Origin of the sequence: Clostridium sp. AM42-4 (assembly GCF_003480105.1) — a bacterium.
Lineage (GTDB): Bacteria > Bacillota > Clostridia > Lachnospirales > Lachnospiraceae > Brotaphodocola.
In genome coordinates this window covers 59,033-166,212 of the sequence record NZ_QUIK01000008.1, presented here as the reverse complement: position 1 = coordinate 166,212, position 107,180 = coordinate 59,033, and the positions used below count along the sequence as shown (strand labels likewise).

At 50.0% G+C, this 107,180-nt stretch carries 89 protein-coding genes and 1 pseudogene (1 of these 90 cut by a window edge); 85 read left to right on the top strand and 5 right to left on the bottom strand.

Annotated elements, in window-relative coordinates; translation table 11 throughout:
• Positions 1–204: 204 nt before the first annotated feature.
• The 30 genes from DW922_RS08460 to DW922_RS08315 all read left to right on the top strand — a co-directional run bounded on the left by DW922_RS08460 (position 205) and on the right by DW922_RS08315 (position 35,822).
• A complete protein-coding gene (locus DW922_RS08460; RefSeq protein ID WP_118726332.1) occupies positions 205–729 on the top strand; it encodes a hypothetical protein in 525 nt (174 codons plus the stop codon).
• A 234-nt stretch (positions 730–963) separates the two neighbouring features.
• Positions 964–1,158, top strand: coding sequence for a hypothetical protein (locus DW922_RS08455; RefSeq protein ID WP_118726331.1), 195 nt, complete (start codon positions 964–966; stop codon positions 1,156–1,158).
• 206 nt (positions 1,159–1,364) lie between these two features.
• The gene (locus tag DW922_RS08450; RefSeq protein WP_118726330.1) at positions 1,365–6,926 is read left to right on the top strand and encodes a hypothetical protein; all 5,562 of its coding nucleotides are present in this window, start codon (positions 1,365–1,367) and stop codon (positions 6,924–6,926) included.
• A gap of 1 nt (position 6,927) precedes the next feature.
• Positions 6,928–8,013 carry a hypothetical protein gene (locus tag DW922_RS08445; protein WP_118726329.1) on the top strand — a complete coding sequence of 362 codons (1,086 nt, stop codon included), beginning with the start codon at positions 6,928–6,930 and terminating at the stop codon, positions 8,011–8,013.
• An 86-nt stretch (positions 8,014–8,099) separates the two neighbouring features.
• Positions 8,100–8,390: a UxaA family hydrolase gene (locus DW922_RS08440; RefSeq protein WP_207666300.1), complete on the top strand. Its 291-nt coding sequence runs from the start codon at positions 8,100–8,102 to the stop codon at positions 8,388–8,390.
• 1 nt (position 8,391) lies between these two features.
• A complete protein-coding gene (locus tag DW922_RS08435) occupies positions 8,392–9,552 on the top strand; it encodes a UxaA family hydrolase (RefSeq protein ID WP_118726327.1) in 1,161 nt (386 codons plus the stop codon).
• A gap of 62 nt (positions 9,553–9,614) precedes the next feature.
• Complete coding sequence (locus DW922_RS08430) at positions 9,615–9,941, top strand: diguanylate cyclase (RefSeq protein ID WP_118726326.1); 327 nt, start codon at positions 9,615–9,617, stop codon at positions 9,939–9,941.
• Positions 9,942–10,255: 314 nt separating this feature from the next.
• The gene (locus DW922_RS08425) at positions 10,256–11,005 is read left to right on the top strand and encodes a 4'-phosphopantetheinyl transferase superfamily protein (RefSeq protein WP_195715036.1); all 750 of its coding nucleotides are present in this window, start codon (positions 10,256–10,258) and stop codon (positions 11,003–11,005) included.
• 35 nt (positions 11,006–11,040) lie between these two features.
• On the top strand, positions 11,041–11,745 hold the full coding sequence (gene pyrH, locus DW922_RS08420; RefSeq protein WP_118540425.1) for a UMP kinase: 705 nt from the start codon (positions 11,041–11,043) through the stop codon (positions 11,743–11,745).
• Between the two features lie 12 nt (positions 11,746–11,757).
• Complete coding sequence (frr, locus tag DW922_RS08415; protein WP_118540426.1) at positions 11,758–12,312, top strand: ribosome recycling factor; 555 nt, start codon at positions 11,758–11,760, stop codon at positions 12,310–12,312.
• 137 nt (positions 12,313–12,449) lie between these two features.
• Positions 12,450–13,178 carry an isoprenyl transferase gene (locus DW922_RS08410; protein ID WP_118719370.1) on the top strand — a complete coding sequence of 243 codons (729 nt, stop codon included), beginning with the start codon at positions 12,450–12,452 and terminating at the stop codon, positions 13,176–13,178.
• Between the two features lie 12 nt (positions 13,179–13,190).
• On the top strand, positions 13,191–13,991 hold the full coding sequence (locus tag DW922_RS08405) for a phosphatidate cytidylyltransferase (RefSeq protein WP_118706034.1): 801 nt from the start codon (positions 13,191–13,193) through the stop codon (positions 13,989–13,991).
• Positions 13,992–14,067: 76 nt separating this feature from the next.
• Positions 14,068–15,210, top strand: a complete 1,143-nt coding sequence (locus DW922_RS08400) for a 1-deoxy-D-xylulose-5-phosphate reductoisomerase (RefSeq protein ID WP_118726324.1) — start codon at positions 14,068–14,070, stop codon at positions 15,208–15,210.
• A gap of 1 nt (position 15,211) precedes the next feature.
• A complete protein-coding gene (locus tag DW922_RS08395) occupies positions 15,212–16,348 on the top strand; it encodes a site-2 protease family protein (protein WP_347560289.1) in 1,137 nt (378 codons plus the stop codon).
• Between the two features lie 104 nt (positions 16,349–16,452).
• A complete protein-coding gene (gene ispG / locus DW922_RS08390; RefSeq protein ID WP_118719366.1) occupies positions 16,453–17,526 on the top strand; it encodes a flavodoxin-dependent (E)-4-hydroxy-3-methylbut-2-enyl-diphosphate synthase in 1,074 nt (357 codons plus the stop codon).
• Positions 17,527–17,529: 3 nt separating this feature from the next.
• Positions 17,530–22,167, top strand: a complete 4,638-nt coding sequence (locus tag DW922_RS08385) for a PolC-type DNA polymerase III (RefSeq protein WP_118726323.1) — start codon at positions 17,530–17,532, stop codon at positions 22,165–22,167.
• Positions 22,168–22,379: 212 nt separating this feature from the next.
• Positions 22,380–23,309: a PfkB family carbohydrate kinase gene (locus DW922_RS08380; RefSeq protein ID WP_118719364.1), complete on the top strand. Its 930-nt coding sequence runs from the start codon at positions 22,380–22,382 to the stop codon at positions 23,307–23,309.
• Between the two features lie 22 nt (positions 23,310–23,331).
• Complete coding sequence (gene udk / locus DW922_RS08375) at positions 23,332–23,958, top strand: uridine kinase (protein WP_118540433.1); 627 nt, start codon at positions 23,332–23,334, stop codon at positions 23,956–23,958.
• 14 nt (positions 23,959–23,972) lie between these two features.
• Positions 23,973–25,349: a Na+/H+ antiporter NhaC gene (gene nhaC, locus DW922_RS08370; RefSeq protein WP_118719362.1), complete on the top strand. Its 1,377-nt coding sequence runs from the start codon at positions 23,973–23,975 to the stop codon at positions 25,347–25,349.
• The gene (locus DW922_RS08365) at positions 25,350–25,685 is read left to right on the top strand and encodes a hypothetical protein (RefSeq protein WP_195715035.1); all 336 of its coding nucleotides are present in this window, start codon (positions 25,350–25,352) and stop codon (positions 25,683–25,685) included.
• On the top strand, positions 25,657–25,848 hold the full coding sequence (locus tag DW922_RS08360; protein WP_118719360.1) for an amidohydrolase family protein: 192 nt from the start codon (positions 25,657–25,659) through the stop codon (positions 25,846–25,848). The genes DW922_RS08365 and DW922_RS08360 overlap by 29 nt, the downstream gene beginning before the upstream one ends.
• Positions 25,849–25,872: 24 nt before the next feature.
• Positions 25,873–27,033: a beta-aspartyl-peptidase gene (gene iadA, locus DW922_RS08355; RefSeq protein ID WP_118726322.1), complete on the top strand. Its 1,161-nt coding sequence runs from the start codon at positions 25,873–25,875 to the stop codon at positions 27,031–27,033.
• A gap of 54 nt (positions 27,034–27,087) precedes the next feature.
• Positions 27,088–28,182 carry a GGDEF domain-containing protein gene (locus DW922_RS08350; protein WP_243032138.1) on the top strand — a complete coding sequence of 365 codons (1,095 nt, stop codon included), beginning with the start codon at positions 27,088–27,090 and terminating at the stop codon, positions 28,180–28,182.
• Positions 28,179–28,433 carry a Smr/MutS family protein gene (locus DW922_RS08345; RefSeq protein WP_182436833.1) on the top strand — a complete coding sequence of 85 codons (255 nt, stop codon included), beginning with the start codon at positions 28,179–28,181 and terminating at the stop codon, positions 28,431–28,433. Before DW922_RS08350 ends, DW922_RS08345 begins: the two co-directional genes overlap by 4 nt.
• A gap of 613 nt (positions 28,434–29,046) precedes the next feature.
• Positions 29,047–30,588 (top strand): L-lactate permease, encoded by a 1,542-nt coding sequence (locus DW922_RS08340; RefSeq protein WP_118726321.1) that lies wholly within the window; start codon positions 29,047–29,049, stop codon positions 30,586–30,588.
• Positions 30,589–30,676: 88 nt separating this feature from the next.
• Positions 30,677–31,813, top strand: a complete 1,137-nt coding sequence (locus DW922_RS08335; RefSeq protein WP_118719356.1) for an acyl-CoA dehydrogenase family protein — start codon at positions 30,677–30,679, stop codon at positions 31,811–31,813.
• 92 nt (positions 31,814–31,905) lie between these two features.
• Positions 31,906–32,691, top strand: coding sequence for an electron transfer flavoprotein subunit beta/FixA family protein (locus DW922_RS08330; RefSeq protein WP_118719354.1), 786 nt, complete (start codon positions 31,906–31,908; stop codon positions 32,689–32,691).
• 14 nt (positions 32,692–32,705) lie between these two features.
• Positions 32,706–33,635 (top strand): electron transfer flavoprotein subunit alpha/FixB family protein, encoded by a 930-nt coding sequence (locus DW922_RS08325; RefSeq protein ID WP_118726320.1) that lies wholly within the window; start codon positions 32,706–32,708, stop codon positions 33,633–33,635.
• 57 nt (positions 33,636–33,692) lie between these two features.
• Positions 33,693–35,111: an FAD-binding oxidoreductase gene (locus tag DW922_RS08320; RefSeq protein WP_118726319.1), complete on the top strand. Its 1,419-nt coding sequence runs from the start codon at positions 33,693–33,695 to the stop codon at positions 35,109–35,111.
• 15 nt (positions 35,112–35,126) lie between these two features.
• On the top strand, positions 35,127–35,822 hold the full coding sequence (locus DW922_RS08315) for an FCD domain-containing protein (RefSeq protein ID WP_118719350.1): 696 nt from the start codon (positions 35,127–35,129) through the stop codon (positions 35,820–35,822).
• A 152-nt stretch (positions 35,823–35,974) separates the two neighbouring features.
• Here DW922_RS08315 and DW922_RS08310 read toward each other — a convergent pair whose 3' ends face one another.
• Entirely contained in the window at positions 35,975–36,103 is a 129-nt protein-coding gene (locus tag DW922_RS08310; protein ID WP_118719405.1) for an SDR family oxidoreductase, read from the bottom strand.
• Positions 36,104–36,402: 299 nt separating this feature from the next.
• Here DW922_RS08310 and DW922_RS08305 point away from each other — a divergent pair, with 299 nt between their 5' ends.
• From DW922_RS08305 to DW922_RS08290, 4 genes are all read left to right on the top strand, one after another.
• Positions 36,403–37,446, top strand: a complete 1,044-nt coding sequence (locus DW922_RS08305) for a transglutaminase domain-containing protein (protein WP_118726318.1) — start codon at positions 36,403–36,405, stop codon at positions 37,444–37,446.
• Position 37,447: 1 nt separating this feature from the next.
• Positions 37,448–38,416, top strand: coding sequence for a DUF3878 family protein (locus DW922_RS08300; RefSeq protein WP_118726317.1), 969 nt, complete (start codon positions 37,448–37,450; stop codon positions 38,414–38,416).
• Between the two features lie 90 nt (positions 38,417–38,506).
• Complete coding sequence (locus DW922_RS08295) at positions 38,507–39,142, top strand: biotin transporter BioY (protein WP_347560288.1); 636 nt, start codon at positions 38,507–38,509, stop codon at positions 39,140–39,142.
• A 115-nt stretch (positions 39,143–39,257) separates the two neighbouring features.
• Positions 39,258–41,228, top strand: a complete 1,971-nt coding sequence (locus DW922_RS08290) for an oleate hydratase (protein WP_118726316.1) — start codon at positions 39,258–39,260, stop codon at positions 41,226–41,228.
• An 88-nt stretch (positions 41,229–41,316) separates the two neighbouring features.
• On the opposite strand, the gene DW922_RS08285 is transcribed toward DW922_RS08290, so the two are convergent.
• Entirely contained in the window at positions 41,317–42,510 is a 1,194-nt protein-coding gene (locus DW922_RS08285) for an iron-containing alcohol dehydrogenase (protein WP_118726315.1), read from the bottom strand.
• Between the two features lie 71 nt (positions 42,511–42,581).
• Positions 42,582–43,430 (bottom strand): polysaccharide deacetylase family protein, encoded by an 849-nt coding sequence (locus DW922_RS08280; protein WP_243032137.1) that lies wholly within the window; start codon positions 43,428–43,430, stop codon positions 42,582–42,584.
• A gap of 254 nt (positions 43,431–43,684) precedes the next feature.
• On the opposite strand from DW922_RS08280, the gene DW922_RS08275 reads away from it, so the two are divergent.
• The 7 genes from DW922_RS08275 to hflX all read left to right on the top strand — a co-directional run bounded on the left by DW922_RS08275 (position 43,685) and on the right by hflX (position 50,387).
• On the top strand, positions 43,685–44,848 hold the full coding sequence (locus tag DW922_RS08275; RefSeq protein ID WP_118726314.1) for a D-alanyl-D-alanine carboxypeptidase family protein: 1,164 nt from the start codon (positions 43,685–43,687) through the stop codon (positions 44,846–44,848).
• Positions 44,849–44,885: 37 nt separating this feature from the next.
• Positions 44,886–45,806, top strand: coding sequence for a metallophosphoesterase (locus DW922_RS08270; protein ID WP_347560287.1), 921 nt, complete (start codon positions 44,886–44,888; stop codon positions 45,804–45,806).
• Positions 45,807–45,949: 143 nt separating this feature from the next.
• A complete protein-coding gene (locus tag DW922_RS08265; RefSeq protein WP_118719336.1) occupies positions 45,950–46,750 on the top strand; it encodes a segregation/condensation protein A in 801 nt (266 codons plus the stop codon).
• Positions 46,751–46,757: 7 nt separating this feature from the next.
• Positions 46,758–47,747 carry an SMC-Scp complex subunit ScpB gene (scpB, locus tag DW922_RS08260; RefSeq protein WP_347560286.1) on the top strand — a complete coding sequence of 330 codons (990 nt, stop codon included), beginning with the start codon at positions 46,758–46,760 and terminating at the stop codon, positions 47,745–47,747.
• A complete protein-coding gene (locus tag DW922_RS08255; RefSeq protein ID WP_118719334.1) occupies positions 47,728–48,162 on the top strand; it encodes a dUTP diphosphatase in 435 nt (144 codons plus the stop codon). Before scpB ends, DW922_RS08255 begins: the two co-directional genes overlap by 20 nt.
• Positions 48,163–48,170: 8 nt before the next feature.
• Positions 48,171–49,055, top strand: coding sequence for a tetratricopeptide repeat protein (locus tag DW922_RS08250; RefSeq protein ID WP_118726312.1), 885 nt, complete (start codon positions 48,171–48,173; stop codon positions 49,053–49,055).
• A 78-nt stretch (positions 49,056–49,133) separates the two neighbouring features.
• Positions 49,134–50,387, top strand: a complete 1,254-nt coding sequence (hflX, locus tag DW922_RS08245; protein WP_118726311.1) for a GTPase HflX — start codon at positions 49,134–49,136, stop codon at positions 50,385–50,387.
• A gap of 133 nt (positions 50,388–50,520) precedes the next feature.
• Here hflX and DW922_RS08240 read toward each other — a convergent pair whose 3' ends face one another.
• Complete coding sequence (locus DW922_RS08240) at positions 50,521–51,795, bottom strand: peptidoglycan-binding protein (protein WP_118726310.1); 1,275 nt, start codon at positions 51,793–51,795, stop codon at positions 50,521–50,523.
• Positions 51,796–52,069: 274 nt separating this feature from the next.
• Here DW922_RS08240 and DW922_RS08235 point away from each other — a divergent pair, with 274 nt between their 5' ends.
• The 38 genes and pseudogenes from DW922_RS08235 to DW922_RS08050 all read left to right on the top strand — a co-directional run bounded on the left by DW922_RS08235 (position 52,070) and on the right by DW922_RS08050 (position 96,940).
• A complete protein-coding gene (locus tag DW922_RS08235; protein WP_118719326.1) occupies positions 52,070–53,161 on the top strand; it encodes a carbamoyl phosphate synthase small subunit in 1,092 nt (363 codons plus the stop codon).
• Positions 53,161–56,766 carry a carbamoyl-phosphate synthase large subunit gene (carB, locus tag DW922_RS08230; RefSeq protein ID WP_118726309.1) on the top strand — a complete coding sequence of 1,202 codons (3,606 nt, stop codon included), beginning with the start codon at positions 53,161–53,163 and terminating at the stop codon, positions 56,764–56,766. Before DW922_RS08235 ends, carB begins: the two co-directional genes overlap by 1 nt.
• A gap of 364 nt (positions 56,767–57,130) precedes the next feature.
• A complete protein-coding gene (locus tag DW922_RS08225; protein ID WP_118726308.1) occupies positions 57,131–57,550 on the top strand; it encodes a hypothetical protein in 420 nt (139 codons plus the stop codon).
• Between the two features lie 15 nt (positions 57,551–57,565).
• A pseudogene (locus DW922_RS08220) lies at positions 57,566–58,360 on the top strand (transglutaminase-like domain-containing protein); the annotation flags it as partial.
• A gap of 23 nt (positions 58,361–58,383) precedes the next feature.
• A complete protein-coding gene (locus tag DW922_RS08215; RefSeq protein WP_118719320.1) occupies positions 58,384–58,866 on the top strand; it encodes an S-ribosylhomocysteine lyase in 483 nt (160 codons plus the stop codon).
• Positions 58,867–58,883: 17 nt separating this feature from the next.
• Positions 58,884–60,563: an EAL domain-containing protein gene (locus tag DW922_RS08210; RefSeq protein ID WP_118726306.1), complete on the top strand. Its 1,680-nt coding sequence runs from the start codon at positions 58,884–58,886 to the stop codon at positions 60,561–60,563.
• 26 nt (positions 60,564–60,589) lie between these two features.
• Positions 60,590–61,111 (top strand): sigma-70 domain-containing protein, encoded by a 522-nt coding sequence (locus DW922_RS08205; RefSeq protein WP_118726305.1) that lies wholly within the window; start codon positions 60,590–60,592, stop codon positions 61,109–61,111.
• Between the two features lie 164 nt (positions 61,112–61,275).
• Positions 61,276–65,040: a phosphoribosylformylglycinamidine synthase gene (locus DW922_RS08200; RefSeq protein ID WP_118726304.1), complete on the top strand. Its 3,765-nt coding sequence runs from the start codon at positions 61,276–61,278 to the stop codon at positions 65,038–65,040.
• A gap of 158 nt (positions 65,041–65,198) precedes the next feature.
• Positions 65,199–66,518, top strand: a complete 1,320-nt coding sequence (locus DW922_RS08195; RefSeq protein ID WP_118726303.1) for an aspartate kinase — start codon at positions 65,199–65,201, stop codon at positions 66,516–66,518.
• Positions 66,519–66,806: 288 nt separating this feature from the next.
• Positions 66,807–68,915, top strand: coding sequence for a M28 family peptidase (locus tag DW922_RS08190; protein ID WP_118726302.1), 2,109 nt, complete (start codon positions 66,807–66,809; stop codon positions 68,913–68,915).
• A gap of 3 nt (positions 68,916–68,918) precedes the next feature.
• Positions 68,919–70,154 carry an NAD(P)/FAD-dependent oxidoreductase gene (locus DW922_RS08185; protein WP_118719308.1) on the top strand — a complete coding sequence of 412 codons (1,236 nt, stop codon included), beginning with the start codon at positions 68,919–68,921 and terminating at the stop codon, positions 70,152–70,154.
• Between the two features lie 126 nt (positions 70,155–70,280).
• On the top strand, positions 70,281–70,970 hold the full coding sequence (cmk, locus tag DW922_RS08180; protein ID WP_118726301.1) for a (d)CMP kinase: 690 nt from the start codon (positions 70,281–70,283) through the stop codon (positions 70,968–70,970).
• Entirely contained in the window at positions 70,970–71,821 is an 852-nt protein-coding gene (gene ispH / locus DW922_RS08175; RefSeq protein WP_118726300.1) for a 4-hydroxy-3-methylbut-2-enyl diphosphate reductase, read from the top strand. Before cmk ends, ispH begins: the two co-directional genes overlap by 1 nt.
• Positions 71,802–72,884, top strand: a complete 1,083-nt coding sequence (gene rpsA, locus DW922_RS08170; RefSeq protein ID WP_118719302.1) for a 30S ribosomal protein S1 — start codon at positions 71,802–71,804, stop codon at positions 72,882–72,884. Before ispH ends, rpsA begins: the two co-directional genes overlap by 20 nt.
• Before the next feature lie 242 nt (positions 72,885–73,126).
• Positions 73,127–73,666, top strand: a complete 540-nt coding sequence (locus DW922_RS08165; RefSeq protein ID WP_118719300.1) for a nitroreductase family protein — start codon at positions 73,127–73,129, stop codon at positions 73,664–73,666.
• Between the two features lie 360 nt (positions 73,667–74,026).
• On the top strand, positions 74,027–75,235 hold the full coding sequence (gene gltS / locus DW922_RS08160; RefSeq protein WP_118726299.1) for a sodium/glutamate symporter: 1,209 nt from the start codon (positions 74,027–74,029) through the stop codon (positions 75,233–75,235).
• A 57-nt stretch (positions 75,236–75,292) separates the two neighbouring features.
• On the top strand, positions 75,293–75,481 hold the full coding sequence (locus tag DW922_RS08155) for a hypothetical protein (RefSeq protein ID WP_118726298.1): 189 nt from the start codon (positions 75,293–75,295) through the stop codon (positions 75,479–75,481).
• Positions 75,482–75,771: 290 nt separating this feature from the next.
• Complete coding sequence (locus DW922_RS08150) at positions 75,772–76,095, top strand: PadR family transcriptional regulator (RefSeq protein WP_118719296.1); 324 nt, start codon at positions 75,772–75,774, stop codon at positions 76,093–76,095.
• A complete protein-coding gene (locus DW922_RS08145; protein WP_118726297.1) occupies positions 76,088–76,930 on the top strand; it encodes a hypothetical protein in 843 nt (280 codons plus the stop codon). Before DW922_RS08150 ends, DW922_RS08145 begins: the two co-directional genes overlap by 8 nt.
• Positions 76,914–77,096 carry a hypothetical protein gene (locus DW922_RS08140; protein WP_118719292.1) on the top strand — a complete coding sequence of 61 codons (183 nt, stop codon included), beginning with the start codon at positions 76,914–76,916 and terminating at the stop codon, positions 77,094–77,096. The genes DW922_RS08145 and DW922_RS08140 overlap by 17 nt, the downstream gene beginning before the upstream one ends.
• A complete protein-coding gene (locus DW922_RS08135; RefSeq protein WP_347560284.1) occupies positions 77,086–77,286 on the top strand; it encodes a PspC domain-containing protein in 201 nt (66 codons plus the stop codon). Before DW922_RS08140 ends, DW922_RS08135 begins: the two co-directional genes overlap by 11 nt.
• Positions 77,287–77,356: 70 nt before the next feature.
• Positions 77,357–77,566 (top strand): small, acid-soluble spore protein, alpha/beta type, encoded by a 210-nt coding sequence (locus DW922_RS08130; protein ID WP_118726296.1) that lies wholly within the window; start codon positions 77,357–77,359, stop codon positions 77,564–77,566.
• 110 nt (positions 77,567–77,676) lie between these two features.
• On the top strand, positions 77,677–78,855 hold the full coding sequence (gene cbiD / locus DW922_RS08125; protein ID WP_118726295.1) for a cobalt-precorrin-5B (C(1))-methyltransferase CbiD: 1,179 nt from the start codon (positions 77,677–77,679) through the stop codon (positions 78,853–78,855).
• A 103-nt stretch (positions 78,856–78,958) separates the two neighbouring features.
• The gene (locus DW922_RS08120) at positions 78,959–80,062 is read left to right on the top strand and encodes a cobalt-precorrin 5A hydrolase (RefSeq protein WP_118726294.1); all 1,104 of its coding nucleotides are present in this window, start codon (positions 78,959–78,961) and stop codon (positions 80,060–80,062) included.
• A gap of 14 nt (positions 80,063–80,076) precedes the next feature.
• Positions 80,077–81,579 carry a precorrin-6A reductase gene (gene cobK / locus DW922_RS08115; RefSeq protein ID WP_118726293.1) on the top strand — a complete coding sequence of 501 codons (1,503 nt, stop codon included), beginning with the start codon at positions 80,077–80,079 and terminating at the stop codon, positions 81,577–81,579.
• Positions 81,576–83,612, top strand: a complete 2,037-nt coding sequence (locus DW922_RS08110; protein ID WP_118726292.1) for a cobyrinate a,c-diamide synthase — start codon at positions 81,576–81,578, stop codon at positions 83,610–83,612. The genes cobK and DW922_RS08110 overlap by 4 nt, the downstream gene beginning before the upstream one ends.
• Positions 83,609–84,133 carry a bifunctional adenosylcobinamide kinase/adenosylcobinamide-phosphate guanylyltransferase gene (locus DW922_RS08105; RefSeq protein WP_118726291.1) on the top strand — a complete coding sequence of 175 codons (525 nt, stop codon included), beginning with the start codon at positions 83,609–83,611 and terminating at the stop codon, positions 84,131–84,133. The genes DW922_RS08110 and DW922_RS08105 overlap by 4 nt, the downstream gene beginning before the upstream one ends.
• The gene (locus tag DW922_RS08100; protein WP_118726290.1) at positions 84,133–84,897 is read left to right on the top strand and encodes an adenosylcobinamide-GDP ribazoletransferase; all 765 of its coding nucleotides are present in this window, start codon (positions 84,133–84,135) and stop codon (positions 84,895–84,897) included. Before DW922_RS08105 ends, DW922_RS08100 begins: the two co-directional genes overlap by 1 nt.
• Before the next feature lie 39 nt (positions 84,898–84,936).
• Positions 84,937–85,329: a bifunctional adenosylcobinamide kinase/adenosylcobinamide-phosphate guanylyltransferase gene (locus DW922_RS08095; RefSeq protein WP_118726289.1), complete on the top strand. Its 393-nt coding sequence runs from the start codon at positions 84,937–84,939 to the stop codon at positions 85,327–85,329.
• A gap of 66 nt (positions 85,330–85,395) precedes the next feature.
• Positions 85,396–86,397, top strand: a complete 1,002-nt coding sequence (gene cbiB / locus DW922_RS08090) for an adenosylcobinamide-phosphate synthase CbiB (protein ID WP_243032136.1) — start codon at positions 85,396–85,398, stop codon at positions 86,395–86,397.
• Entirely contained in the window at positions 86,397–87,473 is a 1,077-nt protein-coding gene (gene cobD / locus DW922_RS08085) for a threonine-phosphate decarboxylase CobD (RefSeq protein ID WP_118726288.1), read from the top strand. The genes cbiB and cobD overlap by 1 nt, the downstream gene beginning before the upstream one ends.
• Positions 87,457–89,106, top strand: a complete 1,650-nt coding sequence (locus tag DW922_RS08080) for a response regulator (RefSeq protein WP_347560283.1) — start codon at positions 87,457–87,459, stop codon at positions 89,104–89,106. Before cobD ends, DW922_RS08080 begins: the two co-directional genes overlap by 17 nt.
• Before the next feature lie 12 nt (positions 89,107–89,118).
• Entirely contained in the window at positions 89,119–90,921 is a 1,803-nt protein-coding gene (locus DW922_RS08075) for a sensor histidine kinase (protein WP_118726287.1), read from the top strand.
• Positions 90,918–91,889, top strand: a complete 972-nt coding sequence (locus DW922_RS08070) for a substrate-binding domain-containing protein (protein ID WP_118726286.1) — start codon at positions 90,918–90,920, stop codon at positions 91,887–91,889. The genes DW922_RS08075 and DW922_RS08070 overlap by 4 nt, the downstream gene beginning before the upstream one ends.
• 13 nt (positions 91,890–91,902) lie before the next feature.
• A complete protein-coding gene (locus DW922_RS08065; protein ID WP_118726285.1) occupies positions 91,903–92,934 on the top strand; it encodes a galactose ABC transporter substrate-binding protein in 1,032 nt (343 codons plus the stop codon).
• Positions 92,935–93,085: 151 nt separating this feature from the next.
• A complete protein-coding gene (locus DW922_RS08060; protein ID WP_118726284.1) occupies positions 93,086–94,198 on the top strand; it encodes a galactose ABC transporter substrate-binding protein in 1,113 nt (370 codons plus the stop codon).
• Between the two features lie 155 nt (positions 94,199–94,353).
• A complete protein-coding gene (locus tag DW922_RS08055) occupies positions 94,354–95,865 on the top strand; it encodes a sugar ABC transporter ATP-binding protein (RefSeq protein WP_118726283.1) in 1,512 nt (503 codons plus the stop codon).
• Between the two features lie 85 nt (positions 95,866–95,950).
• Positions 95,951–96,940 (top strand): beta-methylgalactoside transporter, encoded by a 990-nt coding sequence (locus DW922_RS08050; RefSeq protein WP_118726282.1) that lies wholly within the window; start codon positions 95,951–95,953, stop codon positions 96,938–96,940.
• A gap of 61 nt (positions 96,941–97,001) precedes the next feature.
• Here the strand turns inward: DW922_RS08050 and DW922_RS08045 are convergent, their stop codons facing one another.
• Positions 97,002–97,466, bottom strand: a complete 465-nt coding sequence (locus DW922_RS08045; RefSeq protein ID WP_118726281.1) for a CYTH domain-containing protein — start codon at positions 97,464–97,466, stop codon at positions 97,002–97,004.
• 209 nt (positions 97,467–97,675) lie between these two features.
• On the opposite strand from DW922_RS08045, the gene DW922_RS08040 reads away from it, so the two are divergent.
• The 6 genes from DW922_RS08040 to lon form a co-directional block, all read left to right on the top strand.
• The gene (locus tag DW922_RS08040) at positions 97,676–99,112 is read left to right on the top strand and encodes an extracellular solute-binding protein (RefSeq protein WP_243032135.1); all 1,437 of its coding nucleotides are present in this window, start codon (positions 97,676–97,678) and stop codon (positions 99,110–99,112) included.
• A gap of 10 nt (positions 99,113–99,122) precedes the next feature.
• Complete coding sequence (locus DW922_RS08035; RefSeq protein ID WP_118726280.1) at positions 99,123–102,080, top strand: bifunctional diguanylate cyclase/phosphodiesterase; 2,958 nt, start codon at positions 99,123–99,125, stop codon at positions 102,078–102,080.
• 96 nt (positions 102,081–102,176) lie between these two features.
• The gene (gene tig / locus DW922_RS08030; protein WP_118726279.1) at positions 102,177–103,463 is read left to right on the top strand and encodes a trigger factor; all 1,287 of its coding nucleotides are present in this window, start codon (positions 102,177–102,179) and stop codon (positions 103,461–103,463) included.
• 156 nt (positions 103,464–103,619) lie between these two features.
• Positions 103,620–104,207 (top strand): ATP-dependent Clp endopeptidase proteolytic subunit ClpP, encoded by a 588-nt coding sequence (clpP, locus tag DW922_RS08025; protein WP_279221137.1) that lies wholly within the window; start codon positions 103,620–103,622, stop codon positions 104,205–104,207.
• A gap of 56 nt (positions 104,208–104,263) precedes the next feature.
• On the top strand, positions 104,264–105,574 hold the full coding sequence (gene clpX / locus DW922_RS08020; RefSeq protein ID WP_118719249.1) for an ATP-dependent Clp protease ATP-binding subunit ClpX: 1,311 nt from the start codon (positions 104,264–104,266) through the stop codon (positions 105,572–105,574).
• Between the two features lie 83 nt (positions 105,575–105,657).
• Positions 105,658–107,180, top strand: the 5' portion of a protein-coding gene (lon, locus tag DW922_RS08015) for an endopeptidase La (protein ID WP_118726278.1). The gene runs 790 nt beyond the window's last position; only the first 1,523 of its 2,313 coding nucleotides appear in the window; its start codon is at positions 105,658–105,660; the stop codon falls past the right edge of the window.

Sequence of the window (107,180 nt, the reverse complement as noted above, 5' to 3'; positions counted from 1 at the left end):
GCTTAAAGCGGCTGAGAAGCACGTGACTTTAGTCATGTGAGGTTCACATGAGAATAAACCATATATTGCGATATGATAATAGAAATTACTATATGTGGTATACTAACAGTTCGCATTTTGGAAAAAAACATGCGGATATCGGGATAATCTCTTGCGACTTTACACAGAATCTGTTATGATTTTGAACAGATAGGAGCAGAGAAAATGAAATTAAAGAGTGAGATGCGGGTTTATTTTGATATGGATGGCACGATTGCCAAGTGGCGCGATGTGCCGGTTGAGGAAACCAGAAAGCCGGGATATTATGCTGATTTGGAGCCGGAAGTGGAGTTGCTGGATTTCATGCGAGATGCAATGAAGGCTGGTGAGAACATTTATATTCTGTCCTCGTATTATACGGACACCAGAGCACTTCTGGAAAAGAAAAAGTGGCTGGACAAGTATCTTCCGGAGATTGATTCAGCGCATTGCCTGTTCGTGCCGTATGGGAAAAACAAGGCGGAGTTCATCGAAGCTATGCTGCATCGGAAGCTCAGCACGGCAGATATCCTTATTGATGACCATACGCCGAATCTCCACCGCTGGGAGGAAGCAGGCGGCCTTGGCGTGAAGTGGCTGAATGAGATCAACGGTAATAACGGTCGCTTTGAGGGTGCCCGTGTTGGCACTGCAGAGGAATTAAGAGCGGTTCTGGATGCAGAAATGGAGAAGAAAGCATCCGGTTTTTAAGTTGGAAAAAAGGTTAGGCAAGAAAAATAATAATCGCATAAGAAGAGAGGCTGCTTCGTGATGAGGCAGCCTCTTGAAATTTATACCCTGTCAATTCATTCAACTAGCGGCTGACTGCTATTTACAACATAAGCGTGTATAATAGAAAAAGCAAAGGGAGGAAACCGATTATGAGACAGTTAATCAATTGTCTTTACACAGGAGACCAATCACGCAAAAGAGGTGAAAAGATTCTTGAAGGACGATGCCTTAAAGATCGCCAAATGGCAGCGGGAGCATAAATGCAGATACCGCACGGCCGGAGGCTGCCAGAGCTTTGGCGCGTTTGGCGGAGGATATGGATACTATTTTGTGCCGAATAGCATGGGGATTTCCAGAACGGTAACCTGCGCCTGTGGTGCGGAATTGGATCTGTCCTCATATAGTTAGGATAGTGAGCGTGAATCTTAGGCGGTTCAATTGCCGTTGTAATACACGAAAACATGAAATGGAATTTCTTTTTCATGGTGTCAGGTCATTTTGATGCCGCTCTGAAAAAGAAATTCCTTTTCTTTTTTTGCGCCGGCCATGTTTGTTGACGATGCCCGGACAGAAGGGTATAATGATTCTAATAAAACAGAAGGGGAAGGTAGAGCATGCAAAAGACAAATTCTGTAGAAGGCCTGAAGTGTGATCTGGAAAAGCTGCAGCATCTGACAGACGCATTGGTGCCGGATCTATCCCAAATAAATGAGAAAATCCGTGCTGGCAGACTGCTGCCGGAAGGAATGGGCAAGAAAATAGCGGATTGTCTTTATGAGATAAACCAGATTCAGACAGAACTGAAAACGCAGTTTGCTTCTTTAAAGCTTGGGGAATTACCGGAGCAGACAGCAGAGCTTGAAAGGATCCTGGAAGAATACCAGAAAAAACAGAAATTAAAAAATAAATATCTGCAGGTAGTAAGCTTTTTCATGTCCCTGCATTCGGAGGAAGAGGCGATAGAGAAGCTGCTGGACCGCAAAAAAATGCAGCTGGCACTTTTGGATCTGGAATCGGCAGAGTCAGAGGAAGAATTCCAGCAGACGTTAGAGCCGTATATCCTGTTAAAAAATACATTGGAGGAAACAGATGATCGCAAAAAGTTTTCCCTGATGTATCAGTTGGCTGGCTTCTACGAGGAAGCCATTTTCTCTGGAATCGGACGCGGGAAGATTACCAGCTCACAGGAAGAACTGTGCAGTACGGCAGAAGCAGAGACTCCGTCCGTGCCGGAAGCAGCAGCCCTGGAGCCGGAAAAGCTTCAAAATTCAGGTGAGGAGAGTGCAATTGGTAACGCAGACACCGGCGAGAAGGAAATCGCAGATACCGTTGCGGAGGAGAATACAAGCATCTTGGCTGCGAACATCTGGGAAGAGCTTGGCGTAGAAGATGCATCAGCATTGTGCCACAGGGAGCAGACGGAGCTGCTTTCTGTACAGACGGCTCCAAAGGCTGCCGATAAGTTCGGTACAAGCAAATTTAAAAATGAGATCGGCAAGCAATCCTGCAAGGAAAAAATCATCTGTATGGTGGAAGCATTGGACGGATGTGCCTATTCGAAGAAATCCATTGCGGTGTACTATAACCGAAAAGCTGGTTATTATGATCTTGTGACCGATAAGCTGTACCAGCTTGGCTATCTGAAAAAATATTCCGTGGAAGGAATGGGAGAGTTTTTTACGCTTTCTGAAAGAGGAGATAAGGCTTTTTCGTCAAAAGAGTCCTTTAATTTCCTTCAGCAGCACAGTCCCTATGTGAGAAAGCCTTTACCGGATGATGGAGAAAACATTGAAGATACTGCCAATGCTGCAATGACACGGCTTTTATGCTGTGAATGTTATGAAAAAACATTGCAGGTTGACAGAGACTATACTTTCTGGAGAAGAACCATCTGTTTATCCACAGATTTCTTCACTTTGATTCTGCCGGATGTAATGGGTTCCTTAAAGCTTGCATATTTTGGCATCGTGTCGGAAAATCCGGAAGAATTTCAGCGGGCACAGGAAAAACTTGCAAATCTGTATGAAAAACATAAGCCGGACTACCTCATTGTCGTGGAACCGGACAAGAAACTGGCATTTCAGATGGTGAAGTGGGTTGCTGGTATCATAACACCTGAGGTCTGGGTGGGCTACAGTGTATATGGCGAAAAAGGAATATTTGACGCTTCTACAGGAGCTTTACTGGAAATCCTGCCTCCTGACGAAGATATAGAAGAGCCTGCAGATGAACCGGAAACTTTGGAATGCGCAGAGGAGCCGGAAACCTCAGCGCAGGCAGATGTGACAGATACGGCAGAATACGGGGAAACTATTGATGAGACAGTCCAGAAAGAAGAAATCCAGGAGACTGAAGCAGAGAAAAACGTAGAAGAAAAAACAGAAGAAATTCCGGAATATGAAGAAATTACAATGGAGACTGCAGTTTCTGGAGAAAATGCAGAAGAAGCTATAGAAGAGACTACAGAGGAAGCCGCAGAAGAGGCTGTAGAAGAGGCTGCAGAGGAAGCTGCAGAAGAATTCATAGAAGAAACCGCAGCAGAATCTGTCCAGGAAAAACAGCCGGAAAATCCGGCCGTTTCCGGTACGCTCCTTACGGAATCAGAAAAGCAGGATTATAATGCGAAGTATCAGGAGATGCTTGCATCCGGGAAATTTTATGCAGCGACTACGTTTTTGAAGTCCCTGTCTAAGCAATTTTCATATTATGAGCCGGTATACCGCCAGGTTGCGTATGCGCTGAATGATCCTATGGAGAACTGCAGCTACAGCTCCGACAGCATTATCAATGTTTTTTATGAGGGAGAGACTCCGGTTTCCGATTATTTTGTGATCTCCGCTGCGATCCGGGATTATTTTTATGACCAGTTCAGCTATGAGTATTCCCTGCCGCAGCTTCAGTCCATGGTATCCGGAAGTGAGGTATTGCAGGAAATTCCTTCTGTGGAGCGGATCGTTTATCTGCTGCAGAAGTTTAAGACGGAAAACCAGAAGGGGATGGACCGCTATGCTGATTACCGCGAGAAAGAGCGTGCGATTCTCGAAAAGCGCCTGGAAAAGACAAAGCAGGAAGCAAAGGGCTATTACCAGAATTACAGCTCTGGCAATATGAAAGAGAATGCTTCCCATAAGCGTTTTATCGAAACATCTAAGTTGTTGCTTGGCCCGAAAAGTGACCTGAGTGAGTACCTGAAAATGGTTGCTGACGATAACCGGGACATGGTGGAACTTTTGGAGGAATTCCTTTCTACCAACTATGTGAAGGATCATGCTGCAATCCGTGAAGAGAATATTGAGCCTGCCAAGATTGACCGGATTCTGGACGAGTACTGGAACAAGGCAGCGCAGAACATGAGACTGGTGAAAAAGACCTCAGACCTGATGAGCAGCCTCAGAATGAATCTGTTCAAAAAGGTACAGAAGGTTGTAAGTGTTTTATGCAATTATGTATTTCTGTGTAAATCCAGCATTTCCATGCAGGATGACCCGGCAGACCGGGAATATAAGAGAAACAGAAAAGACCTTCTCAGTGATATTGAAGAGGCGTTAAGTGTGCTTGGAACAGAAAATCCGGGCAGCCTGGAGCTTCTGGCAGGCAAAAATGTGCTTGCAAAGACGCTTATGGAAATCAAGGACAGAATCGATGGCACCTATAAAGAAGGAAGTTATAAGTATTTTTACATGGACTTTCTGAAAAACGATAAGATCCTTCTGGATGAAAGCTTTCTCCCGATCCTGGATGAGGTGCTGGAGCTTCCGGAATTTTCTGTGAGAAGCCGTATCCTCAGACACTGTGAGGAAAGCAGTGCAGAGCATAAGAGCTGGGAAGAACGCATCGATGATATCTATAAGCATGAGGATAATTACGGCTCTGCAGAGCTGATCTTCCGGTACGTGGAGGACCAGGAAATCCCATTTGAAAACCTGGCGCAGCAGCATTCAAAAATGAACGAAGCAATGAGCTATCCGAAGACTGATATGGAGAATAACCGGAAGGGGTTCATTGAGGATCTGGAGCTGGCACAGAGCTATGGACAGATGGATAGCACCGTAGAAAATACAAAAGAGATTATCCTTCAGATCATGGAAAACTGGTTTGTGTGGGCAAAGGATACCATGAACTATGGCTTCTTTTCCCAGATCCTGAATGCATTTCTGGAGAAGATCCATAAGGATGCTGAGGCAAGAAAGGACGAGTTGAATAATGATCTGAAAGTCTATCTGGAGAAAAATAAAGAGTATGAGAGTAATCAGGCAGTTTCTGCTGTTGTAAAGCAGATCAAGGACCGTATCGACCAGCAAAATTATGCGGCAGCAGAGGACCTTTTGAACCGCCTGATCAGAAATGACCTGGAGCTTGACGAGAATGTGCAGCAGCAGACAGATTATCTCCTGGAGTTTCTGGAGGAATACGATATTAACTATAAGAAGACTGCAAAGTCAGGGGCAACCTTAAAATCGCTGGTTCCTACGTTTAGAAACAATAAGGATACAAAGGGTGCGAATAAACTTTTGGAAAACTGGCCGAAGGGAGCCAGTGTAGGGGAAACTACCATCCGCAGCCTTCTGGATGCACTTGGATTTGATACCGCTGCTGTAAAGCAGGAGCCGCGTCTTCAGGGAAAGATCGAAAGCTATCTGATCACCTTAAAACGCCCGCAAAACGGAAGAAAAAGCAATTACAAACATCCGATCTCCGCATTTGGATCGGAAGCGGAAACGAAAGGCTTCCGGGTTGTCTGTCTTTTTGGAAAGACAGATGCTTCCAGACTGATCGATACGTTTAAGGAAATCGGCAATGCGAAAAATACCCTGGTGCTCCTGGACTATGCGTTATCGCTGGCAGACCGCCGTATTCTTGCAAGAAAAACAAAAACAGACTTAAGCAGTAAGATATTTGCAGTGCTTGACCGTGTGGCTGTTCTTTACCTGGCGAAGCATTATGCGGAAACGGCAGTGAACCGTATGCTGATGTACATTGTGATGCCATTTGCATCTTACCAGCCGTACATCAACAAATCCGCAGATGTGATGCCGCAGGAGATTTTTATCGGGCGCAGATATGAGCTGGAAAAGATTGAATCCCCGACAGGGGTGAACCTTGTATATGGAGGCCGCCAGCTTGGAAAGACAGCACTGCTGCGTATGGCTAAGAAGGATATCGATATGAACGAAAACGGTGACCGTGCGATCATCGTCAATGCCTGGGAAAAGGATTACCGGGAGACGGCAAAGGCAGTCTCTGCTGCCTTGTTTGACGAGGGCATTATCGAACAGGAAAATATCACGGATGACTGGAGCATGATCGCCAGAGATATCAAGAACCGCCTGCGCGATACGGCAAAGCCTATCCCATATTTCCTTCTTATGATCGATGAGGCAGATACCTTTATCGAGAGCTGTGCGGAGGTAAACTACCAGCCGTTTGATGCATTAAAGGAGATCCAGGGCATTGGAGCAGGCCGCTTCAAGTTCGTTTTTGCAGGCCTGCGCAATATCGTAAGATTCAAGCAGGAAACGGTATTAAAGAACAATATTGGCCTGGTGCATCTGGAATCGCTTACGGTAAAGCCGTTTAAGGCAATGGAGGCGAGAGAGCTTCTGGAGGTGCCGTTATCGTACTTAGGCTTCCGCTTCCCGAAGGATAATGAGACAGAGGTTCTTATTTCCACGATCTTTGGAACGACGAACTACTTCCCGGGACTGCTCCAGCTTTATTGTACAAAAATGATCGAGGCAATGCGCCGCGATTATGCCGGTTATCCGGAAAGCGAGACACCGCCGTATTATGTTAAGAAAGAACATATCAAAAAGGTTCTGGCAGAACAGTCCCTGCAGGATGACATTTATGATAAATTCCTGATCACGTTAAAGGTAGATGGCGATGATTACTACTATATTATTGCCCTGCTGGTTGCTTACCATTACCACGAATACAAATCCTCAAATGGCTGCAATGCAGAGGAACTTTTGAAACTGGCAGATGGATATTCCATCAAAAAGATCGCTGGCCTCGATAAAGATAAGCTGACTGCACTGATGGAAGAAATGCGCGAGCTGAACGTGCTGCAGCACACCGGTGACGGGCGTTACCGTTTTACGCGCCACAGCTTCTGCCAGATGATGGGAACCACACAGCACATTGACGATGAGCTTGAAAAATACATGGAGGACTAGTATGGCGGATATGGACGAGGTATGGTGGAACCATATCATAAAGGCACACAAGTTCATGGAGGATATTGTAAATGCTGCGGCGGAGGGGAAAAGTGTGCTCCTCTCCCTGCCGGAGCAGGCTCCATGGAGAGAGACACTTCAGAATCTGGTAGAGGATAGGCTGAAACTGGAAAATTCGAATAATGTGATGGATTATATTCCATGCCCTGAGGAAGAAGCAGGATTATTTCTCTTGAACAAATACTGTAAAAAGGAGAGAAGGGCATCCTATCGCTACGGGGTAAGCTATGCGGAATTTTTGGGACAGTGTGAGGATATTGTCTTAAACGACCGGTACATATGGGTATATGACATTCCCCAGGATAAATGTGGCGAATGGATGGACTTCATCGTAGAGTACAATAAAAACGTAAAGGAAAAGACTCCGGCTGTTTTCATTCTGGAGGTGAAGGATGATAATCTGGTGAACAAGGCCAGAAAAGGAATACGGAAGCTGGCCTTTCACCAGAATATCAGTGCGTATGACCGCTTTGCCTTCTGTGCGCTGGCTGCGAGTGACAGCAGTACCTGCAAGGAATATCTGTATCCGTACCTTGCGGAGCTTGCGGCATCCGTCTGCAAGGATGACATTGAACTGTGCGCACAATGCGTCAGCAGAGGAAACCGGTTTTTAAAAAATCCGGAAGAAACGCTAAAAGAGATTCTTTCTGAAGGCTGCCGCAGTGACGGAGAGTGCTTTACTTATTCCGGGTCAGCAGAAGAATTAAAGACCCTGATCTGGGAAGCACAGTTAAAAAATGTATTTCCGGTCATCGAAAAATACCGGAGCTCTTTTATAAAAAAACATAAGGATGCGATCCAGAAGGCACTTCCGGTCAGCAATTCTTATGGACAGAATGTAACAACCCCGGAGGAGGTCGAGATCGGAATGCTTATTTATATGGTGGGAAACCAGCTGATCCACGTAAGCAGCAGTGAGTATCAGGAAATGGAATGCTTCCGGGATGCCAGAAATAAACTGGCACACTTAAACGTGATCGATTTTGGGAGCGCAGACCTGATCCTGAGGAAGGCAGAAGCCTTATAAAATATATGCTTAAGATGGATGGGAGACACACTATGGACGAGACTAGAAAAGCTGAAGGATGGACTGATCGCAAGAAAGGAGAAGCTATGGAAAACTTACAGACTAACGCAATGATCGTAAATGAAAATGACCATGTGATCATGACAACAGAGCTGGTAAAGGGGGGACAGATGCTTTGTTGGAGGGACGCAGGCGGGATTCATACGCTTCCTGCGCTGGAGGACATTCCAAAGTACCATAAGGCCGCGGTAAAAGCAGTGAAGCAGGGAGAGCAGGTGTTGAAATACGGGGAGAATATTGGCCGTGCACTGGCGGATATCGAGCCGGGAGCATGGGTACATACACACAATATCAGCGATTATCCGGAGGTGAAATGATATGAAATTCAAGGGGTATCTTCGAAAAGACGGAAAAGTAGGGATCCGCAACCATGTGGTGGTCATGCCTGGCGTGATCTGTGCGGAAATAGCAGCAAAAAAGATCGCAGCAGCCTGTGACGCAGTATTCCTTCCAAACCCGGTTGGCTGTGGCTTGAACCCGAAGGATATGGTAGTGATGATGGACGTTTTGTCCGGGATTTTGGCGAATGCCAATGTATACGGTGTCCTGATCGTAGGGCTTGGCTGCGAGTTTATTAAGGAGGAGCAGTACCGGGAGGCAATCTGGAAAAAGTCAGAAAAGCCAGTTCATTATGTGGGAATCCAGGCAGAGGGAGGCCTTGGAAAAACCATAGAAAAGGGAAGTGTTCTGGTCCGCCAGCTGCAGCAGGAGGCAGCTGCAGTTCTAAGAACAGAGGCAGATCTTTCTGACTTGATCCTGGGGCTGGAGTGCGGCGGCTCTGACCCGACCTCCGGCTTTTCTTCCAACACTGTGCTGGGGCTGGTCACCGATGAGGTGATCGATGCGGGAGGTACGGCGATCCTGAGTGAGACGGCTGAGGCCATTGGTGCTGAACATATTTTGCGAAAAAGCGGAAGAACCCCAGAGATCGGAGAGCAGATCTACCAGGCCATCATTGACTGGGAGCGGAACCGCTATGCAGAATCCGGGCAGGATGTGCGCTGCGGAAATCCTTCCCCGGGCAATATGGCGGGAGGTATCACCACGCTTACCGAGAAGTCACTGGGCTGTATCCATAAGGCGGGTTCCAGACCGTTTGACGGCTGTTATGAGTATGGCCAGTGGATCGATAAAAAAGGTCTGTATTTTGTAAATGCGGCCGCGTCCGATGTGTTAAATGTCACGGCGTTAGTGGCTGCGGGTGCAACTCTGGTTGCCTTTACAACAGGACTGGGCAACCCGATCGGAAATCCGGTCACACCGGTCATAAAGATCACAGGAAACCACGATACGGCGCAGGCATTGTACGAGATCATTGATGTGGATACCAGTGCCAGCATCCGGGGGGAAAAGACCCTGGAGGAATTAAAAGAAGAGATGCTGTCCTGCTTCCAGGAAGTTATGAATGGAAGACAGACACGTGCTGAGGAAAACGGAGCGGTCGAGATCAGCATCAATCAGAGCTATAGCTACGCATAGGGTGCAGACCCGGCGCGCAACTGTGCCAGGATACATACTTTTTATGACAGAATACCGGAAGGATGGTAACAGATGGAGGAGTACAAAAGATAAAAAACAGGGAGAACCGGATGAATCTGTTTGCCCGTCTTGGCGGTGATGAATTCTGTATTATCCTGAAGGATTGCCCAAAGGAGGTTGCGTACAGCAAAATGTACTGGATCCAGCATGATTTTGCGAAGCAATCGGACAAGCCCTATGAGAAAAATTTCAGCTTTGGCATTGTACGGGTTCCGGCTAAACACGGTCCGGTGGACTTAGAAGCGCTGCTTCGCAAGGCTGACCAGGCTATGTACCAGCAAAAAAGGATGCATTATCTGGCACAGCACCATCAAATGACGGCAGAGTAAAGGGGGAAAAAAGGTATCGCAGGAAAGCTTAATGATTTGAATTGGATAATATGCACAAGAAAACATGACAAAATTTGTCAAGTTTGTGCACACTTTTCGCTTCTGGTATGATACTATAATGGACGTAAACCCCCCAATACATTATATAGTTTTTGCAACAAAACGAAATACCTTCTCCTGAAATGACCGGTTCCCCAACCGGTCATTTCGTCGTTTCATAGGAAATTGTGTCCTATGAAGCAAAAACGCGCTGCGAGGATCGCACTGCGGCGGGATAATCAGATAAAATCCGGGGGATGAGGAGGCAAAATCCTATGGAAGTATATGTATATATGATGCGTGTGGATGATCCGCTCACGGCTTCACAGGAAGCATCTTTAAAAAGCCGTCTTTCTACAGCAAGACAGAACAAAATAGAAAAGCTCCGCTACGACGCAGACAAACACCTGTCTCTTGGTGCGGGGCTTCTTTTGGATCATGGGTTAAGCCAGTTTGGACTGAAGGAGCGGGAGGAAGAATTTGGTACGGTTGAAAATGGGAAACCCTGCCTGAAAAACCATCCGGGGATCCAGTTTAACCTGTCGCATTCCGGTGCCATGGTCATGGCTGCCTTTACATGCCAGAAAGCCAAAAAGGAATCCGGATGCGCTGGGACATCCATTTTTTCTGCTGCAGGGGAAGGGCAGGCCTGCCCGGTCGGATGCGATGTGGAGCGGAAACAGAAGGCCCGCATGGATGTAGCCAGGCGTTTCTTTGCTCCTTCCGAGCAGCAGCTTCTTTTGTCTGCGAAGACGCAGGAAGAACAGGATCTGTTATTTAGTCGCTTGTGGACGCTAAAAGAAAGTTTTCTGAAAGTGGATGGGAAGGGCATGGCGATGGCCCTTGACAGCTTTGCCATAGAGCCTGGAAAAACGCCAAGGCTCGCCGGGATACATGGCAGCCAGTACCATTTCCGGGAATTTCAGCTTGCGGATTACTGTGCGTCGGTGTGCGTGAAGCGGAAAGACCTGACAGAGGATGACAAGTTTTTTTTCTCTTTTCAAAACCTGCAAGATATGGTATGATACCGTTAGAATTTAAAAAGGAGAAATCTGACCATATGGATATGAAACGAGTGTTTTTGAAGTTAAGCGGTGAAGCACTTGCCGGACCGAAAAAAACCGGTTTTGACGAAGATACAGTCAAAGAGGTTGCCAGACAGGTGAAAATTTCCGTAGATGCAGGCGTGCAGGTCGGCATTGTTATCGGAGGAGGTAACTTCTGGAGAGGACGCACCAGCGACGCGATCGAGCGCACCAAGGCAGACCAGATCGGCATGCTGGCTACCATCATGAACTGCATTTATGTTTCGGAAATCTTCCGCAACGCAGGCATGAAGACAGAGGTTCTGACACCGTTTGTCTGCGGTGCTGTGACAGAGCTGTTTTCCAAGGATAAGGCAAACCGCTATTTCGAGGAAGGCAAAGTTGTATTCTTTGCAGGCGGCACCGGACATCCGTATTTCTCTACCGATACCGGTATTACCCTGCGTGCAGTGGAGATGGACGCAGACTGCATTCTGCTTGCAAAATCCATCGACGGTGTGTATGACAGCGATCCGGCCAAGAACCCGGATGCAAAGCGCTACGACACCATCAGCATCCAGGAGGTCATCGACAAAAAGCTTGCTGTGGTCGACCTGACCGCATCCATCATGTGCATGGAGCACAAAATGCCTATGGCAGTATTCGATTTAAATGAAAAAGACAGCATTGCAAACGCAATGCAGGGAAAAATAAACGGCACGATCGTGACCGTCGATTAACAGGAGGACACTATGCAGGAACACTTAAAGTTATACGAGGACAAAATGGAGAAATCTCTGGATGTGCTGCTCGACGAGTATGCATCCATCCGCGCAGGACGTGCTAACCCGCATGTACTGGACCGCATCCGTGTAGACTATTACGGAACCCCGACTCCGCTCCAGCAGGTCGGCAACGTCAGCGTACCGGAGGCACGCATGATCGTGATCCAGCCGTGGGAGAAGAATCTGTTAAAGGAGATCGAGAAAGCAATCCTGGTTTCTGATCTGGGCATCAACCCGACCAACGACGGTAACGTGATCCGCCTGGTATTCCCGGAGTTAACCGAGGAGCGCCGTAAAGATCTTGCAAAAGATGTAAAGAAAAAAGGGGAAGGTGCGAAGGTTGCGATCCGTAACATCCGCCGTGACGCCATCGACAGCATCAAGAAAATGGAAAAAGCAGGAGACATCTCCGAGGATGATTTAAAGCAGGGCGAAGAGAAGATCCAGAAGATCACCGACAAGATGATCGAGAAAGTGGACAAGGCCATCGAGACAAAGACCAAGGAGATCATGACTGTCTAGTCCCTTGCTGGCTGCAAAACCGACAAGCAGCAATAGAAATGGGTAACTGTGAGACACAAGGCAGTTACAAAATCTGAAAAGGGTAGGGGGAGAGCAATCTTCCCCCTTTTCTTTGTATTGATCATGGGAGGAATATTATGTCTGGACAATTAGAGGGAATGGTGATCCCAAAGCATGTGGCCCTGATCCTGGACGGCAACGGCCGCTGGGCGAAAAAACGCGGTCTGCCGCGCTCCATGGGACACAAGGAAGGCTGTGTGACGGTAGAAAAAACCGTAGAGATCGCAGCCCGCATGGGAATTGAATATTTAACAGTGTATGGCTTTTCCACGGAAAACTGGAAGCGCTCCGCAGAGGAAGTCGGTGCGCTGATGCAGCTGTTCCGTTTTTATATGGTGCGTCTGTTAAAAGTAGCTTCTGCCAACAATGTCCGGGTTAAGATGATCGGGGACCGTACCCGTTTCGACCAGGACATCATCGATGGCATTAACCGTCTGGAGTCAGAAACAAAAGACAATACCGGTCTGACGTTCGTGATCGCGGTCAATTACGGCGGCCGGGATGAGATCACCCGTGCAGTGAAAAAGCTGGCTGAGGACTGTCTGGCAGGAAAACAGAGTGCGGAGGAGATTACCGAGCAGGTTGTTGCATCGTATCTGGATACTGCCGGAATGCCAGACCCGGATCTTCTGATCCGCACCAGCGGCGAGATCCGGCTTTCCAACTATCTGCTGTGGCAGCTTGCCTATACCGAGATTTATGTGACAGACTGCCTGTGGCCGGACTTTGACCAGGAAGAGCTGGAAAAAGCAATCATGGCCTACAATAAACGCGACCGGCGTTACGGCGGGGTAAAACAGGCATAAGGAGGAAACCGTATGTTTACAAAACGGCTTGTAAGCGGTATTATTCTCGTCATTCTTGCTATTATAGTAGTGGGAAAGGGCGGAGCACTGTTGTACGGAGTGACAGCGCTGATCTCCCTGATCGGCCTGTTTGAGCTGTACCGGGTGCTGAAAATTGAAAAGAATGCCATGGGAATCGTTGGGTATCTGACAGCGGTTTCGTATTATGGGCTGGTGTGGTTTGACGGGCATCATTATGTGACTCTGATGGCAATTGCTGCACTTATGGTCATGATGGCGATCTACGTGTTTACCTTCCCAAAATACCGGACAGAAGAGGTGGCAGAATCCTTTTTTGGCGTTTTCTATGTGGCGGTGATGCTGTCCTATCTGTACCAGGTGCGTGCCATGGGAGACGGAAAGTATCTGGTATGGCTGATCTTTTTAAGCTCCTGGGGCTGCGATACCAGTGCCTACTGTGTTGGTATGCTGCTTGGAAAACATAAGCTGGCTCCTGTCTTAAGCCCGAAAAAGTCCATTGAGGGGGCCGTGGGCGGTGTAGCAGGCGCAGCACTTTTAGGCTTCTTATTTGCCACGGTATTTGGCGGACACATGACAGAGCTGATGTATCCAAGACTGGCATGCACGCTGTCCTGTGCCATTGCGGCTGTCATCTCCCAGATCGGGGACCTGGCGGCTTCTGCCATCAAGCGGAACCATAACATCAAAGATTACGGCAACCTGATTCCGGGCCATGGCGGAATCCTGGACCGGTTCGACAGTATGCTGTTTACGGCTCCGGCGATTTTCTTTGCGCTTTTATTTTTGCCGTAACAGGACTCTGTTTTGATCGTCCGTATTGAAAATTATATGCCAGTCTGCATAATACAGGCTGGAAAAGGAGATACAAATGAAACGTATAGCGATTTTAGGTTCTACCGGCTCCATCGGTACCCAGACCCTGGAAGTCGTGGAGAACAATCAGGATATTCAGGTAACGGCCCTGGCAGCCGGAAGTAACATTGTACTGCTCGAGGAGCAGATCCGCAAATTCCATCCGACACTGGTGTGCGTATGGGATGAGAAGAAAGCGGCAGAATTAAAAACAAACATTGCCGATCTTTCCGTGAAGGTGGTAAGCGGTATGGATGGTCTTTTGGAGGTGGCCGTCCAGCCAGAGTCAGAGATTTTAGTAACAGCGATCGTAGGCATGATCGGCATCCGTCCGACGATCGCAGCCATGAAGGCAGGAAAAGATATTGCGCTGGCAAATAAGGAAACGCTGGTAACGGCAGGACATATCATCATGCCGCTTGCAAAAGCGGTTGGTGTGAAGATCCTTCCGGTCGACAGCGAGCACAGTGCTATTTTCCAGAGCTTAAACGGCGAAGACAAAAAAGCGATCCACAAGATCCTGTTAACGGCATCCGGTGGTCCGTTCCGTGGCTGGACGAAAGAACAGTTGGCAGGTGTGCGCCCGGAGGATGCCTTAAAGCATCCAAACTGGACCATGGGAAGAAAGATTACGATCGATTCATCGACTATGGTGAACAAGGGTCTGGAGGTCATGGAGGCGCGCTGGCTGTTTGGCGTGGAGATGGACCAGGTCCAGGTGGTAGTCCAGCCACAGAGTGTCATTCACTCTATGGTAGAGTTTGAGGACGGTGCAGTCATTGCGCAGCTTGGCACTCCGGATATGAAGCTGCCGATCCAGTATGCCCTCTATTATCCGGAGCGGAGATTTTTGTCGGGAGAGCGTCTGGATTTTGCGAAGCTGGGAAGAATTGCGTTTGAGAACCCGGATATGGAAGTCTTCCGTGGTTTAAAGCTTGCTTATGCAGCAGGAACACGCGGCGGTTCCCTTCCGACGGTTTACAATGCGGCAAACGAGTATGCTGTAGGGAAATTCTTAAATCGCGAGATTTCCTACCTGACCATCATCGATATGATCGAGGGTGCCATGGAGCATCACAAGGTCGTGGAAAACCCGGATGTAGATGCGATTCTTGCCGCAGAACGGGAAACTTATGAATATATAGAAAGCAGGTGGTAGTTTGCTGAACATTCTTGCAGCAGTGCTGCTGTTTGGATTTATCGTACTGGTGCACGAATTCGGACATTTTCTGCTGGCAAAATGCAGCGGGATCGGAGTTGTGGAATTCTCGGTCGGCATGGGACCGCGCCTGATCAGTTTTCAAAAAGGCGAGACCCGCTATTCCATCAAGGCGCTGCCGTTTGGCGGTTCCTGCATGATGGTGGGAGAGGACGCAGAAAATCCGGACCCGAAGGCTTTTAATAATAAGCCGGTATTATCCCGCATCGCGGTGATCGCGGCGGGGCCGGTATTTAACTTTATCCTGGCATTTTTATTTGCCATGATCATTGTGGCACAGGTGGGCCACGACGCTCCGGTCTTAACCGGGGTTATGGAAGGCAGCCCGGCTGAGGAGGCAGGACTGCAGGCAGGTGACTGCATCACAAAGATCAACGGACGCCACATTACGGCGTACCGGGATATCATGCTGTATACGTTTTCCCACCCGGGACAGGAGATGAAGGTGCAGTTTACAAGACCTTCCTCCGGTCTGGCCGGCACAGAAGCAGGAAACTCTGCGGAAACGGCAACAGGCAACAAAGCCGGAGCTTCTGCAGAAGCAGCAGGGAAGAACGATGGTCCGACCTCCGGTATGGTGGTTCTGACCCCGCGCTTTAGCGAGGAATACAACTCCTACATGATGGGTGTCCAGTTTGGCGGCTACCAGAAGGTACACGGACTTTGGCCGCTCATTCACTACAGTGCCTATGAGGTAAAATACTGTGTCATGTCCACGATGGACAGTCTTGGTATGCTGTTCCGGCATCAGATCCGTGCTGAGGAGGCTGTGACCGGTCCGGTCGGTATCGTGAACATGGTAGGGGAAACTGTGCAGGAGGGGCGCCAGATCGGTGCCCGTGCTGTGGTTTTGGTCCTGGCAAACTGGGTTCTGCTTTTAAGCTCCAGCCTCGGGATCATGAATCTTTTGCCGATCCCGGCCCTGGATGGCGGACGTCTCGTGTTCCTGCTCATTGAGCTGGTGCGCGGAAAGCCGGTCGACCCGGAAAAAGAGGGCATGGTGCATATGGCCGGTATGGCAGTGCTGATGACGCTTATGGTTCTGGTCCTTTTTAATGATATCCGGAACCTGATGTAGTGCGAATAGGATGAGCGAAAGTGAGCCGGAAATCTGCAAGCAGATTTCCGGCGAACGGCATGTGTGATGAAATCACGATATAGAAACGAAAAGGGGAATTGCAAATGGAACGCAAAATGACAAAGGAGATCCAGATCGGAAACCGGAAGATCGGAGGAGGCAATCCGATCCTGATTCAGTCAATGTGCAACACCAAAACGGAGGATGCAGCGGCAACCGTGGCACAGATCTTAAAGCTGGAGCAGGCGGGCTGTGATATCATCCGTGTGGCAGTGCCGACCATGGAGGCAGCAGAAAGCTTAAAGGCAATCAAACGCCAGATCCATATTCCGCTGGTGGCAGACATCCATTTTGATTACCGTCTTGCCATTGCAGCCATGGAGTGCGGCGCAGACAAGATCCGCATCAATCCGGGAAACATCGGAAGCCGGGAACGCGTGCAGGCAGTTGTGGATAAGGCGAAGGAATACGGGGTGCCGATCCGCGTCGGCGTAAACAGCGGTTCCCTGGAAAAGCCGCTCATTGAAAAGTACGGCGGCGTGACAGCGGAGGGCATTGTTGAGAGCGCCCTGGAGAAGGTTGCCATGATCGAGCAGATGGGGTACGACAATCTTGTCATCAGCATCAAATCCTCCGATGTTCTGATGTGCGTAAAGGCACATGAGATCATCAGCAAAAAGACGGATTACCCGCTGCATGTCGGCATTACCGAATCCGGTACGCTGACTTCCGGAAATATCAAGTCTGCAGTGGGACTTGGCATTATTCTTCATGAGGGAATCGGGGACACCATCCGTGTTTCCTTAACCGGCGATCCGGTCGAAGAGATCAAATCCGCGAAGCTGATCTTAAAAACCCTGGGACTCCGGAAGGGTGGCGTGGAGGTTGTTTCCTGTCCGACTTGCGGAAGAACGAAGATCGACCTGATCGGTCTGGCAAACCAGGTAGAAAATATGGTAACCGAGTTTGACCAGCTTGACGTGAAGGTAGCAGTTATGGGCTGTGTTGTCAATGGACCGGGCGAAGCAAAAGAGGCAGATCTTGGCATTGCAGGTGGCTGCGGGGAGGGACTTCTGATCCGCAAGGGCGAAGTGATCCGCAAGCTGCCGGAGAATGAGCTGCTTTCTGCGCTTCACGCTGAGCTTGCGGCACTTGCGAAGGAACAGGGGAAGTTATAATACATGAAACCATTTTTGGAAGTATTTCCGGGCTTACATATGACAAACCAGATGCAGGAGCTTTTAACCCTGGTAAATGTGGACCGCGTGTCCCTCACCAGGGATAGAAGCTCTCTTCGTGTCTATATCGTAAGTCCCAGACTGATCGATAAACGAAATATCTGGTCCCTGGAAAAAGGTATCCGGGACCAGCTTTTCCCGGGAAAGCAGATCCAGATCCGTATTTTTGAGAAATATACGCTGTCTGAGCAGTATACGCCGGAAAAACTGTTAACGGCATACAAAGACAGCCTGCTCGCAGAGCTGAAGGAATATAGTATTGTAGAGTATTCGATCTTCCGGAAAGGAGCATGTACCTTCCCAAAACCGGATCTTCTTCATATGACGGTGGAAGATACCATGGTCAACCGCGATAAGGCCGGTGAGCTGAAGCGGGTGCTGGAAAAGGTTTTTCACGAGCGCTGCGGACTGCCTGTGGAGATTGAATACGAGTATGTTGCGCCCACGCGTGCCAAGGCTTCCATTGAGCGGGAGCTGCAGGCGAAGCAGGAGGCAGAGCGCATGACGGCGAAGGTCGCTGCGGTGCTTGGACTGAATGCGGCAACCGGAACCGACGGGGAAGCACTCCCGGCAGGAGCCGGTGACTTTGGACACAGCGGACATGGAAACGGAGCAGCCGGTGCAGGAGCACATGGCGCAGCGGGACAGAATGGAAGTGCCGGAAAGAACCAGGCCGGAAGCAATCCGGGAGCGAACGGCCAGAATGGCAAAAACGGACAGGCCGGTGCCGGAAAAGCGGCTGCGGCAAACGGAGCAAATGGCGGCAAGAACGGAGGCTTCTCCGGTGGGGAAGCACGTCCGGGACAGCTGCGCTCCGGCAAGAAAGACTTTAAGAAGAATGACTGGAGCTCCGGCGGCTACCGCAAGAAGTCCGATAACCCGGATGTCTTATTCGGCCGTGATTTCGAGGATGACTTTACGGAGATTGAAAAGATCGAAGGAGAGATGGGGGAGGTTACTATCCGCGGCAAGATCCTGGATAAGGACAGCAGGGAGCTGCGCAGCGGAAAGACCATTATCATTTTCCACATTACGGATTTTACCGATACCATTACCGTAAAAGTCTTTGCGAATGAAGATACGCTGGAAGATCTAAATGCGGCGATCAAGCCGGGAACCTTCATCCGTCTGCGCGGCATGACAACGATCGACCGGTTTGACGGCGAACTGACGATCGGTTCTGTGCGCGGTATTAAGAAAGCAGAAGATTTCACCAGCAAACGTATGGACCACAGTCCGGTGAAGCGCGTGGAGCTGCATTGCCATACCAAGATGAGCGATATGGATGGTGTGTCCGATGTGGCGAGCATCATCAAAAAAGCCAAGGAGTGGGGAATGGAAGCGCTGGCAGTGACTGACCATGGCTGCGTGCAGGCCTTCACGGAGGCCAGCCATGCGCTGGATAAAAACGATCCGTTTAAGATGCTCTACGGTGTGGAAGGCTACCTGGTTGACGATATGAAGGAGCTGGTAGAAAACGCCAGGGGCCAGACCTTTGCGGACTCCTTTGTGGTGTTCGATATCGAGACCACCGGCTTTAGCCCGGAGAAAAATAAGATCATCGAGATCGGTGCGGTGAAGGTAGAAAAGGGCGTGATCACCGATAAGTTCAGTACCTTTGTCAACCCGGATGTGCCGATCCCGTTTGAGATTGAGCAGCTGACGGGCATCAACGACAACATGGTCCTCCCGGCACCGAAGATCGACGTGATCCTGCCGCAGTTTCTGGAATTCTGCGAGGGCTGCAGCCTGGTGGCGCACAATGCATCCTTCGATGTGAGCTTTATCGCCCAGAATGCCATGCTGCTCGGTCTACCGTTTGACCCGACGGTCCTGGACACGGTGGCGCTTGCAAGACATCTCTTGCCGAATTTAAATCGTTTTAAGCTGGATACCGTCGCAAAGGCTTTGAATATTTCTTTGGAGAATCATCACCGGGCAGTCGATGATGCAGGCTGTACCGCAGAAATTTTTGTAAAATTCATTGAGATGTTAAAGGAACGCGGCATAGAGGATCTGGAGCAGTTAAACCGCATGAGTACGCTCAGCGCGGATATGATCAAGAAGCTGCCGACCAACCACATCATCATCATTGCAAAAAATGAGGTGGGCCGTATCAACTTATACCGTCTGGTGTCCTGGTCCCATATCGATTATTTCGCAAAGCGTCCGCGTATTCCAAAGAGTGTGCTGAGCCAGTACCGGGAAGGCCTGCTCATCGGCTCTGCCTGTGAGGCGGGAGAACTGTACCAGGCACTGCTTCGCGGACTTCCGGAGGCGGATATTGTCAAGATCGCGAATTTTTACGATTTCCTGGAGATCCAGCCGCTTGGAAACAACGCATTTATGCTGCGCGATGAAAAGAGTCCGGTCAAGACTGAAGAAGACTTAAAAGATTTAAACCGCCGCATTATAAAGCTTGGTGAAACGCTTGGAAAGCCGGTCTGCGGCACCTGTGACGTGCATTTCTTAAATCCGGAGGATGAGGTTTACCGCCGTATCCTGATGGCCGGACAGGGCTTTACCGATGCCGACCAGCAGGCTCCGCTGTATTTAAGAACGACAGAGGAGATGCTGAAGGAATTTGAATACCTCGGCCCGGATAAGGCAGAAGAGGTTGTCATTACCAACACCCGCATGATCGCGGACATGTGTGAGAAGATCTCGCCGGTGCGCCCGGATAAGTGCCCGCCGGTCATTGAAAATTCCGATGAGACTTTGCGTAAGATCTGTTACGACCAGGCCCATGAGATGTATGGGGAAGACCTGCCGCAGATCGTATCGGCGCGTCTGGAAAAGGAGCTGAACTCCATCATTTCCAATGGTTTCGCCGTGATGTATATCATCGCACAGAAGCTGGTATGGAAGTCGAATGAGGATGGCTATCTGGTTGGCTCCCGTGGTTCCGTAGGTTCTTCCTTCGTGGCGAACATGGCAGGTATCACAGAAGTAAATTCGCTAAGCCCGCATTACCTGTGCCCGAAATGCCATTATTCGGATTTTGACTCTGCGGATGTAAAGAAATTCTCCGGTATGGCTGGCTGTGATATGCCGGATATGCGCTGCCCGAAGTGCGGCACCATGATGACAAAACAGGGCTTTGATATCCCGTTCGAGACTTTCCTGGGATTTAAGGGCGATAAGGAGCCGGATATCGATTTAAACTTCTCGGGTGAGTACCAGAGTAAGGCGCATGATTATACCGAGGTTATCTTCGGAAAAGGCCAGACCTTCCGTGCGGGGACCATCGGTACGCTTGCAGATAAGACTGCGTTTGGTTTTGTAAAGCGCTATTACGAGGAGCGCGGTATCCATAAGCGAAACTGCGAGATCGACCGCATTGTGCAGGGCTGCGTCGGTGTACGCCGGACGACCGGCCAGCATCCGGGCGGTATTGTCGTACTGCCGATCGGGGAGGAAATCTATTCCTTTACCCCGGTCCAGCGCCCGGCAAACGATATGACGACCTCCACGGTGACCACACATTTCGATTACCATTCGATCGACCATAACCTGTTAAAGCTTGATATTTTAGGACATCAGGACCCGACCATGATCCGTATGCTGCAGGATTTAACCGGCCTGGACCCGGTAAAAGATATTCCGCTGGATTCTCCGGAGGTCATGTCCCTGTTCCAGAACACCTCTGCTTTAGGCATCACGCCGGACGACATCGGCGGCTGTAAGCTTGGTGCGCTTGGAATCCCGGAGTTCGGTACGGACTTTGCGATGCAGATGTTACTTGACGCGCAGCCGAAATATTTTTCTGACCTGGTCCGCATTGCCGGACTGGCACATGGTACCGATGTATGGCTGGGCAACGCGAAGGACCTCATCTTAAGCGGGCAAGCCACCATTCAGACAGCAATCTGCTGCCGAGATGATATCATGGTGTATCTGATCCAGATGGGACTGGAGGAGGGACTCTCCTTCACCATCATGGAGAGCGTGCGAAAGGGTAAGGGCCTGAAACCGGAGTGGATCGAAGAAATGAAAAAGCACGATGTTCCGCAGTGGTACATCGACTCCTGCTTAAAGATCAAGTACATGTTCCCGAAGGCCCATGCGGCGGCCTATGTTATGATGGCATGGCGTGTGGCGTACTGTAAGGTTTTCTATCCGCTGGCTTACTATGCGGCATTTTTCAGTATCCGCGCGAACGGATTTTCTTATGAGCTGATGTGTCTGGGACGTGATAAGCTGGAATACCATCTGGCGGACTTTAAAAAGAGAGCGGACTCGCTCTCAAAGGCCGAGCAGGATACCCTGCGCGATATGCGTATCGTCCAGGAAATGTATGCGCGTGGCTTTGATTTTATGCCAATCGACATTTACCGTGCCCAGGCAGACCGTTTCCAGGTGATCGACGGAAAGCTGATGCCATCTTTAAGCAGCATCGCAGGTCTGGGCCTGAATGCAGCGGAGGGTGTGGTTTACGCGGCGAAGGATGGTCCGTTCTTATCGCGCGAGGATTTCAGAAACCGTACCAAGGTCAGTAAGACGATCTGCGACCTGATGAACGATCTGGGACTTTTAGGAGATCTGCCGGAGAGCAACCAGCTGTCGCTGTTTGATTTCTAAAAGAGGCACAGAATGCTTGGTTTGCAGGGAGATGGTTTCTTTGCCATACAACATTTTTCGACAGAATGTGCAAAAGGGATTTACAACCACAGGTCTTCCTGGTTATAATTAAGTATTAAATTGATGTAAAATCGAAATCAAGATATCTGCTGTCTGCGCAGCGCGTAAGCAGTGGTATAGTATCAAATAAAGGGAAAGTGAGAAACAAAAAGATGGGAATTGTAGTGATCGGTGCTGTATTTATGGACCTTAAGGGGTATTCCACATCCCCGTATATCCCATCCGGACGAAATGCCGGTATCATCGTACAGAACCATGGTGGGGTATCCAGAAATGTAGCAGAGGATATTGCGAATGTAGAATTGAAGCCAACCTTTGTCAGCCTGGTGGATGACAACTCGATGGGAGAGGATATCATCCGCAAACTGGACCGCCATAAAGTAAACACCAAGTATATCCGAAAACTTCCGGATGGCATGGGAACCTGGCTGGCTGTATTTGACCATGAGGGAGATGTGGTGGCATCGGTTTCCAAACGGCCGGACCTTACACCGATTGGGAATATTTTAGACGAGCAGGGCGATGAAATCTTCAAAGATGCAGACAGCATTGCGGTAGAGATCGATCTGGATAAGGATATCATGAAAAAAATCTTCCAGTATGCTGAAAAATATAACAAAGATGTATATGCCCTAGTATCCAACATGACGATCGCAGTAGAGCGCCGTGATTTCTTAAGAAAGACCTCCTGTTTTGTCTGCAACCAGCAGGAGGCAGGCATTCTGTTTTCGGAAGATTATGAGAACAAGACTCCGCAGGAAATGGCAGATATTCTGGCAGACCGTATCAAGTCCGCACGGATTTCCCGCATGGTTGTGACCATGGGCGGAGAGGGCGCAGTCTACGCGGACAGCCACGGAAACCGCGGCTTTGTTCCGGCACTTAAGGTCGATGTTGTCGATACGACCGGAGCCGGTGATGCATTTTTTGCCGGAGTCTGCATGGGTCTCACCTATGGAAAGACCATGGCAGAAGCCTGCAGTATTGGCACACGACTGGCTTCTACGGTCATTACTACTTCGGAAAACATCTGCCCGCGCTTTATGCCGGAGGAATTTGGAATCAAACCGGTTCAGAAATAAACGATACGGAAGGGAAAAGAACATGGAGAGCATCATAATCGGAATTGCCGGTGGATCCGGCTCAGGTAAATCTACCTTTACAAACAGAATCAAGAGCTATTTTGGGGACGATGTGGCGGTTTTGTACCACGATAACTATTACCGCTGCCAGGACGGAGTTCCGTTCGAGACACGTGTGAAGGTAAATTATGATCATCCGGATTCTCTGGAGACCGATCTTTTGATCGAACACTTAAAGGAGTTAAAGGCAGGAAGATCGATCGAGAGCCCTGTATATGATTACAGCCAGCATAACCGTTCCAACGAAACAGTCCGGATCGACCCGAAGCCGATCATTATCGTAGAGGGAATTCTGCTTCTGGCTGATGAGCGCTTAAGAAGTCTTCTCGACATCAAGGTTTACGTGGAAGCCGATGCGGATGAGCGTATCCTGCGCCGCATTTCCAGAGATGTATCGGAGCGTGGCCGTGATCTGAATGGAATCATTGAGCAGTATCTGACCACAGTAAAACCGATGCATTATCTCTATGTAGAGCCGACCCGTTCCAAGGCTGATGTTGTCATCAACAGTGGTAAAAACGACGTAGCGTTTGACCTGTTTGTCTCCAAGATCAGCCGGCTTCTGGAAGAACGGGAAAAAGAAAGTTAGAAAGCAAAAAGAAATTGCTTCTGATCTTAACGATCGGAAAGGGCGTATTTGGCTACAGCACAGAGCCGCTTCTGATCATGGTAGCAGCGATCGCGGCATTCATTGCATTCCGCGTTGGTGTGACCTGGGACGAGATGATGGATGAGATCTGCACCAAGATCGCAAAAGGCATGCCTGCAATCCTGATCCTGGTTTGCGTTGGTGCCATGGTCGGCACATGGATGGCAGCCGGAACCATTCCGCTTATGATTTATTACGGCGTACAGATCGTAAACCCGAAATTCATGCTGGTTACCGCATTTCTGATCGAGGCAGTGGTATCCGTTGTTACCGGTACCTCCTGGGGTTCCGTTGCGACCATGGGTGTTGCACTCATGGGAATTGCAAGTGCCCTTGGCGTTTCCCTTCCGGCAACTGCAGGTGCATGTATTGCAGGTTCCTACTTCGGCGATAAGATGTCTCCGCTGTCCGATACCACAAACCTGGCTCCGATCGCGGCAGGAAGCACCTTGTACGAGCATATCGGACATATGTTCTACACCACCGTACCGGCAACCATTGTTTCCCTGGTGGTATATGCCATTGCCGGTATGAATGCAAATGTAACTGCAGATATTACCTCTGATACGGTTACCACCTTACTGGACCAGCTTTCTTCCATGTATAGCTGGAATCTGCTGGTCATCATTCCGGTACTGATCGTTCTGGGCGGTTCCCTGCTTCAGAAACCAACCATTCCGGTTATGCTTCTTTCTACTTTCGTAGCAGGTGTTGAGGGAATCTTCATTCAGCACGTGGAATTAGGCGATGTGCTGAAAGCAACCGTAAACGGCTTTAACGTATCCATGATCCACCGCGCAGGCTTTGACACAGAGACCTGCTCTGAGGCAGTAACCAAGCTGTTAAACCGCGGCGGTATGAACGGCATTATGAGCACCACACTTCTGGTATTCTGCGCATTCTGCTTTGCAGGTATCATGAGTAAGGCAGGCTGCCTGGATGTTGTGCTTCAGAAGATCTTAAGCGTGGCAAAGAGCACTGGTGCGCTGATCACTGCAACCGTTGCAGCATGTATCACTATGGCACTGACAACCGGTAACTCTTACCTTTCTATCCTGATCCCGGGCGAGATGTTCCGTGACGCTTACAAAGAGCGCGGACTGGCAGCCAAGAACCTGTCCCGTACCCTGGAGGATGCTGGTACTGTAGTCGTACCGCTGATCCCGTGGTCCGCAGCAGGTGCTTACATGGCATCCACCCTGGGTGTAGAGACACTGGATTATCTCCCGTGGGCAATCCTGTGCTATACCGGCTGGATCTTTGCAATCATCTGGGGCTTCACCGGTTTTGGTATCGCAAAGCTGGAGAATGAGGAGAAAAAGGAGAACTAAATGGTATGTCCAGAGCACATCGATCCACCGGAACTTCCTGTTCTGGTGGAAGTTGTTTCTGCAGAAGGAAAAACGGTGATTCCGGGTTATGTAGACCAGCATGTTCATGTGATCGGAGGAGGCGGTGAGGCGGGGCCTTACAGCCGGACACCGGAAGTCATGCTTTCCGATGTCACAACAGCTGGCGTTACCACCGTGATCGGAGTTCTTGGAACCGATGGAACCGGGCGTCACCCGGAATCGCTGCTTGCAAAGGTGCGTGGTCTGGAAACAGAAGGAATCAGTGCCTATATGCTGACTGCGTCCTATGAAGATCTGCGGGGCCAATCCGGCTAGAGCCAATGGTCTGTACCCGAAAAAAGGCTGTATCCGCCCGGGAAGCGACGCGGATATCCTGTTTTTGGATGAGGAGTTTTTGGTTGATACCGTGTTTGCGCGGGGCAGAAAAATGGTAGAGCATGGAAAAGCACTGGTAAAGGGAACATTTGAAACGAACTAAGAGTTTTAAAGGAGAGCAGACATTATGATCAAGTTACTGAAAAATGCAGAAGTTTACGCACCAGAAAAACTGGGCAAAAAGGATCTTTTGATCGAAGGAGAGAAGGTTCTTCTGATGCAGGATACGATCGAAGGTTATGAGGGGCTTCCGGGAGTGGAAACCTATGACCTGGAAGGAAAAATCCTTGCACCGGCTTACATTGATATGCACGTACACATCACCGGAGGCGGCGGTGAGCAGGGACCGGCTTCCCGTGTGCCGGAATCTCAGCTCAGCGAATTTTTCAAGAACGGAATCACCACGGTAGTCGGACTGCTCGGAACCGATGGCGTAACCCGCAGCGTGGAAAACCTGGTTGCAAAGGCCCGCGCCCTGACTGAAGAGGGCATGACTGTCTACACCCTGACCAGCTCCTACGGCTATCCGCCGACCACCTTGACCGGCAGCGTGGAGCGCGACATCATTCTGGTTCCGCCGATGATCGGTGTAAAGGTAGCAGTATCCGATCACAGAAGCTCCAATCCGGGTGGCGAAGAGCTGATCGCCCTGGCAACTGCAGCACGCAGAGCGGGTTTACTTAGCAATACGCCGGGGCTTGTCACCATGCATATGGGTGACGGGGACGGAAAGCTGGATCCAATTTTCTATGTACTGGATCATTCCGATGTACCGGCAAAGAATCTGCTTCCGACCCACATCTTGCGCAATCCGGGCCTGATCGATGCAGGTGCTGAGCTGGTAAGACGTGGCGGCTACATTGATTGCACCGCAGGCGCAGATGATGTCGAAGTCGAAGAGGATACCATGAAGCTTTATGAGCTTTTACACCGCGACGGCGTAAATCTGGATCATGTAACCTTATCCAGTGACGCATTCGGAAGCCAGCCGCGCTTCAATGAAGAGGGCGAGTGCATCGGCTTAACCTACGCATCTCCAAAATATCTGCACCGTACCATCCAGATCCTGGTAAGAGAGGGCATGCCGCTTGAGCAGGCCTTAAAGCTCTTAACCAGCACTCCGGCTGTCTTACTGGGACAGGAAGGAAAGAAAGGCTGCGTGGCAGAAGGCGCAGATGCCGACCTTTTGGTATTAGATAATGACCTGAACATTGACAGTCTGTTTGCACGCGGTAAAGTGGCTGTGTGGAAACAGGAAGTGAAGATGAAAGGCAGATTTGAGCAGTAAATAGTTGAGATATCCTGCAGGAATGGAACGTACTGCTACTTCTGGAGAATAAACATGACAGACTTATACTTTTTTATTTTAACTGCCATTAATCTTTTTGTTTTGGTGTTCATGTGTGTATTAGTGCAGATGAGCGAGACCTTGAATCCAAAACAGGCAAGAGGATTTCTTTTTACCTTCATTCTGATCGGAGGCATCTCAATCATTGAGATGATCTCTGTTTTGGTGGACGATGGACCAGTCTGGCTCCGCGCAGTCAATATCCTTTCCAATTATCTTGGATTTGGCCTGACTCCGGCGGTGCCGCTCTGTCTGGTTTATACGATGGAGAGGTCTGAACACATGAAAGGAAGCCTCCGTGTTGCGATCGGTATCGAAGTATTCTATTTTGTGGTATTGACGGTTTCTTTGTTTTCGAAAGGACTGGTCTTTTCGGTGGATGCCGCAAACCATTATTCCAGGGAAGCTGGATTCCGCGTGTATATGCTGATGTATTATGCGGGGATTGCCTATCTTTTATTCAATACACTGGAGATGGCGCAGAACTTTCAGAACCGTGGAAGAAAATTGGTCTACGCACTTGCCGGATTTCTTGCGGTTGGAACACTGGTACAGGTTCTGATTCCGTCAGTCCATATCACATGGCTGTGCGTTACCTTGATCGCAGTGCTCTTTTTCCTGTACTGCAATGAAATGTGGAACCAGCTGGATGGCCTGACCGGACTGCTAAGTCAGAAAAGCTATCTGAACCGTACCTTGAACCTGCGTGCAGAGGATAAGATGCTGATCGTGTTCGATGTAGATGATTTCAAGAATATCAATGATACCTATGGGCATTTGGCGGGTGACCGGTGCCTCAGGGAGATTGCAGGGTGTCTGAAAAAAGCATATAGCCGTTATGGAAACTGTTACCGGATTGGCGGTGACGAATTTTGTGTGCTTTTGTGGCAGGTGGAAAAAGAAGAACTCTGCAAGGAAAAATTTTATTGGGTTATGGAAAAACGCAGAAAGATTGTGACGATTCTTCCGGGAGTTTCCTATGGAAGTGCAGAACTTCTGGAGAAAGAAAGCATCTGCGATGCGAAAGCCCGGGCCGACCAGCATATGTATGAAAATAAAAAGGAACGCAAGGAGCAGAAAACAAGATGATAAACAGTCCGATCATAGAATTTGATGTACACGGGATGCGCACGGAGGAAGCGGTTGCAGCTGTCCAGAAAAAGGTCGAGCAGGCTGGAAATGCCGTATATAAGATCCGTGTGATCCATGGCTATAACGGCGGCACCCGGATTCGCAGCGCGATCCGTGAAGAGTTCAGCTACGGGCGCAAGCCGAAGGTGAAGCGCATTACCATGGGAGCGAATGAGGGAATTACAGAATTGATCTTACGTGAATTATAAAAAAGTGGTTGTTGTGAATGGAATTGCTTTGGCTGATCCATTTCATAACAGCCATTTTTTTATTTCTTTAGAAGGTGTCAGGATGCTGCCATGTTACAAAGACAGGAGTACAAATTGAAAAATTCGTCATTTTTACCTATGAAAATATGCCCGAAACAGGGGGAAAAAACCGTGCAAAAATCTTGTGTACTTGTCGACAAGACAAAAAATGATAGAAAATTCTAAAGCGGAAAAAAGGTGGTTGTTAAATTAGTAACGGAATAAGAGTTGTTGAGGAAGGCTTGAGGCAGAAAAAACAGGTAAAATGGTATGTATATATCGACATGTTTGCATGGAAATGTCAAGATTTCTGCATGTTTTGATGAATTGACTGTTCCAATTCTATTCCTTTAAAGTGGGTCAACCAATCATACTTTGTTAAGAAAATTACGCCCAAAAACAGCAAAAAAAAATTGTAAAAGTTACATATTGAACAAAAATACCACTCTGAATATAATCTGATTATCAAAAATGACCGCGGGACATAAAAACGTAACAAGGATTTCCGAAAGAAATCAAAAAATGCAAAGGGGTAAGTGCTGATATTGATTTAGCAAATTTAGGAGGTATTTCTATGTTTTTGATGTTTCTGTTGGCCATGATTCCGATCCTGTGGCTGGTTGTTGCGCTGAGTATCTTGAAGATGCCGGGACACAAAGCCTGTGTGATCGCCTGGATCTTAACCGCAGTCTTGTCTATAGCCTGTTGGAAATTTCCGGTTTCCGGAATGGTAACAGCGGCACTGGAGGGTGTGCTGAATGCACTCTGGCCAATCTGTCTGGTTATCATCGCAGCGTTATTTACCTATAACCTGATCTTAAAGACCGGCGCGATGGAAGATATTAAGAAGATGTTAGCAAGTGTTTCCAGAGACAAGCGAGTGTTACTTCTTCTGATTGGTTGGGGATTTGGAAACTTTATGGAAGGTATGGCTGGATTCGGAACCGCAGTTGCAATTCCGGCCTCCATGTTGGCGGGTATCGGGGTTGACCCGATCGGAGCAGTTGTTGGCTGCCTGGTCGTAAACTCGACGCCGACCGCCTTTGGTTCTGTCGGAGTTCCGACGGTAACCCTGGTTTCCGTAGCAGGAGTGGAAACAATGGCACTGTCCACCCATGTGGCAATGCTCCAGTGTATTCTGGCTTTCCTTTCTCCGTTCCTTCTGGTTGTGATCGGGGCAAGAAGCATCAAGGCTCTCAAAGGAATGGTTCCGATGATCCTGGTTGCAGCGTTATCTTACCTGATCCCATGGTATGCAGCCGCCTGCTTCATTGGACCGGAGCTTCCGGACATCATCGGTTCGATCTGCTCTATGGTGTGCATTGTTCTGGCATCCAGGGTATTGAACCGGGAAGCAGATCCGGAGTATTGCATCGAAGTTGCAGCGGATGAAAAGAATCACAGCTTTACCATTGGAGAGGGCTTTAAGGCCTGGTGCCCATTCGTTCTGATCTTCATTTTACTGATGGCAACCTCAAACCTGTGCCCGCCGGTCCACAATGCGATCGCCGGGATCAAAACCTCCGTGCAAGTTTACAATGGAGAAAATGCCGGAAAGCTTTCCTTTAGCTGGATTAATACACCGGGTGTGATCATCTTCATTGCGGCAGTGACCGGAGGCCTGGTACAGGGAGCAACGTTTGGTACCATGGCAGAGGTTCTGGTGGAGACACTGAAAAAGTACTGGAAGACGATCGTTACGATCTGCTCGGTCATGGCAACCGCGAAGATCATGAGCTATAGCGGTATGATCTCCGATATTGCAAACCTTCTGGTGGCAGTTGCGGGAAGTGCGTATCCGTGCATTGCACCGCTGATCGGTGCAGTTGGGGCGTTTGTAACCGGCTCGGGAACATCGACCTGTGTACTGTTTGGCGGACTTCAGAGCCAGACTGCAGCATCGCTTGGCTTTGACCCGTCCTGGATGGCAGCGGCGAACGTATGCGGAGCCGGAATCGGCAAGATGGTTTGCCCGCAGAGTATTGCGATCGGTGCTGGCGCGATCGGAGCAGTAGGATCCGAGAGTAAGATCCTCGGTGCAGTGTTTAAATACTTTGCATTGTTTAGCGTGCTGGCTGGTATCATCTGCTACGCAGGCGTGCTGATGGGGATCTGATCCCTCAGCATGGAGTTACTAAGGTATTTATGAAACTTAAAATACAGATTTTCATGACAATTTATTTCTGAAAGGGAGGATCATTGATATGAGTTACATTATTTCTGAAGATGGCAAGGAGCTTTTAAAGGATGTCCGCGATTTCTGCATTAACGAAGTGAAGGAACAGGTAAAGGAATACGATATTTCCGGTGAGTGGCCGAAGGAGATTTACGATCAGGCCATTGAGATGCAGCTTCATATGATGGATGTTCCGGAGGAGTACGGCGGACTTGGTCTGGATCATATGGACCAGGCAGCTATCGTGGAGCAGATCGCATGGGCCGATGCCGGTGTGGCAGTTACCTTAAACGGAAACGGCCTGGCATTAAAGCCGGTGCTCTTAGCAGGAAATGAAGAGCAGAAAAAGAAATGCTGCGATATCATCATTAATGGTGGCTTTGGTTCCTTTGCCCTGACTGAGCCGAATGCCGGATGTGATGCAGGTGCAGGAAAGACTACCGCAGTCCGCGAGGGCGATGAATATGTATTAAATGGAAGAAAGTGCTTTATCACCAACGCAAGCGTAGCTGATTTCTTTGTAGTTACCGCTATGACTGCCAAGGATCAGGGGACAAAAGGTATTTCAGCCTTCCTTGTATACAAGGGAACTCCTGGCCTGAGTGTAGGAAACCATGAGAACAAAATGGGTATCCGCTGCTCAACCACCAGTGATGTACTTCTGGAGGATGTCCGCATCCCGGCTGAGAACCGTCTTGGTGAAGAAGGAACCGGTTTCATTACCGCAATGAAGACTCTGGATCTGGCACGTACCTGGTGTGCAGTTATCGGTGTCGGTGTTGCACAGAGATGTATCGATGAGGCAGTTGCTTATTCCAAACAGCGCGTACAGTTTGGCAAGCCGATCTGCAAGAACCAGGCGATCCAGTTCAAGATCGCAGACATGGAGATCCGTACCGAGGCATCCAGACAGCTGATCGCACATTCCATCCGTCTGGCTGATATGGGACTTCCGTTCAGCAAAGAATCCGCAGCAGCAAAGTGCTTTGCAGGTGATTCTGTAATGCAGACTGCGATCGATGCAGTCCAGATCCTTGGTGGTTACGGTTACAGCCGTGAGTACCCGGTAGAGAAGCTGATGCGTGATGCAAAGATCTTCCAGATCTTCGAGGGAACGAACGAGATCCAGCGTATGGTAGTAGGAAGAACCGTGATCGGTAAATAAAATAAGAAAGTCTGCGCGTTCCGGGAAATAAAAAAGTTTCCCGGAATGCGAAAAAAGATAGCAAGAGAGGAATAAGGAGGATATAAAATCTTATGGATATTCTGGTATTTGTAAAACAGGTTCCGGATGACAGCGTGGAGATCCACTTAGACAGCGCTGGAACACCGGCAACAAAAGATGTAGAAAAGGTGACAAACGCATTTGATACCTATGCACTGGAGCTCGCAGCCCGTTACACCGAGGCGAATGGCGGTGAGGTTACCGTGGCAGCGATCGGAACCGAGGACTGCACCAGCATGATGAAGAATCTCCTGGCAGTTGGAGCAAAGAAAGCATACTTATTCAAAGATGAGGTATTTGCCGGAGCGGATGAAGGCGCAGTAGCAGCGTATCTTGCAAAAGTAGTAAAGAAATGCGAAGCAGAAAACGGCCAGCCTTACGGCATGATCCTCTGCGGTAAGGAATCCACTGACGAGATCAGCGGCCAGGTAGGCGCGCGTCTTGCTGAACTCCTTGGAACCGGCTTTGTATCCAGCGTGATCGAGGTAGAACCGCAGGATGACAGTCTTATTGCAAAGCAGGAGACCGAGGAAGGATACATCCGCTATAGTGTGGCACAGCCGGCAGTATTTACCATTGCAAAGCCAGCATACGATCCGCGTTATCCAAACATCAAGGCAAAGCTGGCAGCAAGAAAAGCCGTTGTCCCGGTATTTACTGCAGCAGATGCAGAGGTTTCCAAGGTAGAAGCCCTGGTATCCTTAAAGGGCTACAGCGAGCCGCCGAAGAGAAGCGCAGGCGTCCGCATCAAGGAAAAAGAAGCAGCAGAAGCTGTCCGCAAGGCAATGGAAAAAATGCTGCAGGATAAGGCATTGTAAGGAGGAGACCGAACATGAAGGTACTGGTATATATCGAAGCAAAAGAAGGAACCCCTCTGCAGGGCAGCCTGGAGCTTCTGTCCGCAGCAAACGGACTGGGCGAGGCATCTGCAGTAGCAGTAGAAGATACTGAGGCAGCGAAAAAGGCTGCAGAGTACGGTGCAAAGGTTGTAGTATTAAAGACCGCTGATACATCAGAGGATGCACAGGCAGCAGCACTGGAGGGTTATATCAAAGAGACTCAGCCGGAATTGGTGCTGTTTTCCGGAAGCCAGCTTGGAAAGGACCTTGCACCGCGTCTGGCACAGCGCTTTAACGCAGGCTGTGTTACCGATGTAACCGTCATTGAGAAGTCCGGTGCAGGTGTGGAGTTTGTACGTCCGGCTTACGGCGGCACGGTTCTGGAGCGCATGAGCGTGGCAGGTAGCATTCAGTTTGCAACTGTCCGCAGCGGCAGCTTTGCAAAGCCGGAAGCAGCAGAAGGCAGCGTAGAAGAAAAAGAAGCAGGCGTATCGGAGGCAGTAAAGGCTAAGATCGTAGACGCAGCAAAAGAGATCGCAGAGGCAGTTGACCTGGAAGGTGCCGACGTCATCGTAACCGGCGGCCGCGGCATGGGCGATGCAGAAGGCTTCAAGCTGGTAGAAGAGCTGGCTTCCCTGCTTGGCGGTGTTGTTGGTGCATCCCGTCCGGCAATCGAAGAGGGCTGGGCATCCCGTGCACATCAGGTCGGCCAGTCCGGTAAGATCGTTGCGCCAAAACTTTACATTGCCTGCGGCGTATCCGGAGCTATGCAGCATGTATCCGGAATCATGGGATCCAAATACATTGTAGCGATCAACAAGGATGAGGCAGCATCCATCTTTGATATCGCAGATGTAGGAATCGTGGGAGATGTCAAAGAGATCCTTCCGCTTCTGATCGAGGAGATCAAAAACAGAAAATAACGTTCGTTCGATTTGATTATTGGTGAGGCTTACATTATAATATGAGGAGGAATTACAATGGAAAAATATAATCAGCTGACTCCGGAAATCATTGCACAGATCCAGGCAGTGTCCGATCATGTTCTCGTGGGAGACGACATCAACGTAGATTTCGCAAGAGATGAGATGCCGATCTACGGCACCCATATGCCGGATCTGGTTGTACAGCCGACTTCTACCGAAGAGGTTGCCGCAGTCATGAAGATCTGCTATGAGAACACCATTCCGGTTACCCCGAGAGGCGCAGGTACCGGTCTGGCAGGCGGCGCAGTTCCGTTACTTGGCGGAGTTTTGATGGACACTTCCAAAATGAACCGGATCTTAAACTACGATATGGAGAACTTCGTAGTCGAGATCGAGAGCGGCGTGCTGTTGAACGATCTGGCCAATGACTGCTTAAGCAAGGGTATGATGTACCCGCCGGATCCGGGCGAAAAGTTCGCATGTGTAGGCGGCAACGTATCCACCAATGCAGGCGGCATGAGAGCCGTAAAGTACGGCGCAACCCGTGATTATGTACGTGCCATGACTGTCGTCCTTCCAACTGGTGAAATCACCCATCTGGGTGCAACTGTTTCCAAGACCTCATCCGGTTATTCCCTGTTAAACTTAATGATCGGTTCTGAGGGAACCCTTGGTATCATCACAGAGCTGACCTTAAAGATCATTCCGGCTCCGAAGGTTGTTGCATCCCTGATCATTCCGTTTGAGGATTTAAACACCGCACTTTCTACGGTTCCGAAGATCAAGATGTCCGGCTTAAACCCGCAGGCGATCGAGTTCATGGAGCGTGAGATCGTGTTAAGCTCCGAACGCTACATTGGCCGCAGCGTATTCCCGCAGGAGTTAGAGGGCCAGCAGATCGGTGCTTACCTTCTGGTTACCCTGGATGCAGGAAGCCAGGATGAGCTGGACAATATGTTAGAGCAGATGGCTGAGCTGGTTCTGGATGCCGGTGCTATGGATGTTCTCGTTGCAGATACCCCGGCCAAGATCAAAGACGCATGGGCAGCACGTTCTTCCTTCCTGGAAGCAATCATGCATGAGACAAAGCTGTTAGATGAGTGTGACGTTGTAGTTCCGGTCAATAAAATCGCAGATTACCTGGATTTTGTGAACAAGACCGGCGAAGAGTGTGGCCTGACCATCAAATCCTTTGGTCACGCAGGCGACGGAAACCTTCATATCTACCAGTGCTCCAATGACCTGGAGGAGGAAGAATTCAAGTCCCGCGTTGACAAATTCTTTGAGATCATCTACAAAGAAGCAACCAACTGCGGCGGTCTGGTATCCGGCGAGCACGGTATCGGTTCCGGCAAGATCAAATACCTGATCGACTCTGTCGGTGAAACCAACATGGCACTTATGGAAGGCATCAAGCGCGTATTTGACCCGAAGATGATCTTAAATCCAGGAAAGGTCTGCTATCGTCTGTAGGAGGACTGACTTTACGTGGAAGAAAGAAACAACCAGAAAGCATACGAACGAGTATTTGATTATTTTACGGCGGAGATTACCTCAGGCAATCTCCGCCTGAATGATAAGATCCCGACAGAGCGGGCTTTGTCGGAAACCCTGAAGGTCAGCCGCAATTCAGCGAGAGAAGCACTTCATGTTCTCGAGATGATGGGGCTGATCGAGTGCATTCAGGGAAGCGGAAACTATATCCGCTGCAACACAAAGGAATATATGACAAGGCTGATGTCGCTGACCATGGTACTGCAGCACATCGACTATACAGAGGTCTTTGAGATGCGCTGCGGGTTTGAGCAGACAGCACTTGCGGCAGCCATGGAGGATGCAGGTGCGGAGGAGCTGGAGCGGATGCATGAGGTCCTGGAGAAAATGGACCAGCCTATGAGCGCCCAGGAAAGCGCAGCCCTGGATCTGGAATTTCATAAGATCTTAATGGAAATGTCCCACAACCAGCTCATGATCTTTTATGTGGATCAGATGGAGGATCTGCTAAAGCTGTTTGTGAAGGATTTAAGAACCTCGATCCTTTCTGACCGGCGCCGTGCGGCAGTTTTAAGAAAAGCGCACTGGGATATTTACGAGGCGCTGAAAATCCGAGATGAGGCAGCGGGAGCGAAGGCGCTGAAGAAGCATTTTACCGTAGTGCGCAAGCACTTGGAGAAGCTGATCTAAAGGCAAGAGCTGAATTTTGCTGATTACTTAGGGCGCACCGTCAGTCTGCGGATGTGCCCGTCTTTGGTAAACAGATTTCCCAGTCCCTCGTAATCTTTATTTTCTATGGCATCAATATACTTTTCAATTGGCAGCATCTGTCTTATCCCCCTTTAGTAAACTTTTTCCGTATTTAAAAGCGCATCGGTACCGCCATCCACAAACATGACAATGCCGTTGATTCCGCAGGCTTTTTCGGATGCGAGAAAAACAATGGCCAGTGCGATCTCCTTCGGATCTATGAAGGTTTCCTACGCTCAGATCGGAGGCATCGAGCGAGGAGACCACACTCCGGACGGTCCGAGGTTTCCGAAACCCAGGAAAGCAGTTCCTGGCGCCGTCTGGCGGTTGTAACTGTGCCAAGCGGGTAGTGGTGCTCCGGGGAAATATGGAGAATATTTGTCTGCAATGATTTGACATTTCGGAGAAGATAAATGAATTCTGGGAAAAATCCGATGCAGAAAATAAGAAAGAATGTTATAATCCTATATGATTAGAGCGTGTTGGGCGAAATTTATTTGCAGAAAGAAGTAGAAACAAGATGGTTGTAACCTATTATTATGATCATATGACAAAACCCCGCCAGGCAGCTTACCGGAGTATGCTTGCTGGGCTTACAGAACTTTCAGACAGCTTCCAGCTGCCCCTTTTGGAGGCAAAGGAGCTCTCGGAAGTATTTTTGCTGCTCAGGCTGGATCACCCGGAGCTTTTCTGGGCATCCGGGTTTCATTTCCTGCATTACCAGGATTCCCCGAATCTCATTATGAAGCCGGAGTATCTGTTTGACAAGGGCAAGATCCGCGAACACCAGAAGGCCATGACGGCACGGGTAGAAAAGCTGGTCCGCCCGGCAAAGACGCTTTCCGAATGGGAAAAGGAAAAATATATTCACGATTTTATCTGCGAGAATATCCGCTATGACAAGTTAAAAAAGGCTTATTCCCATGAAATCATTGGTCCGCTTGGGCAGGGCGTAGGAGTCTGTGAGGGAATCGCCAAAGCAGTAAAGATCCTTTGCGATGCCCTTGGGATCTGGTGTATGATCGCAATCTGCGGCAATAATCCGGAAAAAGGCATCAAATACCGCCATACCTGGAACATTGTCCGCATCGACGGCGTGTATTATCATCTGGATGCCACGTTTGACAACAGTCTGGGAAAATGCAGTGTGACTGGGGAGGAAATCCGCTACGATTATTTCAATCTGGACGATAAAGCCATCTTCCGGGACCATGAGCCGCTGATCGCGCCTGCACCAGCCTGCAGCAACAGCGATCATTTCTATTATAAGGAAAAGAAGTTGTCGTTTACCAGACTGGAGGATGTAAAAAAACGGGCACTGCAGGCGGCAAAGAAGGGAAAACTCTTGACCTTTCACTGGCGGGGTGGTTATCTGACCAAACAGGTTCTGGAGGACTTGCTGGAACAGATCCAGGAAGCAGGAAAAGAACGCGGAAAAACGCCGCATGTCAATCTGAACTGGTCCCAGGCAGTTTTGCGCATCCACTATACAGATGAGGCAGACATAACGCCGGCAGAGCCAGACATCAATATGGAAGAAGCAAACGAAGGAGAGCAGGAATAACATGAACGCATACCGGATGCTGGAGATTCTGATCCAGCAGAATCAGTTTGAACTCCTGAAGGGGAAAGATGAGTTTCACACACCGCAGGATATCCGCCTGGTTTACCTGATGAACGATGCGGTGGAATGTTTTCTGGCATTCCGGAACGCGCGGATCACCGGAGACTATCTTGCAGAATATGAGGGAGAACTGGAAACTCATCTGGACCGCAGGGAAGAGCGCTCCGCGCTGGTGGTCCACCAGGGACACAATGTCTTCACCCTGTTTTTTGAGAAGCTGGAGCCGGAATATCATCTGTACGATTACGGGCAGATTGGCCATTTCTGGGTGAAGGGTTATGACTATCTGCGGCAGTTAGAATACCGCATTGCCATTTTGTGGGATAAATACAAATATATGGGCGAGGACTGCTGTAATGAGGAAGAACAGAAGCTGGCCTGGCTTGCGAAGTTCCCACCTTTGAATTTTACCTGTTATCCGTCTGTTCCACCACAGTATCTCCCGGACCGGGAAGATGGCTGGGTACTGGCAGAAGAAGCATGGGAAGTTATGATGGAGCTTGCAAAAGAAGCAGGCGATCACTCATTGCAGCGTGCACTGGAGAGATACCGTAAACACCCGGGCAAATGGATGGCGAAGCATGTGGCAAGGCTTCTGCACCGGAAATCCCACGCAAAGACGGTCGACCTTCTGGCAGAAAAGCTAAAGACAGTTGCATCCGCTTATCCGGACCGGAGCTTTGGGCAGGAGCGGGACACCAAGTATGGGATCGCCATGAAAGCGGCGCTGGAAGGGCAGAAGGTTCTGGCAGAAAAAGGAATCCAGTCTGTGGTCCTTCGGGAAGAACCATTCGTAGAGGCAGCTGATACCCTGGATTTTAAGGCACATCTGATGATCTGGATGCCGGGGATCATAAACCGGAAAACAGAGATCCGGACCTTTACTTTTTCAGCGAAGGAAATAAAATAAGTATTCTTGTATATTCTCGTGATGCACGCTATAATGGTTTATGGATATTTCCTTAGGAAATAAAAGAAGAAAAAGGAATAAGAGAAAAGAATGAGAGACAACATGATTACAAAACGCCATCGCAGTGCGGTGGATGGCGGGACATCACGGAGTACATCCCGCAGCCTGACGATGGATGCGGCAGTCAGCGGCCTGTTTGCCGCGCTGATCGCGATTGGTGCATTTATGAAAATTGTGATTCCGGTTGGCGTAGATACCATGAATTTTACCCTGCAGTGGCTGTTCGTATTGCTGGCAGGACTGCTGCTTGGATCGAGGCGGGCTTCCCGGAGCGTAGCTACGTACCTGATCACCGGACTGATCGGCTTCCCCATCTTTGCCCGTGGCGGCGGCCCGGCTTATCTTTTGCGGCCGACCTTCGGGTTTCTGCTTGGCTTTGCCATTGCAGCGTGGGTGATGGGCTTCCTTAGTGAAAAGCTTCATCCATCCAAAGCTATTTCCTGGTTTTGGGTTAGCCTGGCAGGTTATGCTGCATACTACGGAATGGGAATCCTCTATTTTTATATGATCACACACCTGTTATCCTCCCAGACTCCGACAGCGCTTAGCGTGATCTTCGGCGTGTACTGCCTGCCGACCATGCTTCCAGACCTGATGCTTTGCGTTCTGGCTATTATGATCGCAGGACGGCTCCGCCCGGTGGTACAGGCATCCTTAAATGGATAAGAATTTTACACCTGGGAATACTAAATGAAAAAGCAATGGATCGTCATGGTTTTGACGGTCCATTGTTCATATGAGTATCAAGAACTTTATATTTACAGGAAAGAAGGAGAAGACAATGAACAAGAAACTTGCAAAGCTTGGTGCAGCGTCACTTCTGGCAGTTGGGGCTGGAACTATGCTGATGAAAAAGAACAGCATGGGAGCAAAAAATCCGCAGACAAAAGCACAGCGCCAGAAAGAACTGGAGGAGTACCGCAATACCGAGCGCGGGAAACAGGCAAAGAACAGCAAAGGAATCTATTATTCAAATGGTAACTATGAGGCCTTTGCACGTCCAGAGAAGCCGGAAGGTGTTGATGAAAAATCTGCCTATATTGTGGGAAGTGGCCTTGCGGCGCTGGCAGCAGCCTGCTTCCTGGTCCGTGACGGACAGATGAAGGGAGAGCATATCCACATTCTGGAAGCGATGGACATTGCCGGTGGTGCCTGCGATGGTATCGAGGATCCGCTCCGCGGCTATGTGATGCGCGGCGGCCGTGAGATGGAGGACCATTTTGAGTGCCTGTGGGATCTGTTCCACAGCATTCCATCCCTGGAGACACCGGGAGCATCTGTATTGGACGAATATTACTGGCTGAACAAGCATGACCCGAACTACTCCCTCTGCCGTGCGACCAAAAACCGTGGCGAAGATGCCCATACCGATGGAAAGTTCAACTTAAGCCAGAAGGGCTGCATGGAGATCATGAAGCTGTTCTTTACCCGTGACGAAGACCTTTATGACAAGAAAATAGAAGATGTCTTCGATGATGAGGTATTTGGCTCAACGTTCTGGCTGTACTGGCGCACCATGTTTGCTTTTGAAACCTGGCATAGTGCCTTGGAGATGAAGCTGTATTTCCAGCGTTTCATCCATCATATCGGCGGACTCCCGGATTTCTCTGCATTGAAGTTCACAAAATACAACCAGTATGATTCCCTGATCCTGCCGATGCAGAAATACCTTGAGGACGCAGGCGTGCAGTTCCAGTTCAATACCCGTGTTACGAATGTTCTCTTCGATATCGAGGGTACGAAGAAGACCGCGAAGAAGATCATCTGCAGTGTCAATGGAATGGAGACCGAGATCCCGCTGACCGAAAAAGACCTTGTTTTTGTCACCAATGGAAGCTGCACGGAAGGAACCATTTACGGTGACCAGGATCATGCGCCGGTGGGCGATGCCGAGCGCCGCGTCAGTGGCTGCTGGGAGCTGTGGAAAAATATCGCAAAGCAGCATGACGCGTTTGGACACCCGGAAAAATTCTGTTCTGATATTGAAAAAACAAACTGGGAATCTGCAACGGTCACCACATCAGATGATACGATCATCTCCTATATCCAGAAGATCTGCAAACGCGATCCGCGAAGCGGCCGTGTGGTGACCGGCGGCATTGTAAGCTGCCAGGATTCCAAGTGGCTCTTAAGCTGGACCATCAACCGTCAGGGACAGTTCAAAAACCAGAAGAAGGAAGAAATCTGCGTCTGGATCTACAGTCTCTTTACCGACGTGCCGGGTGACTATATCAAAAAGCCGATGCGGGAATGCACCGGTAAGGAAATCACGGCTGAGTGGCTGTACCATATGGGAGTGCCGGCAGACCAGATCGACGAGCTGGCTGAAAACCATGCTGTCTGCGTGCCGACCATGATGCCGTATATCACTGCCTTCTTTATGCCGAGAAGAAAAGGCGACCGCCCGGATGTTATCCCGGATGGCTGTGTGAACTTCGCCTTCCTGGGACAGTTTGCCGAAACTCCACGTGACACCATCTTCACGACCGAGTATTCCGTGCGCACTGCCATGGAGTCTGTATACGGCCTGCTTGGAGTAGACCGAGGCGTGCCGGAGGTATGGGGCAGTGTCTACGATATCCGCAACCTCTTAGACAGCACCGTAAAACTGATGGACGGCAAATCCCCGCTTGAGATGGAGCTTCCGGGACCGCTTAACATGTTAAAGAAACCATTATTAAAGAAAATCAAAGGAACTGTAATCGAAAAAGTTTTGCGTGACCATGATATCATTCGCGATGGGATGATTTGAATGTAACAATTTGATTAACTTTAATAGGGCCGTGTGAGTTGCCTTTCGGCAACTTACACGGCCCTTGTCATATACTTAAATTGTTATTTTAAAATTTCGCAGCGTGATTTGCATTTTTGTAGATTTGGCAGATGTCTTCCTCGCCCAGGACCTTAAAGCTTCCTATGGTGCGGCTGCGGTGGTAGGAGCAGCGGTAAGCCAGGTCATGGAGTGTGACATCATCCTGCACTCCGATATCTTTATTATCTTCGAATGAGGTCGGCATACCGATGGAGCGGAAGAATCCAACCGTTTTTTTGATTCCCTCCATGGCGGCTTCTGTTTCGTCAGAAATGGTTACACCCCAGACATTTTTCGCGAAGCGGGCAAAACGGGAAATCTTTGCGTCGCAGACATAATTCGCCCAGGAACCCCATACCGTCGCAAGAGAAGCACCGTGTGCAGTATCAAACATAGCGGAGAGCTCATGTCCGATCTGGTGGACTGCAAAGTCTTTGTTGCCGCCAAGTCCGGTCAGGCCGTTGTGGGAAAGGGAACCGGCCCACATCAGTTCACTCATGGAATCGTAATCGTGCGGATTCTGGACTGCGATCCGGCCATTGGCAATGACGGTGCGAAGAAGTGCCTCCGCAATCGCGTCGGTCAGCTCATTGTCGAGCGGATTGAAATAGCGGTCCATGGTATGCATCATGATATCGGTCACTCCGCAGGCAACCTGGTACGGCGGGAGTGTGAGTGTCAGCTCCGGATTCATGATGGCAAAGCGTGGGCGGTTTAATTCTGTGTTAAGGCCACGCTTGACACCTTCTGCGAGATTTGTTAAGACAGCAGAATCGCTGGATTCACTTCCGGCTGCGGAAATGGTTAAGATCGCACCGACTGGCAGAGCCTTTTGCGGGGTTTTCTCCCGGATCCAAAACTGCCAGATATCGGTAGGAACATTGGCAGCACCGATGGCGATCGCTTTGGCGGTGTCGAGCACGGAACCGCCGCCGGCTCCTAAGATGAAGTCTGCGCCGAATTTGCGAGCAAGTGCTACGCCTTCGCGGGCATGCTCCAGCGATGGATTTGCTTTTGCACCGCCAAACAGCTCGTAGGTGACATGGTTTTCTGTCAAAATCTGGCAAAGCTGGCCTAATAAGCCGCTTCGCTCGATACTGCCGCTTCCGTATACGAGAAGAACGCGGCTTCCGCCGTATTTACGGATGTAATCGGCAGTCTTTAACTGGGCATCTTTTCCAAACACGATTTCAGTTGGGCAATGATAGGTAAATGCATGCATGATAAGAATTCCCTCCTTTTTCTACTAGAAGTAATCATAGCACGAAATAACAGAGAATTCCAGCAGCTTTCCTACCCAGTAACAATTTCATCCAGACTTCCAAAACGGTAGCCCATTTCCTCCCATTTTGAAAGAAGCTCATCAAGGATTTCCCCATTTGTCTTTGAAGTGCTGTGCAGAAGGACAATGGCTCCCGGGTGGATACGCCCGAGCAGCTTTTTGAAGGCTTCTTCATGTGCAGGCTGCTTGTTTTCGTACCAGTCTACGTAGGCAAGACTCCAGAAAAAGGTGTGATAGCCCATTTCCTTCGCCATTTTCAGATTGGATTCGCTGTATTTCCCCTGGGGCGGGCGATAGTATTTTTTCATGGTCTGTCCGGTGATCTTCTGGTATTTTTCTTCCAGCTTTGATAATTCTTCCGAAAAAGATGCCTGGTCCGCAATCTTTGACATATCCGGATGATGCCAGGTGTGGTTGCCTACAGTATGTCCTTCTGCAACCATGCGTTTGACTAATTCCGGACTGGTTTCGAGGTAATTTCCGACCAGAAAAAAGGCGGCAGGAGCGTTATGCTTTTTTAAGGCATCCAGAATAACTGCGGTGTTTCCGTTTTCATATCCGGCATCAAAGGTGAGATAGATGACAGGGTCTGTGGTGTCTGCGATGTAGTGGGCCTGAAACTGCTTCAGATAATCGGAAGTAGCGTTGCCAACCGGGGGCTTTCCTTCCTGCTGGAAGCTGAGTCCCCAGTTTTCGTAAGCGGGGGAAATGTGGGAAGATGAGGAAGCGGCAAACCTGCTTCCGGCACTGGCTGCAGTTAAGTCAGCAGCAAGTTTGATTCCGGTGTTGTATGTTGGAGCGTTAAGCACCTGTCTGTCGGTTTTGGATGTCATTTCCAGGGTCGAAATAGCATGTGCCACAACACCTCCCGCAAAAAAGGCGCATAAAAACAAAGCGGTTGCAGCGGCCAGTCTTTTACATATGCTGCGTTTGGGATGAGGGAAAAACTGCATGATGATTCTCCAAGACGGAACTTATTACTTCTATATTTACGGTTTCGTTTAGAAAATAGAACGGGAAGATTAAGAAAGTTGTTATGTTTGCGGGAAAGGTTCTATGCTATACTATTGGTATTGTGTATACAGATAAAAGTGATGGAATAAGGAGACTTCCGATGAAACGAAAAAATAAAATACAGATACTTAGTCTTGGCCTTGCCCTGGCTCTTTCCCAGGCTGCAAGTGCATTTGCGGCTGGAACCGTTACTGTAGGACAGGCACCGGGAGAAACAGCACAGAGCAGCGTGGCAGAAACCAGCGCGGCACAGAAAGCATCAGAAACCAGTGCGGCGCAAGGTACGTCAGGGACTGCAACAGCACAGAACGGAACTTCACAGGCAGTTTCCCAGACACCGGGTACGAGTCATACGGTAACAGCGGGAAGCGGAACAACCGCAGACCGTCCGTCTGTGCTTCCGGCTGCTGGCCAGACACCGGTGGCTGGTCTCGATGCGATCATAAATCTTGGACCGGCAACACAGCAGACGGTTTCTGCAGCCGATATCAAGCAGCCGGAGGTGGCAGCCGAGGGTGCGGTTCTCTTAAATGCGGCAACAGGGGAAGTTCTTTACGGCAAAAACCAGGACCAGCAGTTTTATCCGGCCAGCATTACCAAGGTCATGACAGCGCTTGTGGTGCTGGAACACTGCAACTTGAACGACACAGTGACCTTTTCCGAGACAGCGACCAGCAATCTGGAATCCGGGGCAGTTGCACTGGGCGTTTCAGCGGGAGACCAGCTGACGGTAGAGCAGTCCTTGTATGGACTTTTGTTAAAGTCTGCAAATGAGATTGGCAATGGACTGGCAGAACACGTATCCGGCAGTGTCAGCGCATTTGCAGACCTCATGAATGCGAAAGCAAAGGAGCTTGGATGCAAGAATACCCATTTTGTGAATCCGCACGGACTGAATAATGAGAACCACAAGACGACACCATATGATATGGCGCTGATCCTGCGTGCGGCAGTGGCAAACGACACGTTCCGCAAGATTGATACCACTACCTCCTATGAGTTTCCGGCGATCAAAAATGCAGCAGCCCATACCATTACCATGGGCCACAAAATGATGTATAAAACCGATTCCCGCTATTATGAAGGCATCATTGGCGGCAAGACCGGATATACTTCAAAAGCAGGTAATACGCTTGTGACAGCAGTAGAGCGTGACGGAGTTCGTCTGATCGCAGTTGTCATGAAGGCCAAGGGAACGCACTATACCGATACGAAGGCTATGCTGGACTATGGATTCCAGCTGCATGCAGCCGGGAAAATCTAATTGAGCAAAATAATGATCAGAAAGGGTAGGATAGAAATTGAATACCGAAATGAAAATCCTTTCCGCCGTTATGGCGGGAGGTGCTGCTGTGGCAGCGGCCGGCCTGATCCGCTCTGGCTATGAGCGCAGGCATTTTGTGACAGAAGAAATCACAATCAGCTCTAAGAAGATCCGTAACCCAAGAACCCTGGTGTTCTTGACCGATCTGCACGATAAAGAATTTGGCGATGGAAATGAGCAGCTTCTCACATCCATTCAGGATATCCGGCCGGATGTGCTCCTGATCGGCGGTGATGTGATGGTCGCAAAACCGGGGAAAGCAAATCTTGAGGTGACCAGACGATTCTTGGACGGGCTGTGTGAGGTGCAGGCCCATATAACCGGGGAAAATTCCGGGAAGCCGTTCCGTATTTACTATGGAAATGGAAATCATGAGCAGCGTCTTGGTCGGGAAAACGATACTTACGGCAATCTTTACCGCCAGCTCCGGGTCCTCTTAAAAGAGCGCAATATTGCATATCTGTCTGACCGGTCTGTAAATTTAAATGAAGAGATCCGGATCAGCGGGCTGAATCTGGACCAGGCCTGTTACCGGGATTTTCTCCCGGCCCGCATGAAAGAAGATTACCTGACCCGCCATCTGGGGCAGGCAGATCCGACCCGGTTCCAGATCCTGCTGGCGCACTCGCCACTGTATTTTGAGCAGTATGCGGACTGGGGAGCAGACTTAACCTTATCCGGGCATTTCCATGGCGGAACCATCCGCCTGCCGTTTGTGGGTGGTGTTATGACCCCGCAGTACCAGTTCTTTCATCCGTATTGTGCCGGACAGTTCGAGAAAGATGGAAAACACATGATTGTCGGAAGAGGACTTGGTACCCATTCCATCAACATCCGGTTCTGCAACCGGCCGCAGCTTCTGGTGATTCGGCTAAAGCCTCAAGAACAGGAAGAATAGTTTTTAAAAACCTCTGTTTTATATTTATGTTGCTGTTTGAGCATCGCGCGAACGGTAACATATTTACAGGACAGAGGTTTTTTGGTATACTGTAATATACGTGTTCGTCTGCCATGGCGGCAGACCAGAAGGAAAAAGAAACTATGACCATTTCTTATAAACTGGAGAAATTTGAAGGCCCGCTGGACCTTCTTTTGCATCTGATCGAAAAAAATAAAATCGATATTTACGATATCCCTATTGTGGAGATCACCAAGCAGTATCTGGACTATGTAAACCAGATGGAAAAAGAAGACTTAAACATTGTCAGCGACTTTCTGGTAATGGCAGCTACCCTGCTGGATATCAAATCCCGTATGCTACTTCCAGCTTTGGAGGTGGAAGAAGACGGGGAGGAAACGGATCCGAGAGCGGAGCTGGTTGCCAGACTTTTGGAATATAAAAAATACAAGCTTCTGGCGCAGGAGCTGGCTGAGATGGAAGACCAGGCGGGCGATGTCCTTTTTAAGAAGCCAACTGTTCCGAGAGAAGTGGCAAAGTATGAGCCGCCGGTCGATCTTGACCAGATGTTAGACGGCCTGACGCTGGCAAAGCTGCAGCGGATTTTTGATTCCGTTATGCGCCGCCAGAAGGAAAAGGTGGACCCGATCCGCAGTAAATTCGGTACGATCAAACGGGAGCCGATCAGTCTGGAAACGAAGATCATGGATGTCATGCATTATGCCAGAAAACACCGGAAATTCAGCTTCCGCCAGATGTTAGAACGCCAGAGAGACAAGCTGGAGGTCGTGGTTTCTTTCCTGGCAATCCTGGAACTGATGAAGATCGGAAAGATTCATCTGACACAGGAGCATACGTTCGACGATATGTGGATTGAGACGCTGGAAGAAGAGGGTGAAGAGGGCGAGCTGGAGTTAGAAGACTTGAGTGGCCTGGAAGGATAGATAACATATGGGTAGTTTTTTTGATGAAGAAGATGAGAAAGTAGATCTGGCTGCGGTAGAAGCCAGGCACGCACAAATGGAAGCCGAGGAAGAGCTGGAACGGCTGGAGCAGCAGGGAAAGCAGCCTGAGCATTTAAAACAGTCTGAACGGTCCGGGCAGATTGAAACAGCAGGTGGAAAGGTACTTGGAAACGGAACTGCCGGAAAGTCCACAAGAGAAAATACACAGTACCACGCAGAAGACTGGGAGGCAATCATCGAGGCTGTTTTATTTACCATGGGCAATTCCGTGGAGCTGCGCCAGCTGGCGATCGCAATCGATCAGAGCGAGGACATTGCAAAGCGTGTCGTGCTGCATCTGCAGAAGCGCTACGAGGAAGAAAAACGAGGCGTGCGTATTCTGGAACTGGAAAATGCATACCAGATGTGCACCTGCCAGGACTATTATGAAAATCTGATCCGGGTGGCCGTGGCACCGAAGAAGCATGTGCTTACAGATGTCATTTTAGAGACGCTTTCCATCATTGCATACCGCCAGCCGGTGACAAAAATGGAAATCGGCAAGATCCGTGGTGTAAACTCTGACCATGCGGTAAACCGTCTGGTAGAATATGGCCTTGTATATGAAGCAGGCCGTCTGGACGCACCAGGCCGTCCGGCATTGTTTGCCACCACAGAGGAATTTTTGCGGCGCTTTGGTGTCAGCTCCATGGTTGACCTTCCTACCATGAATCCGGAGCAGGAAGAAGAAATCATCCAGGAGGTCGAGGAGGAGCTGCAGATGAAACTCGGTGAGCAGGGCGAAGAAGCGGCGCAAACACCGGAAGAGGAAGTCGAAGAGGTGCTGACGGAACTCATGGAAGAGCAGGATGACTTGCAAATAGAAGATTTGGAGCAACGTCAGGATTCCGGCAATCAGGATTTAAAAGAACAGCAAGAACGGGAAAATTTAGAACAGCAGAAAGAGGAATCAGAAGATGCAGAAGATCAGAATTAAATATTTTCATGAAGATATGGAGAAATTAACCTACATTGACGGCAAGTCTGACTGGATCGACCTTCGGGCCGCAGAAGATGTAGAAATGAAAGCGGGCGAATTTAAACTGGTTCCGCTTGGCATTGCCATGGAACTGCCAAAAGGGTATGAGGCCCACGTGGTTCCGAGAAGCAGCACCTATAAAAACTTTGGCATCATCCAGACCAACCATATGGGTGTGATCGACGAAAGCTATTGTGGTGACAATGATCAGTGGTTTTTCCCGGCATACGCACTGCGTGATACAAAGATCAGCAAGGGAGACCGTATCTGCCAGTTCCGAATCATGGAGCATCAGCCGGCAATCGAGTTTGAGGAAACCGATTCCCTGGATCATGAAGACCGTGGCGGGATCGGAAGCACTGGAAGAAGGTAAGTGTGCATATGGGCAGGGAAGAGTATACAGATAACAGCATGCACAGACAAACGGGACGCCAAACCAGAAAGCCAGCCGGGAGCCGGACAACAAACCAGGCAGCAAGCCGGGCAGCAAATCGGACAGCAAGTCAGACAGCAAACCAGATAACAAGCCGACCGATGAATCAGTCAGCATATTCACCGGTCCGGGCCCGTCAGATCGCCCGCCGCCGCAGACAACAGAGAAGACGGCGCCGCCAGATGATGGCAGCCCTGGCTGTAGTGGTATTGCTGGCCGGAGGAGGGGCATTTGGCTTTCGCCAGGCATCGCTCCAGAAGCACCGTCAGGAATATGCTGAACAGGGAATTGCTGCGTTAGACAGCCAGAATTACGAGCAGGCGGTCACAGACTTTAATGCGGCCATCGACCTGAACCATGGAAAGATTGGCAGCTTTGAAAGCCAGATGCTTCTTTACCGGGCTGAGGCCGAGTACCGGAGTGAGGATTACCAGGCGGCACTCGCGACCTACGAGACGTTGTACGGAAAAGACGAGCAGAATGAGACGTACCGGACGGGACTTGCCCTCTGCCTGCTGGAAACCGGCGATTATGACCGGGCACTGACATTGGGTGTTATTTCTGGTCAGATCTATAACCGTATGGCAAAGGACCAGATCAATGCCGGAAATTATGATGAGGCGTTAAATACCATTGAGACTGGTCTTTCCGAAGCCGGGGCCGATGACGAGGGCAGAAAAGAACTCACCTTCAACCAGGCCGTTGCCTGGGAGTATAAGGGCGATTACAAAAAGGCACTGGAAATCCTGGAGAATTACGACCAGAAATATACAGCAGAAGGAAATGCAGCAAGGGAACTGGCATTTCTGAGAACCCGCCAGGGCAACAACTAAAATTCCAGAAGCCCGCCAGGACAGCCGTGGGAATTTTTGGAAAATCCGATATGGCAACAATTAGGAGTAATAACATTTATGGCAGAATTATTTGATATGAAAGAAATCGAGGAGCGTGTCATTCTTATTGCAGTCAGCACCGACGATGAGGACGATACCCGCGCTTCCCTGGACGAGCTGGAGGAGCTTGTGAAGACCGCGGGCGGTGTCACCGTGGATAAGATGATCCAGAACCGCGAGCGCATCCATCCGGGCACCTACCTTGGAAAAGGAAAGATTGACGAAGTGCGGGAACGGATCTGGGAGCTTAAGGCAACCGGTGTAGTCTGCGACGATGAACTTTCCCCGGCACAGCTTCGAAACTTAGAGGATGCACTGGACACCAAGGTTATGGACCGTACCATGGTCATTCTGGATATTTTCGCATCCCGTGCGACGACCAGCGAGGGAAAGATCCAGGTAGAGCTGGCCCAGTTAAAGTACCGTGCGGCACGCCTGGTCGGTCTGCGAAGCTCCCTGTCCCGTCTGGGCGGTGGTATCGGAACCAGGGGACCGGGCGAGAAAAAGCTGGAGATGGACCGCCGTCTCATTCATGAGCGCATCGGCCAGTTAAAATCAGAATTAGAAGAAGTAAAACGCCACCGTGACGTTATCCGCAAGCAGCGCGAGAAGGCCCACACACCGGTAGCGGCGATCGTCGGATATACCAATGCCGGAAAATCCACACTTTTGAACCGGCTGACGGATGCAGGCATTCTGGCAGAGGATAAGCTGTTTGCAACGCTGGATCCAACCACCCGCAATCTGGAACTGGAGAGCGGGCAGCAGATCATGCTGACCGATACGGTCGGTTTTATCCGCAAGCTGCCGCATCATCTGATCGAGGCATTTAAGAGTACGCTGGAGGAGGCAAAATACAGCGACATCATCCTGCATGTGGTAGACTGCTCCAATCCAAACATGGATATGCAGATGCATGTGGTTTACGAGACTTTGCGGGAACTGAAGGTCGGGGATAAGATCATCGTTACCGTATTCAACAAGATCGACCAGAAGGAAGACAGCGAGTTTCCGAGGGACCTGCAGTCTGACTATCAGGTACAGATCTCTGCAAAGACCGGAGCTGGTTTGGACGAGCTGCTAAGTACCTTGGAACAGATCCTGCGCAGCCAGAAGGTGTATCTGGAACGCGTATTTTCCTATCAGGAGGCCGGAAAGATCCAGACCATCCGCAAGTACGGGGAACTGCTGAGTGAGGAGTATCAGGCCGACGGCATCGCCGTGAAGGCGTATGTGCCGGCGGAACTATTTGGAAGTCTGATCACAGGATAGATGTTTTTCGAAACGACTATGTTTTATTGTCTGGGCGAAAGTGAAAAAACAACAGCGAAAGTCAGGGGACCGTCAGGTATCCCTGGCTTTCGCTGTTTTGCATTATGGGTCCGGAAAATTCGGACGCCACGCTTTATGCCCCATACAACTCCCCAATTCCAGAAACTCCCACATAGATATGCGAAATTTTATACCAGGTTGCAAAGTCGGTAACGCCGGTTTCCTCAAGTCCGAAGATAGACTGGAACTTCCGCACGGAAGCAGCGGTGGAAGGTCCGTAGATGCCGTCTGCAGCTACACGTGGGATGGCAGTATAGACAGTGGCAATGGCATCTAACTGCTCCTGCAGCTGCATCACTTTCTGACCAGAAGAACCAATACCCAGATCATACCCGGGCCAGGAGGCCGGAATACCGGATATTTCTTCTGCGGTATTGATGTAGATACTGTCACCGTAGTAATGCCGCAGGATCTCAATCGGACTGTAGCCGCGTTCCCCAAGGGAGCAGGAGCCCCACTGCGTCATCCATCCGCGGTTTAAGCACTGCACCTGTCTTCCGTCGCAGTACTGGGTCAGGATCGGCTGGCGCACGCCTGGCCGGGAGAGGTAATTGTCAAAGATTTCGTCCACGATGACGGAGATACTTTCAAAGATATTTCTTCCGGGGATCCATTTGTGGTCAAAGGCGGTGGATGAGGTGATGGTGAAGTCATACCCGCGGTTGCGGTAGTGCTCCGTGTAGACCCGGTTTAAAGTAAAGCTCATGATGGCAAGGACATTGGCGGTGATGGAGGACTGCGGCCAGGTGGCATAGATCTCGCTGGAGGCAACATTTTTGATGTAGTCCCGGTACGGGACGTAATAGTCCTGCGCATTGCTGGCTGGCGGCCCGTCGTGAACGACGATCGTCTGCGGCACGACTACCCGGCTTAACACGATCTCGCCGCTTTCCCCTACCGGCTGGATCTCTGTTTCTGCGATCTTGGGCGGGTAGTTCCCATAGAGGGTATGTTCCGGAATGACGATGGGATTTTCTTCCGGCTCCGGGTCTGATTCCGGTTCCATGCGGATGGGCTGGATGGCCGTTGCGTCGGGCAGAACTTCGGTGCCCTCCACGGTTACCGGCTTAAAACCCGGTGCTTCCACGGTAATGTTATAGTCTGCGTATGGCTGGCCTTCGCCTGGTCGGAGACTGAATTCTAACGGCGGCGCTGCGAGAGAGACTTCTTCTGTCTGGCCAGATGCATTGGTGGTTAGCTCTTCTAATGGGGAGGCGGGTTCGCCGGAATAGGAAATGCGGATCCTGGCATTGCGGATGGGAAAGTTATTCTGGACATTGACCACATTGACCTGCAAGAGGCCGCTGGAGGTCAGCTCAGTGGAAGCGATACGGATGTTTTTTGGCATAAAAGATTCCTCGGATTTCTGGATGGATCATCATAGCAGAATATGAAAGAGAGGCGGCTTGCGTGCCTGTCAAAACAGAGAAAAGAAACGTGCTCCGGCAATGGGGCATAGCGCCTAACTAAAAGTAATATTGAATAAAGATAAATCAGCTTGCATAACGATAGTATATCATGTATAATTCTATCAATTTGGGCTGATGTAAGTGTATACAAAGACCCAAAACCGCATCATACAATACAATAATACGGATGAAAGAAAGGATAGGTACTCCCCCATGAAAGCATTTCTTATTCTGGAAGATGGCACCGTGTTCGAGGGAACCAGCATCGGTTCTACCCGCGAGGTCATCAGCGAAATCGTATTCAATACCTCTATGACCGGTTATCTGGAGGTTCTGACTGACCCGTCTTACGCAGGACAGGCCGTTGTTATGACTTACCCGCTGATCGGCAACTATGGTATTTGTTATGAGGATATGGAGTCTGACAGACCATGGCCGGACGGATATATTGTCCGCGAGCTGTCCCGCATTCCAAGCAATTTCCGCAGTGAGGATACCATTCAGAATTTTCTCGAGAAATATGACATCCCGGGAATCAGCGGTGTTGATACCCGCGCGCTCACCAAGATCTTACGTGAGAAGGGCACTATGAACGGCATGATCACCACTAGAGAGTATGACGATCTGACCGACCCGATCGCCCGCATGCATGCCTACACCGTGACCGGAGTGGTAAAGAAAACCTCCTGCAAAGAAAAGTATATCCTTCCGGCGTCCGATGCATTTGAGAAGCCGATCAAAAAAGTAGCGCTTCTCGATCTTGGAGCAAAGCGCAACATCGCCCGTTCCCTGGCACAGCGTGGCTGCGAAGTCACCATTTATCCCTGTGATACAACTGCAGAAGAAATCCTCGCATCCAGCCCGGATGGCATCATGCTGTCCAACGGCCCGGGAGATCCGAAGGAGAACGTTGAGATCATCAAAGAGATCCGCAAGCTGTACGAGTCCGATGTGCCGATCTTCGCAATCTGTCTTGGCCACCAGCTTATGGCACTGGCAACCGGAGCAGATACCTTCAAATTAAAATACGGCCACCGCGGCGGAAACCATCCGGTCAAGGATGCAGAAACCGGCCGTGCCATTATCTCATCCCAGAACCATGGATATGCAGTTGATCCGAAGAGCCTGGACCCGAATGTAGCCGTTCCGGCATTTACCAATGTCAACGATGGAACCAACGAAGGCTTAAAATATGTAGGAAAAAATATTTTCACTGTACAGTATCATCCGGAAGCATGTCCGGGACCGCAGGACTCCGCGTACCTGTTCGATCGTTTTATCAACATGATGGGAGGAAATAACTAATGCCGAAGAATCCTGAGATTAAGAAAGTTCTTGTACTTGGATCTGGCCCGATCGTCATCGGCCAGGCAGCTGAATTTGACTACGCCGGAACCCAGGCCTGCCGTTCCTTAAAGGAAGAGGGCATCGAGGTTGTTCTGTTAAACTCCAACCCGGCAACCATTATGACCGATAAAGACATTGCAGACCGCGTATACATTGAGCCGCTGACCCTGGAAGTGGTAGAGCAGCTCATCAAAAAAGAAAAACCGGACAGCGTGCTTCCGACCCTGGGCGGCCAGGCAGGCTTAAACCTTGCCATGGAGCTTGAGGAGGCAGGCTTCTTAAAAGAAAATAACGTCCGCCTTATCGGTACCACTGCACTGACCATCAAAAAGGCCGAGGACCGTGAGATGTTCAAGGAGACCATGGAGAAGATCGGCGAGCCGGTTGCTCCGTCTGACATCGTCGAGAACGTAGAGGACGGCCTTCGCATCGCAGACAAGATCGGTTACCCGATCGTGCTTCGTCCGGCATACACCCTGGGCGGAAGCGGCGGCGGTATTGCCGAGAACCCGGAACAGTGCCGTGAGATCCTGGAAAACGGCCTGCGTCTTTCCCGTGTAGGTCAGGTTCTGGTAGAGCGCTGCATCGCAGGCTGGAAGGAAATCGAGTACGAGGTAATGCGCGACAGCGCAGGCAACGTGATCACCGTCTGCAACATGGAGAACCTTGACCCGGTCGGCGTTCATACCGGAGACAGTATCGTAGTAGCTCCGTCCCAGACCCTTGGCGATAAAGAGTACCAGATGCTTCGTACTTCCGCATTGAATATCATCAGCGAGCTTGGCATCACCGGTGGATGTAACGTTCAGTACGCCCTGCATCCGACCAGCTTTGAGTACTGTGTCATCGAGGTAAACCCGCGTGTAAGCCGTTCCTCTGCACTGGCCTCCAAGGCAACCGGTTACCCGATCGCAAAGGTGGCAGCAAAGATCGCTCTTGGTTACACCCTGGACGAGATCAAGAATGCAGTTACCAAGAAGACCTATGCAAGCTTCGAGCCGATGTTAGACTACTGTGTCGTAAAAATGCCGAGACTTCCGTTCGATAAATTCATCAGCGCAAAACGTACCCTGGGAACCCAGATGAAGGCAACCGGTGAGGTTATGAGTATCTGCACCAACTTCGAGGGCGCACTCATGAAAGCCATCCGCTCCCTGGAGCAGCACGTAGACTGCCTGCTCTCCTACGACTTCAGCGAGCTGGATCATGACGCACTTCTGGAACAGCTGCATGTGGTAGATGACCGCCGTATCTGGGTGATCGCAGAAGCGCTGCGCCGCGGCATTTCTTATGAAGAAATCCATGCCATCACCAAGATTGATCTCTGGTTCATCGACAAGCTGGCAATTCTGGTTGAGATGGAAGATCAATTAAAGAAGGGACCGCTGACTCCGGAATTATTAAAAGAAGCAAAGCGCATCGAGTTCCCGGACAATGTCATTTCCAGACTGACCGGTGTGAGCCAGGAAGAAATCAAGTCCATGCGCCATGCAAACAACATCCGCGCAGCATATAAGATGGTAGATACCTGTGCAGCTGAGTTCGCAGCGGAGACTCCGTATTACTATTCCTGCTTCGACGGCATCAGCGAGGTGGAAGAGGAGCACAAGAAGAAAAAAGTTCTGGTTCTCGGCTCCGGCCCGATCCGCATTGGCCAGGGTATCGAGTTCGACTTCTGTTCCGTGCACAGCACCTGGGCGTTTGAAAAAGAAGGATACGAGACTATTATTGTAAACAACAACCCGGAGACCGTAAGTACCGACTTCGATATCGCAGATAAGCTGTATTTCGAGCCGCTGACCCCGGAAGATGTCGAGAGCATTGTTGACATCGAGAAACCGGACGGAGCTGTCGTTCAGTTCGGCGGACAGACCGCGATCAAGCTGACTGAGTCCCTGATGAAGATGGGTGTTCCGATCCTGGGAACCGCAGCTGAAGATGTCGATGCAGCCGAGGACCGTGAACTGTTCGATGAGATCCTGGAACAGTGCCAGATCCCGAGACCGGCCGGACACACCGTATTTACCGCAGAGGAAGCAAAGAGGGCAGCCAACGATTTAGGCTACCCGGTTCTGGTAAGACCGTCCTACGTTCTTGGCGGCCAGGGCATGCAGATCTGCATCAGCGACAACGATATTGACGAGTTCATCGGCATCATCAACCAGATCGCGCAGGATCATCCGATCCTCGTCGACAAATACATTGTCGGCAAGGAGATCGAGGTCGATGCCGTATGCGACGGCAAAGACATCCTGATCCCGGGTATCATGGAACACATCGAGCGTACCGGCGTCCACTCCGGCGACAGTATCTCCGTATACCCGGCGCCGAGCATCACACCGGCGGTCGAGGCAAAGCTTGTGGATTACACCGAAAAGCTGGCCCGGGCCCTTCATGTCAGGGGCATGATCAACATCCAGTTCATCGTGTCAGACGGCGAGGTCTACATCATTGAGGTAAACCCGCGTTCCTCCAGAACCGTGCCGTACATCAGCAAGGTAACCGGAATCCCGATCGTACCGCTGGCAACGCAGGTGATCTGCGGACATACCTTAAAGGAGCTTGGATACGAGCCAGGTCTGCAGAAGAAGGCAGACTACATCGCTATCAAGATGCCGGTATTCTCCTTCGAGAAGATCCGCGGCGCAGATATCAGCCTTGGACCGGAGATGAAATCCACCGGTGAGTGTCTGGGTATCGCAAATACCTTCAACGAGGCACTGTACAAGGCCTTTGAGGGCGCAGGACTGAAGCTGCCGAAGCACAAAAACATGATCATCACCGTCCGTGATTCCGAGAAGGAAAACGTGGTTCCGATCGCAAAACGCTTCCAGAACGTCGGCTACAAGATCTTTGCCACCCGCGGCACCGCGAAGTTCTTAAATGAGAACGGCGTGAAGGCCCTGACCGTGCGCAAGCTTGAGCAGGAATCCCCGAACATCATGGACCTGATCCTGGGTCATGAGATTGATCTGGTCATCGACATTCCGCAGCAGGGCGCAGAGAGAAGCCGTGACGGCTTTGTCATCCGCCGTAACGCCATCGAGACTGGCGTGCATGTACTTACAAGCCTTGACACCGCAGCAGCCCTGGCAACCAGTCTGGAGAACCGCGCGAAAGCGCTGACGCTGATCGATATCGCGAAGGTGAAGCCGGTAACCTACAGCGGCATTGAGCGCGTAGAGAAATTCCTGCAGGATGCAGGCACCTACTACCTGGCAACCACAGAGGGCGACCAGCCGCGCGTACGCCCGTTCGGCACCGCGCACATCTACGAGGGCAGACTTTACATCCAGACCGGAAAGGTGAAGGATGTTTCAAAGCAGCTGCATGCAAACCCGAAGGCAGAGCTCACGGCATTCAAGGATGGTGAGTGGATCCGCGTAGCGGGCGAGCTGACAGAGGATGACAGCAGAGCAGCCCGGGAGTCTATGCTGAATGCATATCCAACCTTACGGAGCATGTACTCCGAGGATGACGGAAACACCGAGGTGTTTTATTTCAAACACGCAAAAGCAACCATTTCCGCATTTACACACGGCCCGGAAGTGATTGAGTTCTAAATAGTATAAGGGAAGCCGGTCTGTAACACCAGACCGGCTTTTTGTGTGCAAAGAAATACAATCAAAACTTCAATATATCATATCTGAAATCTGCTGTTAAAAATTGGCGAAATCATACAACGTTGCCACGAAAATATGTTAGAAAAAGGCGTGTACGAGGCTGACTTGTTCTCTGATCTGTGATACAATGTGAGCGGTTGCTCCCTACGTTGCATCAAGAAAGGCGAGAGAGATTGATTCGAATTCTAAGATGATTGGCTGACGTCAAATTATAAGATTGGAAATAATGCGAAATGTCGTATCAAAATATTATGAATGCTCCATTATTTGATTTCGGAGATATTAAGAAAATTCTTCAAAAAATATGGTCACTGCGAAACTGGATACGGGATACCGTTCTAAAGGGCTGTTTGGAATCTGGAAATATGATTTTACAGAGCGTTCGGCCGATGTTCCGGGCGAGCTTTTCCAGCTGGACAGCTGGGTTTACCAGCCGGAAAGTGAACAGCAGGAAGCATATTTGACTGGGGAAAGCGTTTACCGCGATTTCGTGTATGAAAATTATCTGGACATTAGTCCGCAGCTGAAGGCAGAAATGGAGCGTTTATTTGCTCCGGACGACGGACTGGATAAAATTTCTGCTTCCCGGACAGAAGGAAAAACTGGGATCTATGGCATGACACAGACAGTCCGGAGTATGATGGAGCGCAGCTTTTTCTATAAAAAGGAGCCGGAACTGGCACAAAGCGGAGATCCTCTGACGCAATTCCTGCGCGGGAACTAGTATGGTAATTCTGCTTATTATGCTTCTGCCGGTGTATTGGCAATGCGGAGTCTGGGAGTTCCTGCCCGCTATGCAGAAGGTTATTATGCAGACCCGGATAACATTGCACAGTCAAGAAACGGACAGATTCTTTTGACCAGCCAGGATGCGCATGCCTGGACAGAAATATATATGGATGGAATGGGATGGATTCCGGTTGATTTTACGCCGGGTTTTTATTACAATACATATGCACTTCTTCGCATGGCACAGCTTCCGCAGAATGTCAGGAAGACTGCAGCTTTGCAGGATGAAGGGGAAGAAGCAGAAAATGTTGCGGGAAATACACCGCAGATCAAACAACAGGATCAGCTTTCGGAGCAGGTCCGGGCCATGTATGTTAACGTGGTAACCGGGGTCTTACTTCTGGTTTTGTTTTTGTTCCTGCTCTTTATAGTGGTTTTGGAAGCAGGACACCTGTTTTATGAAGAAAAGATCCGCAAGATGGTAAGACAGGAGGAAAAACGCAGCACGGAATATCTCTGCAGGCAGATATCCGGAAATCTCAGCGTTTTAGGTATTGAAGTAAGATTAGGGTGGAATGCAGCTGAGACAGACCAGAGTATCTGTAACTGCATGCCGGATATAGAACCTGGTATTTACCAGAGGGTTAACTATGTATTGGAGAAATATGTTTATGGGACCGGACATCTTGAGCCGGAGGAATTCCGGCTTCTGGGTGCCTTTCTCATTGCAATACGGGAAAGCCGGAAGCTGACGGGGATACGGAAACGTTTCCTGAGCCGTTATATTGTATTTATCCGGGGATAAAACGCATAAGGAGAATCATTACCATGGAAAAAATCACAAGCTTTACGATCAATCATTTAAAATTACTGCCGGGCATCTATGTGTCCAGAAAAGATCAGGCAGGAGACAGCGTCATCACTACCTTCGATATCCGCATGACAAGACCAAATTATGAGCCTGTCATGAACACGGCAGAGATCCATACCATCGAGCATCTGGCAGCAACCTTTTTGCGCAATCATGACGGCATTAAGGACCGCGTGATCTATTTTGGACCGATGGGCTGCCGTACCGGTTTTTACCTGCTGCTTGCAGGCGATTACCAGTCCCGCGACATTGTTCCGCTCATGCGGGAAATGTTTGCCTTTATCCGTGATTTTGAGGGAGAGGTTCCGGGCGCCAGCGCAAGAGACTGCGGCAACTATCTGGACATGAACCTTCCTATGGCAAAATGGCTGGCGGACCGTTTTTTGCGTGAGGTTATGGACAATATCGATGACAGCAGACTAATCTATCCGGAAGACTAGGAGTATTGGCAGAACGAATGAAAAAAGTGATACGTGGTGTACCAAAAGAAGCCATGGCATATATGATCCAGCTGTTTAGCCCGACCATGGACGACTACCTTTATGTAGTGGATCTGAAAGAAGACTACTATATGATATCCCCGCAGGCAGTGGAGCGTTTCCGTTTGCCGGGAGACCATTTTTACCATGCAACAGAGGAACACAAAAAATTTGTTTATGAAGAAGACCAGCCATCCTTATGGGCCGATCTTGCGCGGATTAACGCGGGGCAGACGGATGAGCACAATCTGGATTACCGCTGGCTGGACCGCCAGGGGGAACCGGTCTGGATCAACTGCCGCGGAATCGTATTGCGTGACACGGACGGCTCACCGAAATATCTGATCGGCTGTATCAACGAGATCGGAAGAAAACAGAAGGCGGACAATGTCAGCGGACTGATGGGCGAGGTGGGACTCTGGCATTATGCAAGAAAATGTGATGAAATTCTTCCGGAAGGTTTTATCATGCGGCTTGGGATCGATGATCTGGGCGGTGTGAATGGAACACTCGGCATGAATTACGGCGATTTTCTTTTAAAGGAGACGGCAAACTGCATTCAGCGGGTAATGGAACCGCAGCAGAAGCTGTTCCGTCTGGTTTCAGATCAGTTTATTATCACGGATCTGTCCGGAAAGACCATTTCCGATGCCTGTCATTTATATGACCAGATCCGGTTCGAGATCAGCCGGTGGGTGGAGGCACACCACTATCAGACGGTATTTACCATTTCTGCAGGGATCATCGATACCGGCGGGCGCTGGAATGATTATAACCAGCTTTTAAAATATCTGGAGTTTTCGTTAAATGAAGCAAAGCGCCTGGGCAAAAACGAGAGCTATGTATTCTGCCAGGCAGATTACGATGTCTGGAGCCACAGACAGGAGCTGCGTAAACAGCTCCTGCATGCGATCAATCATGGATATGAGGGCTTTGAGGTGTATTACCAGCCGGTCATGGACCGGAAGGACCACAAGGTTGTCTCGGCAGAGGCGCTGATGCGCTTCTTTGTCCCGGATGATACAAATAACCGCCACATGATCTCGCCTGCGGAATTTATCCCCATCCTGGAGGAGAGCGGCCTGATCATTCCGGTCGGACGGTGGTTACTCCATACTGCGGCAAGAGACTGCAGGCAGTGGCAGGAGACCCATCCGGGTATGCGGGTCCAGGTGAACCTTTCGTACGTACAGGTCGCAAAGACCAATGTGCTCCATGAGATATGGGAAGCACTGGATGAACATGATTTAAGTCCGGCATGCCTTGGTGTAGAGCTGACGGAGAGTGGTTACCTGGAGCCTGGCGCACATTTCCAGAAGGTCTGGAAGGGCTTAAAGAAGCTGGGTGTCAAGGTGCTTCTGGATGATTTTGGAACCGGCTATTCGAATTTCCATTGCCTGGGCGACCTGACCCCGGACTGCATTAAGATCGACCGTTCCTTTACCCAGAAGGCCTTGGGGGATTCTTATGAATATAACCTGTTAAAACAGATGATCCAGATGGCAATACGATTAAAGACCAGTGTCTGCATTGAAGGAATTGAGACGAAAGAAGAGCTGGACCGGATCGCGGTGGCAAAACCGGATTATATTCAGGGATATTTCTTTGGGAAACCGGTTCCGAAAGCAGAATTTACGGAGCGTTTTATCAATAGCTAGAAGCTTGGAAGGAGTAAGATTAAGAAATGCATGATGATGTCTATCAGCTGTATTTAGAGGAGATCGCGGCGATCCGCCCGATGGACGCAGAGGAGGAAACACAGCTTTTAACCAGATTCAAAGATGGTGACACTACGGTGCGTTCCCGTCTTATGGAGGGTTACCTGCCGTTTCTTGCAGAGATCGCAAAAACCTATGAAAACCAGGGACTTCCGCTGGGCGACCTGGTCCAGGAGGCGAATGTAGCGCTGATCATGGCAGTAGACCAGTATCAGGAAGGTGACTTAAAAGAGCAGGTAAAGAGCCTGGCCGAGGAGATGATCAAGGCTGCCCTTGAGGAGCAGGGGCTCGAAGTCAAGGTGGAAGAGGAAATGCTGGCCCGCGTGAATGTCTTAAAAGAAGTCAGCAAGCGCATGGCTGAGGAGCTGGGCCGTGAGGCTACGGTTACCGAGTTAGCAGAAAAGATGAAAATGACCGAAGATGAGATCAAAGATATCATGAAGCTGACTCTGGATGCCATGAGTGTCAGCCCGGATGCGGAAGTGTAAGCTGGTATAGAGATAACTTAATAAGCAACAATAATAAGTACCATAAGATATATTAATTTTATTTATAATATATCTTATGGTATTATTTATTTAAATGAGATTTATCAGTCTCAATTATGAAACAGAACCATAAAACAGGAGAAATACATAACAGGAGGAATCACATGAGTGTAAGACGCGTGTATGTAGAGAAAAAACCGGAGTTTGCCGTTAAGGCCGGGGAGCTTCGCGAGGAAATCAGCAGTTATCTGAGCATAGATACCGTGACCGGAGTCCGTGTATTGATCCGCTACGATATTGAAAATCTGTCAGAGGAGACTTACAAGCAGGCGCTCGTTACCATCTTTTCCGAGCCGCCGGTTGATTTTGTATATGAAGAAAACTTCCCGAAGGAAGAGGGAGATACTGTATTTTCCGTAGAGTATCTGCCTGGACAGTTCGACCAGAGAGCCGATTCCGCAGAGCAGTGCGTGAAGCTGTTAAAAGAGACCGAGGAGCCGGTCATCAAGACTGCAACTACCTATGTTCTGTCCGGAAAGCTGACGGAGGAGCAGGCTGCTGCCATTAAGGCATTCTGCATCAACCCGGTCGATTCCCGTGAGGCAGGAAGCAAGAAGCCGGAGACCCTGGTAACCGTATTTGAGACACCGGCTGACGTGGCATCCTTTACCGGCTTTACTACCTTTGACAGCGCGAAGTTAAAAGAGCTTTACGATTCCTTAAATCTGGCTATGACGTTCCGCGATTTTGAGCATATCCAGAATTATTATGCAGGCGAGGAGCACCGCGACCCGACCGTGACCGAGATCCGTGTGCTGGATACCTACTGGTCCGACCATTGCCGTCATACCACCTTCTCCACCGAGTTAAAGGACGTGACCATTACCGATGGCGATTACAAGGCACCGATCGAGGCAACTTACCAGAACTACCTTGCAGACCGCGAGGTGATCTACAAAGGCCGTGACGACAAATTCGTCTGCCTCATGGACCTGGCACTGCTTGCTATGAAAAAACTCCGTGCAGAGGGCAAACTGGAAGATCTGGAAGTTTCGGATGAGATCAATGCCTGCAGCATTGTGGTTCCGGTTGAGATTGACGGTGTGACGGAGGAGTGGCTGGTAAACTTCAAGAATGAGACCCACAACCACCCGACTGAGATCGAGCCGTTTGGTGGTGCAGCAACCTGTCTTGGCGGTGCAATCCGTGATCCGCTTTCCGGACGTACTTATGTATATCAGGCAATGCGTGTGACCGGCGCGGCTGACCCGACCCGTCCGCTTTCCGAAACCTTAAAGGGCAAGCTGCCGCAGAGAAAACTGGTTAACGGCGCTGCAAACGGCTACAGCTCTTACGGAAACCAGATCGGTCTGGCTACCGGTTATGTTAAAGAAATCTATCATCCGAATTATGTGGCAAAACGCATGGAGATTGGTGCCGTTATGGGTGCCGCTCCGAGAAAATACGTAAAGCGTTTAAATTCCGACCCGGGCGATATCATCGTACTCCTTGGCGGACGTACCGGCCGTGACGGTATCGGCGGTGCTACCGGTTCTTCCAAGGTCCACACCGAGGCTTCCATTGAGGTCTGCGGCGCTGAGGTACAGAAAGGTAATGCGCCGACCGAGCGCAAGATCCAGCGTATGTTCCGCCGTCCGGAAGTCAGCGAGATCATCAAAAAGTGCAATGACTTCGGTGCAGGCGGTGTTTCCGTAGCGATCGGCGAGCTGGCAGCAGGCCTCCAGATCGATCTGGACAAGGTTCCGAAGAAGTATGCCGGCCTGGACGGCACCGAAATCGCGATCTCTGAGTCCCAGGAGCGTATGGCGGTTGTGCTTGACCCGGCAGATGTTGACAAATTCTTAGGGTTTGCGGCTGAGGAAAACCTGGAGGCAATCCCGGTTGCAGTTGTGACCGAAGAGCCGCGTCTGGTGATGAACTGGAGAGGCAAGACCATTGTGGATGTAAGCCGTGCATTCCTCGATACCAATGGTGCGCACCAGGAGGCAAAGGTTGTTCTGGAGACTCCGGTCAAAGAGGGCAATCCGTTTGAAAAGAAAGAAGTAGCAGATGTGAAAGCCACCTGGCTGAACGTCCTGTCCGACTTAAATGTATGTTCCCAGAAGGGTCTGGTAGAGCGTTTTGATGGTTCTATCGGCGCTGGCAGTGTCTTCATGCCGTATGGCGGTAAATACCAGCTGACCGAAACCCAGACCATGGTAGCGAAACTTCCGGTCCTGAAAGGCAGGACCGATACCGTGACCATGATGAGCTACGGCTATGACCCATATCTGTCCAGCTGGAGCCCGTACCACGGTGCTATCTACGCTGTGCTGTCTTCCGTTGCAAAGATCGTGGCAAGCGGCGGTGACTTTAAGAAGATCCGTTTCACCTTCCAGGAGTACTTTAAGCGCATGACCGAGGATCCGGCCCGCTGGGGCGCACCGTTTGCAGCCCTGCTTGGTGCTTACAACGCACAGCTTGGCTTTGGACTTCCGTCTATCGGCGGTAAGGACAGTATGTCCGGTACCTTTAACGACGAGAAACACGGCGAGATTAACGTTCCGCCGACCCTGGTTTCCTTCGCAGTGGACGTAGACCATTATCCGAACATCATCACACCGGAGTTTAAGAAGCCGGGCAGCAAGATCGTTGTATTCAATATTGAGAAAGACCAGTATGACCTGCCGGATTACGCGCAGATCATGGATGGCTATGAGAAACTGAATGCCGATATCAAGGCAGGCCGCATCCTTTCCGCTTATGCGGTAGAGGGACATGGACTGGCAGAGGCAGTCAGCAAGATGGCATTTGGTAATAAGCTTGGCGTGAAGATCGAGCATAACGTAGATCCGAGAGACTTCTTCGCAGCAGGCTGGGGCAACATTGTCTGCGAAGTTCCGGACGGAAAAGTGGGCGATCTTTCTATCCGTTACACCGTGATCGGTGAAGTGACCGACAAGGCTGCTTTTGAGTACGGACCGGTATCCATCTCCATGGACGAGGCATTAGGCTCCTGGACCAAGACCTTAGAGAGTGTATTCCCGACCACCTCCGGCGTGAAGCAGACCGAGGTGAAGTCCGAGCTGTTTGAGGCAGATAAGATCTATGTGTGCAGCCACAAGCTGGCTCAGCCGACGGTATTTATTCCGGTATTCCCGGGCACCAACTGTGAGTACGACAGCACCAAAGCCTTTGAGCGTGCCGGTGCAAAGGTTGTAACCAAGGTATTTAAAAACTTAAGCGCAGAAGATATCCGTGATTCCGTAGAAGCTTATAAGAACGAAATCGCAAAGGCACAGATCGTGATGTTCCCGGGCGGTTTCTCCGCAGGCGATGAGCCGGAGGGTAGTGCGAAGTTCTTTGCAACCGTATTCCGCAACGCAGTCATTAAGGAAGAAATCGAAAAGCTGTTAAATGAGCGTGACGGCCTGATGCTTGGTATCTGCAACGGCTTCCAGGCACTCATCAAGCTGGGTCTGGTTCCGGAGGGACGCATCTGCGAGCAGACTGCTGCTTCCCCGACCCTGGCGATGAACACCATCGGACGTCATATTTCCAAGATGGTTTATACCAAGGTTGTCACGAATAAGTCCCCGTGGCTGGCAGGTGCAGAGCTCGGCGGTGTATACTGCAACCCGGCATCCCACGGCGAGGGACGTTTCGTTGCAAATGACGAGTGGCTGAAGAAGCTTGCCGCAAACGGCCAGATCGCGACCCAGTATGTCGATGAGAACGGTAATGCGACCATGGATGAGTTCTGGAACCCGAACGGCTCCTACATGGCGATCGAGGGTATCACCAGCCCGGATGGACGAATCCTGGGCAAGATGGCGCACTCTGAGCGCCGCGGTGAGGCTGTTGCCATGAACATCTACGGAGAGCAGGATATGAAGATCTTCGAGAGTGGCGTGAAGTATTTCAAATAAGATTTTAATTTCTGGTATCATATCTTGAATTTGGGGCTGCCGCATGAGTTGCGGCGGCTCCTTTTTCGTCAGGTATTGACAGAAACTGCGATTTCAAGTATAGTTTGGAGTAACTGCCCTGGAAGGATCCGGGAGCAATATGAGGAGAGACAAGCGATATGAAGAAGGTTGTGAAATTCGGCGGAAGTTCCTTGGCGAGTGCCCGCCAGTTTAAGAAGGTCGGAGATATCATCCGTGCAGACAAGACAAGAAGATTTGTGATCCCGTCCGCACCGGGTAAGAGAAACAGCAAGGATACCAAGGTTACGGATATGCTGTACGAGTGCTATGCGGCAGCATCCACCGGAGCATCTTATAAAAAGATCCTGGATGCGATCAAGGCTCGCTACCAGGAGATCATTGACGGTCTGGAGTTAAACTTAAATCTGGACCACGAATTTGCTACCATCGAGGAAAATTTTGTAAAGGGCATCGGCAAGGATTATGCTGCATCCCGCGGTGAGTACTTAAACGGTATCGTTATGGCAAATTACTTAGGCTACGAGTTCATCGACGCTGCAGAAGTCATTTTCTTTGATGAGCATGGAAACTTTGAGGCAGAGCTGACCAACCAGGAGCTTTCCGAGCGTCTGGAGCATGTAGAGAGAGCGGTTATCCCGGGCTTTTACGGTTCTAAGCATGACGGAAGCATCAAAACCTTCTCCCGCGGCGGTTCCGATGTGACCGGTTCCATCGTTGCACGTGCCATCCACGCAGACTTATATGAGAACTGGACCGATGTATCCGGTTTCCTTGTAACAGATCCTCGTATCGTGGAGAATCCGGAGGTCATCGAGACCATTACCTATAAAGAGCTTCGTGAGCTGGCTTACATGGGCGCAGGCGTACTCCATGAGGACGCGATCTTCCCGGTAAGAAAAGAAGGAATCCCGATCAATATCCGCAACACCAACCGTCCGGAGGACAAGGGCACTCTCATCGTAGAGAGCACCTGCAGAAAGCCGCGCTATACCATCACCGGTATCGCAGGAAGAAAGGGCTTTTGCGCGATCAACATCGAAAAAGCCATGATGAATGCCGAAGTAGGGTTTGGGAGGAAAGTTCTTGGTGTATTCGAGAAGTTCGGCATCTCCTTTGAGCATATGCCGTCAGGGATCGACACCATGACCATTATGGTACACCAGGACGAATTTGAAGAGTATGAGCAGTCTGTGATCGCCGGCATCCACCGCGCAGTTGAGCCGGATATGGTTGATCTGGAGTCTGACCTGGCTCTTATCGCTGTAGTCGGAAGAGGTATGAAGGGCACCCGCGGCACAGTCGGAAGAATCTTCTCCGCACTGGCACATGCCCGCATCAATGTCAAGATGATCGACCAGGGCTCCAGTGAACTCAACATCATCATCGGGGTAAAAAATTCCGATTTCGAGACTGCCATCAAGGCAATTTACGATATCTTTATCACCGCAGCGATTTGATCAGTCTCCGCGAAAATACTGACTGTGGACCGGAATAAACAAGCAACAGGACCAGCGTCCGGCTGTTTTCCGGGATTGTGAAAAAAGGGAATCCCGCACAGGGCTTTTGCCAGGTGCGAGGTTCCCTCTTTCGTTGACAGAGAAAATATGATATACTGAATCTTAAGTTTTCCGCCACCAGGTTAGATCGGATTTTCTGTACACGGATACGTGTCTGGCAACGGTCCGGAAGCGGAAGGAAAGGAGTCGTTTTTGCTCATGTGCGCGTGAACAAAAACAGGAAGTCTCATGAACAGAAACAACAGCAGATGTGGCGCAGGCATTTTTGTTGCGGACAAGGCAAAAAACGGAAGATGCAGAGCAGGTGTTTTTGCTGCGGACAAGGCAAAAAAGGGCAGATGCGGTGCAGGCATTTTTGCTGCGGACAAGACCAAAAAAATGGCAGCAGTACTTCTGGCTGCGCTGGTATTGCCGGGCTGCGCCGGTCCCTCGACCCGGGTGCTGCCACAGCGTCAGGGCGGAACCATGCAGGATGTGCCGGAGGAGATTCCGGTAGTGGAGGAGGTAAATCCGTATTATCTACAGGAGTCCCTTGGCATGCTCTCTGCCGCGCCGCGGTCTGCGGGAAGCCGTGGGGAAGACGGGGCCTCCCGTTATATCCAAAAGCTGTTAAAGGATTATGGTTATACAGTGAACCGGCAGCGCTTCCGCGAAAAAACAGAGCATGAGGAGATCATCGGGACGAATGTGGTCGCTGTGCGTCCGGCGGAAGACCCGGATGCAGACATCCTTTTGATCTGCACCTGGCACGATAGCGCCCCGGAAAGCCCGGGAGCCGGTAACAATGCGTCCGGCGTTTCGGTATTTCTTGAGACTGCGCGGATCCTTTCCGGCCTTCCGACCGACACGGAGGTGCGCTTTGTGAGTTTATCCGCGCACGAAAAAGATGCATTGGGTGCGGGAATCTATGCAAAAGGCTTAAGCAAACGGGAACGGGAACGCCTGATCGGGGTGATCACCTTTGGACCGTGCGGGGCAGTTGATACAGAAGGCACCGTGCTTGCAACACAGGATGGGGAAGGCACCATGCTGGGCGACCTGCTTTCGGATGCCTCTGACAGCGTGATGGGAAGCCGGTGGGAATACCAGAAAAGGCCGGGAATGGAAAACGGGGTCTTTGCTTCTTATGCGATCCCATCTGTCCAGGTCGGACAGCGGCAGGACAGCTTTGATTTTGGCACTCCCCTGGATACCGCAGACACCGTGGATGCAGAATGTCTCTCAAACATTGTAGATACGGTCTGCCAGGCGGTTTCCGGGATCATGAGCGTAGATACCCCGTCCATGCGGGCAAAGGCACATTATGAGAACAACTGGAATACCTTCCTTTACAGCCAGCCGCCACAGCAGAGGATTCCGTTTGGCAGCTCTGCAAGAAGGCTTCAGGCCTTGCTTGGGATTCCGGGAAAGCTTGCCGTGGTAAACCGGGACTCCAAAAACCGTCCAATTGAACGATACCGGTTTTCCATGAAGTGGTTTGGCATGGAACAGCCATTTTCTGCCAGCTATTATTTTACGGATGAAAGCCTGGATCTGGTCAGTCTCATGCCACAGGATGAGACCATGACAGCAGGGGAGGTCCGGACGCAGATCACGGCATGCTATGGGGAACCGGCAAAGAAAACAACAGGGCCTTATGGTACGGACTATCTCTGGAAGGATCGAAAGACCGGACAGCAGATCGAACTGATCCCCGGAAAAGAGCAGTTTGAGGTGGAAATCCGCAGCGATACCCCGGATCCGGTCTTGCTTGCCTCTTACAGTGCAGACGGGACGTTAACGGATGGAAACACATCTGTGGAGGAAGAACAAGGTTATTTAACAAAGCTTTGCAGCCTGTTATTCCAGTCGGAATCAGCCGGGCTTCCAAGGGCAGAGCTGCTCTACGAGACAGACGGGGCTGGAAACAACGCAGTTCACGCAGAGAAGCTGTCACAGCCGGAAAAAATAAAAAAGAAACCAGAACACAGCACGGCAGGAACGCAGCCACAGCAGGAAACGCAGCAGGAGGCCGGCTGGCAGGTCCAGATCGATCCGGCGGATCTTCCATCCGATGGAGTGGGATTTACAGACCGCAGTGCATCGTTAAAGGAGCTTCTTAAGACATATGGACAGATCTTAAAGGAGACAGACCCGCAAGCTTATGCAGATGGATATGGGGAGCTTGCCCCAGCCTGTGCTTTTGAAGACGCATTTGCCCTGTATGTGCTTGTGGATATCCCGCCGGAAAGTACCGGGGAATATCAGGAATGTGTGCGTTATTTTGATCAGTTCGGGGAACTGGATACATACCGCAGTGCCGTGAGAAACTATCTTGGCCTGCAGACGGAGGAATAAGCTATGAGTCAGGTAATCATCATCGGCGGCGGTGCCGCAGGCATGATGGCGGCGATTGCCGCAGCAGGCGCGGGACATAAGGTCTGCATTTATGAGAAAAACGAAAAGCTTGGGAAAAAGGTTTACATCACCGGAAAGGGACGGTGCAACATTACCAATGCCTGCGATACAGAGGAGCTGTTTGGAAATGTAGTCCATAATGCCAAGTTTTTATATAGCAGCTTTTATACATTTACCAATACCGATATCGTGGAGCTTTTGGAACGGTATGGCTGCCCGGTTAAGACAGAGCGCGGAAACCGTGTCTTCCCGGTCTCTGACAAATCATCGGATGTGATCCATGCACTGACGGTCTGCCTGCGTGACCTTGGGGTGAATGTAGAGCTTCATGAAGAGGTGGCAGAGGTCCTCCAGGAAGATGGCCATGTGACCGGGGTCCGCTTAAAACGCGGAAACCGGACGGTCCCTGCAGATGCGGTCATTGTTACGACCGGCGGGCTTTCTTACCCGTCTACCGGCTCTACCGGGGATGGTTACCGGTTTGCAAAGGAGCTTGGACACACCATTACGGAGCTTTCGCCTGCACTGGTGCCGTTTGAAGCAAAGGAGCCGGTCTGCAAGGAACTTCAGGGGCTTTCCCTGCGCAACATCCATGCAGAGATCCGCAATGGGAAAAAGGTGCTGTTTGAAGAGTTTGGAGAGATGCTGTTTACCCATTTTGGTGTCAGCGGACCGGTCCTTCTTTCGGCCAGCAGTTATGTGGCTTCCACGTTAAAGAAGGGACCTCTTACCCTTTCCATTGATCTGAAGCCCGCACTTTCCGCAGAGCAGCTGGATGCCCGCATCCTGCGCGATTTTGAAGAGGCAAAAAATAAACAGTATAAGAATTCCTTAAATCACCTGCTCCCGGCAAAGCTGATTTCGGTGATCATTGAGCGGAGCGGAATTTCCCCGGAGAAAAAGGTCAATGAGATCACCCGGGAGGAACGCCACGCCCTTGTCTGCGCAGTCAAGGATTTCTGCATTACGCTGGTCGGACTGCGGGATTATAAGGAGGCGATCATCACACAGGGCGGTGTATCTGTGCGTGAAGTAAATCCGTCGACCATGGAATCGAAAAAGACGGCAGGACTTTATTTTGCCGGAGAAGTACTGGACCTGGATGCGGTAACAGGCGGCTTTAATCTCCAGATTGCCTGGTCCACCGGGTATCTGGCCGGGATTTCTGTTCCGCAGTAGGATCATGTGACTGCAATTTTGCGTTGCCGGCCGCATACACGCGGACCGGGTCATAACGAAAGCTTGAAACACAAAAAACAGGCAGTGAGGAGAAACGCTGCTTCATGCAAGGAGACGACGAAAACTATGGAGAAACATGCATTCAACATTGCGATTGACGGACCGGCAGGTGCCGGAAAGAGCACGATTGCGAAGATGGTGGCAAAAAAGCTGAACTTTATCTATGTGGATACCGGTGCCATGTACCGCGCAATCGCTTTATATCTGCTGAGGAGCGGCATCGATACTGCAAATGAGGCGGCAGTCAGCGAGGCGGTGAAAAATGCGGACATCACCATCCGTTACCAGGATGGCTCCCAGCAGGTTATCTTAAACGGGGAAGATGTATCTGGAAAGATCCGCACCGAGGAGGTGGGAAATACCGCCTCTGCAACCAGCGTATACCCGGCAGTACGCGCCCATCTGTTAGAGCTGCAGAGAAGCCTTGCTGCCAGCCAGAATGTGATCATGGACGGACGCGATATCGGCACCTGTATCCTGCCGGATGCAGAGGCAAAGATCTATCTGACTGCCAGCAGCCGGGTACGTGCCCTGCGCCGTTACAAAGAATTAACGGAAAAAGGAACCATGTGTAATCTGGAAGAAATTGAGCAAGATATCATTAAGAGAGACCATCGCGATATGACCCGCGAGATCGCACCATTAAAGCAGGCGGATGACGCTGTGCTCCTTGACAGTTCGGAAATGACGATCGGTGAGGTGGTGCAGGCCATCATTGATACCGCGAAAGCCCATGGCCTTAAGGAGGATGCCTAATGGAAGTCATCGTAGCGAAGACAGCCGGATTTTGTTTTGGCGTTAAGCGGGCGGTGGAACAGGTTTATGAGCAGATCGGGAAGGCGGAAAAGCCCGTGTATACCTATGGACCGATCATCCACAATGAGTTTGTGGTGAAAGACCTGGAAGAAAAAGGGGTAAAGGTCTTAAATACAAAGGAGGAGCTGGCGGCCCTTACCGGCGGGATCGTTGTGATCCGTTCCCATGGCGTCGGGAAAGAAATCTATGACCTTTTAAATGAACATCATATCACGGTTGTGGATGCCACCTGTCCGTTTGTAAAAAAGATCCACCGGATCGTAGAAGAACAGACGCGGGAGGGACGCCGGGTCATCATCATCGGAAACCCGGATCATCCGGAGGTCCAGGGCATCCGCGGATGGGGAAATGACACGACGCTGGTGGTGGAAAATGCGGACCAGATCGAGCATTTGTCTGTTTCAAAAGAGGAAAAGATGTGTATCGTATCCCAAACGACATTTAATTACAAGAAATTTCAAGATTTAGTTGAAAAATTCGAGAAAAAGGGTTATGATATACTTGTTTTAAATACGATTTGCAATGCAACACAGGAGAGACAAGTGGAAGCTAGACGTATTGCTTCTGAAGTGGACGCTATGATTGTCATAGGCGGCAAACACAGCTCCAACACACAGAAACTCTACGAGATATGCCAAAAGGAATGTAAGAATACTTACTTTATCCAGTCACTCGGCGATTTCAACCCTGAATGTGTGAATTCTGTGCGCAGCGTAGGTATTACAGCGGGGGCATCCACCCCGAATCAAATTATTGAGGAGGTTCATACTAATGTCAGAATTAAGTTTTGAACAAATGTTGGAGGAATCATTAAAAACAATACGTACGGGAGAGATCGTCACTGGTAAAGTCATCGATGTGAAAGAGGACGAGATCGTCCTGAACATTGGATACAAATCCGATGGTATCATCCCGAAAAGTGAGTACACCAACGAAGCAAACGTAGATCTCAGAACCCAGGTTCAGGTTGGCGACGAGATGGAAGCAAAAGTTGTTAAAGTAAACGACGGCGAGGGCCAGGTTGCACTGTCCTACAAGAGACTGGCTGCAGACAAGGGCAACAAGAGACTGGAAGAGGCTTTCGAGAACCACGAGGTTCTTACCGCAAAGGTTGCACAGGTACTGGACGGCGGCTTAAGCGTTGTTGTTGATGAGGCAAGAGTCTTCATTCCGGCAAGCCTGGTATCTGACACTTATGAGAAAGATTTAAGCAAGTACGCAGGTCAGGATATCGATTTCGTTATCACTGAGTTCAACCCGAAGAGAAGAAGAGTCATCGGCGACAGAAAGCAGCTTATGGTTGCTAAGAAGGCTGAGATGCAGAAAGAGCTCTTCGAGCGCATCCACGCTGGCGATACCGTAGAGGGTACTGTTAAGAACGTAACCGATTTCGGTGCATTCGTAGACCTGGGCGGCGCTGACGGCCTGCTTCATATTTCCGAGATGTCCTGGGGCCGTGTTGAGAATCCGAAGAAGGTATTCAAGACCGGTGACCATGTAAAAGCTCTCATCAAAGACATCAACGGCGAGAAGATCGCTCTGAGCTTAAAGTTCCCGGAGCAGAATCCGTGGGCTAACGCAGCTGAGAAGTACGCTGTAGGCAACGTAGTAACCGGCCGTGTTGCTCGTATGACTGACTTCGGCGCATTCGTTGAGTTAGAGCCGGGCGTAGACGCTCTGCTTCATGTATCCCAGATTTCCAGAGATCACGTTGACAAACCGGCAGACGCTCTGACCATCGGCCAGGAGATCGAGGCTAAGGTTGTTGACTTCAACGGCGAGGACAGAAAAATCAGCTTAAGCATGAAAGCTCTGCAGGCTCCGGCTGAGCAGACCGAGGCAGACGCTGAGTAATCTCAAATAGAAAAGATTTGATGATATAGAAAAACACCATGGTGTGGATGAAAATTCCGTGCCATGGTGTTTTTTATATATAAAAAGCCTTCTTATTGTTTTACGATTTATCCCCTACAAGAAATTAAAAAAATGTGGTACAATAAAAATGTTTATACGCTAAAAGCAGTGCGGATGTGATGAGTGAATGGATTTTTTGACGTTTTGCGCTGTTATAAGGGAATACAAAGGAGGATAAACTCGTGGAATTTGATAAGTTATTAGAGGAAAGAAGAAGCATCCGGGCATATGACAGCAGCAGACGTGCCACAAAGGAGCAGATCACAGCTATGGTGCAGGCGGCTATTCAGGCACCGTCCTGGAAAAATTCCCAGACTTCCCGTTATTACGCTGTTTTAGATGAAGCCCAGTGTGAAGCACTTTCGGAGAACTGCCTGCCGCAGTTCAACCAGAATAATTCCAGGGGAGCAGCTTATATTGTAACCACGTTCGTGAAGAACCGGGTCGGTTTCGATAAAGAGACCGGTGCAGCGGTGAATGAATGTGGAAATGGCTGGGGTTATTATGACCTGGGACTCCAGAATGAAAACCTCATTTTAAAAGCGAGGGAGCTCGGCCTCGATACCCTGATCATGGGAATCCGGGATGGAGCGAAGATCGCTGGGATGCTTGGAATCCCGGAGACAGAGCAGGTGGTATCTGTCATTGCAGCCGGTTACCGCGCAGTAAATCCGGAGAAGCCGAAACGAAAGGCTCCGGAGGATATCCTGAAATTTGTGTAATCTGCCTAACGCTTCATTTGTTCAGTCGAGCCTTCCTTCTGGGTCAGTGCGGTATTTATCGGTGTTTTTATCCGTGCACTTTACAGTCAGATTCAGATCAGCTGCCAGAAGAATGTTCCGCCGCTGAACACTTCCCTGATCTTTTCTTCGGAGATCATCATTACGCTGATCCTGAACCCGTTCCTTTGCTTCTGGGAAATCTGGAAGCTGTGCCTGATTTGGAATTTGTCAATGACCAGCTTTGCGAAAACAATGAATCACAGATGGGAAAAAGTAAATCCCAGCCAGGCAGGTGCTGGTTCGCCAGCCTACGTAAAATAACCGGCTGTGGATTGCTACAGAGAAAGGATTGAGTTAGATTTGATAATTGAACTAGATATGTACCAGACGATCGCGGCCGCTGTGGCCGCGCTGATGCTGGGTAAATTTTTAAGGAGGCGGTGTGCAGTCCTGGAGCGGTTCTGTATACCGGCTCCGGTGATCGGCGGCGTGATCTTTGCAGTGTGTACCTGCATCTGTTATGTCACCGGAATTGCGGAATTTGCATTTGATGATACCTTAAAAGAAGTCTGCATGGTATTTTTCTTTACCTCTGTCGGATTTCAGGCGAATTTAAAGGTGCTCCGGAGCGGCGGAAAAGCATTGGCAGTATTTTTAGGCCTGGTCATCCTGCTGATCATTTCCCAGAATTTCCTGGCGATCGGCCTGGCAAAGCTTTTACGCATTCCGACGCTGGTGGGACTTTGTACCGGGTCCATACCGATGGTAGGCGGACACGGAACGGCAGGTGCCTTTGGACCGGTCTTGGAAAGCATGGGAAGCGAAGGCGCTACCACGGTCTGCACGGCAGCTGCGACCTTTGGCCTGATCGCAGGCAGTGTGATGGGCGGCCCGATCGGAAAAGGCCTGATCGAAAAATATGACCTCCTAAAAACTATTGTTCCGGAGGATGACAGCCTTCTGATCGAGGAGGAAAACCTTCTGATCGAAGAAGAAAAGAAGCATGAGCGCCATACCACGATGTATCCGATGGCGGTATTCCAGCTGATCATTGCGATCGGGTTTGGCACCTTTGTGTCGGATCTTTTGTCCCTGACCGGCCTTACCTTTCCAATTTACATTGGAGCCATGATCGCGGCGGCCATTATCCGCAACATCGGCGAATACAGTGGAAAGTACACGACCCATATGGGCGAGATCAACGACATCGGCGGTATCTGCCTTTCCTTATTTTTAGGAATCGCCATGATCACGTTAAAGCTGTGGCAGTTAGCAGATCTGGCGCTTCCGCTTCTGGTGCTTTTGTTTGGTCAGGTTGTTCTGATGTTTGTGTATGCACGCTTTGTCGTGTTCAACGTGATGGGGCGCGACTACGATGCGGCAGTCATCAGCTCCGGCGTCTGTGGATTTGGTATGGGCGCTACACCGAATGCCATGGCGAATATGCAGGTTGTCTGCGAAAAGTATGAGCCTTCCGTAAAGGCATACCTTCTGATCCCTTTGGTCGGAAGCCTGTTTGCAGACTTTTTAAATACCCTTTCCATTACATTCTTTATTAACTTTTTATAGGAACCGGCCAGGCGGGGGGATGATTCTGGCCGTAGTAAAAAAGCGGAGGAAAACACTATGTTCTGGAACAAAGAGAAGGATAAAAAACACGGACATGAGTATGAAATTTGCAGTGAGGATCTGGCATTTCCAGAAATCCACATTGGAAAAAGAAAGAAGGAGCAGCATGAGGAGCACCATGATTCCATTACTTACGATGATGTAGCAATTCCAGAGGTTCACATTCCGGTAAGAAAAAAGAAATGAGAAAAAAGAGCCAGGGGATGTGTTGACACAAAATTCCTGTTTTTAGGAACTGCGGTCGGCATCGTATTTGTGAAAAATGATAGCCAGGGGCTTGTTGCACGAATGTGCGATGGCTCCTTTGTTGTATGTGCAGATCAAGAAGGCGTGTCTGCTGATGGGAGAACTTGAAACTTCCTTCTTTCTGTCTTGACATGCAATATTATATGTTGTATATTATTTACATGAACAATATTATATAATATATAATATTATAAAAATAAACATACAGAATGACAGAAAGGTGGAGTACGATGGTTTTTAACACAGGATCTGCGCTGCTGGACGCGATCGTCTTATCGGTTGTTTCCAGAGATGTGAACGGGACCTATGGGTACCGTATTACCCAGGAAGTACGGGCAGTACTCGATATTTCGGAATCTACGTTATATCCGGTTCTCAGACGTCTGTTAAAAGATGAATGTCTGGAGACTTACGACATGGCCATCGATGGGAGAAACCGCAGGTACTACCGGATCACGGAAAGCGGGAGATTGCAGCTGAATCTTTACCGCGGAGAGTGGAATGTTTACGCGCAGAAAATTTCCGGAATATTGGAGGAGAAAGATCATGAATAAGGCAGTGTTTATAGAAAGACTGGAATATCTGCTTTCCGATATTCCGGAGGAGGAACGGGAAGAGGCGATTGCGTATTACCAGGATTATCTGGATGAGGCAGGAGAAGACCGGGAGGCGGATGTACTGATTGAGTTTGGAAGCCCGGAGCGGATCGCATCCATCATCCGGAGTAATCTGAACGCCGATCTGGAAGATGGCGGTTCCTTTACGGAAACAGGGTATGAGGATGAGCGTTTCCGGGATCCGGGATATCAGGTGGTAAAGCGAAAGGAACTTCCGGATGTCTATGAAGAAGCAGAAGCCGGATTTGACGGGGATGCGTATGAAGGATTCGCTGACAGACGTCGGACAACCGGATTTGATGAGGATATGTTTGAGGAATCCACCGGAAACCGGACAAATAGAAAATCGAAAAATGTACGTTCAGGAAAAAATAAGAACCAGACACCGGTCGTAAAACTGATTTTGTTTGGTATTTTAGCCCTGATCCTGCTGCCATGGCTTCTTGGAGTGGGAAGCGGAGTTGTGGCTGCGGCTGCGACACTGATTGCGCTGGTGGCCGCTGCGGTTCTTGGAATTGGTTTTCTGACCGTTGCAGCCGGGTTTAGCACTGTGATTCTGACGGTTATGGGAGCAGGAATCCTGGTTTCTGATTTCTGGGGCGGTATTACGGTTGCCGGTTTTGCCGTGTTTGTGTTTGGCTGCGCGCTGATCGGAGTGGCACTTTCCATATTGACCTATGGAAAATTTGTTCCATGGTGTATCCGCACGATTGTGAAGATCCTTTCAGGATTGCTTCAGGGAGGGAAAAAACTATATGAAAAATTGCGTTAAGTGGTTTTTACTGATTGGAGTCGTATGCTGTCTTTTGGGGACCGGAATTGTAACGGCCGGGCTGATGAATGGTGGAGCGAAAAACGCGAAGAGCTATGTGCGTCAGTCCTATGAGCATGCGCAGAAACTGGAAGAACATCTGGAGGATTTTGATTATGGATATTAACAGAAAATTGTATCGTTCTAATACAAATAAGATCATATGCGGTGTGTGCGGTGGCCTGGGAGAATATCTGGGCGTTGATCCGACGATTGTCCGGCTTGTGTGGGTGCTGATTGCCTGTTCCGGAACCGGACTTCTGGCTTACATCATAGCAGCAGTCATCATGCCGCAGAAAGTGGATGAAATAGAATAAATAAGATATTCGCATATGGATAGAAATCGAAAAATCGGGCACACTTCAGGAAAAAAGGAGTGTGCCCTTTATGTCTAAGAAAAAAGAACAAAAACCGATTGATGTGGAACATATGACACCGGAAGAACAACTGAAATTTGAAATTGCAGAGGAGCTTGGGTTGGGAGACCGCGTACTGAAAGAAGGCTGGCGCTGCCTGACTTCAAAGGAAAGCGGCCGGATCGGCGGTTTGATCACGAAACGGAAAAAGCAGATGCAAAAGGAAGCAGCTATCCGATAGAGATGGTTGGGTCTGATGCTTGTCAAACCTGTAAAAAGAAAGTATAATAAAACCGATTACAGCGCATAAAAAAGTTACTGTTGCAAATCATGCGCCTGAACGGAGAACAAGTGACAGAGAAAAGACTGAGGAATGGATACACAACCGGGACCTGTGCGGCGGCTGCGGCGAAGGCGGCGGCCGCTTTTTTTGCGCAGGCAACGCGCCAAAAAACATTTACATATTCCGAGTTAACATTGCCTGGCGGCGGAAGCTGCCGCATTCCGGTAATCCCATTTTTAAAAGAGGGCGAACCGTTTTGTTTTGGAGTACAAAAAGATTCCGGAGATGATCCGGATGTGACCAATCAAACCCTCATATTAGCCAGTGTAAAGCCGGTCAGCCGAAAAATACTGGAAATGCTGAAATCAACGGGAAGTGGTTATTTCCTTGAAGAATTTCCAGACTTATATTTGAATGGCGGCCTGGGGATTGGTATGGTGACAAAACCGGGGTTAAGCTGCCCGGTGGGACATTATGCGATCAATCCGGTGCCGCGCAGCATGATCCTGGGAGCGGTCGATGAAGTAATGAGGCAGACTCCATATGAAGAATGCCTGCTCATTGAGATTTCAATCCCGGACGGAGAACGGCTAGCATCCCAGACCTTTAATCCCAAGCTTGGAATTCAGGGTGGAATTTCAGTTCTTGGCACCACTGGCATTGTCAAGCCCATGAGTGAAGAAGCGCTTCTGGAGACAATCCGTCTGGAAATTCACATGAAAGCGGTAAATGGAGCGAAGGTGCTTTTGATGGCTCCTGGCAATTATGGGGAAGAATTTTTGAAAAAAACGCTTGGCGTTCCAGTCGGAAACGCAGTACTTTGCAGCAATTTTGTAAAGGCCGCCGTGCTTATGGCACAGAAAGAGGGATTCCAGAGCGTATTGTTTGTCGGACACATTGGAAAATTAATCAAAGTATCGGCAGGCAGGGAGAATACGCATTCTAAGTATGGAGATGGGCGTATGGAACAGATGGCTCAGCTTACGGAAGCATTGGGATATCAGAAATTAAAGCAGCAGATCCTTTCCTGCAATACCACCGATGATGCTTTGGAATTGCTGAAACAACATGGAATTGCTGGAAAACTGTTGGACCTGACTGCAGAATACGTGAAGCGGCAGTTAGAGCAGTGGAGTGATGGAAAAATTTGCGCTGAGGTGGTGACGTTTTCGACTGCGCATCAGATGTTTGGAACGACCACGGACTGGAAGCGTTTATTTGAGACATGGAAACGTGAACGTAGCTAAGGAAGAGGCCGTTGTTCGGAAACAGGGATTTTCTGAACGGAAAATCCTGTATGATATCGTTCTGACAGCAGATGTTGTCGATTGAAAAACGAAAGGATAATGTATGAAGCTTGCAGTGATCGGATTTACAGGAAGAGGAGCAGAACTTGCTTCAAAACTGGTCGAGGCGTTTTGTGTCGCTGGTGATTCCTGCACGGGCTACACGGGAAAGCGCGTTGGCATGGAAGAACAAAAAGGGTTATGCATGGTAACCGGCTCTCTCTCAGACTGGACCAGGCAGCAGTTCGAGGAAATGGATGGCCTGATCTTTGTTGGTGCCGCGGGAATTGCGGTCCGTCTGATTGCGCCTTATCTGAAGGACAAGCTGACTGATCCGGCTGTTGTGGTAGTGGATGAGGCAGGACGTTTCGCAATTTCTCTTTTGTCTGGTCATGTAGGCGGAGCAAACCATCTGGCAGAGCGGACAGCCGGGATCCTTGGCGCTGTCCCTGTGGTGACAACAGCGTCCGATGTGAGAGGGCGGCATGCAATTGACGTCTGGGCTAAAGAACATCATCTGACCATTACAGACCGAAAGTTGGCAAAAGAGGTTGCCGCGGCGCTGCTAGATGGAGAAACAGTCGGTTATTCCAGTGAATATCCATTGGAACTTCCGGATGCAACCGGATACCAGGAAAATAAGGTGCATCGCAGGAATGTGTGGGTAACCTGTCATGTGCAACCGGATTTTTGGACTGGTTTTCCACAAGAAAGAATGCCTGCTGTTTCTAAAGTTACAGATGACGACCAGTGCGAACCACAATTCTTACGTCTTGTGCCAAAATCCCTGATTCTTGGGATTGGGTGCCGGAAACAGACACCGGGGGAAGCCATTGAATTTGCCGTGCAGGAGGCACTCAGACAGGCAAATCTGGATGTTCAGGCAGTGGCAGCCATTGCCAGCATTGACTTAAAAAAAGAAGAGACGGGACTATTGCAGTTGTCTGAAAAACTTGCAGTTCCTTTTATGACCTACACAAGCAGTGAACTGGAAGCAGTGCAGGGAGAATTCTCAGAGTCTGGTTTTGTGCGTCAGGTGACGGGAGTTGGAAATGTCTGCGAGCGTTCTGCGCTTCTTTGCGCCGGAAAAGATGCCAGACTGCTGGTGAAAAAGCAGGTGTATCCGGGTGTGACCGTTGCAGTGGCTGAGACTGCTTTTTACGGATAGGAAGGAGGAAAAGCATGGAGAAACAAAAACAAACACCGGTTGTTATATTTGGCGGTACGTCCGAGGGACGGGAACTGGCTGAATATGCGCAGGAATATCAGATTCCGGTTGTGGTCAGTGTGGTTTCCGGCTATGGGGAAAGCCTGCTTCAGGAAAGCGCGGTTGTGCGGGTACATACCGGTGCTCTGAAGGAAGAGGATATGCGCGCGTTTTTGATGGAAACAGGGACAAAGCTGGTGATGGATGCGACACATCCTTATGCGCGTGTTGTGACAGAGCAGGTATCTTCCCTGTGTGCTGCGCTGCAGATCCCGTACAAGCGGATCCTGCGAGATCCTTCCCAGGTTGAGATGGAACAAAATGGCTCCGGCGCAGGTTTATTTCTGACGGATTCCATAGAAGAGGCTGTGAACTATCTGAAAGCGGATGACCGGCCGGTGCTTCTGACAACGGGAAGCAAGGAATTGGAAAAATTTGTCGCTGATCCTGCATGTAAGGACCGGATCTATGCCAGGGTTCTTCCGGACAGCCAGGTATTGAAAAAGTGTGAGGAGCTTGGAATCCGCGGTGCCCATGTGATCGCAATGCAGGGACCTTTTTCCACGGAATTGAATACTGCATTACTGCGTACGGCACACGCAGGCTGGCTCGTGACCAAAGAAGCTGGAAAACGTGGAGGATTCGCGGAAAAACTGGAAGCAGCCAGAGCGTGCGGTGTTTCTGTGATCGTGATCCGGCGACCGGTCCAGGAAGAAGGAATTTCCTTAAACGAGGCAAAACAGCTGATGGACGCGTACCGGATTTCAAAAAGGCAGGAAAAGAAAGAGAATCCTTTGCCGGATAAAACATCCGAAACTGGTGCACGCAGCCTTAGCCTCATCGGCATGGGAATGGGGGGTGGCAGACAGCTGACCCTGGAAGCTTTGGATGCTCTCAAACAGTGTGATGCAGTCTTCGGTGCTTCCCGTATGCTTCGGGATGTAGAAAAATGGATCTGCGGCAAGCAGCAGGAAGCGTTTTATCAGCCGGATCAGATCCTGGACTGGCTGGAGACGCACCCGCAGGTTTCCCATGCGGCAGTCATCTGTTCCGGTGATACAGGCTTTTACAGTGGCAGCGGCAGTATGATGCGGGAACTTCATACGCGCTGGCAGCAGGAAACAGCATGTCCTTATCAGGTTCAGGTTTATCCGGGAATCTCTTCGGTTTCCGCGCTGGCTGCGCGGTTCCAGATTTCCTGGGAGGATGCCTGCCTGGCCAGTGCCCATGGGCGGGACTGTGATGTGGCAGAACTGGTAAAACAGCATAAACTGGTTTTTTTGCTGCTGGACAGCAGCCAGAACTTAAAAACCATCTGTCAGACGCTGACAGCAGCCGGGCTTGGAAAAACACGGATTTTTGCAGGTGCGCGTATGGGATACGAAGAGGAACAGAACATCTGCGGTATGGCAAAGGAACTGACAGATCAGGAAACAGACAGTTTGACAGCAGTATTTCTGGAGCGGAATGAAGAATGAGAGATGAATGGTTTATCCGGGGAAAAATCCCTATGACAAAGAGTGAAGTGCGGTCTGTGTCGGTTTCCAAGCTGGAGCTGGAGCCGGACCACATTGTCTATGATATCGGAGCCGGCACGGGATCCGTTTCTGTGGAAATGGCGCTGCATGTGCCGAACGGACATGTGTATGCGTTTGAACAGAAGGAGGAAGGCTGTGAGTTGATCCGGAAAAACGCGGAAAAAGCAGGAGTGCGCAACCTGACCGTGGTTTCCGGGAAAGCGCCGTATTCCATGGAAGGTTATCCAGCACCGGACCGGGTGTTTATCGGCGGAAGCGGCGGAAATTTAGGGGAGATTCTGGATCTTGTCACAAAGAAAAACCCAAATGTGCAGATTGTGATCAACGTGATCGCGCTGGAGAGCCTTTCCCAGACCATGGAATGGATGAAGCGAAACGGGCGGGAGCCGGAAGTAATCTGCATGCAGGTTTCCAGGGCAGAAAAACGTGGCCCTTACCATATGATGCAGGCCCAGAATCCGATTTATATTATTACCATGGGCTCAGAGCAAACAGAAAACAAGGAGAATGAACAAAGTCGTTATCCCCGCATTCTTCTTGCGGCACCGGGAAGCGGAAGCGGAAAAACCCTTCTGACTGTCGGGCTGCTGACGTTATTTCAGCGCATGGGAATTGCCTGCCGCTCCTTTAAATGTGGTCCGGATTATATTGATCCGATGTTTCATAAGTATGTGCTTGGGATTGACAGCTGCAATCTGGACAGCTTTTTCCTGCCGGAATCCGAATTGCGGGATTTATTGGAAAGCAGGGCGTCGCAGGCAGAGCTTTCCGTGATCGAGGGTGTTATGGGTTTTTATGACGGCATTGGCGGTAATTCCATGGCGGCGAGCACCTATGAGGTCGCAAAGATCACAAATTCGCCGGTCATCCTGGTGGTGGACGGCAAAGGCAGCAGCCTTTCCCTTGCGGCCCAGATCAAGGGTTTTCTGGATTATCAGAAGGACAGCCATATCCGTGGTGTGATCTTAAACCGGACGAATCCGATGGTAGGAGAACGCCTGCGCCCGGAAATTGAAAAATTGGGAGTGAAGTATCTTGGTGCGGTTCCGGTCTGCGAGACGGTAGATATCAAGAGCCGTCATCTGGGACTGACCATGCCGGAAGAACAAAAAGATCTGCGGGAGCATTTAGCGGCATTTGCCGGCCAGCTTGCCAAGTGCCTGGATGTGGAAGGAATTCTGGAACTTGCCGGATATTATGTGGGAAAAAATGTGAAAAGTGCAAGATCAGCCGGAATTTCCATGGGTGAAGAAAAGAACACATCAGGTCAATCGGAACTATTTGGTTGTAAAAATAAAAATTTGCCAGATCCTGTCCAAACTCGGATTTGCGTGGAAAACGATGTTTGTGAAATAGAAAACCGGATGAAACCAGAGAAACGAATCGCGGTGGCACTGGACGAAGCGTTCTGCTTCTACTACCAGGAAAACCTGAATTTCCTGAAAGAACATGGCTGGGAGATCGTACCATTTTCCCCGCTGCACGATACCGCGCTTCCGTCTTTTGTGCAGGCTATGTTATTAGGAGGGGGTTATCCGGAGCTTTACGCGAAGGAGCTTTCCGAGAATACATCGATGCTGGAAGCTATACGAAACGCTTCCAAAACCGGTGTCCGGATCCTTGCGGAGTGCGGTGGATTTTTGTATCTGCAAAAATCCCTGGAAGATGAGAACGGCACGGTATGGCCTATGGCGGGTCTGCTTCCCGGGGACGGTTACCGTACGGGAAAGCTTGGCCGGTTTGGCTATATTTCCCTGGAGCAGAATGGAGCGTATCGGATCAAGGGACATGAGTTTCATTACTGGGACAGCACAGCGCCGGGGGATGCGTTCCGGGCCAATAAGCCGCAGTCGAAGCGAGGCTGGGACTGCATGTACCAGACAGACCGGATCCTTGCCGGATTCCCGCATCTGTACTATTTGTCGGGACCGGATCTGATCTTAAACTTTTTAGATGGAGAAGAAACGCTATGATGCATCTGATTACCGGAGCCTCTGCGAGTGGCAAATCGGCCTATGCGGAAGGGCAGCTTGCAAAGGCAGAAGGACCGGAAAAGTTTTATCTTGCGACCATGCGCGCCTGGGACGCGGAAGGGGAAGCGAGAGTCAGGAAACACCGCGCCATGCGGGAAGGAAAAGGCTTTCAGACGATTGAAGCCTTTCACACTTTGGAACAGGTAAGGCTTCCGGGGAAAGGCAGTCTGATGCTGGAATGCATGTCAAATCTTCTGGCAAATGAACAATTTGAGATTGGCGGAACCGATGAAGAAATCCTGGAACGCATTCAGGTGGGAATCCAGAACCTGGAAGCGCAGACGAACGATCTGGTGATCGTGACAAATGAGATTTTTTCGGACGGATGCAGCTACGATGCGGACACCATCCGCTATATCCGTCTCTTAGGAACCTTAAATATCTGGCTGGCAGAGAAGGCTTCCCTGGTCACGGAAGTAGTCTATGGAATTCCGATCCGTCAGAAAGGAGATGCAGGATAATGGTGGAAAGTTTTATCATCGCGTTTTCTATGTATTCCCGGATTCCGATGCCATTTATCGAGTGGAGTGAGCGTGGCATGAAATATGCCTTTTGCTTTTTCCCGCTGATCGGAGCCGTGATCGGCCTTATCATGAACGTATATGTGTTTGCCGCACAGGCAGCAGGACTTGGAATACTGGCGTTTTCCCTGCTTGGAACGGCAATCCCGCTTTTGATCACCGGTGGGATCCACATGGATGGCTTTTTGGATGTGACAGATGCAAGAAGTTCGTTTTTAAGTCGGGAGCGGAAACTGGAAATTTTAAAGGACCCGCATGCAGGAGCCTTTGCGATTGCAGGCTGCGGCGTGTATCTGCTGCTTTATACTGCAGCATTTTCTGAACTTGGAAATTCTGCATTTCCTGCGATTGCCGGAATTTATGTGATCACCCGCTCGTTAAGCGGTCTTTCTGTCCTCTGCTTTCCGAAAGCGCGAAAGGACGGGCTTGCTGCAACCTTTGCAAAAGAAACCGGAAGCGGATCCCCGGTTGTAAAGGCGGTTCTGGTGGGATGGCTGCTTGCCGGAGTCCTGTTTTTCCTTGTCACGGCAGGCGTGTTTACAACGCTGATCATGATGGCAGCGGCAGCACTGGTCTTTTTCTGGTATCACCATATGGCATTAACGGAATTTGGTGGAACGACAGGAGACCTGGCCGGTTATTTTTTGCAGACGGCAGAACTGGCTATGGTAGCGGCACTGGCTGTGTGCAGCCATATCTTGTGACAGAATCGTGGCTTACGAAGAAAATGGAGGAAGAAGAATATGATCCTGGTGATCGGAGGAAGCTTTCAGGGAAAGAAAGCGTTTGCAGAACAGATCTGCAGGGAAGAAAAGGAACAGAACAAACAGAATCATCGTCTGAACATAGCAGATACATATCCAAATGTGGAGCAGCAGCCCCAGATCCTGCCGGATTTTCATCTTCAGGTCCGGAAAGCCCTGGAGGCAGGCGAAGATCCGGACGCCTTAACGCGTAAGCTTCTCGAAAATCCGCCCGAGGTGATCACACTGGATGAAGCTGGATGCGGGATTGTGCCCATTGAGCGGGAGAAACGCATCTACCGGGAGGCCGTGGGGCGTGCCGGACAGCTTCTTGCTGCCCGGGCAGAGAAAGTATACCGGGTTCAATGCGGTATTGCGACCCGGATCAAGTAAGGCTGAACATAACAGCGCAGCTGCAAAACCGCTGCACATAGACAAACAATAAAGGAAACGAATGACATGATACTCGGACATCTCTGGATGGAATATGCGGCTGCGGCCTGCATCGGTTTTTTATTAGATTTTATTGTGGGAGATCCACACGGGCTCTGGCATCCGGTCTGCGGGATCGGAAAGCTGATTTCGTGTATGGAAAAAAGGCTTCGGAAAAAAGTACCGGATCAGCCGGAAAGCCTGCTTCTTGCCGGGGCAGCGCTTGCCGTGACAGTTCCCTGCGTGACGGTTGTGGTCACGGCACTGATCCTGCTTCTGGCCGGTTTGATCCATCCATATTTTCAGTTTGCCGTGATGTGTCTGTTAGACGGGTGGATCCTGGCGGCAAGATCACTGAAAACGGAAAGTATGAAGGTCTATAAGGAATTGAAAACAGGGGATTTAGAGCGTGCCCACTATGCAGTTTCCATGATCGTTGGGCGGGATACCCAGAACCTGACGGCGGAGGGTGTGACGAAGGCAGCTGTGGAGACGGTTGCGGAAAATGCTTCCGACGGCGTGATCGCGCCGCTTTGCTTTTTATTCCTTGCCGGTCCGGTTGGCGGATTTTTTTATAAGGCCGTGAATACCATGGATTCCATGGTTGGCTATAAAAATGAAAAGTACCTGTATTTTGGGCGTGCGGCAGCAAAGCTTGACGATCTGCTGAACTGGATCCCTTCCAGGCTGACCGGATTTTTGTTTGCAGTGGCAGCCTTTCTGCTGCCTGGCATGAACGGAAAAGAAGCATTTGCAATCTGGCGACGGGACCGCAGAAACCATAAAAGCCCGAACTCGGCCCAGTCGGAATCGGCCTGTGCCGGAGCACTGGGAGTCCAGCTGGCAGGGGATGCCTGGTATTTTGGAAAGCTGAACCATAAGCCGGCGATCGGGGACGCACACCGCCCGGTGGAGCCAGAGGATATTGCGCGTGCAAACCGGTTAATGTATCTGGCTTCGGTGCTGGCACTTTTTGCCGGAACCGGTCTGATCATTTTGCTTGAGATACTGACAGGAGGATTGGTGTAATGGAGCCATACAAAGCATCGGGACACGGTGGGGATGTTTACCGCAATCAGGTAAGCCATGATTTTTCCATCAACTTAAACCCGCTTGGGATGCCGCAGGGAGTTAAGAAAATATTGAAACATTCGGTAGATGGCTGGGCCAGGTATCCGGACCCGGAGTGTGAAGCATTGAAAAATGCGCTGGCTTGGTATCATCATGTGCCGGCAGAGTGGATCCTCTGTGCCAACGGCGCAGCAGACCTGATCTTTCAGGCAGTGCGGATCCTTGCGCCGAAAAAAGCCTTGCTGTTTGCTCCGTCTTTTTCAGAATACCGGCAGGCATTAATGGCAGCAGGCTGTGAAATTGAAACACTTCCCCTAAAAAAGGAGCAAGGGTTCCAGCCGGATATCGAAGCGGCCCTGGATCATATTACGCCGGAAACCGGTCTATTGTTTTTCTGCAATCCCAATAACCCGACCGGTCATGCTGTGCCGGCGAGCCTGGTAAAAAAGCTTGCTGATCACTGCCAAAAGACCGGGACCTGGCTGATCCTGGACGAGTGCTTTTGCGAACTGCTGGAGCAGCCGGAAGACTTTAGCATGATGCCGTTTGCAGGCCATTACGAGAAGCTGGTCATTTTACGGGCATTCACAAAGACCTATGCTATGGCAGGACTCCGGCTGGGATACGCGTTGTCTTCTTCTGGATCACTGTTTCAGAAAATCCGGCAGGAGCGCCAGCCGTGGAGTGTGTCAGTTCCGGCCCAGGAGGCCGGAATCGCAGCACTGAAGGAGCAGGAGTATCTGAAGCAGGCAAGAATACTGATCGGGACAGAACGTGCATGGCTGAGCGGCCAGTTACAGGAGCTTGGCTTTACGGTATTTAAGTCTGACAGTAATTTTATCCTGTTTTACATCGAAGAAGACCATCCGGGGGAGCTGCTGCAGGCGTGCTTAAAACGGAAAATCCTTCTTAGGGACTGCAGCAATTTTGATGGTCTGGCATCCGGCTATTACCGGATCTGCGTGGGAATGCCGGAGAAAAACCGGCTTCTGGTCCGGAATCTGCAGGAAATTAAGAATGAAAACTATGGATGAAGAATTAAAGGAGAAGCAGGCTATGAGTTTATATCGGATCATCCTGGTAGATGACGAGGAAGAGGTGCGCAAGGGCATCATACGGAAAATTGACTGGAGCAGTCTGGGATTTGAAGTGGTCGGTGACGCAGAAAACGGAGCTGAGGCATTGGAGCGGATCGAGCAGCTGGAGCCGGAGGTTGTTATGACGGACATCCGCATGCCATTTATGGACGGGCTGACCCTGACGGAAAAGATCCGCCAGAAATACCCTTCCATGAAGGTGCTGATCTTCTCTGGCTTTGACGATTTTGAGTATGCACAGCAGGCGATCAAGCTGAATGTGACGGAATATATCTTAAAACCGGTGAATGTAGAGGAGCTTTCAGAGATTTTAAGACGGGTAAAGCAGAATCTGGATGAGGAGATCAGCCAGCGCCGGGATGCGGCGATCTTACGGGAAAGCTACCAGAGAAGTCTTCCAATCTTAAGAGAAGTATTCTTAAATGACCTGGTGCGCGGAAGTGCGAATACCGCCATGATCGAAGAAAAGCTTCAGGAATACAGCGTTGACATCCTGCATGCGAAGAAATGGATCACAGCGCTGTTACATATTGAGACCGAGGCTTCTGACCATCCTGCTGCCCTGCAGAAAGAACTGGTGCCTATTTCCGTGCGCCAGATCACAGAGGACCATTTAAAGGACTACTGCCGGTTTACCATTTTTAACTCCTCAGCAGGTATGGCTTTGATCGCGGTGATCGATGAGGACAATTCCCAGACCGGTCTTCTGGACCGTCTCGGCGATATCTGCAAGGAGTGCAGGCGTGTGCTGGATGTCACTGTGACGATCGCAGTCGGGCACAGCTGTCAGGAACTTTCTGAGATCAGCCGGATCTATCAGTCCTCGGTGGATGCCCTTGGCTATAAGACCATTGTGGGAACCGGACATACCATTTATATCAACGACGTGGAGCCGGTGAGCCGCGGAAAACTGAAATTTGATAACACCGACGAAAATGACTTTGTCACGGCGGTGAAGTTCGGGCCGGAAGAAAAAATCCGGGAAACCGTAAAAAAACTGATGTTGCGTATGGACGATGCCAAGGTGCATGCCAGACAGCAGCAGCTCTACATGCTTTCCTTATTCAACTGTGTGACCAGACTGATGCAGCAGTACAATCTGACAACAAAGGAAATTTTCGACACGGAAAAGCAGTATATGGACGTTCCTGCTGCGCTGGGAAAACCAGAGAAATTTGAAGCCTGGATTTTGGGTGCCTGCCTGCGAATCCATGAAAGCTTAAACCGAGAGCGTGACAATACGACCAAAAAGGTGATCCTGGAGGCAAGACGCTATATCGAGAGTCACTATCAGGACCCATCCCTTTCCGTGGAGATGATCTGCCGAGAGCTTCATATGAGTCCGGCTTACTTTTCAACGATGTTCCGCAAGGTGACGGGCCAGACATACATTGCGTACCTGACAGAGGTGCGTCTGCAAAAAGCAGTGGAGCTTTTAAACGAGACAGATGATAAGACCTATGTGATCGCACAGAAGGTAGGTTATCAGGAGCAGAACTATTTCAGCTATGTGTTTAAGAAGCGGTTCGGCATCTCGCCGACCAAATACCGTGGATCACAAAGCAGCTAAAGGGGATAGAATATGACAGGAAAGACATTATCCGAGCGCTTCAGCCGGGTCAGCATCCGCTCTATCATTTATCTTTACTTTACCATCAGCGCACTGACTGCACTGGTCCTGATGGGCATTTCCTTTTACGGGCGTCTGGTAAGCCAGATGACATCTGTCATTCAGGAGGAAAACCAGACAATGTTAGCCCAGGTAAATCATTCTGTGGATTCTTACCTGCGCACCATCATGAAGCTGTCGGATTCGCTGTACTATGATGTGATCAAAAATGCGGATCTCTCGGACGAAAGCATCCACAGCGAGCTGAACCTGCTTTACGACAGCAGCCGCGACTATGTGTCGAACATTGCGCTCTTTTCCAAGGATGGGGAGCTGGTGGATACCGTGCCGGCTGCCCGCATCAAAACAGATCTGGATGTGACAAAGGAGGAATGGTTTTCCGATACGCTGGAGCGGACGGAAAACCTGCATTTTACAATGCCGCATGTCCAGTATATTTTCGATAATGATGAAAACCAGTATACCTGGGTCATTACCCTGACCCGAGCGGTGGAGCTGACCCGTGGTGTTTCCACGGAACAGGGAATTTTGCTGATCGATATTACCTATGGAAGTTTAAAGCAGCTTTTAGACAGCATCACCATGGGAAACCACGGTTATCTATACATGATTAGCTCTGGCGGGCAGCTGATCTATCACCCGCAGATGCAGCTGATCGATGCCGGACAGCTGGAAGAAAACATCCAGGCTGCGGTGGGGCACCGCGATGGAAATTACCGGGAGTCCTACCAGGGCAGGATCCGGGATGTGACTGTCAAGTCGGTGGGCTATACCGGCTGGAAGCTGGTGGGAGTGACGCCGGAGCAGGACAGCTATCTGAATACTTTAAAAACCAAGCTGTTCATGGTATTTCTGGTCGGCCTGTTCCTCTTGATCCTAATGATCATCAATGCCTCGATCTCATCGCGTATCACGGTGCCGATCCGGGAACTGGAAAAATCGGTCAATGCTCTGGAAACAGGAAACCTCGATGCGGAGGTTTACCAGGGCGGCTCCTACGAGATCCGGCATCTTGGCCGTTCCATCGGCGATATGGCCAAACAGATCAAGGTACTGATGCAGGATATCGTGGCGGAGCATGAGTCAAAACGGAAAAGCGAGTTTGACACACTCCAGTCCCAGATCAACCCGCATTTCCTATATAATACGCTGGACATTATCGTCTGGATGATCGAGAATGAACAGAAATCCGAAGCGGTGAAGGTCGTGACGGCGCTTGCCAGGTTCTTCCGCATCAGCTTAAGCAAAGGAAAAAGCATTATTACGGTGCGCGATGAGCTGGAGCATGTGCGCAACTATTTAATGATCCAGCAGATGCGCTTTAAGAACAAATTTACCTACACCATCGATGCCGCCCCGGAGGTGCTGGGACTGGCAAGCCTCAAGCTGATGCTGCAGCCGCTGGTGGAGAATGCAATCTATCATGGCATGGAATTTAAGGATGGAGACGGGATTATTGCGGTAACGGCAGTGCAGAAAGAAGATGGACTGTGGTTTACCATTCAGGATAACGGACTTGGCATGACAGAAGAGCAGGTGGAAAGCCTTTTGACAGAGCATGCCCATGTATCATCGAAACGTGGCTCCGGGATCGGTGTGAAAAATGTCAATGAGCGGATCCGGCTGTATTTTGGAAATGAATATGGACTTTCTATCGAATCGGAGCCGGATGAGGGAACTACGATCCGGATCCATCTGCCGGCGGTCGATTACCGGGAGATCCAGGAGAAAGAGGAAAAGGAGAAGGCACAATGAGAAAGCGCGAAACGTGGGGGTTAGTGATCTTTGGCGTGATTCTGGTCTTTTTGTATCTGCTTTCTTCAACAGACCTGATCATTAAGGAACGGAAAACGGAAATTTACCCGGTGTCGGTGATCCTGGATGACAGCACCGGCGAAGCCTACCAGAATTTTAAGAAGGGGGCTGACCGGGCGGCCATCGAGCTGAATGCGGATGTAAGTATGATCACGCTCTATGAAGGCGAAACTCCAGCGCAGCAGATCGAACGGATGGCCAGAGAACAGCAGGATGGTGCAAAGGCACTGGTTGTGATGCCGGAAGCGGAAAGTGAGCTGGAGGAGGCTCTGGCGGAAAAGCGGATCCAGATCCCTCTGGTGCTTGTGAATGCCGCTCTTCCAAGAGACAAGGTTTCTTCTGTGGTAACTGCGGATTATGATGCTATGGGAAGAGAACTGGCAAAGCAGGTAATGGCCTGCCATACGGCAGAGGTTCCGGTCTATCTGTTTTATACAAAAAAAGAATCTGCAGCCAGACGGCATTTTATGGACGGCGTGGAAACTGTCCTGCGCGGAGGCGGGTATAAGGTAAAACAGCTGGAGCGGCAGGATGGGGATACCTTCCGGAGGACGATTGAAGGGTTTGTCTATCCGGAAACCTCACGTGCGCTGGTCATTGCCCTGGACCCGGAAGCGCTTTTGGAAACAGCGCAGATCCTGGAAGACAGCAGTGTATACCAGGAACATGTGGAGGGACTCTATGGCCGCGGAACGACAACGCAGATCCTGAACTACTTAGACCGCGGCATCATAAGCGGGCTTTGCGTGACGGATGATTTTAGTATCGGTTATTTAAGCATTAAGCGGGCAGTGGAAATCTTATCGAACCAGAAACTGGAGGAAGAGACGGTGCTCGACAGCTATTACATCCGGAAGGATGACCTGCGTTCCCCGGAATTTGAAAAAATGCTCTATCCCATTGAATAGGAGGTAAACCGGCATGAAATTACAAAATAGAAGCATTGTACGCCTTGCATTTGGTTTGCTTGTGGCCTGCGGTCTTCTTTCCGGCTGTCAGGCGGGCAGGGAACCGGAAAAGAAAAATGCGCTCCGGATCGGCGTCAGCCTGTACCGGGCCGATGATACCTTCATCGGGAATATCCGCACGGAACTGGAAAAGAAGGCAAAAAAGTATGAACAGGAAACCGGCATTAAGGTGACCCTGGACATTCAGGATGCGAAGGGAAACCAGTATACCCAGAATAAACAGGTGGAACGTTTTATTTTCCTGGGCTGTGACGCACTCTGCGTCAATCCGGTAGACCGGACAACCTCCTCCGGCATCATCGATCCGGCCATGGCGGCAGATGTTCCGGTCGTGTTTTTTAACCGGCAGCCGGTTGAGGAAGACATGGACCGCTGGGACAAGCTTTACTATGTAGGCGCGGATGCAAAGGAATCTGCAGTTCTGGAGGCGCAGATTGTTGCAGACCAGTATGCAAAGGACCCTGCATCGCTCGATAAAAACGGAGACGGGGTGATCAGCTATGTGCTTTTAGAGGGAGAGAGCAATCATCAGGATTCCCTGATCCGTACCGAATGGTCGGTACAGACCTTAAAGGACTGCGGGGTTCCGATCGAGAAGATCACAGGGGGCATTGCAAACTGGGAACGCTCGCAGGCCTCTGCGCTGATGGAGCAGTGGCTCTTGGCTTATCCGGATAAGATCGAACTGGTCATCAGCAACAATGATGACATGGCACTTGGCGCCATCGATGCAATGGACCGCGCTGGCATCAACCGCATCCGTGTGGTTGGGATCGATGGAACGACCCCGGGACTGGATGCGGTAAAAAGCGGAAAGATGCTGGGGACGGTATCTTCCGATAAAAGCGGTTACGCAGACGCAATCTTCACGATTGCGGCATCCGCCGGATTGGGTGAACCAATTTCGGAAAAAATCGGCCTGACAGACGGAAAATACTACTGGACCACGCAGAATCATGTCACAAAAGACAACTTAAATCCATAAAAAATTGTAGAATCAAAAAAAATCCATAATGCTGAAAAGAAAATCCTATGGAAAATTGCACAATCCACCAGTATAATGAGCTTGTCAGATGGAGAAAGTAAACAAAAACTTACAAACTATGACAATTTTATTTAAAGGGAGGATTTACATCATGAGATTAACAAAGAAAGTAACCGCTATGGCAATGGCATCCTGCATGATTCTGTCTATGACAGCATGCGGCGGCAGCAAACCGGCAGAGACCACCGCAGCAGCTACCGAGGCAGCAACTGAGGCAGCTACCGAAGCAGCAGAGACCACTGCAGCAGAAGTGAAAGAAGCAGCAGGCGGCGACTACGCAGACAAGAAAGTCGGCATTTCCATTTATAAATTCGATGATAACTTCATGACTCTGTACCGTACCGAGTTAGAGAGATACTTAACCGAGGACCTTGGCTTCAAGAAAGAGAACATCACCGTTCAGGATGGTAAGGGCGATCAGGCAGAGCAGACCAACCAGATCCAGAACTTCATCGCTTCCGGCGTTGACGTTATGATCTTAAACCTGGTTCAGTCTTCTTCCGCACCGCAGGTTACCGATATGTGTAAAGACGCTGGAATCCCGGTTGTTTACATCAACCGTGAGCCAGATACCGCAGAGGAAGAGAGATGGGCTTCCGATGGTATCAACGCTACTTATGTAGGTGCTGACGCAAGACAGTCCGGTACTTACCAGGGCGAGGAAATCCTCGAGACCGAGACCAAGGGCGATATCAACGGCGATGGCAAAGTAAGCTACATCATGGTTCAGGGTGATCCGGAGAACGTAGATGCCCAGTACAGAACCGAGTACTCCATCAAGGCTCTGACCGATGCAGGCGTTGAGGTTGAAGAGCTTCTGCTCCAGAGAGGCGACTGGGATCAGGCAAAGGGCCAGCAGATCGTTCAGGATGCATTAACCCAGTTCGGCGACAAGATCGAGGTTGTTTTCTGTAACAACGATGCAATGGCACTTGGTGCACTGCAGGCAATCGATGCAGCAGGCAGAAAAGTTAACGAGGACATCTATCTGGTAGGTGTTGACGCTCTGACCGAGGCAGTTCAGAACATCACCGATGGCAAGATGACCGGTACCGTATTTAACGATTACATCGGCCAGGCTAAGACCGCAGCTGACATGGCAGTGAAATACTTAGACGGCGAGTCTGTTGATCCGGTTAACATGGTTGACTATGTAAAGGTTACCCCGGACAACGCAGCAGATATTCTTGACATCATCAAATAGTCAGACTCTGGCCTGTAATTAACAGTGATTCATCTTTCGGGTGTGTCGTCTGACACACCCGATTTTTAAAGAAATGCGAACGGCGGCTTAGGATAGCTGGCCGGTGCAGAAAACGGCTGAAAAAGCCGGTACGGAGTCAGAAAGGAGAGAATGGGATGGCAGAGTACAGGTTGGAAATGAAGGGAGTCTGCAAAAGCTTCCCGGGTGTAAAAGCCCTCGACGGCATCAACTTAAGAGTCCGTCCCGGTACCGTCCATGCGTTAATGGGGGAGAACGGAGCCGGAAAATCTACCCTGATGAAATGTTTATTTGGCATCTATAAAATGGATGAAGGCGAGATTTATCTGGATGGACAGAAAATGACGATCCTGAATCCAGATGACGCTTTACATAAAGGACTGGCCATGGTTCACCAGGAGCTGCAGCCGATCCCGGAGAGAACGATCGCAGAGAATATGTATCTGGGCCGTTATCCGTTAAAAAGCTATGGTCCGTTCAAGGTCATTGACCACAAGACCATGAATGAGGAAGCAGCCAAATGGCTGGAAAACGTAAAAATGCCTTATGATCCGAAGGCGAAACTGGGATCTCTTTCCATTGCGCAGATGCAGTCGGTAGAGATCGCAAAAGCAGTATCTATGAGTGCGAAAGTCGTGATCCTCGACGAGCCGACATCTTCTCTTACCGATAACGAGGTAGAGGCGCTGTTCCGCATCGTGCGGGATCTTAAATCCAGAGGCGTATCCATGATCTACATCTCCCACAAGATGGCTGAGATTCGTGAGATCGCCGATGATATTACCATCATGCGTGATGGTACCTATGTAGGAACCTGGGAGGTCAAAGACATCAGCGATGACGAAATCGTCCGCCAGATGGTTGGCCGTGAGCTCACCAACGTTTATCCTCCGATGGAGAATACCATTCAGGATGAAGTGGTTCTGGAAGTGAAGGACCTCTGCAGCATCCACGAGCGTTCCTTCCAGCATATCAGCTTCCAGTTAAAGAAGGGCGAGATCCTTGGTTTTGGTGGCCTGGTCGGAGCCCAGAGAACGGAGCTGATGGAGGCAATCTTCGGTATGCGCCATATTAAGAGCGGTGAGGTTCTGGTCCACGGAAAACCGATCCAGGTATCCAGACCGCGTGATGCCATCAAAGATGGTATCGGAATGATCACAGAGGACCGCCGTGGTACCGGTATCCTTGGATGCCTTTCCATCGCGGACAACGTATCCATTTCCTCCCTTAACAACTACTTAAAGGTCGGACCGATGCTTGACACCGGCAAGATCGAAGCGCTTGTTAAGGAAAATGTAGCAAAGCTGAGTATCAAGACCCCGAGCAGCAAGACACTGATCCAGTCTCTTTCCGGTGGTAACCAGCAGAAGGTTATCATTGCGAGATGGCTGGCCAACAATCCGGACGTGCTGATCATGGACGAGCCGACCAGAGGTATCGATGTCGGCGCGAAGTACGAGATTTACCAGATCATGATCGAACTGACAAGACAGGGCAAATCCATCATTATGATTTCCTCTGAGATGCCGGAGTTAATCGGTATGTCACACCGGATTCTGGTAATGTGTGCAGGAAAGATGACCGGTGAGGTCTCCGGTGAGGAAGCAACTCAGGAAAACATCATGAGTATGGCTACTCAGTTCAACTAATGGTAGCAAGGATTCTCTCATCCACGATAGGTGATGAATTGCAAACTGCCAACTGTGGATTGAAACAATTAAGGAGGATACGAGGATGAATAAAAAAAATATTGATATAAAGAAAACCCTGCTGGACAATGGTATCATCATTGTTCTGCTCCTGCTGGTACTCATCACCGGCATTACCAAGGATAATTTCTTCTCCTGGAACAACTTATCCAACATTTCCGTAAATACCGCAGCACGTGTTATCATCGCATTTGGTGTCAGCGGCTGTCTGATCACCAAAGGTACCGACCTTTCCGCAGGCCGTATGGTAGGTCTTGCTTCCTGTATCGCAGGTACCTTACTTCAGACCGCAGACTACAGCGGTAAGTTTTTCCCGAATTTAGGCGATATGCCGGTATTCGGTGTTCTGGCTTTATGTATCCTGATCTGCTGCATCTTCGGCCTGATCAATGGTATCGTTATCGCTTACTTAAATGTACCGGCCTTCATCGGCACCCTGGGCATGCAGCTGGCTGTATACGGCATCTGCCTGGTATACACCAACGCAACTCCTCTGGGCGGCTACCGCAAGGCTTACACCGCGATCGCAACCGGGAAACTGTTTGGCCAGGTCCCGTACATGTTCATCATCGCATTTGTGATTGGCCTGGTTATGTGGTTCGTATTCAACTACACCCGTCACGGCAAATACATGTATGCGATCGGCGGCAACGAGGCTGCTGCTGAGGTATCCGGCGTAAACGTAAAGAAAACCAAGATCATCATCTACGTAACTGCTGCAGCCCTTTATGCGATTGCAGGCTTCCTGCTTGGCGCAAAAGCCGGCGGTGCCAGCGTTAACATGGGTCAGGGCTATGAGCTGGAGGCAATCGCAGCATGTACCATCGGCGGTGTATCCGTTAATGGTGGTATCGGCCGTATCTCCGGTGTTGTCATCGGTGTTCTGGTATTCGAGCTGTTGAAATCTTCCATGCAGTTCCTTGGTATCCAGACAAACTACCAGTACATTGTACAGGGTATCGTAATCATCGTGGCAATCGCCCTCGATATCCGCAAATATATTGCAAAGAAATAATAATTTGATTAATTTTAATAGGGCCGTGTGAGTTGCCGAAAGGCAACTCACACGGCCTTTGTCATACATTTAAATTGTTATTTGCCTGGCTCAGACGGCTATTCTGGTACTTGCTGGAGAGGGTGACATCTTCCCCAAACCAGGCAGGGGGAACAAACGCATTGGCCTCGTCGACCGAGGAAAATTCAACCTCTGCCAGCACCAGTCCATCGTATGCACCGGAGAATACATCCAGCTCGATGGTAAGGCTGGTGCCCTGGATCGGCTTTTTGTAGCGCGTTTTTGTGATGATGATTCCGTCGGCCTTGGAAAGCAGGTGCTCATAGGACTCTCTGGTGAGCGGAAGGTTGTATTCCTCCCGCGCCAGGAGCCCTTTTGATTTGTAGGTGAGATAGTATTCGTCATTCTCTTTCCGGACCCGGACAACCGGGGCTGTGCTTAAATAGCCCTGTTCCATCTGAATGGCTTCCCATGACTGGTAATCAGGCGGCAGAGCCGGGACCAGAAATTTTCGTTCAATTTCCATAATTTCTCCTTTTGTGTCGAATTTTGCGTTCTTTATCAGAAATACAAGAAAATTTGTAATTCTTTACCATGAGTATACAGGAAATCGTTGGAAAAATAAAGGGTTTGTGGTATGATGGATAGAAATGTGGGAAAACGTTATTGTTCCATTTGCCAGAAAACGGCAATGCGGGAGCAATAAAGAAAAGAAAGGGTCAGGTGAATCATTTTATGAAGAGAACGGTTGTTCTTCCGGTTCTGATGGCTGGTACTTTCACACTGGCTGCATGCAGCCGCGCAGAAGCACCGGATGACAGACCGGTACATATTACCATGTGGAATTATTATAATGGAGAGCAGAAGGAGCAGTTCGACCAGCTGGTGCAGGAGTTTAATGATACGGTAGGAGTAGATGAAAAGATCATCGTGGAGACTACCAGCAAGGGAAGTGTGACAGAGCTTCAGGATGCAGTTTATGCAAGTATGGATGGAAAAACCGGAAGTGATCCTTTGCCGGATCTTTGCTCAGCTTATGCAGATACTGCCTATGACCTTTACAAAAAAGACCTGATCGTGGATTATAAATCATTTCTGACCGATGAGGAATATGACAGCTATGTCTCCGGCTATGTGGAAGAGGGCGATTTCGGCGGAGAGGATTCCATGATGATCTTTCCTGTCGCAAAATCATCGGAGGTGCTTACCGTCAACATGACAGCATGGGAGCCGTTTGCAGAGGAGACAGGTGCATCCCTGGAGGAGCTTTCCACCTGGGAGGGCCTTGCAAAAACAGCAAAGGCGTATTATGAGTGGACCGATGCAAAAACAGAACAGCCCGGTGATGGCCAGGCATTTTTCGGCCGCGATTCCTTTGCAAACTATATGCTGATCGGAAGCCACCAGCTGGGACATGCCGTTTATGCGGGGGACCAGGGCACCATGAAGACCGATTTCGATAAAGAGACCATGCGCCGTCTCTGGGACAATTACTATGAGCCTTATATCCGCGGCTATTATCTGGAGGAGGGAAAATTCCGCAGTGATGACTTAAAAACAGGCCGCATCATAGCATATGCCGGATCTACCAGCGGAGCTGCCTACACACCGGAGCAGGTTACCTACGATGACGGAACGACCCAGGAGATCACCTGCAGCATGCCGCCGCTCCCGAATTTTGAAGGAACAGATGCCTGCGCGGTCCAGCAGGGCGCGGGAGTGGTCATGTTTGGTTCCGATGAAAAAACAGAAAAAGCAGCCGTTACCTTTTTAAAATGGCTGACGCAGGACAGTCAAAATGTCCGCTTTTCTGCGGCATCCGGCTACCTTCCGGTCAAAAAAAGTGCAAATGATATGAAAGAGATCACCGACTATTTCAAAGAAAACGGGAAGGAACTGAATCCAAAGCTGGAAGCTATGTTAGACACTGCCATTGCACAGGTGAACCAGTATGAGCTTTACACGGCAAAGCCGTTTGAACATGCAAATGATGCAAGAAAGGTGATCGACCGTACCATGCCGGAGCTGGCAAAGGCAAACCGTGAGCAGGTTCTTGCACTACTTGCAGAGGGCAGTTCACTGGAAGATGCGGTTGCACAATTTGACACCGCTGAGATCTTTGAAGAGTGGTACGAGGATACGCAGAACCAGCTTGAAAATCTGACAGATTGAGGTTAATTTCATGAAAAGTGCAAGATCCATGAAGTCCAGGCTTATCATTCCATTTTGCCTGATCCTGGTGGTCCAGACCGTGTTTATGATGGTCTTTCTATCCAATGGCATGGTGGCAAAAAGCCTTTATATGAATGAGATCAGCTCCTTAGAGAAGGATGTGCAGAACAATGAGCTTCTTCTGGAACGGGAAATGGTGCAGCACTGGTTGAGTGATATCCGCTCCTCCGATACGATCCAGAAAAGGATCCAGGCGCTTTTAAAGGAACGGGGAATGCAGCCGGAAGCGATCCAGACGGACTGGAAGCTGAATTCCCAGATCTTAAATGGAATCATGCCGGATGTTCTGAATCTGCTCCACAGAAGCTATGGAAACAGCGTGTATGTGATCTTAAATGGTCCGGTATCCAGCCAGAGCAAAAACGGCCACAAAGCAGGTGTTGCTGTCATGGATACAGATAGCAGCAGCTATGCTGCAGACAATTCGGACCTGCTGTTGCTGCGTGGTGCGGCATCAATCTCCAATAATTATAAGATCCCGCTTTCCAGAGACTGGGAGATGGACTTTGACATGACCTGCAACGCTGCAGGTGTGTATCAGTTTTATGATCCGTTTACCATTGCGAAGGGGGCAAAGCCGTTTGGGGTGGCTGCCCAGTACGGTTACTTTGGGGAGATTTCCCCTGTGATCCAGTCCGATACGGACGGCGTCAGCTATTCCATTCCTCTTGTGATTGGAGATGGTGCCGTGGTCGGTGTTCTTGGCGGCACCATGAGCAAGAGCCAGATCTATTCCCTTTTGAAAAACGAGCTGTTTCACAGTGATGCAGATACGATCCAGCTGATCGCAAAAAGGGAAACAGGCACAAGCCAGCTGATTCCGGTCGTTTCCTATGGCTCTGCGTATAACTGCTGCTTTGGAAGCATGGAAACACTTTCCTATACGGACACAAAATGGCCGGATATGAAAAAGCTCCTTGATGCAAACGGCGATGCCTGGTACCTAAATTCCATGGAGCTTCCGATCTATGGAAAGGATTCTCCTTATTTTCAGACCGAATGGCTGACCGTTGTGCTCCGAAGGCAGAGTGTAATGGAATCCATTTTCCAGAAGCTGATGAACGGTCTGCTGATGGGCTGTGCATTTACCCTGATCCCTGGTATTTTGTTTGCATTGCTGTATGGAGAATATTTTACCCAGCCGATCCGGCGCCTGATCCGGCAGCTGCGCTCTTCAGAAAGTGGAAGCCGCATCCGCTTGCAGAGAACCTGGATCAGTGAGCTGGATGAGCTTAGCCGGGCCATTGAGCATCTGAGCGCAGATGTGGCAGAATCTGCCATGCGTATTTCCCGGATCCTCGATGCGTCCGGGGTTCCGATCGGTGTATTTGAATACTTGCAGGATACCAGAAAGGTATTTTGCAGCCGCAGCCTGTTTGAACTTCTCGGCCTGCAGGAAACGGATGAGGACTATGCTTATCTGGAACCTGAGGGCTTTGCAAAGATGATGCAGGTTCTCGGGCCTGGACTGCGGGAAAGTGAGGATGTCAGTCTTTACCAGATCAGCCGGGACGGGTCAGACCGCTATCTGCGCTTAAAGATCGTGAAGGCAGAGAACGGAAATGAGACGGGAGTCTTGTTAGACGTAACGGAAGAAGTAGAAAAACAGAGAAAGCTGGAACTCGAGCGTGATTATGACCAGCTGACCCAGCTTTATAACCGCGGAGTATTCCGAAGAAACACGGAGGCTTTGCTAAACAGTGGCAAGCTGGCCTGTGCAGCGCTTGTTATGTGGGATCTTGATAACTTAAAGTATGTCAATGATACCTATGGCCATGAGATGGGAGACCGCTACATCTGCCTGTTTGCAGACCAGCTAAAGCTTCTTGCTGCGTCCGGTGCCGTGGTGGAGCGCCATTCCGGCGACGAGTTTATGGCATTTTTGTGCGGGGAAAATGAAGCACAGATCCGGGAACAGGTCCGTACGTTTTTTGCAAATGCAAGAAAGGCATCTCTGCAGGTGGAGGATGGCTACGAGCTTCCCCTGCGTGCATCTGCAGGTGTGACCTGGTATCCGCGCCAGGCAAGGGATTTCCAGACCCTGACCAGATATGCGGATTTTGCCATGTATATGGCAAAGCACAGCACCAAAGGCGTATTGCAGGAATTCGATCTTTCCAGCTACCAGAAAAATTCCTATCTGCTTTCCGGCAGAGAGGAACTAAACCAGCTGCTTGAACGCAGCGATATCCCGTTTGCCCTGCAGCCGATCCTCAGCCGTGACGGAGGCGTTTTCGGTTATGAGGCACTGATGCGCCCAAACAGTAAGAACCTGAAAAATATCCAGGAGGTGCTGACATTGGCCAAGCGCCAGGCTAAGCTGCCGCAGTTTGAACGGCTGACCTGGGTCTGTGCGCTGAGGTGGTTCCGGGAGCACGATACGGAGCTTCCGGCTGGAAGCCGTCTGTTCATTAATTCCATTGCGAATACCTCGCTGTCAACGGAATGCTTAGAGGAACTGATCCAGACCTACCCGGATCTGTTAAAGCGGGTCGTGCTCGAGGTAACAGAAGGGGAAGAGGTCAACAGCAGCGATATGGAACTGAAAACCCGCGCAGTTGCCCGCACCGGCGGTATGATCGCTTTAGACGATTTCGGGTCCGGCTATAGCAGTGAGGGAAGCCTTCTGAACCTGGATGTGAATATCGTAAAGCTGGACATGGAGCTGGTGCAAGGAATCCATGAAAACCCGGATAAGCAGGAGCTGGCGGCAAACCTGATCCATTACTGCAAGGAGCGGAATATTCTGGTTCTGGCTGAGGGCGTGGAGCGGATCGAAGAGCTGCATACCATGCTGATACTTGGCGCAGACTTGTTCCAGGGCTATTATCTGGGCCGCCCTGAGATGGAGATCCGTCCGGTAAACCCCTATGTAGTAGGAAAAATGAGGGCTTTATCGCAAAATTAGGACTGGTAATTATAAAAAGTCTATGCTATAATGGTGAATTGAAGTGTGGCGCCCTGCCGGGACGGCCATACATAGATGTAAGGAGGAACCCATATCATGAGTTTACAGGTAGAAAAATTAGAGAAAAACATGGCGAAATTAACCGTAGAAGTACCGGCAGAGCAGTTCGAGGCAGCTCTTAAAACTTCCTATAACAAGAATAAAAACAAATTCAACATTTCTGGTTTCCGTAAAGGAAAAGCTCCGCAGGCAATGATCGAGAAAATGTACGGCGCAGGCGTTTTCTATGAGGACGCTGTAGACGAGGCAATCAACGCTTCCTACCCGGACGCTGCAAAAGAGAGCGGTCTTGAGATTGTTTCCAGACCGGAGATCTCCATCGAGCAGGTAGAGAAGGGCAAAGCATTCATCTACGTTGCATCCGTAGCTACCAAGCCGGAGGTTACCCTTGGTGAATACAAAGGCATCGAAGTAGAGAAGGCAAAACCGGAAGTTACCGATGCTGACGTAGAGGCAGAGTTAAAGAAGGTTCAGGAGCAGAACTCCAGACTGGTAACCGTAGAGGACCGTGCAGTAGCAGACGGTGACCAGACCGTGATCGATTTCGAGGGCTTTGTAGATGGTAAGGCATTCGAGGGCGGCAAAGCAGAGGACTACACCCTGGTGATCGGTTCCCATTCCTTCATCGATACCTTTGAGGATCAGCTGATCGGCAAGAACATCGGCGAGGATGTAGAAGTAAACGTAACCTTCCCGGCTGAGTACCATGCAGCTGAGCTGGCTGGCAAGCCAGCAACCTTCAAGGTTAAGATCAAAGAGATCAAGATGAAAGAGCTTCCGGAGCTGAACGACGAGTTCGCAAGCGAGGTTTCTGAGTTCGAGACTCTGGACGCATACAAAGAGGATGTTAAGAACAAACTGGCTGAGACCAAGCAGGCACAGGCTACCGCTGAGAACGAAAACAACGTAGTACAGAAGGTTGTTGACAACGCTCAGATGGATATCCCGGCACCGATGGTTGATGAGCAGGTTCGCAACATGATCGAGGACTATGCACGCAGACTGCAGAGCCAGGGCATCAGCTTTGACCAGTACCTGCAGTTCACCGGCAGCACCATCGAGCAGCTCCAGGAGCAGATGCGTCCGCAGGCTGAGTTAAGACTGCGCACCCGTCTGGTACTCGAGGCTGTTGTAGCAGCTGAGAAGATTGAGCCGTCTGACGAGTTAGTAGAGGCTGAGATCAAGAAGATGTCTGAGAACTACAAGATGGACGTTGAGCAGATCAAGAGCATCATGGGTGAGGCTGGAATGGCTCAGATGAAGGCTGACATGGCTGTTCAGGAGGCAGTAGATTTCCTGGTAGCTGAGGCTAAGTTAGTATAATATCTTCCAGAAAAGGAAATAGTATGATTATGACTAGGTGCAGATTTCGGGCCAGACCTGGAGTCTGCACCTATCATTGCAAAAGACAGAAATCAGCAGATGCGCTGTGGGCGCATTTCTGGTGTGCAATGAAAATGCAATACAAGACAGGAGGATTTGACGATGGCATTGGTACCTTACGTAATTGAACAGACCAGCAGAGGAGAACGCTCCTACGATATTTATTCCCGATTATTAAAAGAGAGAATTATTTTCCTTGGGGAAGAGGTGACCGACGTTTCAGCAAGCCTGATCGTGGCACAGCTTCTGTTCCTGGAATCCGAAGATCCAGGTAAGGATATTAACTTATATATTAACAGCCCGGGCGGTTCCGTGACTGCTGGCATGGCTATCTACGATACCATGAACTACATCAAGTGTGATGTATCTACCGTATGTATCGGTATGGCAGCAAGCATGGGAGCATTTCTTCTGGCAGGCGGTGCAAAAGGAAAACGTTTTGCACTTCCGAACGCAGAGGTTATGATCCACCAGCCATCCGGTGGTGCACAGGGTCAGGCAACGGAGATCCAGATCGTTGCAGAGAAGATCCTGCAGACCAAAAAGAAATTAAATGAGATTCTTGCAGCAAATACCGGCCAGCCGTACGAGGTCATCTGCCGCGACACAGAGCGCGACAACTATATGACTGCGGAAGAAGCATTAAAATACGGCCTGATCGACCAGGTGATCGCAAAACACTAAGCGGACGCCAGGCGTGCAGGAATTGTTACAACCAGGAAAGGACAAGGTGTTATTTTATGCCGACAAGAACAGATGACAGGGTCAGATGCTCTTTCTGCGGAAAGACCCAGGATCAGGTAAGAAAACTGATTGCCGGTTCCAACAATGTATTTATCTGTGACGAATGTATCGAGCTTTGCGGGGAAATCCTCGCAGAGGAATTAGAAGAAAATGAAGAGGAAGTAGAAACTGTTTCGCCTTTAGCGGGAATTAATCTGTTGAAGCCGAAGGAGATCAAGTCATTCTTAGATGAGTATGTCATTGGACAGGATGCAGCAAAGAAGGTGCTGTCTGTCGCAGTGTACAATCATTATAAGCGGATCACCTCCGGGGCAGGCAGCGATGTCGATGTACAAAAGAGCAATATCCTGATGCTGGGTCCGACCGGTTCCGGTAAGACCTATCTTGCACAGACCCTTGCCAAGATCTTGAACGTTCCGTTTGCCATTGCCGATGCAACTGCCCTGACAGAAGCAGGCTATGTCGGTGAAGACGTAGAGAACATCCTCTTAAAACTGATCCAGGCAGCAGATTACGATATCAGCAGAGCGGAATACGGTATCATCTACGTAGACGAGATCGATAAGATCACCAAGAAGTCTGAAAATGTTTCCATTACCCGAGATGTATCAGGTGAGGGTGTCCAGCAGGCACTCTTAAAGATCTTAGAGGGTACGGTTGCAAGTGTGCCGCCGCAGGGTGGAAGAAAGCATCCGCACCAGGAACTGATCCAGATCGACACCACCAATATTCTGTTTATCTGCGGCGGTGCTTTCGATGGTCTGGAAAGAATCATCGAGAGCAGACTCAGCGCCGGATCTATTGGCTTCAACGCAGAGGTCGTAGATAAGAACAAGACAGACATCGACGAGCTTTTGCGTCAGGTTGAGCCGCATGATCTGGTAAAATTTGGTTTGATCCCGGAGTTTATCGGACGTGTTCCGGTAACCGTTTCCCTGGATCTTCTGGACGAGCATTCCCTGGCACGGATCCTGACAGAGCCGAAGAATGCACTGACCAAGCAGTACCAGAAGCTGTTTGAGCTAGATGGCGTAAAGTTGGAGTTTACCCCGGAGGCAGTTGCTGAGGTTGCAAAGCTTGCAGTGGCAAGAAAAACCGGAGCAAGAGGCCTGCGTTCTATTCTGGAATCTGTCATGATGGATATCATGTATGAAATTCCGTCCGACAACAATATCGGCATCTGCACCATTACCAAGGATGTCGTAGATAAAACCGGAGAGCCGGAGCTGGTATACCGCGATACGGCTGTGCCACGCAAGACCCTCTCCCAGAGACTGAAGAAAGAAAAATCCGACGAAATTGCTTAAATGACATAAGCCGGATCGTGTAAATGAAAATGGGAGCTTATGGCTCCCATTTTCTGAGTTTAAATCTATTTAGGAGGAACCTGATGGAAGATACAAAAATACTAACTATGCCGGTCATCGCGCTTCGCGGCCTTACCATGCTTCCGGAAATGACCATCAGCTTCGATATCAGCCGCAAAAAATCGATCGCAGCAGTAGAAAAGGCCATGGTCAGTGACCAGAGAGTCTGCCTTGTCGCACAGAAGGATCCAGATATCCAGAATCCGGCATTTGAGCAGCTTTATCATATTGGTACTGTTTCTTACATAAAGCAGCTGGTAAAAATGCCGGGCGGGATCGTCCGTGTCATGGCAGAGGGCCAGGAGCGGGCGGAGCTTCTTGACCTGGACAGCGAGGAGCCTGCGCTGATCGGTGAGGTGCTTCTCACAGAGGAGCAGGAGGCCGATGTAGATGGTGCGGCAGCTGAGGCCATGTCCCGCATCTTAAAGGAAAAGCTGGAGGCGTATGGGCGCCAGCATCCGAAATTTGCAAAAGAGATCCTGCCAAACATGATGCTGTGCGATGATCTGGAAAGCCTTATGCTCCAGATGGCAAGTGAACTTCCGTGGGATTACCGTATCCGCCAGAGTTATCTGGAGGAGCCGACGCTGGCCGGACAGTACGAGGTACTGCTTTCCAACCTGATCCATGAGATCGAGGTATCCCAGATCCACCGGGAGCTTCAGGAAAAGGTAAAAGAAAACATCGATAAAAACCAGAAGGATTATATCCTTCGGGAGCAGATGAAGGTGATCCGCGAAGAACTCGGCGAAGACCTGATGTCCGATGCCGATGAATACGAAAAGCAGCTTGCTTCCTTAAAGGCAGATAAGGAAGTAAAGGAAAAGATCCAGAAAGAGATCGACCGTTTAAAAGGCATGCCGGGCGGCGGACAGGAAAGCAATGTGATCCGCACCTACATTGAGACGGTTCTGGAACTTCCATGGAATAAAACATCCAAAGATAATAATGACTTAAAACACGCGAAGGAGATCTTGGAGGAAGATCATTATGGTCTGGAACAGGTAAAGGAGCGCGTATTAGAGTATCTGGCAGTCCGTGTCCTGACAAAGAAAGGTAATAGCCCGATCATCTGTCTGGTGGGACCTCCGGGAACTGGTAAAACTTCCATTGCCCGTTCGGTAGCACGCGCTTTAAATAAAAAGTATGTGCGTATCAGTCTGGGCGGTGTCCACGACGAGGCTGAGATCCGCGGACACCGGAAGACCTATGTTGGTGCCATGCCGGGCCGTCTGGTCGATGGACTGCGCCAGGCAGGTGTGTCTAACCCGCTCATGCTCTTAGACGAGATCGATAAGATCAGCAGTGATTATAAGGGCGATACCTCCTCTGCACTGCTTGAGGTGCTGGATGGAGAACAGAATGTGAAGTTCCGCGATCACTATGTAGAGCTCCCAATCGATCTGTCGAATGTTTTATTTATCGCGACGGCCAATACGACACAGACCATTCCGGGACCGCTTTTAGACCGTATGGAGGTCATTGAGGTCAACAGTTATACGGAAAACGAAAAATTCCATATCGCACGCAACTATCTGGTGGAGAA

Bases quoted from the DNA above. Each gene is read 5' to 3' on its own strand.
- DW922_RS08460 (WP_118726332.1), top strand. From the start codon at position 205: ATGAAATTAAAGAGTGAGATGCGGGTTTATTTTGATATGGATGGCACG.
- DW922_RS08450 (WP_118726330.1), top strand. From the start codon at position 1,365: ATGCAAAAGACAAATTCTGTAGAAGGCCTGAAGTGTGATCTGGAAAAG.
- DW922_RS08445 (WP_118726329.1), top strand. From the start codon at position 6,928: ATGGCGGATATGGACGAGGTATGGTGGAACCATATCATAAAGGCACAC.
- DW922_RS08440 (WP_207666300.1), top strand. From the start codon at position 8,100: ATGGAAAACTTACAGACTAACGCAATGATCGTAAATGAAAATGACCAT.
- DW922_RS08435 (WP_118726327.1), top strand. From the start codon at position 8,392: ATGAAATTCAAGGGGTATCTTCGAAAAGACGGAAAAGTAGGGATCCGC.
- DW922_RS08430 (WP_118726326.1), top strand. From the start codon at position 9,615: ATGGTAACAGATGGAGGAGTACAAAAGATAAAAAACAGGGAGAACCGG.
- DW922_RS08425 (WP_195715036.1), top strand. From the start codon at position 10,256: ATGGAAGTATATGTATATATGATGCGTGTGGATGATCCGCTCACGGCT.
- pyrH (WP_118540425.1), top strand. From the start codon at position 11,041: ATGGATATGAAACGAGTGTTTTTGAAGTTAAGCGGTGAAGCACTTGCC.
- frr (WP_118540426.1), top strand. From the start codon at position 11,758: ATGCAGGAACACTTAAAGTTATACGAGGACAAAATGGAGAAATCTCTG.
- DW922_RS08410 (WP_118719370.1), top strand. From the start codon at position 12,450: ATGTCTGGACAATTAGAGGGAATGGTGATCCCAAAGCATGTGGCCCTG.
- DW922_RS08405 (WP_118706034.1), top strand. From the start codon at position 13,191: ATGTTTACAAAACGGCTTGTAAGCGGTATTATTCTCGTCATTCTTGCT.
- DW922_RS08400 (WP_118726324.1), top strand. From the start codon at position 14,068: ATGAAACGTATAGCGATTTTAGGTTCTACCGGCTCCATCGGTACCCAG.
- ispG (WP_118719366.1), top strand. From the start codon at position 16,453: ATGGAACGCAAAATGACAAAGGAGATCCAGATCGGAAACCGGAAGATC.
- DW922_RS08385 (WP_118726323.1), top strand. From the start codon at position 17,530: ATGAAACCATTTTTGGAAGTATTTCCGGGCTTACATATGACAAACCAG.
- DW922_RS08380 (WP_118719364.1), top strand. From the start codon at position 22,380: ATGGGAATTGTAGTGATCGGTGCTGTATTTATGGACCTTAAGGGGTAT.
- udk (WP_118540433.1), top strand. From the start codon at position 23,332: ATGGAGAGCATCATAATCGGAATTGCCGGTGGATCCGGCTCAGGTAAA.
- DW922_RS08365 (WP_195715035.1), top strand. From the start codon at position 25,350: ATGGTATGTCCAGAGCACATCGATCCACCGGAACTTCCTGTTCTGGTG.
- DW922_RS08360 (WP_118719360.1), top strand. From the start codon at position 25,657: ATGAAGATCTGCGGGGCCAATCCGGCTAGAGCCAATGGTCTGTACCCG.
- iadA (WP_118726322.1), top strand. From the start codon at position 25,873: ATGATCAAGTTACTGAAAAATGCAGAAGTTTACGCACCAGAAAAACTG.
- DW922_RS08350 (WP_243032138.1), top strand. From the start codon at position 27,088: ATGACAGACTTATACTTTTTTATTTTAACTGCCATTAATCTTTTTGTT.
- DW922_RS08345 (WP_182436833.1), top strand. From the start codon at position 28,179: ATGATAAACAGTCCGATCATAGAATTTGATGTACACGGGATGCGCACG.
- DW922_RS08340 (WP_118726321.1), top strand. From the start codon at position 29,047: ATGTTTTTGATGTTTCTGTTGGCCATGATTCCGATCCTGTGGCTGGTT.
- DW922_RS08335 (WP_118719356.1), top strand. From the start codon at position 30,677: ATGAGTTACATTATTTCTGAAGATGGCAAGGAGCTTTTAAAGGATGTC.
- DW922_RS08330 (WP_118719354.1), top strand. From the start codon at position 31,906: ATGGATATTCTGGTATTTGTAAAACAGGTTCCGGATGACAGCGTGGAG.
- DW922_RS08325 (WP_118726320.1), top strand. From the start codon at position 32,706: ATGAAGGTACTGGTATATATCGAAGCAAAAGAAGGAACCCCTCTGCAG.
- DW922_RS08320 (WP_118726319.1), top strand. From the start codon at position 33,693: ATGGAAAAATATAATCAGCTGACTCCGGAAATCATTGCACAGATCCAG.
- DW922_RS08305 (WP_118726318.1), top strand. From the start codon at position 36,403: ATGGTTGTAACCTATTATTATGATCATATGACAAAACCCCGCCAGGCA.
- DW922_RS08300 (WP_118726317.1), top strand. From the start codon at position 37,448: ATGAACGCATACCGGATGCTGGAGATTCTGATCCAGCAGAATCAGTTT.
- DW922_RS08295 (WP_347560288.1), top strand. From the start codon at position 38,507: ATGAGAGACAACATGATTACAAAACGCCATCGCAGTGCGGTGGATGGC.
- DW922_RS08290 (WP_118726316.1), top strand. From the start codon at position 39,258: ATGAACAAGAAACTTGCAAAGCTTGGTGCAGCGTCACTTCTGGCAGTT.
- DW922_RS08285 (WP_118726315.1), bottom strand. From the start codon at position 42,510: ATGCATGCATTTACCTATCATTGCCCAACTGAAATCGTGTTTGGAAAA.
- DW922_RS08275 (WP_118726314.1), top strand. From the start codon at position 43,685: ATGAAACGAAAAAATAAAATACAGATACTTAGTCTTGGCCTTGCCCTG.
- DW922_RS08265 (WP_118719336.1), top strand. From the start codon at position 45,950: ATGACCATTTCTTATAAACTGGAGAAATTTGAAGGCCCGCTGGACCTT.
- scpB (WP_347560286.1), top strand. From the start codon at position 46,758: ATGGGTAGTTTTTTTGATGAAGAAGATGAGAAAGTAGATCTGGCTGCG.
- DW922_RS08255 (WP_118719334.1), top strand. From the start codon at position 47,728: ATGCAGAAGATCAGAATTAAATATTTTCATGAAGATATGGAGAAATTA.
- DW922_RS08250 (WP_118726312.1), top strand. From the start codon at position 48,171: ATGGGCAGGGAAGAGTATACAGATAACAGCATGCACAGACAAACGGGA.
- hflX (WP_118726311.1), top strand. From the start codon at position 49,134: ATGGCAGAATTATTTGATATGAAAGAAATCGAGGAGCGTGTCATTCTT.
- DW922_RS08240 (WP_118726310.1), bottom strand. From the start codon at position 51,795: ATGCCAAAAAACATCCGTATCGCTTCCACTGAGCTGACCTCCAGCGGC.
- DW922_RS08235 (WP_118719326.1), top strand. From the start codon at position 52,070: ATGAAAGCATTTCTTATTCTGGAAGATGGCACCGTGTTCGAGGGAACC.
- carB (WP_118726309.1), top strand. From the start codon at position 53,161: ATGCCGAAGAATCCTGAGATTAAGAAAGTTCTTGTACTTGGATCTGGC.
- DW922_RS08225 (WP_118726308.1), top strand. From the start codon at position 57,131: ATGGTCACTGCGAAACTGGATACGGGATACCGTTCTAAAGGGCTGTTT.
- DW922_RS08215 (WP_118719320.1), top strand. From the start codon at position 58,384: ATGGAAAAAATCACAAGCTTTACGATCAATCATTTAAAATTACTGCCG.
- DW922_RS08210 (WP_118726306.1), top strand. From the start codon at position 58,884: ATGAAAAAAGTGATACGTGGTGTACCAAAAGAAGCCATGGCATATATG.
- DW922_RS08205 (WP_118726305.1), top strand. From the start codon at position 60,590: ATGCATGATGATGTCTATCAGCTGTATTTAGAGGAGATCGCGGCGATC.
- DW922_RS08200 (WP_118726304.1), top strand. From the start codon at position 61,276: ATGAGTGTAAGACGCGTGTATGTAGAGAAAAAACCGGAGTTTGCCGTT.
- DW922_RS08195 (WP_118726303.1), top strand. From the start codon at position 65,199: ATGAAGAAGGTTGTGAAATTCGGCGGAAGTTCCTTGGCGAGTGCCCGC.
- DW922_RS08190 (WP_118726302.1), top strand. From the start codon at position 66,807: ATGAACAGAAACAACAGCAGATGTGGCGCAGGCATTTTTGTTGCGGAC.
- DW922_RS08185 (WP_118719308.1), top strand. From the start codon at position 68,919: ATGAGTCAGGTAATCATCATCGGCGGCGGTGCCGCAGGCATGATGGCG.
- cmk (WP_118726301.1), top strand. From the start codon at position 70,281: ATGGAGAAACATGCATTCAACATTGCGATTGACGGACCGGCAGGTGCC.
- ispH (WP_118726300.1), top strand. From the start codon at position 70,970: ATGGAAGTCATCGTAGCGAAGACAGCCGGATTTTGTTTTGGCGTTAAG.
- rpsA (WP_118719302.1), top strand. From the start codon at position 71,802: ATGTCAGAATTAAGTTTTGAACAAATGTTGGAGGAATCATTAAAAACA.
- DW922_RS08155 (WP_118726298.1), top strand. From the start codon at position 75,293: ATGTTCTGGAACAAAGAGAAGGATAAAAAACACGGACATGAGTATGAA.
- DW922_RS08150 (WP_118719296.1), top strand. From the start codon at position 75,772: ATGGTTTTTAACACAGGATCTGCGCTGCTGGACGCGATCGTCTTATCG.
- DW922_RS08145 (WP_118726297.1), top strand. From the start codon at position 76,088: ATGAATAAGGCAGTGTTTATAGAAAGACTGGAATATCTGCTTTCCGAT.
- DW922_RS08140 (WP_118719292.1), top strand. From the start codon at position 76,914: ATGAAAAATTGCGTTAAGTGGTTTTTACTGATTGGAGTCGTATGCTGT.
- DW922_RS08135 (WP_347560284.1), top strand. From the start codon at position 77,086: ATGGATATTAACAGAAAATTGTATCGTTCTAATACAAATAAGATCATA.
- DW922_RS08130 (WP_118726296.1), top strand. From the start codon at position 77,357: ATGTCTAAGAAAAAAGAACAAAAACCGATTGATGTGGAACATATGACA.
- DW922_RS08120 (WP_118726294.1), top strand. From the start codon at position 78,959: ATGAAGCTTGCAGTGATCGGATTTACAGGAAGAGGAGCAGAACTTGCT.
- cobK (WP_118726293.1), top strand. From the start codon at position 80,077: ATGGAGAAACAAAAACAAACACCGGTTGTTATATTTGGCGGTACGTCC.
- DW922_RS08110 (WP_118726292.1), top strand. From the start codon at position 81,576: ATGAGAGATGAATGGTTTATCCGGGGAAAAATCCCTATGACAAAGAGT.
- DW922_RS08105 (WP_118726291.1), top strand. From the start codon at position 83,609: ATGATGCATCTGATTACCGGAGCCTCTGCGAGTGGCAAATCGGCCTAT.
- DW922_RS08100 (WP_118726290.1), top strand. From the start codon at position 84,133: ATGGTGGAAAGTTTTATCATCGCGTTTTCTATGTATTCCCGGATTCCG.
- DW922_RS08095 (WP_118726289.1), top strand. From the start codon at position 84,937: ATGATCCTGGTGATCGGAGGAAGCTTTCAGGGAAAGAAAGCGTTTGCA.
- cbiB (WP_243032136.1), top strand. From the start codon at position 85,396: ATGATACTCGGACATCTCTGGATGGAATATGCGGCTGCGGCCTGCATC.
- cobD (WP_118726288.1), top strand. From the start codon at position 86,397: ATGGAGCCATACAAAGCATCGGGACACGGTGGGGATGTTTACCGCAAT.
- DW922_RS08080 (WP_347560283.1), top strand. From the start codon at position 87,457: ATGAAAACTATGGATGAAGAATTAAAGGAGAAGCAGGCTATGAGTTTA.
- DW922_RS08075 (WP_118726287.1), top strand. From the start codon at position 89,119: ATGACAGGAAAGACATTATCCGAGCGCTTCAGCCGGGTCAGCATCCGC.
- DW922_RS08070 (WP_118726286.1), top strand. From the start codon at position 90,918: ATGAGAAAGCGCGAAACGTGGGGGTTAGTGATCTTTGGCGTGATTCTG.
- DW922_RS08065 (WP_118726285.1), top strand. From the start codon at position 91,903: ATGAAATTACAAAATAGAAGCATTGTACGCCTTGCATTTGGTTTGCTT.
- DW922_RS08060 (WP_118726284.1), top strand. From the start codon at position 93,086: ATGAGATTAACAAAGAAAGTAACCGCTATGGCAATGGCATCCTGCATG.
- DW922_RS08055 (WP_118726283.1), top strand. From the start codon at position 94,354: ATGGCAGAGTACAGGTTGGAAATGAAGGGAGTCTGCAAAAGCTTCCCG.
- DW922_RS08050 (WP_118726282.1), top strand. From the start codon at position 95,951: ATGAATAAAAAAAATATTGATATAAAGAAAACCCTGCTGGACAATGGT.
- DW922_RS08045 (WP_118726281.1), bottom strand. From the start codon at position 97,466: ATGGAAATTGAACGAAAATTTCTGGTCCCGGCTCTGCCGCCTGATTAC.
- DW922_RS08040 (WP_243032135.1), top strand. From the start codon at position 97,676: ATGAAGAGAACGGTTGTTCTTCCGGTTCTGATGGCTGGTACTTTCACA.
- DW922_RS08035 (WP_118726280.1), top strand. From the start codon at position 99,123: ATGAAAAGTGCAAGATCCATGAAGTCCAGGCTTATCATTCCATTTTGC.
- tig (WP_118726279.1), top strand. From the start codon at position 102,177: ATGAGTTTACAGGTAGAAAAATTAGAGAAAAACATGGCGAAATTAACC.
- clpX (WP_118719249.1), top strand. From the start codon at position 104,264: ATGCCGACAAGAACAGATGACAGGGTCAGATGCTCTTTCTGCGGAAAG.